This is a genomic window from Brevibacterium linens, from assembly GCF_003999335.1.
GTDB classification, from domain to species: Bacteria; Actinomycetota; Actinomycetes; order Actinomycetales; family Brevibacteriaceae; genus Brevibacterium; species Brevibacterium linens.
In genome coordinates this window covers 1,494,117-1,604,302 of record NZ_CP026734.1, presented here as the reverse complement: position 1 = coordinate 1,604,302, position 110,186 = coordinate 1,494,117, and the positions used below count along the sequence as shown (strand labels likewise).

Genomic DNA, 110,186 nt, shown 5'->3' with positions numbered 1-110,186 from the left:
AGCTAATCTAATCAGCACTGTGACCGAGTCCACATACTGAGCATATTCGACAATTGTTACCGTTTCGAGACCACGGAAATATGCACGAAACTTCGAGTCTCAATGGATAGGATGTACAGGTGGCCAACAGTGAGATCGACCCCCATTCAGGGAACATTCAGCCGACGATCGTGCGGACGACGAGTTCGACCGTCCTGTTCGTCGTCGTCGCCGGCCTCTGCGCCCTCGGCGTGGCGTCGATCGTCCTCGGCGACTTCACTCTGCGCGGCCTCGCCGCTGCGGGCATCCCGCTGGCCGTCGGCACTATGGTCTGCGTCTTCTACCGGTATCCCCGTGTCGAGCTGCACCGACAGCAGCTCGTGCTCGTGAATCCGCTGCAGACCGTGACGATCCCGTGGAACCTCGTCGACGGCTTCGAAACCCATTTCGGGCTGAGCGTGCGCACCCACGAGAAGACGTACGCCTCATGGTCGCTGTCCGGCAAGGGCAAGAAGTGGGAGAAGGATGAGCACGGTATGCGCAGGCTCGTCGAGAACCCGAGCCCGGCCGTCGATTCCGTATTCGAACGCTATTCGTCGCTCAGCGACGCAGAACTGGCCAACCCCGGCGGGCGGCGTGTCATCGAGACGCGCTGGAACATCGGCATCATCGCCGTCGGTCTGTCAGCCATCGCCTGGGCGCTCATCGGCTTCGCGGCGCTGCCGAGCTGAGGACCGAGCTGGGGTCACCAGCCGCGTTCGCGCCACTCCCCCAGTTTCGGACGCTCGTCGCCCAAGGTCGTCGAGTCCCCATGCCCGGGCAGCACAAGAGTCTCGTCCGGAAGCTCATCGAAGACCCGGGCCTCGAGGTCGTCCATGAGAGAGGTGAAGTCCTCGGCCGACCAGGTCTTGCCCGGCCCGCCGGGGAACAGCGAGTCGCCGGAGAACAGGATCGTCTGGCCCCCGTCGCGCAGAAGCAGTGCGATCGAACCGGGAGTGTGCCCGCGCAGTGCGATCGCCTGGAGGACGAAGCCGCCGAAGTCCCCGACGTCGAGGTGGTCGACGGAATGCGCGATCTCCACTCCTTCCGCCTCGGTGATGGCGGCCGCATCCGCGGCTCCGGCGATGGTCATCGCTTCCGGATGATTCGCCGAGGTGGCCCGCAGTGCCCGAATATGATCCCAATGCCGATGGGTGGTGATGATCGCCCGCAGCGTGGGTTCGGCTTCCGTGTCCTGTGCGCTCGAGCCGATGAGCTCGGTGATCGCCTCGGCGTCGTCGGCGGCGTCGATGAGCACCTGGGAGCCGGTCTCCTTGGCGGTGAGCAGGTAGACGTTGTTGGCCATGTCGGAGACCGCGATAGAGCGGATGACGACGTGTTCGGTGTCGATCGTATTCATTTCCACACTCCTCATTCTGTGCTGATGCTGTGAACTGTTCAGGAACTGGTCACCAGACTCCGCGGGTGTACTGCGGAGGGTAGGGTCCGGGTTCGACTCCGAGGACGTGGGCGGCACGCTGCGGCCACGAGGGTTCGCGCAGAGCGGCTCGGGCCATGAAGATCGCATCGGCCTGTCCCGTGCTGAGGATGGTCTCGGCCTGCTTCGGATCGGTGATGAGTCCGACGGCGCCGGTCGGCACACCTTCGGCGCGGATCGCCGCGGCCAGGGACACCTGGTAGCCGGGGCCGATGGGGATCCTCACCGGATAGTTCCCGCCCGAGGAGACGTCGATGAGGTCGACCCCGGCGACCGACAGGGCACGACTGACCTCGGCGGCTTCGGCGACGTCGAAACCGCCCTCGGTCCATTCGCTGGCCGAGATGCGCACGAACACCGGCACGTTTTCGCCGACCTCGGAGCGCACGGCCGCATAGATCTCGTGGAGCAGACGGGACCGGCCGGCAAGGTCGCCGCCGTATTCGTCGCCGCGCTGGTTCGACAGCGGCGACAGGAAGGAATGGAGCAGGTAGCCGTGGGCCGCGTGGAGTTCGACGAGGTCGAATCCGGCGTCGATCGAACGGCGGGCGGCAGCTGCGAAGGCGGCGACCACCTCGGCGATGTCGTCCTTCGTCATCTCCGCGGGCTCGGCCAGCTGCGGATAGGCGATGGGACTGGCACCGAGGGTGGGCCATCCGCCCGCGGATTCGGGGACGCTGCCTTTCGGCTCTCCCGAGAAGGGTCGATAGGTGCTGGCTTTGCGGCCCGCGTGGGCGAGCTGGATGCCGATGACAGAACCCTGCGAATGGACGAAATCGACGACGGCCGACCATGATTCGGCTTGGTCGTCGTTCCAGATCCCGGCATCCTGCGGGGAGATGCGGCCTTCGGGGACGACGGCGGAGGCTTCGGTGAGGATGAGCCCGAATCCGCCTTGCGCCCGGGCGCCGAGGTGGACGAGATGCCAGGGGCCGGGCATTCCGTCTTCGGCTTCGCAGGAGTACTGGCACATCGGGGCCAACCAGATGCGATTGGGAATCTCTGTGCCGCGCAGCGTCAGCGGTTCGAACAGCTCAGTCATGCCATCAGTCTGCCAGTTCCGTGCGAGCTCAGACAGCGATCCCGAATACCGGACCAGCGAGGACGGTCCCCCAGGTGATGCGTTCGAGGCTCAGTCGAGTCCGGTGTCCTCGCCCAGTCCGCCGCAGAATTCCTGGATGTGATCGACAACGATGTCGGGGTGTTCGACCATCGGCAGGTGTGCGGCGTCCGGGATCGTGACGAAGTGCGCACCCTCGATCTGCTCGGCCATCGCCGACATCGCCTCCGGGGTGCAGCCGGGATCCTGGGCGCCGGCCATGACCAGTGTCGGGGTGGTGATCGAGCCGAGCTTCCCGCTCAGGTCATAGGTCTTCAGCGCCGAGGCGGCAGCGATATAAGCCCCGTCATCGACCAGGGCGAGGTCGGACAGGATGAGGTGCCCGGTGGCGATGTCCTCGCCGAGGAATCCGGCGGCGAACCACCGATCGGCGGTGTCATCGACAAGTCCGCGTGTGCCGTCGGAGCGAACCTCCGCGATGCGTTCGTCCCAGGATTCCGGGGTACCGAACTTCTCGGCCGTCGCACAGGCGACGAGACCGGTGAGTGAATCGGGATGGTTGAGCGCCAGGGTCAGTCCGACGCCGCCGGAGATCGAGACCCCGCAGTAGGCGAAGGACTCCACCCCGAGTTCGGCGAGGGACTCGACGACACCGGAGGCCAGCGCTTCGACCGTCAGCGGGGCGGCCGCCTCGGCGAGGGAATCACCGGCGGTCACGGTGTGTCCGGGCAGGTCGGTGAGGTAGATCTGGAAATCGTCGGCCAGACGTGCGGCCACGGGCGTCCACAAGGGCATCCTGGTGCCCAGAGCGTTGCCGAAGACGATGACGGGAGAACCGGGATTGTCGTTGAAGGCACGGACGGCGATGCGCATGGAGTCTCCTTGAGAACTTCAGGTGCGAGAGGATTTCGACTGGTGACGACGGGGTCGACGCGCTGGATTCGACGGGAAAGCTGAGTCGGGATCGGTCAGGAGTCTGTCGTTGACAGCCTACCGCCGGAGTACTCGAGATAACAGCTCGGGCACAGCGACTCATAGGTCACGGAATTGCCGTCGATGGCGACCTGATCGCCGTCGAAGATGAACGCTCCGTCGACGAGGCGGCCGTTGAACATCGCCTTGCGACCGCAGCGGCAGATCGTCTTGAGTTCTTCGAGGGTGTGCGCGATCTCGAGCAGTCGGGCCGAACCGGGGAACGCCTTCGTCTGGAAGTCCGTGCGGATTCCGTAGCACATCACCGGCACCGAGGAGGCGGTCGCGATGCGCATGAGCGAATCCACTTGGACGGGGCTGAGGAACTGCGCTTCGTCGATGAGCAGACACGCGACCGGGATCTTCGGGGCATCGATGGACTCGATGAGGGCATCGTGGTCGACATAGTCGGCATGTTCGGCGTAGATCCGCTCGACGTCGCCGTCGGCGGGGATGACGAAGTCGACCTCACGGGTCACGCCCAATCGGGACACGATCTGCGATGCGCCCTTGGTGTCGATCAGGGGCTTGGCCAGCAGCACGCGCTGGCCGCGTTCCTCGTAGTTGAAGGCCGCCTGCAGAAGAGCGGTCGACTTGCCGGAATTCATCGCCCCGTACCGGAAGTAGAGTTTGGCCACTGTCGTCCTCTTTCTGTTGTCCGTGCCGACACAGAAGACTACCGGGTGCCACTCATCGATGTGAGCACCCTCATCGGACTGGCCCGCCTACCGAAATGGCCCAGAAGGTAGGATGGAGGGCGATAAACCCCAAGAAGATGCGGAGTGGTCCTTAACTATGGCTAAAATCATTTACACGCGCACGGATGAAGCGCCGCTTCTGGCGACGTATTCGCTCAAACCGATCATCGAAGCCTTCGCCACGTCGGCCGGTGTCGAGGTTGAGACCAGAGACATCTCTCTCGCCGCACGCGTGCTGGCCCAGTTCAGCGACCGTCTGCCCGAAGACCAGCAGGTCGGCGACGCCCTGGCCGAGCTGGGCGCACTTGCCAAGACCCCTGATGCCAACATCATCAAACTGCCCAACATCTCCGCTTCCGTCCCGCAGCTGAAGGCGACGATCGCCGAACTGCAGTCGCAGGGCTACGACTTGCCTGCCTACCCGGAAGAGCCTTCGACCGATGAGGAGAAGGACGTTCGGGCACGCTACGACAAGGTCAAGGGCTCGGCCGTCAACCCGGTGCTGCGTGAGGGCAACTCCGACCGTCGCGCTCCGCAGGCCGTGAAGAACTTCGCCAAGGCTCACCCGCATTCGATGGGCGAATGGTCGGCCGACTCGAAGACCCGCGTCGCCACCATGGGATCGGGAGACTTCCGCGACAACGAGAAGTCCGTGATCATCGAGGCCGATGACACCCTGTCGATCCGCCTGCGCACCGCCGCCGGAGAGACGACGGTCCTCAAGGAGTCCCTGCCCGTCCTGGCCGGCGAGATCGTCGACTCGACGAAGATGAACGCCGCAGCCCTCGACGAATTCGTCAAGGACCAGATCGCCGCGGCCAAGGCCGACGGCGTCCTCTTCTCCGTCCACCTCAAGGCCACGATGATGAAGGTCTCCGACCCCATCCTCTTCGGCAAGGTCATCGAAGCCTTCTTCCCCGACGTCTTCGCCGAATACGGTGACGCCCTCGCCGAGGCGGGGCTGACCTCCGACAACGGACTGGCCGCCATCCTCGCCGGACTCGACACCCTGCCCGCCGATGCGGCTGCCGGGATCAAGGCCGGTATCGAGAAGGGGCTGGCCGACGGACCGGACCTGGCCATGGTCAACTCGCACAAGGGCATCACGAACCTCCACGTGCCCTCCGACGTCATCGTCGATGCCTCGATGCCCGCAATGATCCGCGTCGGCGGCAAGATGTGGAACAAGGATGACCAGACCCAGGACACTCTGGCCGTCATCCCCGACTCCTCTTACGCCGGCGTCTACCAGACCGTCATCGAGGACTGCCAGGCCAAGGGTGCCTTCGACCCGCGGACCATGGGCACCGTGCCCAATGTCGGTCTCATGGCGCAGAAGGCCGAAGAGTACGGCAGCCATGACAAGACCTTCGAGATCCCGGAGGCCGGAACCGTCGAGGTCGTCAACTCCGCCGGCGAGGTGCTCATGAGCCACGAGGTCGCCGCCGGTGACATCTGGCGCGCCTGCCAGACGAAGGACATCCCCGTCCGCGACTGGGTCAAGCTCGCCGTCACCCGTGCCCGCCTGTCCGAGACCCCGGCCGTGTTCTGGCTCGATGAGACCCGCGCCCACGACCGCAACATCAAGGCGAAGGTCGAGGAGTACCTGCGTGACCACGACACCGAGGGCCTGGACATCCGCATCATGAACCCGGTGGAGGCCACTCAGTTCTCCATCGACCGCATCCGTGAGGGCAAGGACACCATCTCGGTGACCGGCAACGTGCTGCGCGACTACAACACTGACCTGTTCCCGATCCTCGAACTCGGTACCTCGGCGAAGATGCTCTCCGTGGTTCCGCTCATCGCAGGCGGCGGACTGTTCGAGACCGGCGCCGGCGGCTCCGCTCCGAAGCACGTGCAGCAGCTCGTCGAAGAGAACCACCTGCGTTGGGACTCTCTCGGTGAGTTCCTCGCCTTGGCCGAATCCTTCCGCCACGAGTTCAACGTCCATGGAAACGAGCGGGCCGGTGTGCTGGCCGACACCCTCGACGCCGCGACCGGCAAGTTCCTCGAGGAGAACAAGTCGCCGTCGCGCAAGGTCGGCGAGATCGACAACCGCGGCAGCCACTTCTACCTCACCCTCTACTGGGCCCAGCAGCTGGCCGAGCAGACCTCGGACGAAGCTCTGGCCGAGGCCATCGCTCCCGTGGCGAAGGCACTGACCGAGAAGGAGGACGCCATCGTGGCCGAGCTCCTCGAGGTGCAGGGCAGCCCCGTCGATCTGGGAGGCTACTACTACCCGAACGACGTGAAGACCGAAGCCGCCATGCGGCCTTCGGCCACGCTCAACGAGATCATCTCGTCGCTGAGCAAGACCGTCTGATCGACTGGACGAGTCATCGGGTGATCATCTGATCGTCCGATAGGAACACAGAACGAGTCCCGGCAGTCATCTGCCGGGACTCGTTCTGTGTTCCTGAACTCTCCTTCTGGGTTCCTGACCTCACCGCCCTATCAGCAGTTATGATGGGGCGCATGAGCACTCAAGACCCGCGTGGCGATTCGCAGACGCCCGAAGAGCTCCTGGCCGAAACCGATTCAGTCCTCGGCAGCGATACTCCCGCGACGGGCGAGACCGCTGCGGTGGACAAGACTCGGGAGATGCCCCCGCACGAGCAGCATGAACAGACGCAGCCTCCGGCGGGACACACCGGCGAGCTGCCATCGGCGAAGGCCGGTTCGGGAATGTCGGCGGGCATGTGGGTCTCCCTCATCCTCGGCGCCGTCATCGTCGTCCTGCTGCTCATCTTCATTCTGCAGAACAACGTCCCGGCCGAGTTCCAGTACTTCGGCTGGCAGTTCGAACTCCCCCTGGGCGTGGCGATGCTCTTCGCTGCGATCGGGGGCATCCTCATCGCCGGGATCATCGGTTCGGTGCGGATCTTCGTCCTGGGCCGCAAATTGAAGAAGATCAACAAGGCCCTGGGCCGCTGATCGATGGCGCACCACCCCAGTTTCACCGAACTGCGCACAGACCTCCCCGTCACCCTCGTCCTCGCCGATACCTCGGCGGAGGCGGCGTGGGCACGCGATGACGATTCCGTGCTCACCGAGCAGGAACGCAACTATGCACAGGAATTCGACGCCGAGGCGGCCGCCACCTGGTCTGCCGGTCGTGTCGTCCTCCGCCACGTGCTCGGAGCGCATCTGGATCAGGATCCCGCCGCGATCGAGATCCGCCTCGATTCAGCGGGCAAACCGCGCCACGACGAGTGCGAGTTCTCGGTCTCGAGGTCTCGTCGCCTCGTCCTCGTCGCCGTCTCCGACGACCCGGTCGGACTCGACATCGAAGCGATCCCCGAACGTGAGGTCGCTCTCGAGGCGATGCAGCTGCTTCACGAAAGAGAACGTGCTGAGCTCGACGAGCTTCCCGACGACGACTTCGCCGCCGGCTTCGTCCGCGTGTGGGCGCGCACCGAAGCGTTCCTCAAAGCACTGAGCACCGGCCTGGCTCGCGACCCCGGTCTCGACTACATCGGCGCCGGGCCGCACCCGAACTCACCGCATCCCGATGTCGACATCCACGATCTCGCCGACGGCATTCCGGACGGTCATATCGCGGCCATCGCGTTCAACCGCTGACCGCCCCGCCGCACGCTTCGCCCCGCGCCGCACGCTTCGCCCCGCTCAGGAGGTCTGCGCCTCGTCGTCGCTGAACGACGGGCCGTTCTCGCCGGTCGTGAAGACCACGGCGATGCCCAATGAGCCCACACCGACAAGTCCGAAGAGTATCCAGGCACCGGTCGGATTGCTCGCCGCCGCGAGGATGAGGCCGACGACGACAGCGACGATGACAAGGGCGTCGAAGACCATCGGGAACCTCAGATAGCGCTTCTCTCCCTTGGTCACGGCATAGGAGATCTGGGGGGCGGCGCTCAGGAACAGCAGCACCAGAGCGGTGATGACCAGCCAGCGTGGGGCGAGGAAGAAGTCCTCGAGCCCACCGAGGAAGATGAAGCCGGCCACGGCCAGCAGCAGCTTGATGATGCCGTCGACAGCAAACCCGGAATTCCTCATGACTGAATCCTACTCAACTGGGTCTTCACCTCTCCCAAGGCCTCCCGCAGCACAGACGCCTCGACATTCGAATGTGCGATGACCAGGCCGTGCCTGACTTCATCGCCGCCGGTCCAGCCGCGGGCCAGAGAGGCGACAAGGATGCCGCGCTCGGCCAGCCCGCGCAGCAGTGTCGCGGCCTGTTCCTGAGACGTTTCGATGACGAGCGTGCGACCGTCGTGGACCAGACCGGGAATCGGACCGATCTCGGACACGACCTCCTCGGCGGACCGGAGTCGTCGCCGACCACGGGAGATGCGACGGCGCAGCCCACCGGAGCCGAGGTAGGAGGCGATGGCCATCTGCAGAATCGGTGAGAACGCCGGTCCGAGGGCCGCGCGCATGCTCATGAGCCGCTCCGCGATCGGTCCGCGAGCGATCACGTACCCGGTCGATACGGCCGAGGTCAGCAGAGCGGAGAAGGTGCCGATGTGGACGACCTGTGCGCTGCTGCCGGTCGATGAGGCGAGATCGAAGAGGGTCGGCAGCACGGTGCGGGTGAACCGTGCCTCACTGTCGTAGTCGTCCTCGATGAGCAGCGCATCACCCCGCACCGCCCAATCGAGCAGACGCGCACGCTGGTCGACCGGCATCGGCGTTCCGTGCGGGAACTGGTGATTCGGCGTCACGACGGCCGCACCCACATCGGCCGGTGCCGGCGAGGAACCGACCATGTCCAGGGGCACGAGATGCTGGTCGGTCATCGCCTGACGCAGACCGGGGAATCCGGGGTTCTCCACGGCGATGGACCCGGAGACGCCGACGCTCAGCAGCAGACGCAGACCGTCACGAGACCCGCTGGTGAGGATGATCTCGTCCGGATCGACGGCCATCCCACGCGTCAGCCGCAGGTGGTCAGCGATCGCCCACCGGGCCCGGGGCTGGCCCAAGGGATCGATCGGCCCCGGATCGACGTCGAGCGACTCCCTCCACGCCCGGCGAAATGCCGGCTCACGCAGAGGATCGTCACCGCCGAATCCCGGACGCAGGTCGACATAGTTGCGCAGCCGCCGCCTCGGCGAGTCCGGGATGCTTCTGCGCTGAGGCACAGGTGTCGAAGCGGCCGGCAGCTCGGGATTGATCCGCGTCGCCGAACGCTCGGCGGCGATGAGGAAACCCTCCACGGCGAGCTGCGCATACGCTGTCTCCACACTGCCGCGGGAGATCCCCAAGTGTGTGGCCAGACGACGGCTCGAGGGCACCGCGTCCCCCGGGTGCAGAGTCCCGTCCGAGATGAGACGACGCAGCTCCTGAGTGAGCTGATCCGGCAGCGGAGTCGGCAGTCGCCTGTCGACGTTCACCGGCAGGGCGATGCCCTCGGCCCGGGTGCCGTGCCGCGATTTCGTGACCATCGGTCGATCATAGAACGGCCATGACCGTCTGGCCTAAAATACTGGCATGTTTCTGGCTCTCTGATTGAGCCACTCATCGGTTTAGGCTGGTCTGGAACGGCCGTTCACTCCGAAGAAACACGATCCCTCCGACGCTGGGCAGCAGACCGAGATCGCTCGGTTCTGTTCGCCCTCGTCGACCCGGATCGACTCCGCGACAGTGAATGGACTTGCACCACAATGACCGAAACACAGACCCTGCTCAACACCGGACTGGCTCAGATGCTCAAGGGCGGCGTCATCATGGATGTCGTCAACGCAGAGCAGGCACGCATCGCCGAGGCCGCGGGTGCCTCCGCCGTGATGGCCCTCGAACGCGTCCCCGCCGACATCCGCGCACAGGGCGGCGTTGCGCGGATGAGCGACCCCGACCTCATCGACTCGATCATCGGTGCCGTATCCATCCCGGTGATGGCCAAGGCCCGCATCGGACACTTCGTCGAGGCCCAGATTCTCGAGACCCTCGGTGTCGACTACATCGACGAATCCGAGGTCCTCTCCCCTGCCGACTATGTCAACCACATCGACAAGTCCGTCTTCACAGTGTCGTTCGTCTGTGGTGCGACCAACCTCGGTGAGGCGCTGCGCCGCATCCAGGAGGGCGCCTCGATGATCCGCTCGAAGGGCGAAGCGGGCACCGGTGACGTCTCGGAAGCGATGCGCCACCTGCGCACCATCAACTCCGAGATCCGTGCACTGGGGGCGAAGAGCGACGACGAGCTCTACGTCGCGGCCAAGGAGATCGCCGCCCCGTACCATCTGGTCAAGCAGGTCGCCGGCCTCGGCCGTCTGCCCGTCGTGACCTTCGTCGCCGGCGGCATCGCCACCCCGGCAGATGCTGCGATGATGATGCAGCTCGGTGCCGACGGCGTCTTCGTCGGCTCCGGCATCTTCAAGTCCGGCAACCCGGAGGCTCGTGCGAAGGCCATCGTCGAGGCGACCACGCACTTCGACGACTCTGACGCAGTGGCCAGGGCCTCGCGCGGGCTCGGCGATGCGATGGTCGGCATCAACGTCGCCGATGTCCCCTCACCGCACCGCCTGGCCGAGCGCGGCTGGTGAGAGTCGGCGTCCTCGCCCTCCAGGGAGCCTTCCGTGAGCATCTGCTCATGCTCGGCTCCCTGGGGGTCGACACCCTCAGGGTCACCAAGTCCGACCACCTCGCCGACCTCGATGCACTCATCCTGCCCGGCGGAGAGTCCACAGCCATGGTGCGCATCGCCGCCGGCACGGATCTCTTCGCGAGACTGCGCGAACGCATGTCAGGCGGTCTGCCGGTCTTCGGCACGTGCGCTGGGCTCATTCTCCTGGCCGACCGGCTCAGCGACGATTCGCTGGGCGGGTACGACCGCCTCGGCGGCCTGGACGTCACCGTGGCCCGCAACGCCTACGGTCGACAACGCGAGTCCTTCACCGCTCCGCTGACTGTCCATGGCCTGGACGAACCGGTCGAGGGCACATTCATCCGGGCTCCGCAGATCCTCGAACTCGGGCCCGACACCGAGGTGCTCGCCCGTCATGACGATGTGCCCGTCCTCGTTCGGCAGGGTTCGGTGTGGGGTGCCAGCTTCCATCCTGAGCTGGGCACGGACCTGCGGATCCATGCAGAATTCCTCCATCACCTCGGTGCTGCTGTGTAAATTCCTCAACTCCGACGAGGGAAAAGCCGATCTCGAAGGCTTCGGCGGGGCGTCGAAGGCCACCGTCGGCGTCATCCTGCGCAAGATCTCCGAACTCGCGGCCCAGGGCGGCGACGTGTTTTTCGGCGAACCGGAATTCGACACCGCTGATCTGCTGCGCACCGACGACAACGGTGCCGGAATCGTCTCTGTGCTCGAACTGCAGAAACTCAGTCAGTCGCCGGCCCTGTTCTCCACGTTCATCATGTGGCTGCTGGCCGACCTGTTCCAGGACCTGCCGGAGGTCGGCGACCCGGACAAGCCCTCGCTTGTGTTCTTCTTCGACGAAGCCCACCTGCTCTTCGCCGGCCCGTCGAAGGCCTTCCTCCAGCCGGTGACGCAGACCGTGCGGCTCATCCGCTCGAAGGGCGTCGGCGTCCGGGAAGAAGTCGGCGAAGAAGGACGACGAGAACCTGTTTTCCCAGGTGGTGAAGTCCTCGGCGTTCAAACAGTTCGCAAGGACCGCGGCACGAGAGATCGCACGTGGAATCTTCGGCACCTCACGCCGTCGGCGCTGAGACCAGCAGTGTCTTCTCGCCGGTGCTCACCCGCAGTTCCAGGCAGTCGCCGATGAAGTCTCCGTCGAGTTGAGCCGGGACCGGTGATTCGACCGCGACTGTCGTCACGGTCGTACTGCGATAGTCCATGAGCCGGTGAGCGTCCGGTCTGCCCCGCAGGCATGCTGCGGCGATTTCTGCCCAGGCTCGACATCGCTCGATGGGTGAGCGCGGGAACGGGCCGACGGTGAGCATGGAGAAGGTCTGAGCACCGATCCGCGCCTCGGGGAACACGGCGATGGGTCCTGCGGGCCGGGCCACTTTCGAGACCATCACCGACCACACCGGCCCCGAGGCGGTTGCCTCCCCTGCGCGGGCGGTGTCCCTCATACCGGCGGCGTCCCTCATGCTTGCGGCGTCCCTGATGCTTGCGGTGTCCCTCATGCTTGCGCTGTCTGCCGTGCTCGCGGTGAAGTCCGCGGCGAAGAGGGCTCGCGCGGCTCCCCAGGCGTAGCCGAGCAGTCCGGGAGCGGACCGGTGGTGGGCCACGGCCCGGGCATCTCCCCCGATTCCGGCGAGGCTGATGAAGTCGGTGCGATGCCGTCTGCCATCGGCCGTCTGGAATTCGGCAATATTGATCGGGATGCCACACAGGTTCATCTGACCGTCGCGGGAGATCGATAGCAGCGTGCGCACGCACAGATCGATTGCATGTCTGGAGGATCGGAGGCCGATATGGCGGCTGAGCACGTTCGCGGTCCCGGTCGGGATGAGGAATGTGGGAGTCCCTGCCTCGGCGAGGACGGGGGCTGTCGCACGGATGGTGCCGTCACCACCGAGGATGATGACGGTGTCGGCTCCCCACGAGATGAGCTGTTCGGCCTGCCACCGACCGGAGCGTTCGACAGTGGTCGTCATGCTTCGGTAGTGCGCGCCGGCGTTGCGCAGTTCCGGCACCAGTTCGGCATACGCCCGCAGGGTCGCCGGGTGTTTGGGGTTGAGGATGATTCCGACGGCGATGTTCTGCGGCGTCGATCCCGGCCTGTCAGTCTCGGCCACCCGGCCGGCCAACGGTGTGCGTGTCGTGTTGAGTTCGTCCATCGTCGGTCGTGATTGCGTTCTCAGACGAAGGCCGAGTGGGTTGCGCTCACCGATTCGACGGCCTCCAGGTCGACTCTCTCCCCTGGGAATGTGTCGACAAGGACTCGCGGACCGGTCTTGCGAGGTGATCGCTTCCACGTGGCGCGCGCACGCGTGCCGGTCAGAACTGTGTTCTTGAACATTCCGTTGCCGCCGGGCACAACGAGTTTTTCGTGGACCGGGTCGAGCGTGGCGCTGCGATCCTTGTAGCCGAGGATGATCTCGTCGAATCCCGGCAGCAACATGGTCTCCTGCGCCGCAGCCTCCCATTCGGCCAGCCGGCCCTCCAGATCCGGTGCGTGCACGTAGTCGGTGCCGTCGATATCGGAGCTCACAATCTCGCCGGCATCGACTCCGGCCTGAATGGCCTTTCTCATCCTCGTCTTCGGCAGTCCCGTCCAGCGTGCCGCGTCGTCGACCGTGACCGGTCCGTGGCTGGTCACGAAGCGTCTCATCCATTCGTGGTCGGCCGCGTCGGCGTCCAACTTCGCAGGTGTGGGCACCCAATCGGCTGTGAGCACGTATTTCATGTCGTCCTTGCCCTCGATCATGGGGGCTTGGACGATGATGTTCTGCAGCGCCAGGGAGGTGATGAGGTACCGGGCGTGGCCGTATTCGTCTCCGGCGCCGATGGGAGCGAATGCGTCGAGCAGCTCGTCGCGCGTCAGCGGCCCCCGTTCCCGGATGGCTGCTGTGGCGAGTTCGGCTGCAGTGTCGAGCATGGCGTCGGTGATGCCGAAGTGCTCACGCCGCTTGGCCGTGGATTTCATGGTCCGCGCCCCGGTGAGGCCGAGGATCCAGCCGATGTCCTTGGCCGTGGTCAGGTGGATGGTGCCGCGTTGAGTCCACGAACGCACGATCTCTCCGGAATCGATGGCGGTTCGGACGGCGGCCACGCCCGCGGTGAGGTCGGGCCCCAGCCGTAGTGCGACGGAGACCAGCGCTCCGCCGAGGGCTTGCGCTTGGACGCAGCCGAGATGTTCCACGACGGCTCCGGCAGGTGAGAGGCCGGTTCCTGGGGATGAGGGCGGAGGACCGACGAGTCCCTGTGAGATCAGACGGGCTGCCGAGATCTGATGTGCGTCCATGATCCAACGGTAGTGCACGCCGGTGACACGACAGTTGTGAAAAGACGACAGACCGGGGACGCAGGACGGTGATCGTGCAGTTGAATCGTTCAGCCCATGATGTCGATGAGGCCGGGCACCCGCACGCGCGGCAGGCTGCCCGAGGTGGCGAACTCTCCCCAGATCCGGCGCAGCTCGGGACCGGCGACATCGGTGGTCTTTCCGTAGTCGAGGAAGGAGTCGTGCCAGATCTCGCCGGGGAAGATCAGCGGGAGGTCTCCGGAGTGGGCGGCGTCGAAGAAGCTGCCGTCTCCGCGGGAGACGATGAGCAGGCGGGCGCCCTGACCGCCGGACATCCGGTGACGGTCGTAGAATTCGCGTCCGGCCCGGGTGTAGACCGCCGAGGTGATGCCGGAGATGAGGGATTCGAGCATCGGGGAGGTCAGTGTGCGGTCGTGGAGGCGACGCAGAGCGGGAACGAAGCCGGCGAAGAAGGCCATCTCGCGTTCCGTGCGGGTCATGAGGACGTCGAATTTCGGGGCGACTGCAGCCCAGGCTTCGGCTGCGTTCGAGCGTGATGGCAAAGGGTACTGACCGTAGCGGACGCCGAAGCACATTCCGGCGTGCAGGCCTCCGACGAGGGCGGCTTTGTGCACTTCCTCCTGCGCTTGGAGAATGTCATCGATGCCGGCTGCCGGGTCGATCTTCTGGGCGACTTTCCCCATCGCCCAGTTCATTGCGTCCGTGCCGCCGGCCAGTCCCAAGGGGGCTGAGGCCATGAGCACCCGTTGGAAGAGTCCTGCGGTCCCGTCGGCGATCATGAGGTGCGCGCAGGCGTCTGCTCCGGCGCTCTGTCCGGCGACCGTGACATTGTCCGGGTTGCCTCCGAAGGCGGAGATGTTCCTCTGCACCCAGCGCAGTGCGGAGATCTGATCGAGCACTCCGAGGTTGAGGTGTTCGTCTCGCCCGGTTCCGAGGTATCCGAGGACCCCGAGGCGGTAGGTCACGGAGACGACGATGATGTTCTGCTCGGCGGCCAGGGCGTGCGGATTGTAGATCTCCGCGTCTCCGGCACCGGCGACGTAGGCTCCGCCGTGGATCCAGACGAGGACGGGCAGCCCCGCCTCGGTGGTGGTGCCCTTCGGCATGGTCACGCTCACGCGCAGACAGTCTTCGCTGATGGGAAGCCCACCGAGCTGGTCGAAGGTCATTCCGGCATTCGGGTCGCGGCGCAGCTGCGGGCTCGCCGGGCCGGGCTGACCGCCGTCGATGACGTCCACCGGAGGTTCATCGACGGGAGGGAGGAAACGGCCTGCCCGGGCATAGCGGATGCCCCGTGCGCGGATCACATCGTCGAAGACGTGGGCACGCACACGTCCGCACGGGGCGGCGATGTCCCGTGTCTCCTCCATTCGGTCGGCTTACTTGCTGGGCTCGACCGGCGGCTCGGCCGACCAGGGGAAGACGATCCACTGATCGGTGCGCTTCCACACGAAGTCCGGGTCGATGATCGACGCGGACTTCGCGTAGATGACGGCCGACTGGGCTTCCGCGCCGTGTTTGCGCAGCAGCTCGAGGACGAGGGCCAGGGTGCGTCCGGAGTCGGCGACGTCGTCGACGACGAGCAGCTTCTTGCCCTTGATCGCTTCGATGTCGAGCATCGGGGCGAGCAGGATCGGATCCGGCAGGGTCTCGTGGACGTCGGTGTAGAACTCGACGTTGATGGCGTCGGAGAGCTTGAGCCCGAGGGCGTAGGCCAGTGCTCCGGCAGGCAGCAGTCCACCGCGGGCCACGGCGATGACGATCTCGGGATCGTAGTCGGAATCCGCGATGGTCTGTGCCATTTCCCGCGCCGACCGGCCGAACATGTCCCAGCTGAGAATCTCTTTTTCGTCGAGATCGGTCGAATCGGCGTGGTAGGCCATGGATGCTCCTCGTGTCTGCCCGTGTGTGTTTCGAACTTCAAGGATACGCCGTCGCCGGTTCAGCGCAGAAATACCTCGAGTCCGGCCATCTCCTGCGCCTGCGATCCGGTATGGGTCGGCGGGTTCGGGTTGACCCAGTATTCGCCGGTGTGGGCATTGCGTTCGAGCAGGCGGTAGTCGATGAGTTCACGCCGCAGCAGGGCGAAGTCCGGGTGGAAATCACTGAGGATGGCGCCCAGCTGTTTCTCGCTGTAGACCCGATCCGGTTCAAGGGCGGCGAGCACCTCGATGAGGACGAGCACGAGGGCGCGGCGTTTCGTCGGAATGGCGACGAGGCGCCCGTCGGGCATGAATGTTCTCAGTGTCTTCGCCCGAAACCGTGCGATCTCCGGGTCGATGGTGGCTCCGCGACCGGTAGTGGACCCGGGCACTGCACTGCGGTTGGCGGTCTGTTTCGCGGCGATCAGCGCGGTGCGGGCCGTGGTGAAGTTCTCACCGGTTTCGGTCATCCGGGTGCGAACGAGATTCTTGAAATCCTTGTCCTTGGTCATGGTGTCGCTTCCTTTGGCGACCAAGTCTCCCCCAGCACGAAACCTGGTCAGGAAATCACCGTGCCGGTTTCGTCCGAGGATTCTCTCCCCTTCGCCATGCGGTCGGTGTGCTGGGAACACGACCTCGGCTGGGCGTTGGATGCGCCGGATACCAGTATAGGCACAGCCATCGTCGATTCTCGAAGTAGTCGGGTCAGGTCTCGAGGGCTTCGAGGTACATCCACCGGCCGGCTCTGCGGACGAAGGAGGAGTTCTCTTCGAGGACATGATCGCCGAGGTGGTCCCGGAATCGCGCGCGGAAGTGCACAGTGCCGGTGGCATCGTCGACTCCCCCGCCCGCGGTGGACACGATTTCGAGGCCGAGCCATGTGGTGGCGTCATCGACGCCGACATCGCCGGGTCGGGTCTTGGCGTGCCAGGTGCGGAAGAGGTGGTCTTCGTTGCCGCGGACGAACGCAGTGTAGCGGGAGCGCATGAGCGCTTCAGCGGTGGTGGGCCAGGTTTCACCGTCGAGGGCCGGGCGGCAGCAATCGTCGTAGTCGGTACCCGGAGGCATTCCGGAGCAGGGGCAGATCATCTGTCGATGATATCGGGCGTGGACAGCGGGGGCAGGCGTGCGAAGATGGGGACATGACTTCACTGTTCCTGTCCGGAGACCCGAAGGCCGATGCGCTGTTGGCCGAAGACCGCTTCGCCCTGCTCGTCGGAATGCTGCTTGATCAGCAGGTGACCATGGAGAGTGCCTTCGCGGGTCCGGCCAAGCTCGCTGACCGACTGGGCAAGCTCGACATCGACGAGATCGCAGCGATGAATCCGGATGATTTCCTCGACATCTTCGCGCGGACTCCCGCGGTGCACCGATTCCCGAAGTCGATGGCCGGACGCGTGCAGAAGCTCGCGGCAGCCATCATCGACGACTACGACGGGAATCCCGAGGCGATCTGGACTGAGGGTGACCCCAGCGGTGCTGAGGTCCTCAAACGTCTGAAGAAGCTTCCCGGCTACGGTGAACAGAAGGCCAAGATCTTCCTGGCCCTGCTCGGCAAGCAGTTCGAACTTCAGGCGGAGGGCTGGCAGGAGGCCGCAGGTGACTACGGAGACGCAGACGCCCGCCGTTCGATCGCCGATGTCGTCGACGAGGTCACTCTGCAAGAGGTGCGTGCCTTCAAGAAGCAGCAGAAGGCTGCGGCCAAGGCGGCAAAAGCTGCGAAGAAGTAGGGATCGTCGCAGACAGATCGGTGCATCCACGCACTCGGACGTGAGTTATCCACAGATTCGACTTCGCCTGTTCTAAAAAGCGCTCCTGTCGAATAATGTAGGGAATCCGGGTGTCGGCCGCCGTGGTCGCGCCGCAGTTGCAGACCACAGAGGTGTGGAATGAGAACTGGATCGTCCCGACCGTACCGTCGACCCGCCCAAGTATTCGTTGCCGTATTCTGCGCGCTGAGTTTGGTCTCGGTCGTCGGCTGCGCCGATAATTCCCCGGTAGCCGCACCGACGTCGACTCTGCCCGCTCAGCATCCGGACGCATCGTCGACTGATGACCCCGCCGAGGTGGCCATCCCCGATTACGAAACCGACCTTGACCTCGACCAAGAGGAGAAGAAGGCCGTAGAGGGTGCGTTGGTGGCGTTGGACAAATATGTGGCGACTTTGAACGAAGCATTTTCAAGCGGTGGCCAAAATACTCAGAATATTGATGCTTCCGCAAAAGGCGAAGCGCTCGAGACCCTCAAACAGGACTCGAAAGAACTCAAGAAGAGCCGAAAGTACATGGCTGGCGAGTTCCGCATTGAAGATCGAGTAATACAAGACATAGGTTCAGAAACAGACGAAGTAACTGTTCTCACCTGTGTTGACAATTCCACGTTTGCCGAGGTTAGCCTTGGCGAACCGCTACCAGAACGCGACCCCGAACCGCTCCGTGTTAGGTTTCTTGCTCAACTTGATAGCAGCGATTGGAAAATAGAGTCTCAAAGTTTGTGGAGTACGCCTTGCGGCAAATAGGCTTCATCACTTCGCTTCTCTGTTTGGCCCTAATTGGCGGTTTTGGGCCACCAGCCAACGTCCAGTCAGGACCAGGGTGCAGTGCGCTGAGCCTAAAGAAATGCACAGTAGTAGAGCCCCCTCCACCCCAACCGCCTCCGGGCGGAGGTGGCTCTGGGGGTGGCCGAGGCTCCGGAGGTGGCGGCTCTGGTGGAGGCTCCGGCGGTGGTGGTTCCGGAGGCGGCGGTGGTGGACTGCCTGACTGTCCGACGGAAGAAGTCGGTTATCTGTGTGTGAGTGAGCCCGGCCCCGGTGGTGGAGGCGGTGGCGGAGGTACTCCGGCTCGGCCCGATCCCCCGACTCACATCCCGGAATCGCAGTTTCAGAACTTCGACATTCCGGCGCCTACAATCTACGCCTGGCCCAAGGATTGGGCTGTCGTCGGCAAACCGGCTGCCTTCTGGACGGACACCGATGTCAGCTATATCGACATGACCCTGCTGACCTATGCCGTCAAAGTCAAAGTCACCCCAGAGCGCTTCAACTGGGACTTCGGAGACGGATCGGGCACGACAACCACCTCGAAGGGTGCGAAGCCGCTGCCTGGCGGCGCCCCACAGATCGGACACGAATATCAAGAGTCGGGCACAGTGTCGGCGTCGATGACTGCAACATTCAGCGGAGAATTCTCCGTCGACGGTGGCCCTTGGCTTCCAATCGACGGATTCGCTCACGTCGCCAGCAACGACCTCGGCATCGAGGTCTACCGCTATCACCGCTACCTCGTCGACGAAGACTGCTATTCCAATCCCCGCGGGCCAGACTGCGCCCGATCTGTTCGATGATGCGGTAGTCATCGGCCGGAATTGATCAGAACATCGCATTCGTGAGGACAGTAGGACCTTGACGACAGCAACCTGAAACAATGGCCTCATGGTGTGCCGAATCAACGAGCTCCTGATCGATTCTCATTGGCCGATCGTCATCATCGGTGCGGGCCAAGCCGGACTGTCCGCAGCACATTACCTCTGGCGCGACGGCCTCGCACCGGGCAAGGATTTCATCATCCTCGATGCCGGAGACGGCCCTGGTGGTGCCTGGCGCGAACGGTGGGACTCCCTGACCTTGGGCACCACCAACCACATCTCCGACCTTCCCGGATTCCCGCTCGGCTGTCCTGATCCGAACGTACCCGCCTCGAAGATCGTCTCCGACTACTATTCCCGGTTCGAACGCGAGCTCGAGCTCTGCGTCATCCGCCCAGCTGAAGTGGAAACAGTTCGATCCGAAGCGCCAGGTCATGGACGGTTCATGATCACCGCCACCGTCGACGGCGGACAGGTGACGCTCTCCGCCGACTTTCTCATCAACGCGACCGGCACCTGGACCCACCCCTATGTCCCCTTCGTCCCCGGCATCGCCGAGTTCGAGGGCCACCAGCTGCATACCGTGAACTTCCGTAACGTCGAAGACTTCCGGGGACTGCGCACACTCGTCGTCGGCGGCGGAATCTCCGCCACCCAGTTTCTCCTCGAACTCGCCGAGGTGACCGACACTCTCTGGGCCACGCGACGTCCCCCGAACTTCACATCCAGAGAATTCGACGGCCAGTGGGGCCTCGAAGTCGAACGAGCCGTCCGGGAACGAACACTGTCCGGTATGGCCCCTGCCAGCGTCGTCCGAACCACCGGGCTGCCGATCCGCAGCGAATTCCGAGACGGAATCGACACGGGAATTCTGGTCTCTCGCGGCATGTTCGACCGCATCCTTCCGCACGGTGTCCACTTCCCCGGAATCGGCGGCTCCGAGCTGCCGACCTCGGCGGAGGGTCTCGGCCCTTCAGCCAGCGACCATCTGGCAATTCCCGAGTCATGGGCTCCCTTCGACGAACCACGAGACGAAGAGGTCGACGTGATCTTCTGGAATACAGGGTTCCGGGCGGCGCTCAAACACCTTGCGCCGCTGCGCCTTCGCACACCGGATGGCGGGATCTCCATGGACACCGAGGTCGCGGTGAAAGACGATCCACGGCTGTTCCTCGTCGGCTACGGATCTGCCAGTTCTACGGTCGGAGCCACCCGAGCGGGAAGGATTGCGGCCCGGGAACTGCTCAAACGCATGTCGGTCGGTCGGCAGCCTCAGCGCAGGTCTGGAGCGTTGAGCACCTGATCGTCGAGGCGAACCGTCGGCAGCATCTGTCGGAACTGGTCCTGCGCCTCGGTGTCATCGGCTTGCGCGAGCATGTCGACGCTGACTTTGAATAGTCGGCCGTCAACGGACACTCCGGCAACGGCACCGAAGATCACGGAATCCTCTTTGTCGACTGCTCGCATATCGTCGGGAGCCAGCGTGCCGTGGAAGACCCAGTACTCTCCCCCGCTGAGTGAACCGGTGGACTCGCTGCCCATGGACGACCCCGATGTGCTGAACATCCGTTCTCGTGCCTTGTCCACCAATGCTTGTGGTGTCGACTCGTCATCGTCGAGACAGTTGACCGTGATGATCGCTCCGGATTCGGTTTCATAGAGTCGATATCCGTCGTACCCATACCCGTCGGCCCAGTCAGCGCTCAAGGCCAAGCTGACTTCGACGGGACACTGTCCACCCAGTTCGACAGTGGTCTCACTCATGCCATCGGGAATCGTCGGACCGGTTGCTGTCGGCGAAGGTGACTGCCCGTCGCCGATCCCCACGTTCGCCGGCTTGGATCCCGCATCGTCCGAGCTGCTGACCCGGAACGCCGAACATCCGCTGAGAACCAGCCCCAGGGCCAGCGTCACCGCTACGAGTGGTCTGTTGATCATCGTCTGCCTTCACTCGATCCATGGGTCATCCATATCGTACCCAATCGCGTGCTCGTCCCCGCTCTCTAGCGCAACTGCGAGCTGCCGCCTAGCCTGGAATCATGACTGAGATCCCGCTTTTCGATGACTCTGATATCAACCGCGTGCTCTGCGTGGTCGCGCACCCCGACGATATGGAATACGGCGGTTCGGCGGCAGTGACAAAATGGACCGATGAAGGCAAGGAGGTCTCCTATCTCCTGCTCACACGCGGGGAGGCGGGGATCCGGAACATGCCCCCTGAGGAGGTGTCACCGCTACGCGCGGATGAGCAGCGTCGGGCGTGCAATATCGTCGGCGTCGACGATCTGGAGATCCTCGACTTCCCGGATGGTCTGCTGGAACCCACGCACGAGTTGCGAAAGGCGATAGCGCGGAAGATCCGTGAATTCCGACCGAATGCGGTCGTCGTGACAACCTTCGACCTCAAGGTCCAGTGGGGACTCAATCACGTCGACCATCGCCATGCCGGCGTCGCCGCCGTCGATGCGATCCGTGATGCCGACAATCCCTGGGTCTTCACCGACCTCAAGGACGGGGGACTCGAAGCGTGGAAGGCGGATCGACTGCTCATCAACGGAGCACAGCCCACACACGCCGTGGCGCTCACGGCTGAGCACGTCAATCGTGGTGTGCGGTCCCTCGAGGCGCACAAGGTGTATTTGAACGCGCTCAGCGACCATCCGGCTCCGAAGGACATGATTCCCGGAATCACCACGAGCGGTGGAGAACTCGCCGGTGTCGACTATGCCCTGCCGATCACCGTCGTCGACATGTGAGCGCGTCTGCATGTGCCGACTATCGGCATGTGCTGCCTGTAGGCAAACAAGACAACGACTCGTATCGGCACACGTTGCTGACAGAAGGCGAACCGGGCGGGACTCGTGTGAGTCCCGCCCGGTTCACTCTGAGCAGGTCGTTGCTCCGACCTGCGAAGAGGAGATCAGGCTCCCAGAGCCGCGATTGCCGAATCGTAGTCGGGTTCGGTCGTGATCTCGTCGACGAGCTGCGTGTACGTGACGGTGCCCTTCTCATCGAGGACGACGACGGACCGTGCGAGCAGACCGGCGAGCGGGCCATCGACCATGGTCACGCCGAAGTCCTTGCCGAACGAGCTGCGGAATCCCGATGCCGTGACCACGTTCTCGATGCCCTCGGCACCGCAGAAGCGAGCCTGGGCGAATGGAAGGTCGTTGGACACGCAGAGAACGGTGGTGTTCTCCAGGCCCGCGGCGAGTTCGTTGAATTTGCGCACCGAGGCGGCGCACACCCCAGTATCGAGGCTGGGGAAGATGTTGAGCACGACGCGCTTGCCCGAGTGATCCTGGGAGTTCACATCGCCGAGGTCGCTGCCGACGAGGCTGAAGGCCGGGGACTGCTCGCCCTTGGCGGGCAGGTCGCCGACGGTCTTGACCGGAGATCCCTGAAATGCTGTGTTGGCCATGCTTGACTCTCTCCTTCTTCGAAGCTGACTGCTGTCACTCTCACTCTACGTGAGTTGCCGCCGAGGCGAACCCGATCAACATGGACCGGACGCTCGACCGACTTTCTGATCGTTGAGTCCCACCCGCTGCAGCCGGTCGCTCAACGGCGACGGCGGCGTGAGAAGTACACGAGAGCCGTACCGAGTGCGATGATCGCGGCGGCGATGCCGATGCTTGCGGCAAGCTCGATACCGGTCCGTGGCAGGTCAGCGCCACCGCCTGCGCCAACTGCCGAGTCGTCAGCTTCGCCGTCTCCAGGATTGCTGCCCGAAGCACCACCGTCGGAGGCTCCGTTCGCCGCGTCGGAGGTCCCACCTGCATCGGACTCATCACCATCGGATCCATTCGAATCTGCCTCGGCTGATGCTTCGCCGGAGCTGTCGGAATCCTCGCTGTCAGTGGAATCGTCATCGTCTCCGCCAGGTGAACGACTGCTGGTGACGACCTGCCAGTTCTCGACGAAGAAGTCGGCGGGGTCGACGATCTGCTTCTCCCCGACCCAGTCGATGAGGGCTTGACGAACCTCGACCTGTTCGTTGTAGACCTCCTTGAGTCCATCGACCGGATAGCCGCCTCCCCCGGACTGACGGTAGTTGTTGATGGCGAGAATGAACCGGTCATCGTCTCCGATTTCGCTGCCGTCGGCCTGCGTGAGGTTCTCGATCCTCTCCCCGGTCGGTTTGGAGACATTGATGTCGTAGTCGATTCCGGCCAGAGCATCGTAGTTGTAGTCCGGGATCGGAGATTCCGAGACTTCGTCGATCGCGTTCGTACCGTCGATCGGGTCGAATTCGGCGCCCTCCTCGGTCTGTTTGAAATAGCGTGCCGAGTATTCGAGGTAATCGCGCAGTTGGGCACCGTTGATCTCGACTCCGGCAAGAGTGTTGTCGTAGACGTAGAGTCCCGCCACGTCTCGGATTGTGATGTCGCCGGCCGGGAACTCTGCGGTGCGGCTGAAGGGAGATGCCTGTGAGATCACGGGAAGATCGTCATAGTCCGTTCCTTTCAGTCCTTCTTCCACCGTCTCAGTCTGGACGTGAGAGATGAAGTCGAGGATCGCCGTGTCCTCATAGTATGAGGTCTTCGCCGACAGTGTTTCGGTCACCGACCCGATCTTCGTGTTCACGTAATCGATCGTGGTCCGGTGCTGCTCTTCGACGAGGTCTTTGATCTCCTGATCCTCAGCGACTTCGCCTTGGGTGGCGAGAGCGTCTGCGTGCGGCTCGGTCTCGCCCCAGTCGACGTGGTGGGTGTCGAGGTTGATCGGCAGCCCCACCTCTGAGACCGAACGGGCCCAGTAGTTCGGTTGGGTGATGAGCACCTGGCTGCCGTCATCGCGGATCACGACTTGGCTGGGTTCGTTCTGGTGGGTATGGCCGGCGACGAGGACATCGATTCCGGGAACTTTCGCCACCGAAGTGCTGACGTTCTCCTGCAGTTGGTCCGGATCCCAGTTCTGTCCGTTCGGATCTTTGCCGGAGTGGGAGAGCACGACGACGACGTCGGCGCCCTTCTGTTTCATCTCGGGGACATACTTCTGGGCTGTCTCGACGGGATCGTCGAAGTGCACTTTTCCGGACAAGTTGTTCTTGTCCCAGATTCGGCTGCCGGGAGTGGTCACGCCGAGGACGCCGACGGTGATCGTCTCACCATCGACCTGTTTGTCGACCAGCGCGTACGGGTCCAGATGGGTTTGGCCGTCTGCGTCGTCGATGACATTGGCGCCGAGAAGCGGAAAGTCGACTTGGTCGCTGTAGGTAGACAGCAGGTCGAGGCCGTAGTTGAATTCGTGATTGCCGACGACCTGTGCGTCGTATCCCAGATGGTTGTAGGTCTTGGCCAGCGGGTGTGTTTGGCCGCTGGTCGTGATCGGCTCCTGTTTGGCGTAGTAGTAGGCCAACGGACTGCCTTGGATGGTGTCGCCGTTGTCGAGGAGGAGCACGGAGTCGGCACCTTTGTCCTCGCGTACTCCCTTGATCAGCGTTGAGGCTCGGGACATGCCCAGCTCCTCCCCTGCCGGGTAGGGCTTGTTCGCGAAATAGTCCCAATTGAGGACGTGGCCGTGAACATCGGTCGTGGCCAACAGAGTCAGCTCCCCGGTCTCCGCCACCTGCGAGTCGGTGGGGGCATCGGCACTGCCGAGGCCGGTCGCGGAGGCGGCCGCGGGACCGGTGACGATGAGAGCGAGGGCGAGCGAGGACGAGGTCAGGGTGCGCAGGCGCATATGTCTCCAGAGAACTGGTCAACGAGGATGACAGTGATTCAACTCTCTTACCCTAGTGGGCGCTGACCGTTTTCTGAATGGATCGTGAGAAAAATTTGAACAAACTCTATTGCTCTCACGCCACGGAAGAATCGGTGCCGTCGGCCTGATCCTTCGCAGACGCAGATTTCGCCTCGACGACGATGAGGATGACGACAACGGCCGCGCCGAGAACGGCGAGCAGAATCGGGCCGAGCACCGGGTCGACTGGAGCCAGCAGACCGCCTGCCCCGTGTTCTTTGCCGTCGGCGCCCACCTCGGCAGATGACTGCCAGGGCCAGAGTGCGCGCAGGGACCCGAACATCAGTCCTGCCATGACGATGAGTGTCCACCACCGGTGATTGCGCAGGAAGTACTTGAGGAGATTGACGAAGACCGCTAGGCCGACGACTGCGCCGAGCAGGAAGATTCCGAGGTACCCGAAATCGCGTGTGTCCACGGCGCGCAGTGTGGTCGAGTACATGCCGACTGCCAGCAGGAAGAATGATCCGGACACTCCTGGAACCACGAGTGCGCAGATGGCAATCGAGGCGACGAAGAAGACGGCGATGAGCGGTGGGTTCTGCACATCGGCCCCGCCGGCCAGACTCGTCATCAAGAACGCGAGAGCGGCAGCGACGATGAAGGCCAGAACGCCGAGGAGCACTGGTTGCCGCGAAGAGCGTGCCGGCAACATGCGCAGCGGCACCGCAATGCTGGCGGCGACGAGACCGAAGAACAGTCCTCGGGAGAGTTTGGGATTGCCGGTGACGAAGGATTCCAGGACACCGGCGATGGTGAATACGGCCACTGCCATCCCCACCAGAACCGGGATGACGAGGAACCAGTCGGTGCGCCGCAGCTCCGCCAGTGCTCCCGCGACACGGTTCGGTCCTGTCACCAAGATCTTCGCCGCCGAAACGACGTGCGCTGCGGAGTCGATCAGCTGGTCGTAGACTCCGGTGACCAAGGCGATAGTTCCGCCGGAGACCCCGGGGACGAGTTCGGCACTGCCGATGAGGAATCCGCGGATCAGGTCGAGCGGCAGGAGTGCTTTGGATCGTTTCGGCGCAGTGTCGGTTCCAGTCACTGGGGTGTTCGTCATACCTCCCAGCTTATTTGATCAACCTGTGGCTGGGAGCCTGCGGCTCAGTCGCCGATCTCACCGTCGATGTCCTCGCGCAAGATGTCCGCATGCACGGCGTGCCGCGCGTACTCTTCGAGCCCTCGTCGTTCGTTCGGGGAATTGCTCGGATCGGTCAACGGCAGGGTCATGCTGAGCCTCTCTGATCATGCAGACGGCCTGATGTTCGAACCAGGCGCATCAGGCTCAGTCCAGTTTTCGTCGGCCGATGTCGAAGAGGTTTCCTTCGGGATCTTTCAAGGTCGTCCATTCGATCCCGTATTCGTCGAAGGACGCGAGCTTGTGCGCGCCCAAGGCGACCGCGCGGTCGACGTCTGCCGGATAGTGCGGATCGTCGAGGTCGATGTGCAGAGGGTTCTTCCCCTCCGCGCGTTCGTCGACTTTGAGGAAGAGCATTCCCGGGGTCGGTGACTCGCTGTTGTGGACTCCCCCGATGCTCGCAACGAACTCGTTGGCGCCGGGGTCGATGTCGGCGCCGAGGAGGTCCGCCCAGAAGATCGATTGAGCTTCCACATCGAGGCAGTCGAAGGTGATGCTCAAAGATGCCAGCGATGCCATGAGCGCTGTCCTTTCACAGTCGGATCGGTGTTGACCCGACTCTAGAGCACCGCACCGACACGGCACCTCGACGGCGTCATCGACGGTTATCCGCCGTCATCGTCACGTCAACCGCGGGGCTGGCGCGCCAACTGCCGCGACTGAGCGACGAGGCGGCCGGCCGAGTCCCACAGTTCGCAGTCCTCTTCGAACATGCCGCCGGCAATGTTCCGAGTGGACAGTCGTGCGCTGATCCAGCCGGGAGCGGGCAGAGCGCGGACGTGCGCGGTCAGTTCCATCGTCGGTGCCCAGTTGAAGCGACCGAGGTCGAACATCACCGGTGGGAACGAGTCGAGGAAGGTCAGCAGGGACAGAGGGTCCGGGTCAGTCCCGTCGATGAACCGAATCCAGCCTTGGAGCACTCCGCGACCGCTGGGTTTGCCGACCGCGAATCCGGCGGTGGCCGGGTCGAGTCGCATATCGAACCGTTCGATCAGCGGTGCCGCTTTCTTGAACTCCTCGCTGGCTTCGGCAACACCGACGCATTCTTCCGGTGGTGGCAGGTGGGGCGGGGTGGCTGTCGTGCCGACATCGTCTGGAAGCTCGCCGAGGTTGCCCATCGTGGCCATCGCAGAGATCGTCGGTGCCCCGTTCTGGACGAGTTCGATTCCGTAGCTCGCCGTCGATCGGCCTTCGCGCAGAGTGCGCGTGGTGATGTCGACTGACCCCTCGCTGCTGGGCCCGAGATAGAAGCTCGAGATGACGAGAGGGTCCGGAGTGCTCGGGTTGACGGCACGCAGGGCTTGTCCGGCGACTCCGAGGAGGTAGCCTCCGTTGACGGCGCCGGCGACTTTCCAGCCGGCATCGAGCTCGGCGGTGAAGCTGTGGTCACCGTGACGAGTGACTGCGGTGGCTCGGGAGAATTCGCTGGCGGTCGTTCGACTCATATCACATACAGTACCAAGAGCTGAACGAACGTCCAGCCAGATTCAATGCCGTCCGAGCTGCCGTTCGTTGCCGTGCCGGTAGTTTCCCGTCGCCCGTGCCAATAGTTGCTGATCGCTCTCGTCATCTCTGCCGAGCTTGGGGATGAGTGCGGCAGCCTTCTTCCCGCCGAGTTCCATGACGGTTCGGCCGCCTCGGCGAATGAGCAGGCCCCCGGACTTGGTGACGTGGTAATCGAATGGATCACCTTCGAGGCTCATGACTGGACTCCTTGAACGCGCACTCAAGCTCTCGCACCTCTTCATTGAACCGCGGCGAGAGCCCACCGACTAGTCTATGCGCATGAGTGTGAAGCTGACCCGGGTCGATCCACATGGCCGCGACGATGATCATCTTATTGATTTCTACACCACGGAAGAGTTCCCCTTCCACGCCAAGTTGTCCGTCTGGTCGACCGAAGAAGTGCGCGAACGGATCGCGGACGGCTACTTCATCAGTGAGGAGACCGAAACGTTCTGGCTCGTCCACAGCGAGCTGGGTCGGATCGGCATCGTCCGCCTCGAGGATCTTCGTGACGAGACTCCGCTGTTCGACCTCCGATTGGCTTCGCGATAAGCTCACTACCGCCGCTCGTGGCCAGTCATTGATAGCGATCCTCTGGATTCGGTCGGCTATGCGATCCTGCGCGAGGAATGGGAGACAGGCGTCAGGGATGCGCTGGCATGATCGGCGTCATTTCCGTGATCAGACTCGATCTGGGATCACGTATTCGTCGAATACTCTGCCTTCGCGCAGTGAGCTGCTCAAGCTCTATGACTCGGTCGGATGGTCTGCCTATACAAGCGATCCGGAACGGCTGCTCCGCAGTGTGCTCAACTCTGCGCACGTCGTCTGTGCTCGCCGGGCAGGGATGCTCGTGGGAATGGCGCGCGTGGTCAGTGACTTCGGAACGATTGTCCACCTCCAAGACGTCCTCGTCGATCCAGGAATGCAGCGGCGCGGTATCGGGGCTGAACTCGTCGTTCGCGTCCTCGAGCCGTTCGCCGATGTCCGACAGACCGTTCTGCTCACCGATGCCGGTCCCGGACTGACTGCGTTCTACATGTCGCTCGGCTTCAGCGAGGCCGCCCCGTCGGCAGGGGCGACGGTTCGTGCTTTTGTTCGAGGACGTGAAAGTGCCCCTGACCTTCCGGCCAGGGGCACCTTCTCTCAGTCAGTCAGCGAGTGACTGTCAGAGTGTGTTTCAGTTGTTCTTCTTGCGACGCATGGTCAGAACAACAGCGGCTCCACCGACGAGGAGCAGTCCGGCTCCGGCAGCAAGGCCGGTCAGCTCGGCACCGGTGCGAGGCAGATCAGAACCGCCGTCACCGTTTCCATCATCGTTGCCGTTGTCGTCACCATCGTCGCCGCCGCCGTTGCCGTCTTCGTCGGCAACGACCTGGAAGGAACCGGTGAGGGCTTCTTCGTCTTCAGTGTCGTTGGCGCCGGTGACCTGGACGTCGTACTTACCGAGGTAGGCCTCGGGGTTCGAGGCGCTGGTGCCGTAGATCGAGAATCCGACGACTCCGTCAGCGTTGGCGGTCTCTTCGAGGGTGATGCCCTCGACGTTTTCGGGACCGGCAACAACCTCGAGGGAGACCTTCTCGCCCTCGTCGAAGCCTTCAGCCGTGATCTCCACGCCCTTGTCTTCCTTCACGAAGTCCGAAGCAGCGATTTCCTTCGGCTCGACGGTCAGCGTGCGCTCGGCCGGGGCTTCTTCAGCCTCGACGGTCACGACAAACTGAGCCGCTTCGGAGTTCTGACCATTGACGCTGACAACTGCGGTGTAGTTGTAGTCGCCAGCCTCAGCAGGGGCCTCGGTGGAGAAGTTTCCGTCAGCATCGGTCTTGACCGTGACACTGCCCTCAGCCGGTGCGGCCTGAGCCTGAGCGGAACCGGCATTGGCGCCGGCAGGCTTCCAGGTCAGCGTCACTTCGGCGTTCGGAGCGGCCTTGCCGGTGATCTTTCCGCCTTCGACGACCGTCTGGTCTCCGACCTTGGGAGCTTCGGGCTTCTCGTCACCGTCAGCGTCGGAATCGGCTTCGTCATCCTTGCCGTCTGCTGCAGCCGAAGCGTCGGCGTCGTCACCGTCGGCAGCGGTCGAAGCATCTGCATCCTTACCGTCGGCATCGGCGTCAGCGTCCTTACCGTCGGCACCTGCGGAAGCGTCTGCATCCGTGCTGTCAGCGTCAGCTTCGGCGTTCGAATCGTCACCGTCAGCGGCTGCACCGGCGTCGGAGTCATCCGATGCCTTGACCGTCACGGTGAAGGAAGCGGCCTCCGAGGAGTGACCGTCAACGGTCGCCACGGCCTTCGCTTCGTAGTCGCCTTCTGCTTCGGGACCCTCGAGCGTGAAGTTTCCGCTGTCATCGGCCTTCGCGGTGGCTTCGCCTTCCGCAGCGCCGGTCCAGGTGACCTTCACGTCAGCACCGGCCGCAGCCTTGCCAGTGATCGCGCCCTTGGGCTCGATGGTCTGGTCCTCGACCGTCGGGGCTGCAGGAGCCTCCGGCTCCTCGTTAGGGTCGTCGAGCGTGAACGACTCATCGGATTTGGTGAGTGAGTTTTCAAGGTCGGCGACCCAGGTCCACGCGCCAGTCTCGGGTCCACCCGAGATGACACCGACAGCGGTATCGCCCTGGTAGACGGCACCGCCGGAGTCACCGTGGTCCGAGAAGCGCTTCCCGCCGGAGGTGACCTCGAAGCCGTGAACGGCACGCCCGCCGATGTTGGCGTACTCAAATGCTTCCGGGTCGTCGAGAACGGTACCGGTAGTTACACCTGTGGTCCGCCCGGACTTCTGGATGGACTGTCCGGGTACGGCCGCACCAACCTTCGTGACCTTAGTAGTGCTGGCCGAAAGGTCATTTTCTGCTTTCGCCGTAGTCCAATCGGTCACTTCAGCTTTGGTCGTGAACTTGTCATCGACCTTGATGACAGCGAAGTCGATCGCCTTGTCTTCGTCAGCCACAGTGCCGGTGCCGTCACCGTTGTCGATAATCTCCGACCCGTACTGGTTGAATCCCCAAGCACCGATCGATCCTACACCGGCCTTCACAAAGCCTTCGCCGCCTACAGCTTCTGCCGAAGAGGGAAGTTCCATGTCCAAAATCTCATTCTGAACACCGCCTGCGGTGTCGACTGCACAGTGCCCAGCAGTGAGAACTACCTGATTACCCTGATCGTCCCAGCCAGCGAACCCGGTGGAGCAAGCAGCGGTACCCTGCGGATGCGACACCAGGTATCCTGCACCACCGACCAGGTCGGTCTTGGCCTGAGGCTCGCCCGCAACGTATTTGGGATCGACGACAATCTCGACATTGTCGTACTTGGAAGCAAAGGACTTGACCTTGTCCGTCTTCTTCGCCACTCCGACCACGAGGTCGTCGCCGTCCACGCCGAATCGTCCGACTTCCGAGACCAGCTTTCCGCTGCTGTCGGAGAGGTTCTTGTAGACGGCCGTCTGGACAGCATTCTCGCTGGAGACTTTCACCTCTGGCTGATCAGCCGCAGCGGGCCCTGCGACGAATGCGCCGCCGAGCCCCAATGCCGCAGCCGCCGCCATGGCCAGCGAACTCTGCACGAGTTTCTTCTGCATAAGTTGTTGTCTCTCTGTTCTGAGGGATCAATGTCACAAGTTGTTGACCTAAGTCACGATAAGGTTACGGGCCACACTCAGGTACTACCAAAAAAGTACGTTCAAGACTGTGAACTTAATGTACGAAACTTCAGGAGCTGTACACGGCCCCTGGCTGTTACCTCCACTGAAACTCCCCCATGAATCGACGATGCCCCCGGTCAGAAGACCGGGGGCATCGTCAGTGAGTGTTCAGCAGACCGTCAGACGATCAGCATCACTGTACTCAGTTGTTGCTCTTGCGACGCATCGTCAGAACGACTGCGGTTCCGCCTACGAGGAGCAGTCCGGCTCCGGCAGCCAGGCCGGTCAGCTCGGCACCGGTGCGAGGCAGATCAGAACCGCCGTCACCGTTTCCATCATCGTCGTTTCCGTCGCCGGCATCGCCGTCGTCGTTGTTGCCGTCATCGTCGCCGCCGGATCCGCCACCGGATCCGTCTTCGTCAGCGACAACCTCGAACGAACCGGTCAGTGCCGACTCATCCTCGGTGTCATTGGCGCCGGTGACCTCGACGTCGTACTTGCCGAGGTAGGCCTCGGGGTTCGACGCGCTGGTGCCGTAGATGGAGAATGCGGCAGCACCGTTTTCATTGGCGGTCTCATCGAGGGTGATGCCTTCGACGCCTTCGGGTCCGTTGGCAACCTCAAGGGTCACCTTCTCGCCCTCGTCGAAGCCCTGGACCGTGATCGTCACGCCCTTATCTTCCTTCACGAAGTCGGAAGCGGCGATCTGCTTGGGATCGATGCTGATCTCACGCCCGACAGGAGCGGGAGTCTCGGACTCGTCCTTCTCAACCGTCACATCGAATTCGGTCGTCTTGGATTCCTGTCCATCGACGATCGCGGTTGCGGTGAAGGCGTAATCGCCTTCTGCCTTGGGGCCTTCGACGGAGAAGTTTCCGTCCTTGTCGGCCGTGACAGTCTCGGATCCGTCTTCAGCTGCCTGAGCTTCGGTCTTCTGACCGTCGGTCGTGGATTTGGCTTCCCACGTCACCTCAACCTTCGCACCGGCCTCGGCCTTGCCCTTGACCTCGCCATTGGGCTCGATGGTCTGGTCCTCGGACTTCGGGGCGGCAGGAGCCTCAGGGGTCTCCTCGCCCGGCTTCTCGAGGTGGAAATCGGTACCGGACTGCTCCAGTGAGTGATCGAGGTCGGCCACCCAGCTGAACGAAGTATTGTCATCGTAATCGCCGCCACCGGAGATGACACCGACTGCAGTGTTGCCCTGGTAGACACCGCCGCCGGAGTCGCCCGGCTGCGAGAAGGGCTTGTCGATCGGAGCGGTGACACCGAAACCGTGGACCCAGCGGCCGCCGACGTTCGCGTACTGGAACTGGTCGTTGTACTCATCGAAAGTCGTGCCAGTAGTCACTCCGGTGGTGCGCCCCGACTTGCTGATGGCACCTTCCTTGTGTGCGCCCACCTCGGTGATCTCGGTGGTCGACTTAGCAAGGTCGTCCGAATCGGCGGTCGTCCAGTCGGTGATGCCGTTCTTGACGTTGTAGTTCGACTCGTCGACATTGATCACGGCGAAGTCGATGTCGGACTCGCTGGGGTCGGGCCACTGGTTCTCATCGGCGCCTTCGAGCAGGTCGCCGCCGAAGTTGTGGAAGCCCCACTTGCCGATGACGCCGTCGCCGGAGGCCTGGAAGCCTTCTCCGCCGTTGGCCTGAGCGATCGAGGGCTTCTCGGTCTGGTCAACCGTCGTATCGCCATCGAACTCGTTGGTCTGCTTGTTGATGATCTTCGAGCAGTGTCCGGCGGTGAGGACGACGGGCTTGCCGTCTCCGTCCCAGCCGGAGAAGCCGGTCGAGCAGACTCCGCCGCCGTCGCCGGCCTTGACGAGGTAACCGGCTCCGCCAACGAGATCGTTGCTCGCATAGGGCTTCAGTTCCTTGATGCCCTCGGTGACCTTGATGTTCTTGTACTTCTTTTCGAGCTTCTTGATCTCGTCGGTCTTCTCGGCAACGCCGATGCTGAGCTCGCCGCCGTCGGTGCCGTAGGCGTTGACACCTTCGATGCCGGACAGTGCCTTCTGGACGTGAGCTTCATTCTGAAGGTCCAGCTTCTGCGGCGCGTTGTCGGCCATTGCCGGCGAGGCGACGAGCGCGCCGCTCAGGCCCAGCGCAGCGGCGGCGCTGATGGCCAGCGAACTCTGCACGAGTTTCTTCTGCATAAGGTTGATTCCCTTGATCGTTGTCGATGCTTCGATTGCCCGACCCCGTCAACAGGCTTCGCCGCAGCCCGGCGGCTCGTGTTTTCGGTGTCAGCTTTCCAACCGTGTGAAAGGTTACGGTTTGATCACGACGCAGTGCAAGAACCGTCAGAGTCGCAGGTGAACACAACTTACAGAAGTCGGACTACACAAGCTGTCCTGTCTTCTTCCAGGGGCCTCAAAACCGGTGCCGTTATGATCAGGGACATGCCGAACCATACAACCCTTCGCACTCCGGCCCCTGCACGACCTGCGTCGAGGCTCGCGCTCGGGCTTGCCGCACTTGCTCTCACTTTGCCCCTGGCAGCGTGCGACACCGGCGTCGACCCACGAAACCCCGATTCCTCCCCCACTGAATCCAGCGAAACTGCGTCGCCCGGCGAAGAGGCCTCTGACCTCGATCCGGTAGGCAAGTGGACCTCCCCCGAGGCTGGCGATCCGTTCCTCGAATTCGCCGAAGACGGCTCGCTCGAAGGCTCGGACGGATGCAATGCGATCGTCACCAGTTGGAAGGTCGAAGGCGACGAGATCGCCATCGATTCCTTCATGACCACTCAGAAGGCCTGCGCCGGTGTCGACACCTGGCTGAGTAAGGCCTCAACTGCGACCATCGAAGGCGACGTCATGAAGATCATGGACAGCAACGGCAAAGTCATCGGCGGACTGGAGAAAGAAGACAAATGACACAGGAACTCATCGGCCGTTGGGTGGCCGAGACGAACGACCGGGCCTTCCTCGAATTCTCCGAAGATGGCTCACTGCGCGGCAGCGACGGCGCCAACAACCTCGTGACCTCATGGTCGGCCGAGCCGGAGGGCTTGATGATCAAATCCTCGCTGATGACGCTCAAGGCCGCTCCCGGAATGCTCACCTGGGTGCCCAAAGCCAAGCGAGTCGAACCCGACGGCGACCGTCTGCGGCTCTTCGATGCAGCGGACAACCACCTCGGCGACCTTCATCGTCAGCCGCCGGGACCCACGCATCAGCTCGGCGGTCGTTAGATGGCCGGGGGTCTGATCGCACTTCTCGACGACGTCGCCGCGCTCGTCAAACTCTCGGCCGCCAGCCTCGACGATGTCGCCGCGGGGGCATCACGCGCCGGTGCAAAGGCCGCGGGCGTCGTCGTCGATGATGCGGCGGTGACGCCGAAGTTCGTCGAAGGGGTGGACCCGAAGCGCGAGCTTCCGATCATCAAACGCATCGCCTTCGGATCGCTGTTCAACAAGCTCGTCATCATCCTCCCGATCATTCTGCTGCTCAGCCAGTTCCTGCCCGGGCTCCTCACCCCGCTGCTCATGGTCGGCGGCACCTACCTCTGTTATGAGGGTGCAGAGAAGATCTTCGAGAAACTCGGCTGGATCGCCCACCATGAGAAGGAGACCCCGGCCGCCGAACAGTCGACCGATGGTGCGGCAGCAGAGAAGAAGGTCGTGCGATCGGCCATCACCACCGACTTCGTCCTCAGCTGCGAGATCATGGTCATCGCCCTCAACGAGGTGGCCGGTGAGTCCCTGACGAGCCGTGCAGTCATTCTCGCCGTCGTCGGCCTTGCGATCACCGTCGGTGTCTACGGTGTCGTCGCGCTCATCGTGAAGATGGATGACATCGGTCTGCATATGGCGAGGAAGGACTCCCCCGGACAGCAGAAGTTCGGACGATTCCTCGTCGAGGCCATGCCGAAGCTGCTCGCGCTCCTCTCCGTCGTCGGCACCTTCGCCATGCTGTGGGTCGGAGGCCATATCATCCTCGTCGGCACCGATGAACTCGGCTTCCACGCCCTCTACGGCGTCGTTCACCACCTCGAAGAGCCTGTCGCCGCGATCGCGGCCGTCGGCGGTTTCCTGGGGTGGCTGGTCAACACGTTCTTCTCCCTCATCCTCGGCGCGATCTGGGGAGGCATCGTCGTCGGCGTGATCTTCGGAGTCAAGGCACTCTTCAAAGGCAAGAGCACTTCCGATAGGACGCACACGCCCGCCGAGGCGGGGCCGCATTCGGATCAGACCCGAACATAGTCGTCCGGTCGACCCCGATCAGCGCTGAGCGAAGGTCTTCTTCGGTGCTCCCGCCACGATCATCGGAGCACCCGTGACCGGATCGTCGATGACCGTGCAGTCGATGCCGAAGACCTCATGGACGAGCTCCGAGGTGATGATCGTCTCCGGAGGTCCCTGAGCGACGATGGAACCGTCCTTCATCGCAATGATCTCGTCGGCATACCGGCAGGCCTGGTTGAGGTCGTGAAGGACGGCGACCAGCGTATGCCCGTATTCGTGGTTGAGCTGCGAGAACAGGTCGAGCAGCTCGATCTGGTAGGCGACGTCGAGGAAGGTCGTCGGTTCGTCGAGAAGGAGGAGCGATGTCTCCTGGGCGAGCACCATGGCCACCCAGACGCGTTGGCGCTGACCACCGGAGAGTTCGTCGACGAGCCGTGAGGACAGCTCTTCGGTGTTCGTCGCCCGCAGCGCCGACAGCACAGCGGCTTCATCGGCGTCGGTCCACTGGCGCAGGAACGACTGATGCGGGTGCCGCCCACGGGAGACGAGCTCGGCGACCGTGATCCCGTCCGGGGCGATGGATGACTGCGGGAGAAGACCGAGCCGTTGGGCGATCTTCTTCGTCTTCATCTTCTCGATATTGTTCCCGTCGAGCAGCACCGAGCCCTTCGCCGGCGGCAGCAGCCGTGCCAGAGCGCGCAGCAGTGTCGACTTGCCGCAGGCATTGGGGCCGACGATGATCGAGAACTTTCCATCGGGAATGCTCACATCGAGATCGCTGACGATCTGGCGCTGGTCATAGGCCAGGTCGAGGTTCTCGGCGATCAGCGGGGAGACTGTGCTCCCAGCGTTGGGATTGCTCATGATGCCTTCCGAGCTTCTTGGATGAGGAGCCAGATGAGGTAGATGCCGCCGATGCTCACGGTGATCACGCCGACGGGCAGCTGGATGTCGCCGAACGCATGCTGGGCAACGAGATCGGCGGCGACGAGGAGCAGCGCTCCGACAGCCGCCGACGTCAGCAGGCTGGTGCCTTGTGCCCGCGCGATCCTGCGTCCGATCTGCGGGGCGGCCAGGGCCACGAAGGCGATCGGGCCGGCGGCGGCCGTGACAACTGCGACGAGGGCGACGGCGATGACGATGAGCACGGCACGGATGGGCTCATTGCGCACACCCAGTGCCTTCGCCGTGTCATCGCCGAGTTCCAAGGTTCCGAGATCTCTGGAGAAGAGTCCGCAGGCCAGTCCGAGGACGATCACGGCCACAGCCGCAGGGGCGATCGTCGACCAGCTCATTCCGTTGAGGGTGCCGGCACCCCAGGTGGCCGCGGCCATCGCGAGCTCGAGATCGGCACGCATGATCAGCCAGGTGTTGAAGGCGTTGAGCATCGCTGTCAGAGCGATTCCGACGATGATGAGCCGGAACCCCTGCACTCCGCCTTTCCAGGTGAGCAGGTAGACGACCAGTGCGGTGAGCAGCCCGCCGATGATCGCTCCTGCCGCGGTGGAGACGAAGCTCGTGCCGAAGACGATGATCGTGACGATGCCTCCGGTGTAGGCACCGGTGGAGAAGCCGATGATGTCCGGAGAGCCGAGAGGGTTGCGCGTCAGCGATTGGAACACTGCCCCGGAGACTCCGAGTCCGGCGCCCAGGACGATTCCGGCGATGATGCGCGGCGCCCGCCATTCTCCGACGACGGTGTTGACGATGCGCTTGTCTGCTGCCCCGAACAGCCCTTGGAAGACTTCGGTCGGAGTCACCGAGAACTTGCCGAGCATGAGACCGGCGAAACCGCAGGCCAGAGCGAGAAGCGTGATGATGCCGGCAGTGATGATGACCCTCATGTCGATGCGGAATCCGAAGACGCGCAGCATGGGCCGACCGAAGTCGACCCTCTCCCCCGGCAGTGCGTTCGGATGCGCGGTGAGGGTGCGATCGGCAACCGCGAGGTTGGTGGTCTTCACAGGCCGCTCGCCTTCTTTCGACGGACAAGGGCGATGAGCACCGGAGCACCGACGAACGCGGTGACGACTCCGACTTGGAGTTCGCCGGGCTTCATCACGACTCTGCCGATGACGTCCGAGGCCAGGAGCAGAATGGGTGCCAGGACGAGTGAGTAGCCGAGGATCCAGCGCTGGTCGGGACCGACGATCCACCGCGCGATGTGCGGAATCATCAGACCGATGAATCCGATCGGCCCGGCCGCGGCCGTGGCCGCTCCGGACAGGAGGGTCACGGCGATGATGGAGAGCACTCGGGTGCGGTTGACCGAGGTGCCGAGGCTGGCGGCCAGATCATCGCCGAGGGCCACGGCGTTGAGTGAGTGGGACAGCGCCAGAGCGAGCACGGTGCCGATGCCGATGAACGGCAGAATGGCGGTGATCGTATCGAAATCACGGCCGGCGATCGCACCGACATCCCAGGATCGGAATGCGTCGAAGGCGCGTTCGTTGGTCAGCAGGATCGCTTTGGTCAGTCCGGTGAGGACCGCGGCGACGGCGACTCCGGCCAGAGTCAGGCGGATCGGATCGACCGTGCGGCTGCGGCCCGCGGACCCGATGACATAGACCCCGACGGTGGCGACGAGGGCACCGGCGAAGGCGAACCAGATGTATCCGGTGATCGAGGAGATCCCGAAGAACGCGACCCCGATCGTGATCGCCAGGGACGCTCCGGCATTGACGCCGAGGATGCCAGGATCGGCCAGCGGGTTGCGCGTGAGAGCTTGGATGAGTCCACCGGCCAGACCCAGCCCCATGCCGACGAGGATGCCGAGCACTGTGCGCGGCAGGCGCAGTTCGAGGACGACGAGCTGATCGTCGCTGCCGGTGGGGGCGAAGAAGGCTCCGAGGACCTCCGAGATCGGCATGTCCCTGGCGCCGATGGCCAGAGACGCTGCGATCACGAGAATCAGTGCGATGATCGCCGCGACCAGGCCCAGCACTCGCCTGATCCGCAGGCTGCCACCGGCCGGATGACTGGTGTCGGTATGCGGTTTCGCCTCGGCAGAGGTGGCGGAACCGGTCATCCAGGTGGTCCTTTGAGTGAAATGGCGGTCAGGTGACTAAGGGCAGGCTAACCACACTGTAACTCACCGGACCACCTCAGCCAAGCGAGAGAGGTCTCACTCGGCTGTGACCTTGCCGATCCTCTCGGACACCTGTCGCTGGATCCGGGAGAGCATTCCACTCATTCCGCGCAGCCTCAGCGGGCTGACGACCTCCGACATCGACAGCCGCAGGGGCAGGTCGGCGGGAACCGACAGGATCGCCTCGGCGCTGGCACCGTCGAGCCCTTCGTGCAGGATCCCGGCGAAGCCTCGTGTCGTCGGCGCTTCCGGAGGAGCGGAGAAGTGCAGGCGCACTTCCGCCTGCTCCCCCGCCTCGGGGTCGGCCACCTCGGTGACGAGGAAGATCGGAGACTGGCACTCGGGCACGGGCTCGAGCAGCTCCGGGTGGTCGGTGTACTTCTCCGGCAGGTCGGGCAGGTCCGTGGCGAACTCCAACAGCACCTGCAGCCGGTCGTCGGCCGGAGTGTCGGCGAAGTCCGTGACGATCTCTGCCAGCGCCTCCGGCAGGTCGTCGGTCTTGGGTGTCGTCGTCTCGGTCATCAGCGTCCGGGCACCTCTCCGGGTTCGGCTCCGGTGACGATCGGCACGCCGACGACATTGCCCCATTCGGTCCAGGAGCCGTCATAGTTGCGCACGTTGCTGTACCCGAGGAGGTGCTTGAGGACGAACCAGGTGTGGCTGGAGCGTTCGCCGATCCGGCAGTAGGCGATGACCTCATCGCTGGTGCCCAGTCCCGCTTCTTCGGTGTAGAGCGCCTTGAGTTCGGCTGCGGACTTGAAGGTGCCGTCTTCGTTGGCTGCCTTGCCCCACGGCATCGACTTCGCGCCGGGGATATGGCCGCCGCGCAGTGCGCCTTCCTCCGGGTAGGCGGGCATATGGGTGCGTTCGCCGGTGTATTCCTCCGGGCTGCGCACATCGATGAGCGGGACATCGCCGAGGCTGCTGCGAACCTCGGGCAGGAAGGCGCGGATGACGGAATCGTCGCGGTCGACGACAGGGTATTCGGTGGGTGCGGGCTGCGGCTTCTCCGTGGTCATCTCACGGCCTTCGGCCTGCCATTTCGCTCGACCGCCGTCCATGAGCCGGACGTCTTCGTGGCCGAAGAGAGTGAAGACCCACAGCGCGTAGGCCGCCCACCAGTTGGACTTGTCGCCGTAGACGACGATGGTGTCATCGCGGGAGATGCCCTTGGCGGACATGAGCGCGGCGAATCCCTCACCGTCGACGTAGTCACGGGTGACGGGATCGTTGAGTTCCGTGTGCCAATCGACCTTGACCGCTCCCGGAATGTGTCCGGTTTCGTAGAGCAGCACGTCTTCATCGCTTTCGACGATGACGAGTCCGGGAGCGCCTGCATGCTGGGCCACCCAGTCGGTGCTGACCAGTCGGGTTCCGTCCGCGTATTCGGCGAACTTCTGTGCGGGATCGGCCGGGATCGCAGTGCTCACGCATTCCTCCTGAGAGTTTGAGTCCAATTGTGCTCGATGTGGCAACGTCGAGCGCGTTCAGCATATTCCTTTTCAGGGGCGGCTGAGGAATGCCGTCAGCGCTGAGACGAACTCCCGCGGTTTCTCAGAATGCACCCAGTGTCCCGAGCCTTTGACCGTGAGGAGTGTGGTGCGTGGGAACAGACGGCGCATCTGCGGCAGGTCGTCACGGTCGACGTAGTCCGATCTCTCACCGGCGACCCAGAGGACGCGATGGTCGAACACGGCATCGCCCATGTCCGGGAAGTCCCCGATGACATCGAGGCTCGAGTGCAGCAGCGCCAGGTTGGGCTGCCAGGAATACCCCGCCGAGGTGGGGCGCAGGTTCTGCAGCAGGAATCCCCTGATCGCGGCCTCGGGGATCGGGTCCCGAAGTGCCTCATCAGCCTCGGTGCGCGATTCGATCCGATCGAGATCGAGGGCGGCGAGGCTGGAGAGCAGATGGTCGAACACTCCGGTGGACCCGCCGGCGTTGGGGCCGATGTCGACGACGACGAGGCGGTCGATGAGTTCCGGGTGACGCAGGGCGAGCACCATGGCGACCTTTCCACCCAGGGAATGTCCGACCAGGTGCACGGGCTGATCATCGGGGGCGACCGCCTCGGCGATATGGGCCGCCACGGCATCGGCGAGCTCGACGTAGTCGAAGGTCTCGGTCCATTCGGACTCGCCGTGGTTGGGCAGGTCGACCAGCAGGCTGGAGAATTCTGGCTCGATGTCCTTGGCGATGCGGGTGAAGTTCTTGCCTCGGCCGAACAGACCGTGGAGGAAGACGACCAGGCGCCCGGATTCGCCGATTCGAGTGCTGTTAATGGTGGTCACGATCCCAGCCTATCGGTCGGGTGAGTTTCTGCCAGTGCGACCCAACGCCTCCGGTCCCGTCGGCATCGGGTGACAGCGCGGGTAGGGTGAGGTCATGCACTTCTCCGAATATGACACTCGACTTGCCGGTTACGCGGTCATCGTCAATGACGACGACGAAATCCTCCTCAGCTGGTTCAACGGCGGCAAGGACCGCCTGCACGCGATCTGGACGCTGCCCGGAGGCGGAATCGAGTTCGACGAAAGCATCGAAGCGGGCACACTCCGGGAGATCAAAGAGGAGACCGGGTTCGACGCCGAACTGGTCCGCCCCTTGGCCACTCATTCCTTCACAGAGCCTCGCCGCAATCCGGCCTTCAGCGATTCGACGGATCGTCCCTTCAAAGGCGTACGGGTCGTCTACGAGGCGCGGATCATCGGCGGCACCTTGGGCACCCTCGAAGTCGATGGGACGACGGATCGGGCGGAATGGCTGCCGATCACTTCGCTGCCGAACGTCCGGCACGCCCGCATCATCGACATCGGCCTCGATGCGTGGCGTGCCGCCGTGTGAGTTCTGCTTAAGTTCTGCGCAGGGGCGCGCAGCAGCGCTCGTCAGTCGGTTACTTCACCTTGTCGGCGATGAGATCCGGGAGCTTCTCCGCCGTGTACTGTGCCGAGAGGATCGAGTTGAGCGAGAATGCCTTGCGGATGTCGTCGTTCTCGTTGGTCAGAACGAGGTCGTGCCCGTCCTTGACGGCCGGGATCCGCTTGTAGGCGGCATCGCCGGTGACATCGGCGTCCTCGATGTAGATCGGGAACGTCAGAAGCAGGTCCGCGTCGAGCTGATCGAGGTTCTCCTCGGAGATCGGCACGGAGAAGCCCTCGGGTTTCATTCCGGCTATCGTCTCGGACTGCTTGAAGCCGAGCTGCTTCATGACCTGCACGCGACCTGATTCCTCGACGTAGGCGGCCCATCCGTCGGCGGTCTTCGCCGCCACGGTCACGGACTTGTCCTGGAACTCGGGATGAGCTTCGCGCGCATCCGCGTAGAACTTGTCGAGGTCGTCGAGCAGCTTCTTCCCGTCGTCGTCCTTGCCCAGTGCCTGAGAGACGAGGTCGACCTGCTGGTCCATGGTCGTCAGGTAGTTGTCGCCGCCTTCGGGAACTCCGACCGTCGGGGCGATCTCGGAGAGACGGTCGTAGCGCTCTTTCTCACCCGAACTGTTCGTATCGAGGATGACGTCGGGCTCGAGTGCGGCAATGGCCTCGTAGTCGGGTTCCATCGTCGCGATGATCTCCGGTGCTTCGTCGTAGAGATCTTCGGCCCACGGGCCGACTCCCTTGCCGCCGAATTCGACCCAGTCGGAGGCGCCGACGGGCTGGACTCCGAGCGCCAGCGCGGTCTCGGCATCGCCCCATCCCAGCGCCACGACCTTCTGCGGGTCGGCGGGCAACTCGACGGCACCGAACTTCGTGTCAACGGTGGGCCCGGATGCCTCCTCGGCGGCACCTCCTCCGCCGCAGCCGGCGAGGACGAGGACGGAGGCGATCACTGGGGCGAGAATACGGCGCATGAAATCCTTCTTGAGTAGTTAGGCGAGCCTAGCTTAACTCATTTTCCGGATGTCGTGATCGTCCCCGCGCGGCCGCCTCGGCGAGGGACCGACCATCGAATCAGGAAGCCTTGATCTCGAGCCCCTCGACATCCATCTCATCGAGGGCGACCATGCGTGAGCGGCGACCGGTGACGATGCGGTGGATGAGCCACAGAAGCAGGAACGCCGGAAGCCCGGCATAGGCGCTGGCGACCTGGAGCAGCTGCCCGGCCACGACAGCCTGCACATTCTGGCCGATGATGACGACGATGAGCATGATGAGCGCGATGATCGGGCCGATCGGGAACAGCGGAGCCCGGTAGGGCAGGTCCGCAACGGCATGGCCCTGACGCACATAGGCCCTGCGGAACCGGAAGTGGCACCAGGCGATGCCGACCCAGACGATGAAGCCGGAGAGCCCGGAGACGTTGATCAGCCAGGTGTAGGCCCCACCGTCGCCCATGATCTCGGTGAGGAATCCGAACAGTCCGATCATGGCGGTGGCCAGCAGGGCCATGACGGGGACTCCGCGTTCGTTGAGGCGGGCGAACAGCCTCGGCGCGGTCCCCTCTTTCGCCATGGCGTAGAGCATGCGGGTGGAGGCGTAGAGGCCGGAGTTGCCGGCGGAGAGGATGGCGGTGAGGATGACGGCGTTCATCATTCCGGCGGCCACGGCGATGCCGGCGCGTTCGAAGACGAGGGTGAACGGTGAGGCCGTGATGTCCTCATTGTTCGCCGAGGCCAGCAGGGAGGGGTCGGTATAGGGCAGGAGGAAGCCGATGACGGCGATGGCGCCGATGTAGAAGAGCATGATGCGCCAGAATACGGTGCGGATGGCGCGCGGCATGTCCTTGCGCGGGTTCTCCGACTCCCCCGCGGTGACGCCGACGAGTTCGGTGCCCTGGAAGGAGAATCCGGCGATCATGAAGACGCTGATGACCGACACCCATCCGCCGACGAACGGAGCCTCTCCCGTCGTCCAGTTGTTCATCCCGGGTGCGGTTCCGCCGAGGATGCCGGCGATCATGAGCACTCCGAGGACGAGGAATGCGAGCACGGCGGTGACCTTGATGGCCGCGAACCAGAATTCGCCTTCGCCGAAGGCCTTCGCGGACAGGAAGTTCAGCCCGGCCAGCAGGATGAGGAAGACCGCCGCCCAGATCCACGACGGCACGTCGGGGAACCAGAAGGACATGATGACGCCGGCGGCGACGAGTTCGGCGGCCAGGGTGATCGCCCAGTTGAACCAGTAGTTCCAGCCCATGGCGAAGCCGAATGAGGGACTGACGTATTTGGTGCCGTAGGTGTGGAACGATCCGGCCACGGGCAGGTGGGCCGACATCTCACCGAGGGACTGCATGACGAAGAGGACCATGATCCCGATCGCGGCGTAGGCCACCAGGGCACCGCCGGGGCCGGCCTGTGAGATCGTGCCGCCGGAGCCGAGGAAGAGTCCGGTGCCGATTGCGCCGCCGATGGCGATCATCTGCAGGTGGCGAGACTTCAGTCCCCGCCGGAGTCGGCGTTCGTCGTTCGCCGAGGCGGCTGGCATTCCCATGGTCATCCTCGTTCGTGGTTCGGCAGGTCCGCGCACGAGGGGCCTGGCCATTCCTACCACAATCGGGGTCGGCCCCGGCCGCTGCAGGCGCCGGGTGGGAGGAGGGTCACATCCGCCGAGGCGGGGATTCGAGCAGCTGCAGTATCGGCTTGAGCGCCGACCGGATGCTGATGACGCGAAACGCCTGGTCGCGGACGAACGCGAAGAGCCGGGACCGGCCGAACATCAGCCGCGCCAGGGACCGCGAGTTGTCGTGAGCAGCCTCGACACGTGGCCGCTGGCGGGCTTCGAAGCGTTCGAGTGCGGCGGCTGCGCTCGTCCCAACCGCTGAGGCGGAGAGTTCGTCGGCGAGCACCCCGGCCGATTCCATCGCCATACCGGCGCCGATTCCGGCAGTCGGAAGGAACCCTGCGGCCGCATCGCCGAGCAGAACGGTGCGACCATGGCTCCACTTCAATGCCCGGGAATCCCGCAGCGGCCAGAAGAACGGCGCTTCGGCCTCCTCGACCGCGGTGAGGCAGGCGTCGATCCGCGGAGTCAGCACCGACAGCCGCCTGCGAACCTCGGCTGCGAGTCGCCGGGGGCCGAGCGGCTGCCGGGTGTCGGGACAACCGAGGAAGACTCCGACGGCTCCCTTGACCGGGTACATGCCGAGGAAGAATCCATCGCCCCAGATCTCATCGACGGCGCTCTGATCACCATCGGCCTCGGCCCAGCAGACCCATCCGCCCCAGGTCGTGTCCACTGACGACTCCGGGGAGGTCTCGCCGGAGACGGCAGCGGCAGTGCTGCCTGATTCGCTCGTGGCGGTTGCGGCAGGCCCACCGGTCACGAGTCTGCGGGTGCGGGAGTTCATGCCGTCGGCGATGACGACGGCATCGAATGCGAGTGCTGCCTCCTGACCCAGGTTCCGCTGCCGTCGCCCACGGTGCTGTTCGGATCGGCTGTCCTGGACCAGATTCACAGTGGCACCGTCGTCGGACAGTCCGGTCACTGTGGTGCCGAAGGCGATCGGGCAGTCGTCGTCGGTGAGCACGTCGAGCAATGCGGAGCGGGAGATTCCGCGATAGTCGCCGAAGTCGGCCAGCAGATCACCGAGGTGGTCCTGTCGGAGGACTTTTCCGTTGTGCGCATGGGCGATATAGCGATCGATGCCGACGCTGGCCTCGAGGTAAGCCTCCCGGCACTCGAGTTCGTCGATGATGGGATCGACCATGGGCATGAGTGCGAGCATGTATCCGGCCCGGTTGTCACCGATCATCCGACGGGAATCCGGCGACCGGTCGATGAGGACCGGGTGCATCCCGCGGGCCCGCAGGAGCTGAGCCAGGGTGATGCCGGCGATTCCGGCTCCGACGATGAGAATACGCGGCTCTTCCGGGCTCACGTGCTTCAGCTGGTCGTCGACCATTGCCGCGATAATCATGCGTGGTCTCCTTCGTCGGGCCGTTCCAGTGTGCCGACCCAAGTGGACCGGCTGGTCCACACACGGTATCACCGAGTGGACCGCATGGTCCACAATCGTGTCGAGCATTGCTACACTGACGGCGTGTCCGAGACTGCGTTGGCGCGTATGCGCCCCGAGAAGCGCGCCGCGCTCATCGATGCCGCCGCGCGAGAATTCGCTTCGCGGACGTTCGAGGAGGCGTCGCTCAATCGCATCATCTCCACCTGCGGGATGAGCAAGAGCTCCTTCTACCATGTCGTCGACTCGAAGGACGACCTCTTCGCCCTCGTCGTCACCGATCTCGCTGCGGCTGCCCGCGGGTTCTGGACTCCGCCTGCTCCGGACAGCTTTTCGGACGGGTTCTGGGACCGTGCGCGCTCGGTCTGGGACGACATTGCGCGAACATGGCCCGGCAGCCCTGAGCTCACGCTCCTGTGGCACATCGTCTATGCGAATACGGACAGTCCGGCTGTGCGACGCCTTGCCGACCGCGTCGAAGAATGGGTGCGCGCCGTGCTCATCGCCGGACGTGAAGCCGCAGCGATCGATGTCGAGTGTCCGCTCGAGCTCCAGACTCTGGCGGTGTTCTCACTGCTGCGGACGTTCGACGAATGGGCTCTGCACCTGACGGAAAGCGATAGCCCAACCGTCGGCCCTGAGGAGATCTCAGTCCATCAGTTCAGGCTGCTCACGCGTCTGCTGAGTGCCTGAGACGGGCTCACACAGAGTCGACGACCGGCAGCTCCCGGTCCGAGACCGGTGACTGAGGCAGGCCGCGGACGAGGTCGGGGCCCAGATCGGAGATGCTCCGGGCGCCCATGAGCCCCATGGCGGTGAGGATCTCCTGCTGGATGAGGGCGATCGCCCTCTCGACGCCTCGTTGGCCGCCGGCCATGAGCCCGTACAGGTACGCCCGGCCGATGAGTACGAAGTCGGCTCCGGCGCACAGCGCGGCGACGACATCGGTGCCGGACATGATGCCGGAGTCGAAGATGAGCTCCATCTCCGGTCCGACCTCCGCACGGACTTCGGCCAGGGAGGTCAGCGAATCGGGGGCCCGATCGAGCTGGCGGCCGCCGTGGTTGGAGACGACGAGTCCATCGGCTCCGACGGATCGGGCGCGCCGGGCATCCTCGGCGGTGAGGATCCCCTTGACGAACAGGCGTCCGTTCCATTGGTCGCGGATCCACCGCAGGTCATCGAGGTCGAGGGTCGGGTCGAACATCGTCTTCGTCATCTCCGCCAGGGACTGGGAGGTGTTCGACAGCGACGCGTATTTCGGCGGTTCGGTGGTGAGGAAGTTGAACCACCAACCCGGACGATAGGAGGCGTCGAGGATCGTTCCCAGTGTCAGACGGGGCGGGATCGTCAGCCCGTTGCGGTGATCGCGCAGACGCTGACCGGTGATCGGGGTGTCGACGGTGACCAGCAGGGTCTCGTATCCGCTGGCGGCGGCCCGCTGGATCAGGTCGAGGCTGCGCTGCCGGTCCTTCCACAGGTAGAGCTGGAACCACCGGGTGGAATCCGGTGCCGCCTGCGCGACGTCTTCGACCGAGGTCGTGCCCATCGTCGACAGCGAGAACGGAATTCCGGCCTTCGCCGCCGCGCGGACTCCGGCGACCTCGCCGGCGGAGTGCATCATGCGCGTGTAGCCGGTCGGGGCGATGCCGAAGGGCAGCCGGGCTCGGGCGCCGGCGATCGTCGTCGACGTATCCGGCGCATCGACGCCGTGGAGGATGCGGGGAAGGAGCTCGACGGTGCCGAGCGCCTCACGGTTCTTCGCCAGGGTCCGCTCATCCAGAGCGGCACCGTCGACATAGTCGAACGGTGCGGTCGGTGTCACGCGCTTGGCGATGCGGCGAAGGTCCCAGATGTCCGCGGCCGACTCCAATCTGGCTGCAACCCGGTCGAGTCGGGGCAGGTCGAACTGCAGCAAGGGGGCGAGTTCTCTCAGATCGGGCAGTCGGCGCTTCATTTCTCTCCTCGTTCTCGGTTGAGGTAGGCGAGCACTGCCGCGACACGTCGGCTCATGGTCTCCCCTGCCTGGAGGCCGAGTTTATCGAAGATGGAGCTGATCGCCTTTTCGACGGAGCTGACCGAGACGAAGAGCCGTTCGCCGCCTCAGTCGCAGCGGAGGCGAACGCAGCCGACGCGCCGGACGCGGCGGATGCCGATCCGACGAACTCCGAGCCCGAGATGTCATGATGGAGGGGATGTCTCAAACACATGTGTGGTACGTCAGCTACGGATCGAACATGGCTCGCGATCGGCTCGCCTGCTATCTGCAGGGCGGGCGACCGCCCGGCGCTAAGGTGACCTACCCGGGCGCCAGAGACGGCACAGTTCCCCGCGCCGAAGCCGGGATCGAACTGCCCGGAACGATCTACTTCGCCGGCGAATCGACGGTGTGGGGCGGCGGCATGGCCTTCTATGATCATTCCGCCCCCGGACCGACCCCGGCCAAGGCCTACCTCATCACGGCCGAACAGTTCGCCGATGTGGCCGCCCAGGAGATGAACCGTCCGCCCGAGCCCGACAGTCCGCTCGAACGCCTCGTCTTCGACCTGCCGGCAGGCAGCTCCCATTCTCTGGGTCCGGGCGGCTACGAAACGCTGCTCGCCCTCGATGATGCCGACGACGTCCCCATGGTCACATTCACCGCTGCCCACAGTTCGACCGACATCGAACACACTCAGCCGCAGGAGCCGTATCTGGCGATGCTGCGCACGGGCACGGCCGAGGTCAGAGCCGCTTCTGGGCTTCCCCGGCCCGCAGCTGCACAAGCGTGAGGTCGAGCAGCGGAGTCGCGACTCCTAACTCCTCTGCCTTGGCCGACAGATCGCCGAGGATGTGCTCCGTTTCGCTCGGCAGCCCTGCCGTCACATCCCGGTAGAGGGATGAGGTGAAGGCCGAACCGTCCGCGGTGAGCATCTGCAGCGTCATGTCGTGGGAGGCCTCCGACACCGGGTGTCCGGCCGCGGTCGCCACGGCTTCGAGTTCGTCGATGATGGCATGCACGTGCGATCTGCCGCCGGCCGCCATGATCGCCCCGACGGGAGCGCGGAACAGGCATGTGACGACTCCCGCCGCGGCGATGAAGGTCCACTTCTCCCACAGCCCGTCGATGATTCCGTCGACGATCTGGAGCTTGAATCCGGGGACGTCGAGAGCCGCGGAGATTCGCGTGGGTACGGCCGCGGCGTGAAGGTCGCCGATGGTCATCACCGCAAGGTCGGTGAGCTGGACGACGGCTCCGTCTCTGATCGTGCCGACGATCTTGACGAACCCACCGAGCACCTGACCGGGGTACCTGTGCTGCAGCTTCTCGATCTGAGCCATGCCGTTGAGGAACGGGATGATCGTCGTCTGCTCCCCCACAGCCGGTCCGATATCGTCGATGACCGAGTCGAGTCCACCCGCTTTGATCGCGACGATGACGATGTCGAAGATCCTCGGTGAGGCGCTGAGCTCCTCGGCGGTGATGACATCGACCTGGTTCGTCCGATCGGCACCGGGAGCGGTGAAGCGCAGTCCGTTCGCGCGGACCGTCGCCGCCCGAGCCTGCCGGAGCAGGAACGTGACATCGCGTCCGGCCTCCTGCAGATAGGTGCCGAACGCTCCGCCGGTGGCGCCTGCCCGGCGATGAGAATCGACAGGCCGGCACCTGCATCGATTCCGTCGGATGCGCTGTCAGCTGCTGGGGTCATTCCAACTCCTCCTTGAGCACCCGTGCGGCCGCAGCGGGGTCGTCTGCCGAGGTTATCGCACGGACGACGACGGCACGGTTCGCGCCCGCCTGCCGGATCGCGTCCAGTCTCTCCCCTGCCGCGATGCCGCCGATCGCGAACCACGGTTTGCTCGCCTCGGCGGCGGCAGCGGTCAGCAGTGCCGTCCCCACAGCGGCACGGCCGGGTTTCGTCGGGGTCTCCCAGACCGGCCCGACACAGAAATAGTCGGTCTCCGGGTCCGCCTCGGCGGCGAGCGCCTGCTCGAGGGAATGGGTGGAGCGGCCGAGGATGACGTCGGGGCCGAGCACGGCTCTGGCCTGAGCACTGGTGAGATCTCCCTGACCGACGTGGAAGACGTCGGCGTCGGTCAGCAGCGCGACATCGGCGCGGTCGTTGACGGAGAAGAGCTTGCCGTGGCGTGCGGCGGCATCCCTGAGGACTTCCAATGCGGCGATCTCGGCGCGGGCCTCGAGGCTCTTGTCCCTCAGCTGGATGATGTCGACTCCCCCACGGTAGGCGGCGTCGAGGAACTCGGCGAGGTCGCCTTGAGCGGTTCGGGCATCGGTGCACAGGTAGAGCGACGCTTCGGCCAATCGGGCCTGCCTCCAGGTCCTCTTTTTCTGCCGCGCTGCGGTGCGCGGTGGCATCTGTGTGGTCATGGTCATAGAGTAGAGAAGTTCGCGGGAGCCTCCCAACGAGGCTGAGAGGGCGTAGGAGCCGACCGTCAGACCTGATGCGGATCATGCCGCCGGAGGGAGAAGCTGTGAGAGTCATCGTCGTCGGCGCCGGGATCATCGGCCTGTCCACGGCCTGGTATCTGCGCCGTTTCGGTGCCGAAGTCACCATCGTCGATCCTGCCCCCGCCCAGGGTGCGAGCCATGCCGCCGCGGGGATGATCGCTCCCGCCGCCGAGGTGGTCTGGGGGCAGACTCCCCTGTATCCGCTGATGCGGACCTCGGCTCAGATGTACCCGGAATTCGCCGCAGAGGTGGCGAGCGCCACCGGCACCGATCTCGGTTTCACAGATGCCGGGACCGTGGTGTGTGCGGGTGACCGGGCTGATCTGCAGGCTCTGCGGGAGCTGCGCGAAGCACAATCGCGATCGGGTTTCGCCACCGAGCTCATCACCGGCAGTGCCGCCCGCCGTATCGAACCGTCGCTGTCGCCTGCCGTGGCCGGGGCCGTGCACATTCCCGGTGATCACTCGATCGACCCCCGTCGTGTATCGGCGGGACTGTTGTCTGCTCTTACGGCCGGCTCAGAGTCGCTTCTTATTCGGCAGCGGGTGGCCGAGCTGCTGGGCGATGGTGCGGCGACGACCGGCGTCACGCTGGGAGACGGCCGCCTGTTGGAAGCCGATCAGGTGGTCGTCTGCGCCGGCAGCGCCATCACCGAGATCGCCGGTGTCCCGCCGCTGCCGATCCGGGAAGTCTGGGGTGATGTGCTGCGCCTGCGTGCCCCCGCCGAGGCGACTCCCCTGCTGACTCGGACCATCCGCGGGCTGGTCAACGGTCGCCCCGTCTACCTGGTCCCCCGCCCCGACGGTGAGATCGTGCTCGGTGCCAGTTCCCGCGAGGACGGACTCTCCGGCACCCCTGCCGGGGCGATCCACCGGCTGCTCTCTGACGGGCAGCGATTGGTCCCGGGCATCGTCGACGCGGAGATCACCGACATCACCACCCGCGCTCGCCCCGGTTCTCCCGACGACCTGCCGATGATCGGGCGCATCGATCCCGGCTGCGTTGTGAGCACGGGGTACTTCCGCCATGGCATCCTCTTGGCCCCGTTCGGCGGCCGCCTCGGCGCCGAGCTCGCCCTGGGTGTCGCCTCCGACTGGCCTCCTGACGGAGCGCTCGAGTCCGTGTCCCCGCACCGCTTCGCCACAGACCACACCACTGCCCACCTGATGAGGAGCAACTCATGACCGATCGCGAACACTCACCGACCATCGTCCTCAACGGCGACCATCATGAGCTGCCGGGTGCCACCTCGGCGCTCGACCTCATCGCCGAGGTCACCGGACGGGAGCTGAACCCCGATGGGACACCGGCCGACGGCGGACGCTTAGGGCTGGCCCTGGCCGTCGACGGCGAGGTCATCCGTCGCGGTGCCTGGTCCGGGTTCGCCCTGGCCGACGGGCATACCGTCGACATCGTCACCGCAGTGCAGGGAGGCTGAGATGAGCTGGATGGTCGATGACGTGGAGATGTCGTCTCGCCTCGTGATGGGCACGGGCGGGGCAAGTTCCCTGAGCATCCTCGAAGACGCCCTCGTGGCCTCGGGAACCGAGCTGACCACGGTGGCGATGCGCCGCTTCGACGCCGAGTCCCGGGATTCGGTGTTCACCATGCTGCAGCGTCTGGGAATCCGGGTGCTGCCGAACACGGCCGGCTGCTATACGGCCCGGGATGCCGTGCTCACCGCCCGACTGGCCAGGGAGGCCCTGGAGACGAACTGGGTGAAGCTCGAGGTCATCGCCGATGAGGACACCCTGCTCCCGGACCCCGTCGAGCTCTTCACCGCCGCCGAGGAACTCGTCCTCGACGGGTTCACGGTCTTCGCCTATACGAACGACGATCCGGCCCTGGCGAAACGTCTGGAGGATGCCGGGGTGGCCGTGGTGATGCCGGCAGGTGCTCCGATCGGCAGCGGGCTGGGCATCCTCAACCCTCACAACATCGAGACCATCGTCTCCCGGACGCAGGTGCCCGTCATCCTCGACGCCGGTGTCGGCACCGCTTCGGACGCGGCTCTGGCGATGGAGCTCGGGTGCACTGCGGTTCTCCTGGCCTCAGCGGTCACTCGCGCTCACGACGCACACGCCATGGCTCGGGCGATGGCTCTGGCCGTCGAGGCCGGGCGTCTGGCGGCCGGAGCCGGGAGGATCCCCAAGCGGTCGTTGGCATTGGCATCATCGCCGTTCGACGGAATGGTCGCAGCACAATGACCGCCGCTGCACCTCCGCCGTCGCTGCCTCCGCTCGTCGACCCCGTGGACTCCCTGTCCCGGGCGGAGCTCGACCGCTACTCCCGACACCTCAGCCTGCCGGGATTCGGACTCGAGGGACAACGGCGTCTGCGGGCCGCCTCGGTGCTGGTCATCGGGGCCGGAGGACTCGGTTCACCGGTGCTCAGCTATCTCGCCGCTGCCGGGGTCGGACAGCTGACCATCATCGATGACGATGTGGTCGAGTCGTCGAACCTGCAGCGCCAGATCATCCATCGCGACGAAGACGTGGGCCGACCGAAGGTCACCTCTGCCGCCGATGCCGTGCACCGGCTCGATCCGAACCTCGAGGTGCGCGCGGTCGAGGAACGGCTGAGCCCGGAGAATGCGCTCGACCTCTTCGCTGAACACGATGTCGTCATCGACGGAGCGGACAACTTCGCCACCCGATACCTGTCCAATGATGCCGCCGAACTCACCGGCACCCCGCTGGTGTGGGGCACGATCTTCCGCTTCGCCGGTCAGGTGAGCACGTTCGTTCCCGGTCACGGGCCGATGCTGCGCGACCTGTTCCCGGATATCCCGGAACCCGATTCGGTGCCCAACTGCGCCGAGGGCGGGGTCCTCGGAGTCCTGTGCGGAACCGTGGGCTCGGCGATGGCGACCGAGGCGATCAAACTCATCTGCGGCATCGGTGACCCTTTCATCGGTCGGCTGCTGCGCTATGAGGCGTTGACCGGGGAGTACTCGACCCTGCGGTTCTCCCCCGATCCCGACCGTCCCCCGGTCACCGATCTCACCGAGGTGGCTGCCGCCTGTGCTGTGGACCTTGACGGCGGCGGCGTGGCAGAGCCTGCGGCGGACGAGATCGACGTTGCCGAATTCCTGTCCATCGAAGACGATGTGTTGGTCGTCGATGTGCGGGAGGACTGGGAACGTGAACTGGCGGTCATCCCCGGCTCGGTGCACCTGCCTCTCGGCGGCCTCCGAGACGGCGGGTGGAAGGCTCTGGAGTCGGCGTTCGGTGACTCCGGTCGAGCGGGGTCACCGGTCGATATCGTCATCCACTGCAAGTCCGGGGCCCGGTCGGCCGAAGCCGCCCAGATTCTGTCCGGTTCGGTGCCGGCCGGAGTCCGTCTGCGCTCCCTTGCCGGCGGCATCGATGCGTGGGAGGACGTCACTCGGGTCTCAGCAGAACAGAGGGACCAGCAACCGGCAGCTTCGAACGCCCAGCGAGGGCTTCGCTCAGGGGCCGGATCGGTCGGCCAGTCGTGACCGCAGTCCCCGTTCACCGGCTCTCATCACTGCTCCGTGCATGAGTCCGGACAGCGGTCGCATCGCTCTGATGATCGTTCTGCTCGTCGTCACACACCACAGAGAATCGATGGTCGTCACCCCGTCGAAGGCGGTCAGGGCCCATCGGCCTTCGCCGCGCAGATCACCATTCGCCCGGAAGCGGATGAGATGGGGCGCATCGACCTCGTCGACTTCGATGGAGAAGCGCAGGGACCACCCGATCGGGGCGTGGACCAGAAGGCGGGCTCGGCTGCCTGGGATCACCGGCAGATCGGCTGCATCAACGTCCGCCTGCGCGGCCCCGACCTTCTCGGCAGCTGTCAGTCCCGGCCACCACCCCGGCCACTCGTCGACCCGTTCCAGAACCGCCCATACCGACTCGATTCCGGCGTCGACGATCCACCGTTCATCGAAATGGAAGGCGGCAGATTCTCCAGCCAGTGGGGTGACATGATCGTGGCTCATGGTACGACGGTAGTGTGCAAGGTGTGAGTGAGGACAAATTCGTCAGTAATCGTCGGCCATCGCCTCTGGGCGGCCGCAAACCGACCAAGGACGACCTGGCGGCGTTCGCGACGGACGATCCGAATGCAATCGACGATATCCTTCCGGCCGATTCCTCCGGACTGAAGCTGCTCATCGTCGGCATCAATCCCGGCCTGTGGACGGCGGCGGTGAATGCGCCGTTCGCACGTCCCGGCAATCGGTTCTGGCCGTCTCTGCATCAGGCGGGCCTGACCGATCACCAGGTCGATGCCTCTCGTGGGCTCGCACCTGGCGATGAACAGCAGCTGCTGCGTCGCGGCATCGGCCTGACCAACCTCATCGGGCGAGCCACCGTCCGGGCCGACGAACTCTCCCGGCAGGAGCTGCGTGAGGGAGCGGCCCACCTCATCGGGCGTCTTGCCGGTCTCCGCCCCCGTGCCGTGGCGATCGCCGGGATCACCGCGTTCAGGACTGGTTTCGCACAGCCGAAGGCTCAGCTCGGTCAGCAGGATACGACGCTGATCGAAGAGTGGCCCGATGAGGTGGCCCTGCATGTGGTGCCGCAGCCCAGCGGGCTCAACGCCCACTACCAGGTCGCCGACCTCGCCCGGATCTGGCGCGAGGTGTGGGAGAGCATCGACGATGAGGTCGTGGAGACCTGATTTCGGGGATGGCGGGCACGTTCATTCGCCTTTGGACTTCCGCCCAGCAGAATTGTGGAACGAGTAGCTGAATGCAGGTTGGCTGCCTCCATGGCCTTCCGCCGCTGCCTCGGCTCGCCGGGTTCCGACATGCTCCCGGATGCCGGTGAGCAGCAGCTCCTCGACCGTGCTCAACGGCTCGAAGTCCGCGTCGTAGACATCAACGCTGACGGTGGTGCTCCCGATTCTCAGCGGTGGCGGCTGCTCGGCCCGGCGAATGTACCGCCATGGTAGGAAGATCTGCCGCTGCTGGTCGTCTGGCCCCGTGTCAGCACCCTCGACCTCGCCTGATGCAGGCGACGCGCCCGATGCAGGCACACCAGCCCCAGGTGCGGTGTCTGCAGCTACAGGGCCTGCAGCTGTGCTGTCTTCGGCCGTGGCGGCCGGTGGTGTTGGTCCACCCTCAACAGTTGGTGGGTCGGAACCGACTGCCGGGTTCGACGGACCGGTTCCCGCGAGAATACCCGGCGGCGCAGTCGTCTCGGCGACGCTTTCGCCGCGAACCAGACCCGGGTCGGGCTCGCTGATCGGTTTGGTGCGCGAGCGGTAGCGGTGGCCCGTGGGCGTGACCACTTCGAGCGCATCCGGCGTTGCCCTATGCCGCCACCCCGCGAGTTCCTTCGCATAATTGCAGGCCGCGCACAGGCCGGAGGAGTTCTCCCATTCGGTGTCTCCGCCGGCGGCGAAGGAGACCGCGTGATCGGCCTGCTTGATCGGCGCGTCGCACCAAGGTGAGCGGCACACATCATCACGCATAACAATCATGCGCCGGAGCAGTCCGGCAAACTCCCTACGGCGAGAATCCATCCGCACAAGCTGTCCGTCCTCCGGCCGCGTGTACAGGCGACGCAGGAACACCGCAGCATCACTCTCGGCCACGAAATCCCTGGCTGCCTTGGCCGGGATCGGTCCGACTCCGGGGAACCATGCCGGATCCTCCCCCGGTGCGAACAGACTGCTCGCCTGCATGATCAGGTGCACCTCCGTCGGCACGGCCTTGGCCGATTCCTGCCCGGTCAGGCGTTCGACAAGGAGGTCCGCCGCGATCTGACTCTGCGAGCGACCGTCGGCTTCGCCCGTGGCGATGACAGACTGTGCCGATTTCGTCAGGTTCGCACAGGCGGCAACCGCCTGCGGCATCGGCAGCAGTGCGGTCAGGTAGGCCATGTTCCCCGGAGCCGGACGCACGCTCACCGAACGCTCTTCGACGCAACGCTCCAGGTGGTCGACCGCGGCCTGCTGGTCGAGCTTCTGCGCAAGCGCTCGCACCTCGTTGCCGAGTCGCCTGACACCCACCTCGGAAAGGCGTTCGGCCATGTTCTCATCGAGCTCATGCTTCTTCTCCCGCGGCAGCCAGTCGGACTCCTTGGCGACAACCCGCGCCTTCTCTTCCGAGATGTCACCGCCCTTCATCGCCGCAAACGTCCTCGGCAGGTCCATGAGCAGAGTCCGGGAGAACTTCACCAGTGTGTCTCCGCGGGAGCGCGAGACCTTCCTCGCCAGGGCCACCTCGGCTCCGATGCCACGTCCCTGCTTCTTGCTGGCGACACCGTCTTCGGCTTCGCGGTTGCGGCGGAGCATGTCGAACGTCAGGGTCTCACGGGCCTGCGCCGCCGCACTCGCCGACGTGAGTTCCTCGAGTGCAGTGATGCGATCGATGGTTTCTTCCTCGGTCTTCGCCGGGGGCAGTTCGGACAGGCTGACACGCCACCGACGGATCTCGGTGAGAACGTCTGGAACCTGCTCTGCTTCCATACCCAAAACATTATCGGTCGCCACTGACACAAGAATCCAGATCGACGTTGTCGCTGGTCAGAGCCGATTGTGCAGGTTCAAGAGCGCTAGCGCGGCGAAGGCGAGAGTCCTGTCACCGGCTATGTCGGAGAACTGCTGACAGATGACATTGTGGCACCATCCCGTTTGAAGTGTTCGCGGCAGCGGGCGACATAGGCGTCGAGGCCCCCGACGTGGCTGGCATCGATGGCGGTGGCGACAGGACTCGGCGAGTCCTCATCCGAGGCCGCCTCCGATACCTCTGCCGCACCCGATCCGCGCTGCGAGTCCTTGAGCCGTTGGTGGAAGACGGCGTCGCGACCGCAGATCGTGCAGACCGCGGTGAGCCTGAGCACTTCTTCGGCCACGGCCATGAGACTCGGCAGCGGCTCGAAGGGCTCTCCGTCGAAGGTCACGCACAGTCCCTCGACGATGACGTCGACTCCGTCGCGGAGGAGTCCATCGACAACGGGGACGAGATCGGGTCCGAAGAACTGAGCCTCATCGATGGCGACGAGATCATAGTCGGCAGAGCGGGCCGCCTCGGCGAGGGAGTCCACGTCCGACAGCGGCACCGCGGGGATATGAGCTCCGATATGTGAGGTGATCGTCGAGATCGGCGAGCGGGTGTCGAGCGAATGGGACACCACGAGGACGCCCACGCCGGCGATGGTCGCCCTCCTCACCCGGCGCATGAGCTCCTCGGACTTGCCGGAGAACATGGGCCCGGCGATGACGGTGAGGCGACCGGTGTCAGTCATCGTCGACGGTGACGCGTTTGGTGTCGGTGTCGACGGTGATTTCCGTCTCCTCCCCGCCGTCGGAGAATTCGAATTGGTATTCCTGCATGGTGTCATCGTATTCGAGCGTCCAGCCGACGAGCTTGCCGGAAGCCTTCTCCTGCGCGAGTTCGAGTGCGTCGTCGACGGTCATCGGGTCGTTGAGGTCGATGGGCTCTTCTTTGTCGTCGGTCGAATCCTGCTCGTGTTCGACGATCTCCCCGGAGTCGGCGTCGATTTCGACGTCGTGGTCGGTGGTGCCGTCGAGGATCGAGACGTCGTACTGCCAGGCCCCGTCCTTCTCGTCCCAGTCGAGTTCGATGCCGTAGACGATTCCGTCTCCGACTTCCTTCTTCGCCGTCTCGATCGCGTCGTCGGCACTGACCGCCGGCGCATCCTTGCTCAGATCGGCATCGGCGGGGAGCCCTTGTCCGGACGCGTCCTGCGTCGAATCCTGCTCGGAGTCCTGCGCGCTGTCGTCGCCGGCATTCTGATCCTTGTCGTCCGTGGCCTCAGCGGCGTTGCCCGACGACGAGTCGGCGGCGGGAGTGTCTTGAGTGCCGTCACTGCCGTTCTCGGAGCCGCTTCCGGTACACCCGGCCAAGCCGAGAGAAAGAGCCGCGAGTCCTGCCACTGCGCTCAATGCCATACGGTTCGTCTTCATGGGGCTCACGCTAGCAGCGAACGCGTCAGGCCCCTGAGTTTCTGAGAAAGTTCTCATCTGGGCGAACGCCGATTCTCGGGCGAGCTCGGAGCATGCCTCATCCTCGAGGCCCGGTGCCGATCGGACGTCCGGATGGATGCGGTTCTTCACCGCTTTGTCTTCGGGGACGATCTGGAAGAACAGGCGGGGTCCGATGCCCAGAGCCGCACCGTCTTCACCGGGTCATGGCAGTCGAAAGTGACTTGGACTCTTCTGCTCATCTCAGTCTCTCCTCTCTGAATACGGGTCGCGCGCCGACCAGCGGTGTCATCACCGACCAGTCACCGGTTTCCGGACCGCACAGGTCCCATCATCCTCCCTGTTCGTCAGAACGACCAGCACCGGATCAGACAGCCAACTGCTCGTCGAGGGAGAACAGACTCGGGATCTCGTGCCTGATCGTCTCCCCGAAGGTGAGCGCCCCGCCGAAGAGTCCTTCGACCGCATCGACGGTGTACAGCACTCGATCGCGTGAGATCGGGGGCATGAGGTCGCCGTCCTTGAGGTAGCGCTTGAGTGAGCCGGTCGCCGCTGCCCTCAACCCGAGGCGACCGGCGATGGACCATGTGATGCATTCGGTTTCGAAACGCACCTGGGCCCTGTCGATCCCGGGCTCACTGCCGATGACGCCGAGCTTCGGCCGGTCGCCACGGTGACCTGCGAAGACGAGGGCCAACTCCTCGATCAGGTGCACGAGCATAACTGTGGGGCTGCGGGTCGTCGGCAGCGTCTCGGGCAGCAGATCCTTTCCGCGCAGGGCGGCGATGACCGTGTTGAGGCCGTCCCAGGTCGGGGCACGGTTCGCGGTGTCGGGGCCGGCCGCCTCGGTGGAGGCCGTCGATCCCGCAGCGGGAGGGACTGACGGTTCCGCAGCGGAAGGGACTGACGCTTCCGGGCAGGATCGGGAGACTACCGCCGCATCGAGTGCTGTGAGCTGGGGAGACCGGCGGACAGCACAGAGCAGCTCGTCCCACGACAGGAGTGAGCTGCGCTCGCGTGGCTCGCTGTAGAGGGCGTCGAATGAGTGCGGGTTTACGTCCATACGCTCAATCTAGGACTCGACACTGACGTGAGATTAGGCGAACCTCGGACCTGCACGACATGCCGGTCGGGCAGTAGGCTCGCACTGCATGGACAGTGGCAGAGCTCCGCCGAGATCCCAGGAATAAGGGACTGAGGAACTGAGCAGGGCGAAGTCCCGGCGACGGAAGAGGAGAGTCACATGGCTGAGAACAACGGCGACATTCACCTGCATATCGGGCCCGAAGAGCTTGTCATCCGCCAGCGCTACCAGGTCATCAGCATCGCCAATGATGTGCTCATCGGCGTGTGGTTCCTCATCGGCAGCTTCATGTTCTTCTCCGACGCTCTGATGACCACCGGCACCTGGCTGTTCGTCATCGGCAGCATCGAGATGCTCATCCGCCCGGTCATCCGACTCATCCGGCACCTGCATCTGCAGAGGTTCCGCGGATCCAGTGGCGTCACCGCCGACTCGGGATACGACTTCTGAGCAGGGACGACCAGTCGATCCTGACGAGGACGTGGGCGGCCACCGCCACCGCGCCCATCGTCGGTGCACCGCGGGCCCAGTCGCCGGCGGTCAGCGGTCTGCCGAGTGCGGCGAGCCCGGCCCCGACCACTCCGATCGCGGCCACGCTCTGCTTCGTCGACATCCGCACAGCGTCGATTCCAGTGAGATCGGCGATGTAGTCGGTCGTCGCGAGGAAGGTCAGTGCCTCCTCCGCGTCGTGGAGAGCCCAAGCGGCGAACAGCATGATTGGTCCGCGCATTGCGTTCCCTTCAGACGACACAACTCACAGACTCATTGCACCACACAATCGCTTCGGAGGTCCGTTGTCGCGGGGGCCGTGCCGCTTCAGCACAGATTCACTCGTCCATCAGCAAGGCGAAATCGACGATGAGAGGATTCCTGGGCCCACCGGTGGTCGTGGGTTGTCGCGAGGACGGCGCCGCCTCGAGCCAGGAAGCCATCGATGATCGCGCTCAGTCGGTCCATTCCTGTCCGGTCGCGACCGATCGTGGGTTCGTCGAGAAGCAGGACTTCTGCGCCTGTGACAAGGGCCGAGGCGATGACGAGGTCTTTGCGCCGGGGCGTGTCGAGGTCGAATGGATGCTCCTCACACACGGCAGCCAGATCGGCCTCGTCCAACGCCGTGTCGACGATGCGGCGACGCTGTTCGATCATCTCCGGCCGGTCGCGCCGCCGGTGGCGCGGCAGCGGAGCCGCACGCATGAGTTCGGATCGCACGGTCGCCGCCGAGAGCTGGACACCGGGGTCCTGTCCGACCCATCCCAGATGAGCGCTGCGCACGTGGGCGGGCAGGTCCAGCAGATTCGTCCCTTCGCCGAGGCGGCTCGCCGTGACCGTGCCCGCGCAGTCAGCCGACCGGTCGAGGAGTCCGATGAGCCCGCGCAGCAGAGTCGACTTCCCCGCTCCGTTGGCGCCGGTGAGGGTGGTCAGCTCACCGGGGTGAAGGTCGAAGTCGACGCCTTTGAGCACAGTTGTGCCTGCGCGGTCCACGCCGAAGTCCCTCACCTTAAGCACGGTTTCGGTACTCACGGGTGCGGTCGGAATGACCGGATTGGGCGGGTCAACGGGACGGGTGTCCCAGACTCCCTGCAGCTGTGCGAAACGGCCCAGTTCGTCACGTGTACCTGCGAAAGCGTCGGCGTCGGCGTCGGATTCGGTGTCGACCCCGGAATCCCCGGGCGCGACGTGAGCCGGCCTCAGCCTACCCGCGTCGAGGAAGCGCACCTTGTGGCAGCAGAGAGCAAGCTCGTCGATCTGGTGTCCGGTGATGAGCACCGAACGCCCACGATCACAGGTTTCCCGCAGGGCCGACGCCAGACATCGACGCATATCGGGATCGAGTGACTGCGAGGGCTGGTCCAGAATGAGCAGATCGGGGTCGAGTGCGGTGATCCTCGACAACGCCACCAATTGGCGCTGACCGCCGGAGAGCGTATCGAGACGGCGGGCCCACAGGCCATCGATCCCCAACCGTGCCAGTGCAGTCCGCGCCCGCTCCTCTGACTCGACCCCAGCAATGCCGCGCAATCTGCACGCCAACTGGACCTCATCCTCGACGTGGCTGGTCATTCCGCTCAGCTGGGCTTCCGGATCATCGCCGAGGAGCCCGGCCGTCCCAGCGGCATCGACGTGCCCGGTCGAAGTTCCTCTGGTCCCGAGCAGACCGGCCAACGCCCGAGCCAGGGTCGATGTGCCCGATCCGACGGGACCGACAACGGCGGTCATCGATCCTGCCGGCAGCGACAGGACGACATCGGTCAGTGCCTGAGTCTCTTCACCGGCGTAGGTGAATCCGAAACCTGTCATCGCCCTCACCTCAGCGGACACCGATCAGTTGAGAGGAGTTCGGCAGCGGCAGCACACCGGCCACCGAGGCGGCGACGAGACCGACCGCGACGACAGCGATGGTGATACGGAGCAGTCCCTGTCCGCGACCGTTGCGGTAGTCGTGCAGTTCGACACGGCGGCTGTTCGCTCCGAGGCCGCTCTGCTCGAGCACCTCGTGGCGCTGTTCAACCTCGATGAGCACCGAGGTGAACAAGCCCGTGACGATGCCCGGCAGCAGCCGCATCCGCACGCGCCAGCGCTGCGTCGCCCAGCCTCGGGCCTTGCGGGCTTCGGTGACGTGGCGGGTTCGGGCGCCGATGAGAGGGATGAGTCCGATTGCGGAGGCACACACATAGGCGATGCTGTCGGGCAGTCGGAGCATGCGCAGACCATCGAAGAGTCGAGCCGAATCGGCGCCGAGGCCGAAGAGGGCACACAGGCCGATGAGTGCGGTCACGCGCAGCCAGATCTGGATTGCAATGCTCAGTCCTTCGACGCTGAGATGCGCCGGTGCTGCCTCCCAGAGGACATGCACCTCGGCGCCCGGGTAGAAGAATCCCTGCACGATGACGAGCACGAGCAGCGTCGGCAGGCACAGCACGGCGACACCGAGAGCCCACGACCGCAGACGCAGCGCCGGTGAGACGACGACTGTGAGCACGGTGGCGACGATGACGGCCATGGGCACCACGGGTGAAGGCACCCCGAAGACGAGCAGGAGGCTGCTGAAGAGGATGACGATCTCGGTCGCCGGATGCAGCCGGCGACCGAGATCAGTGCGACCGTCGTCTGGAGATACGGCGGCGCCTCCTGCGCCGGGGGTCTTGGGACCGGAGGCGATCATTCCGCCGCGGGCGCCGACTCGGCCGTCGCTTCGGCTGGCGTTGTGCTCTCAGTCGACGCTGTCTTCGGGCGGCTGTGCAGGGCGAAGGGGTAGCGACCGATGATGCGTTTGGGCAGCGACCGGATGACGACATAGGCGAGGGTGAAGATGAGCGCCTTATCGACGATGTCGGAGACCATGCTCTGAGCGAAGGTGGCGTTGAACATCTCGAGGCCCGCGGCTTGGAGGATGGCCACCACTCCCCCGGTTCCGGCTCCGAGTCCGCCGCCGAAGACGTAGGCGGCTACGGGTGCTCCGATGGCACCGGCGGGAACCCCGGCGACGGCGCCGACGATGACCGCCGTCCAGGGTGTGCGGAAGACCCCGAGTCGTGCTGCCCAGCCGGCGGCAGCTCCGATGAAGGCGGCCCCGGAGCTGAAGGCGATGACGCTGGGGCTCAGGGTCACGCCCCAGATAAGGTTCGAGATGATTCCCGTGAAGGCGCCTGCGGCGGGCCCTGCCAGGACGCCGATGAGCACCGTTCCGATGGAGTCGAGGTAGAGGGGTACGGGGGTGTAGTTGCCGATGATCTGCCCGATGACGATGTTGAGGGCAATGGCGACCGGAATGAGGGCGAGAACGCTGCGGGGAATCAGCGGGAGGGTACCGGCGGCGAGCAGAATGCCTCCGACCAGATAGCCGAGCATGACCCACAGAGTGGTATGGCCGAGGTCGACACCGAGGTTGGCCGGTTGGGTCAGCAGCACGGCGACGTAGGTGCCGATGACGATGAGGGTGCCGAGCAGAGTGAGGGCGAGAGCTAGGGTGCGGTTGCGTTTTTGTCCGGGACCGACCGTGGTGGTCGGCCCCTGCCCAGACTGTCTGGAGTGTGCGGTCATGCTGGTGGTCCTTTCATCAGGGTGGAACTGAGGTGGTCGAGGAAGGCAGGAGCGTCGATGGTGCGGATGATCTCTGCATTCACGGGGCGGCTCCACCGTCCCAGCCAATCGGCGACGGTTTCGCCTCGTGTGAGTGTACCCGTGAGTTCGACATCGACTGGTGCCCACAGCGTCGACGCCCACGGCAGCTCCCCCGCAGATCCTCGTTCGGGCACCGAGGCGGCCGCCTCCGAGACGTTGGTGTTCGGATCTTTGGGCGCTGTCCCGAGCGACTCAGCGGTGTTCTGTCGTGCCCAGGACAGGGCGCAGGCGAGGACGAAAGGGTCGTGGATGTGGGCGAGATAACCGAGTCCGTCGGATTCGTGGAACTCGAAGTAGAAGCGCAGAGCTTCGGAAAGCTGTTCGAGGACCGACTGCCAGTGGTCGTCGGCACCGTCGGCAGGGGCTCCGTCGAGGATCGCGGTGAGGCGCTCAGGTGTCATCTCAACGGCTTCGGTCGCTTCGATGGGGGCGATGACCGGCAGGTGTCCGAGGTGACCGCTCGCATGCGCTGTGCCGAATGCCTCGAGCACTCGGGCCGCGGACTCGGGGTCGAAGGTGACGTTCCATTCCGTCGTCGGGTGGGTGTTGCCGCGGTAGTTGAATGCTCCGCCCATGATGAAGAGGCGCTTGAACAGACTCGGCAGATCCGGGTCGATCTCGAGGGCCGAGGCGAGATTCGTGGCCGGACCGATGACGACCCCGAGGAGCTGTCCGGGATGGGCGTGGGCAGCATCGACCCACGCTTGAGCAGCCGATACCGAACTCGCCGGGGCGCTCGGGTCCGGCAGCCGCGCATATCCGCGTCCGGTCTCGCCATGAGTGAGGTCGGCGTATTCCAGGACTTCGCCCGTTGCCGTCTCCGATGCCTGCGATTCCGCCTGCAGGGCCTGCCGTGCCACTGGAAGACTGTGGCCGGCGTGGACGGGAACGTCGCTGCGCCCGGCCAGCGTCAGCCAACCGCGGGTGTTCTCGACGACCTGGGCGGTGGCCACGTTGCCTCCGGATGCGGCAATGCCGACGACGTCGACGTCGTCTTGGCAGCACAGGTAGGCCAGTGCAATGGCATCGTCGATTCCGGGGTCGCAGTCGAGGAAGAGCGGCAGAGTGGCAGGCATGGTTCTATTCTGCCGGACGCGTGCACTCACCATCGTCGGATGCGGGCCCAGTTTCCGCAGGCTTGCGTGGATCCCCTCCTCACCAGTCGACAGCAGAGGTAGAGCTTCGTCGAAGGAGGTTCGTCGATTCCGAATCTCTCTCTCATGTCGATGGCTTCCTCATTCCCGAAGGGAGTGCCGATAAGCTCGCCGAACGGCATGCTGGTGATCCACGGTTTGGCGGCGAAGGTGAAGGCATTGAGGAACATCTCACAGTCACAGCAGCAGGCACCCATACTGCTCAGCCGCGCGATCAGCGCCGTGGCACGTGGAGCCGTACGGTCGCGGAAGCCCTCTGCGAACCGGTGTGTGCCGTTGCAGCCGAATTCCCCGAGCTGGCGGAACACATAGCAGGCCAGGCATTCCCCCGGCCGCGGGGCGAAGACGCGGGCGGTTTCCTCATCGATGATCGTTCTGACGTCGTTGTCAATGGTGTTCTTGTCCATGACCACACAGTTGCAGACGGCACTGACATGAAATGAGATCGATTCCTAGCATTCACCGATTTTTGTCCTATTTCTGCAGGTCAGCACCCTGAAAAGATTTTCAGCCTAGAATCGTGTCCATGAGCATTCTCGTCATCGGTGAAGCCCTCATCGACATCGTCAGTTCGCCCGGGGTTCCCGACCGCTATGCACCGGGTGGAGCGCCGGCCAATGTCGCTCTCGGCTTGGGCCGCCTCGGCGACGATGTCGAGTTCCTCACCGATGTCGGGGATGACTTCCACGGCGGATTCCTTCTCGCTCACCTGCGGGAGGCCCAGGTTGACGTGCTCGCCACCCCTCGAGGCGGCACCTCCACAGCGCTGGCCCGCCTGGCCGATGACGGTTCGGCCGAGTACGAGTTCCAGCTGCGGTGGGATCCCGATTCGTCGCTGCTCGGAAGCAGCGGCCGTTCGGCCCTGCATTTCGCGTCGATCGCAGCTTTCCTCGAGCCGGGCTCCGCCGTGATCGACCGACTCCTCGACGCTGTCCCGGAACAGTCAGATCCGCAGACGGCAGGCCTGCAGAGAGCAGGGACGCTCATCTCCTTCGACCCGAACATCCGGCCGTCGATCGTCGGTTCCCACGAGGATGTGCTGCCACGATTCGAGGAGTTGGCGAGTCGGGTCGACGTCCTCAAACTCAGCAATGTCGATGCCGATTGGCTCTATCCCGATCTTACTGAGGAAGCACAGGTCGATCGTCTGCTCGATCTTGGTCCGGGTCTGGTGGCGATGACTCGCGGCGGTGACGGAGCGATCTTGGCGACCGCCTCGGCGCGGGTGACGGTGGATTCGGCTCGGGTCGACGTGACGGATACGATCGGAGCCGGGGACACGTTCATGGTCTCCCTCATCCACGATCTGCACGCCTCGACATCACCGATGGCCTCCCTCGGTGCGGCAGAGCTCATGGCCCTGGGAGATCGTGCATCTGCGCTGGCCGGGATCACCGTCGGCCGCAGCGGCGCAGATCTTCCGTGGGCCGCGGATCTCACGAACTGAGGAACTCGCCGAGCTGTCGCAAGCAGATGTCGTGGCCGTTGCGGTGCCCGTCGACCATTCCCTCACCGACGAAGGACACGACTTGGTCGACGAGCTCGACCCGGGTGCCTGTCGGGATGGCGGTCAGGGTCCAGGTGATGATGGCCGTCGACAGGATCTCATCGTCTTTGGTGAGAGTCTCGGTGGTCACGATATGACGCTCCGGTTCCAATGAACAGTACTGACCGGTGGAAACGAATTCCAGCACTCCTCGTGATCCACAGCGGGCGCGGATCGCTCCGCCTGGACGGAATTCGTCGATGTCACAGACCATGTCCTCACCTTCGGGGACTCCCCACTGCACGCGCTGCCCGGTATCGGCGAAAGCGCTCCACACCACCGAGATCGGGTGCTCGAAATCAGCGCCGAGGCGGATCGTCGCGGTCACCGGCGCGCGCTGATCGGATGCTGTTTCACTCACCGAAGAACACCTCCTCGTGTCCGCTTGGGGCCGAGATCTCCGCCTCGTAGGCGGCCTGCAGTCGCTCCGAGGAACGCGGTTCGTCAGGATTCGGGCGCGGCACCCCGAGGTGGGTCTCTCGAAGCTCATCCATGAGACCGCCGACGAGTTGGGGGTCATCGGCCATGATTCTGGATCGGATCGTCAGCTCCGGTGAGGTCTCCCGGTGGGTCATCCCCCACGTTCCGAGGGCGACCATGACCGGCAGAGTCTGGATTCCAGCCTCGGTGAGGGTGTACTGGGCTCGCTGCCCGCGTGCGGCTTCCGCCTTTGTCAACAGCCCTTCGTCGATGAGCTTCCTCAGACGACTGGAGAGCATGTTCGACGCTATGCCCTCGTCATTGCGGAGGAGCAGCTCACGGAAGTGGCGGCGATCGCCGAAGATGATGTCGCGCAGGACGATGAGCGACCAGTTGTCACCGAGGACCTCGACGGCGGCATTGATCGCACATCCTGAACGCGGCTGTGCAGGCATTGCCCCACCTCCAGTGATTGCATTCTGAAACTACTTAATCTTACACTGGGTCCACTTCCCCGGAACCCACGCAATCCGTCGGACTGACGACATCAGCCGAACCATCACATTGGAGTGCACATGGCCAAAGCGTGTGTCAACAACCTCTTCGTCTCCCTCGACGGATTCGCTGCCGGCGAGTTCGTCACCTTCGATCAGCCGATCGGCGAAGCCCAAGCACTGTTCTCTTTCTTTCACGGCCGCGGCATCGAGGGAGTGGACAAGGTCGACGCCCCGGTGACCGCAGACCGCGCTCTGTTCGCCATGTGGGGACAGGGCATCGGAGCCGAGATCATGGGCCGGAAGAAGTTCGGTCCGCAGACGGGACCGTGGCCCGATGACGGCTGGCGTGGCTGGTGGGGTGAGGAGCCGCCGTTCAAGACCCCGTGCTTCGTCCTCACCCATCATCCGCGGGAGCCGATGGAGTTCGACAACGGCACGAGTTTCCACTTCATCGACGCCTCGCCCGCGGAGGCACTGGCCGAGGCGAGCGCTGCCGCTGACGGCGGCAATGTCCGCATCGGCGGCGGTCCATCGATGGTCAGGCAGTTCCTTGCGGATGGCCTCGTCGACTTCATGCACCTCGTCATCGTCCCGGTCACCCTCGGCCGCGGGGTCTGGCTCTGGGAGGGCCTCGAGGAACTTGAGAAGGATTTCACGATCGAGAGCCTCACCACGGCCAGCGGCCTGACCCATCAATTGTGGAATCACCGAGGCTGATCTGCCCGAGGACTCAGGGGTCCGGTCCCTGCGGGTGCGACAATGCCGATGGCCCGCCGTTCCCTAACGGAACGGCGGGCCATCGGGTCAGTGGGCCGCTCGGACCCGGGTGACGGCTCGGAGCGGCCGGACTCAGGTCAGCGGATCGCCTCGGCGATGGGGGTCTGCCCGTCATAGAAGTTCACGGTCTCGCGCACCGCAGCGGACTCGGCGATGACGTGGGTGATGACGTCGGCGACGAGGTCGCGTGAGGTCACCCGCACATCGTCGGCCGGCGTCTGCCCATCGAGGTCGCCGGCCGCATCGGCGATGAGAACCTTGCCGCTGGAGGGCTCGAGGGTCAGACCGCCGGGTCCGAGGATCGTGAAGTCCAACGAGCTGGCTCGCAGGTGCTCATCGGCGCCGCTCTTGGCCTGCACGTAGGGGTAGAAGGAGCTCTCCGGGTCGACGCGCTCCGAGTCGACGGAGGCGCTGGCGTAAGAGATCATGACGAAGCGCTTGACCCCGGCCTGTTCGGCGGCGTCGATGGATCGCTTGGCTGCTTCGAGGTCGACGGCCCTAGTCCGCTCCGGGCTGCCGCCGCCGGCTCCGGCGGAGAACACGACAGCCTGGGCTCCTGCGAACAGGTCGGCGAGCGCCTGGGTGTCGGCGGTTTCGATGTCGAGGACGACTGGGTTGGCCCCAGCGGTTTTGACATCGGATGACTGGTCGGGGTTGCGGATCACCGAGTCGACGGCGAAGCCTGCGGCCTTGAGCTTGGGCGCGGCCAGAAGTGCGATCTTTCCATGGCCGCCGAGAATGACGACACGAGCTGAATCAGACATATCTTCCTCTGCTGTTGGTGATGGTCGTACCTCGCACAGCGATCAAGCTGCTGCGATTATTCCCGCCGGACTCGACCCGAGATCGCAGGCTCAGCGGAGAAGTGTTGGACTCAGCGCCTGACCACCGTCGAGGACGGGGACTGGCTGAAGCCTGCCCGTGGGGATTGTGTCCGAATGCTCAGGTCGGTCACGGCGGCCGGTACGCTGAAGCCTATGCCCGAGGACTATTCGCCTGCCGCCGTCGTGCACCGGTTGGAGCGCGGACGACCCGTATCGATCCCCTCGTCGACGCGACACATCGTCCTCACATTGGTCCTCGCTCTCATCATCGGATTCGGGCTGCTCGCCGCCTTCGTGTGGATCGTCACCGCCACGATCAGCGACGGCCGCAGCTGGTGGCTCATCATCGCCAATCTGCGCATGTGGGCCGTCGTCGTCGGCATCATCGGCTGCCTCGTCGTCGCTCCGATCGGCGTGTTCGTGCGACTGCACCGACGGGAATCCCTCGTCCTCTTTCCTGAAGGAGTCTCCCCTGGCCCGAAACGGCCGTATCCTGCCAGAGACGTTCTTGCCGTGGCATGACATCAAGATGGTCGTGTTCGAACGTGCCGTCTCCCGCGGCCCGAAGATGCTCGCCTACATCCTCACCGAGGAAGCGACCCGCCGGTTGCGCAGACGGGGGCTCAATCCCCGCATCGTTGTCCGCAACGGATTCGTCCTCAGCCACCGCCGACTTTTCCCGGTCCTGAGGGCCGCTCATGCCCGGTTCTCGACACAGTCCCAGGGACGCTGGTAGGTTCGCCCCCTCGCGTGCTCTACCGTTGAGATCATGATCCGACGCCTCCTCGCCCGCGCCTTCTGGACCTTCAGCAAGTGGACGCTCGTCACCGAGCCCGCTCCGAACCGTCCGACCATCCTCGTCGGAGCTCCGCACACTTCGAACTGGGACTTCGTCGTCATGCTCGCGATCGCGTGGCGCATGCGCGTCGATGTCCATTGGCTGGGTAAGCATTCCCTGTTCACCGGCTGGCGGGGGCCGATCATGCGGGGACTCGGCGGGATTCCCGTTGATCGCTCGGATCCGAGCAAGATCGTCACCGAGGTGGTCGACCGAATGCGTGACGGTGAGGTCTTCGCTCTCGTCATCACTCCAGACGGAACCCGCGGCGGGCACACACATTGGAAATCCGGGTTCCATCGCATCGCCCGTCAGACGGGCCTTCCTGTCACCTTGGGCTACGTGGACTCGGCCACTCACACCACAGGCCTGGGTCCGACCTTGGAGATGACCGATGACCTGGTCAGCGACATGGATCGGATCCGCGAGTTCTATGCCGACAAGCACGGCATCCGGCCGCACCTGCAGATCACGCCGAGGCTGCGCGAAGAAGGCTTCGCCGGTGACGATCGCGAAGGCGAAGCGGAGCCGACCTGAGATGGACGGTGATCTGCGCGTCCCCGCCGGACCGGGGATCCCTGCCGGGCTGATCATCCCCGCCTCCGAACTGTCCGAACAGTTCTCCCGGTCATCGGGACCCGGAGGCCAGCACGTCAACACTTCTGACTCCCGAGTACAGCTGAGCCTCGACCTGGCTGCGGCGACCTTCCTCACCGAACCTCAGCGCGAGCGGGTGCTCAGCCGGTTGGCACCGCGCCTGTCCGGCACCGTGGTCACCGTGACTTCGGAGAGGCAGCGGTCGCAGCTGAAGAATCGTCAGGATGCGCGCATGCGTCTGGCGCAGTTGCTGCGTGAAGCGTTGGCTCCGCCGGTGCAGAGGCGAGCAACGAAGCCGTCCCGCAATTCCCGCCGCCGGCGAGTGCAGTCCGAACAGCGGCGGTCGGAGATCAAACGCAATCGCCGCCGGCCCCGTCTCGACTGAGTCCCGCTGGTGACAGAGATGGTCGCAAAGAGCAGAATGGGCGACATGAACAGCATCGACATTCTCACCGACCTGTCCCAGCGCCCCCTCCAAGCGGCACAGGCGCTGCCCGACCTCTCCCCCGAAGAACTCAACCGCCACCTCGGCGGGCATCCGAACTCTATCGCCTGGCTGCTGTGGCACAGCGGCCGCGAGATCGACGTGCAGCTCTCCGACCTCACCGGAGGCCCTCAACAGTGGGAGGACTTCCGCGACCGTTTCGACCTCGGCGAGATGGGCGATGGGTTCGGGCTCGGTCACACCCCGGAACAGGCAGCCGAGATCCGCGTCGACGATCAGCAGCTGCTCGTCGACTATCTCAACGCCACATTGAACGCGTTCACCGCGTACCTGGAGACGCTGTCGGAGGACGACTTCGACGAGATCATCGATGAGAACTGGACGCCGGCAGTCACTCGCGGCGTCCGCATGGTCTCGATCATCGATGATGCGATTCAGCACGTCGCGCAGGCGGCGTTCATCGCCGGCGCTCCGGCCTGACCTCCGACGTCGGCTGTCCTGATCTCCAACGCCGCTCCGGTCTGTTCTCCAACGCCGGTCAGGGGCGGCGGAAGTCCCTGACCTCGCCGAGGCTGTCCATCCCGGCCGCTCGATAGGTGGCGACGGCGGCGGTGTTCGATGACGGAGTGGCCACGTTGACACTCGACGCTCCCATCGACCGCAGTGCGCTTGCAGCACCGAGCGCCATTTCCGTGCCATACCCGAGGCCGCGGTGGTCACCATGAACTCCGAGAGGTTCGATGATGCCGGGGCGACCGTGTCCAGCGGACCAGACGGTGGTGGCGCCGACGGCAGCACCGTCCGTGGAATAGCCGACGAGACACCGACCCTGTTGGTAGGCGAGTCCTGCAGCCATCAGCTGCCATCGCTCAGCGGTCAGTGATGCGCCGGGGAATGCGGCGGATTCGACGCTGACCCGGTCAGCGATGTCGTCCGCTTCGACAGTCTCGAACCTCAACGAGGTCGGTGGGACAGAATTTGACAGTGCGCGGTGCAGGACGGTCCAGGGTTCGTCGGGTGTCCATCCCGCCTCGTTGAGGGTGTGCTGCAGCGCGGGTCCGAACCGGGATTCGACGATTCCCGTCCCTGGTGGGAGGAGATCGGACAGAGTGGTCTCGATATCAGTCACGACCGCCTCGGCGAGGGTTTCATCCGCGGCATGGTCGGGCGAGATCGCCATGCGAATGAGTTCGGTTTCGTCGAGGAATCCGACGGCTGCGATCTCGCCGTCGCGCGTCCACACCCGCAGTCCCGAGGCAAGCGCTTGCGAGCCGAAGCGCTGATACCAGCCGAAGTCGCCAGGATGGACTTGGACGGGCAGCCCCTCGCGCTGCCAGGACGCGACAGCATCGATGATGTTCGACAGGTCCTCGGCAGACGGAATCATCATGGTGGGCCAGCCGCGATCTTTAACCTGCGATGACGCGGGTTGCGAATTCGACGATCTCCGCTTCCGCCTCGGCGCGAGTCGTCGGTTCATTGTGGACTTCGTGCCGGACTCCTGAGAAGACTCGTGTGCGCACGTCTGCGTGACCGGTCTCTCGCAGCCTGTTGGCCACGTGGTAAGCGCCTTCGCCGTAGTTCGCGACCGGATCCTGGTCACCCGCGAGGATGAGCACCGGCAGATCGCTTGAGATCGTCTCATACCAGGAATCGGCATTGGCTTCGTCATAGATGTCGACGAACCCCTGCAGGAACCGCGCACTCATCGGGGCACCGAAATTATTGAACGGGTCACGGCCGTGATCGGCGACGACCGCCTCGTCGAGGGCAACCCATGCAGTGGGACCTGCATCGGGACCGCAGCGGTCGAGGAACCCGTCGAAGAGCTGTCCCACCAGATGGTCTGCAGCAGGTTCCGCACGATGGTCGCCAGCGGCCGCCTCGGCGAGTTCAGCGCGGTCAATGGTCTGTTCGATTCCCTTCATCTGCGCGGCGATTCCGCACAGCGCCAGCCCGGTGAGTTCGGCTTCAGGGCGGGATGCCATGGAGCGGGCGATCATCGACCCCCAGCTGTGGCCGAAGACGATATAGGGCAGTCCGGGCAGGATCTCACACGCCTTCGCCTGCAGAGTCAGCTCGTCGTCGACGACGACGCGCGCGGCCTCGTCTCCAGCGTCGGCCCAGACGCCCGACTCCATGGCAGTGCGCCCGTGCCCTGCGTGGTCACTGGCGACGACGGCGAAGCCGGCATCGAGCAAGGTGCTGATGAGGTGGAGGTAGCGGCGGGAATGTTCGCCGAGGCCGTGGATGATCTGCACGATGCCGTTCGGCGCCGTCGTGGGAGTGTGGAGCCACGCGTTGATCGTGTCGCGATCGTTGCTCGAGGGGAACGTGATTTCATGCAGGGCCAAGGCCGGACTCCTTTGTCAGTTTCGCTGCCGGCCCCGTGATTTCGGTGCGGGCAGAACAATCGCTGAGATGCAGATACTGTACCGCGGATCTCAGGCATCGACTCCGTGCAGACGGGCGTGCAGATTCCGCACCTGGGTGCTCAATTCCGGATCGGGTCCGGCGACTTCGATTCCCGGGGCGACGTCCTGAACGGGCAGCGGCAGTACGGGACCGGGGGCCAGACCCCATTCCTTGTGCCAGGCGCTCAGCTGCTGGCTGCTGCTGGCGTAGACGATGCGGCCGAGGCCCACCTACGCGTGCGCCGCTGAGCACATCGGGCAGTGTTCGCCGGAGGTGAAGACGACGGTTTCGGCTCGATGCTGGGGTGTGAGATGGTCGGCTGCCCAGCGAGCGATTTCGAATTCGGGGTGACGGGTGTGGTCGCCGCCGGCCACCCGGTTGCGGTCGGCGAAGAGTTCACGACCGTCGGCGTCGACGAGCACGGACCCGAATGGTTCGTCTCCGGCATCAAGGGCTTCGCGAGCCAGGTCGACGCACCGGGTGAGGAATCTGCGGTCATCATCATTGAGATCAGTTTGAGGTTCCATGCTCCTCATCCAATCACAGCGGGCATATTCTTGATCCATGCCGTTCGAAGCCGTGTCATTCACCGAGGTCTCCACCGAAGGTCTCGAGTCCTCCCCCGTCGCCGAGGCGCTGGCGGGCCTACGTGCCAACGAGGCACGGTACTTCTCCGATAAGTACAAGCACACGTTCACCGTGGCCCCGGCTGCTGAAGCACAGGACGTTCTGGACTGGGTCGAGGAGATCCTCGTGTCCGAACGCGAGATCGTTCCGACCTCGCCCGCGCTCGAAATCAGCATCAACGATATCGACGGCATCTACTGGGTGGAGGCCGCGAACGAGCCTTTGACGGGTGGTCGTTCGCGGACTCAGCTCATCGGGTTCAGTCCTTTTCAGGTTCAGTCTCTGAGGAGGTACTTCAGGGTTTCGACCACCTGATCGGTCGTCTGGCACCAGGCTTGGGCTTCAGCGTCGACCTCTTTGAGCGGATGAATGATGTCGGCATCGTGGAGGGTCACATAGGGTGTGCCGAGTGCTGCGCAGTAGCCGGCGTCGAAGGCGGCGTTCCACTGCTTGTACTTGTCGCCGAAGCGCACGACGACCATATCGGCCTTTGCGATCAGGGTGCGGGTGCGGATGGCATTGACCTTTGACGACTGGTGGTCGCGCCAGAAGGAGCTGTCGTTCTCGCCGAGGTGGTCACCGGCGGCATCGCTGGCGGGATGGTCCGTCACCGGGGCGGTGAAATCGATATCCAGGCCGGCCGCCTCGGCGCCGCGCTTGATCTCATCGCGCCACTCGGTGTGGATCTCACCGGACAGGTAGACAGAGAAACTCATGTCGATCACTCCTCAAACTTACGGCAGATGGGACTGCTTTCCCTTCAAGCACCACCATAGCCAATCGGAACTCAGACGCTCAGCGCTGACCGCGCGGCCGAGCCCCGGACACAGACTTCGCACGAAGTGACGGCTGCGGGCTCAGCCCCGGCGATCGTCACCGTCAGGAGGTTGCCGTCCTGACGATCTCGGCGATGCGCTTCTCGGCGACCTCGTCAATAGTCTTGAAGTACCATGCGGCGGGCATCAGCGATCCGTCGGAACCACCGGCTGGGGTGAGTTCGACCTTTTCCGTGAGGGCCAGGTTGACCCGCTCGTCATTGCGCAGTGTCACCAGTGCAGGAGTGCTCGCGAACAGAGCATAGGCCAGCATGCCGTACCAGATCCGCGGCTTGAGACTGGGGCGACGGTCACGATGATCTCGTGCGCTCGCTGCATGAGCGATCGTTCCGGTTCGTCCATCTTCGTGATTTTGTCGGTCACCTGGGACAGGTTCTTCTTATCTTTGGTCGTCATATCATGTCCTTACGTCAGCCGCTGTGTCGCACCGGCGGTTGAAGACGGCGCAAGAATGCGCCGCACCCCATCTGGACATGTTCCGGGCAGACCGGAGCTCTCCGCAATGATTCAGGCTTAGGTACCTGGAAGTGCTGGCAACCGTACGTGCTGCCGATTTCCACGATACTTGCATCCACGCCTCCCCACCAGGACAGCCGAGATCCACAACAGACGTGTCGCTAGCGAAGTTGCTCGGATAAGTAGGCCTCCGCGATGCTCAGGTGTCCCTGGCTGCCGATTGAGTTCTTCGCCTTCTGCGTGTACGCATGATTGGCGAGGGGAACTTTTACGGTCTTGACGTCGACTCCGCGGCTTCGGGCCGATTCGGCCCATGAAAGCTGGTCGGTTGGGGTGATCACGTCATCGCGCATCGCTGTCATCATAAGCATCGGCGGCGCGGGTGCTTTCAGATGCGTGACGGAATCGGCCACTGAGTAGCGGTCCGGATATTCCTTTGGTGTGCCACCCGTGTAGCTGGTCGCGAATAGGCGCGTGCCGGATCCCGCACCTGGCCCGGTGGGGGCGTTCTCGTAGAGACCTGTCACGTCGAATGCGGGGTAGTCGGCAATGACCGCCGCCGGAACCGGAACCTTCCCACCGCAGGACGATTCGGCGTCGCCTTGCGCTGCGGCACCGGCGGTATTGGCGACCATGTTGCTGCCCGAACTCTCGCCCCAGAACGCAAGGCGATCGGTATCTGCACCGATCGTGTCTGCGTGGGTCTGAATCCAGCTTGCCGCACAGGCCACCTGCGACGGTGCGCTCTGCCAGGTTGCGTTATCCAGGGTGGCGAGTTCGTATTCGACCGATACGACCAGGTAGCCGTGATCAGCGAGTTCACGGAGTTCTGAACTCGCTGCGTTTGGGTCGCCTGCGATCCAACCGCCTCCGTGGACGTACATGATCGTCGGGGCTGAACCCTTCGCTCTCTCAGGTTCGTAGATCGATACGGAGAGGTCATCGCCTGAGCTGGATTTGTCGTACACTTCCTTGCGATCAGGCGATGCCGAGTCGATCGCCGAGAGCCCGAACGTCGCAGTGAACAAGTTCACCGAACCACCGGCCGAGGTGATGGCGACGAGGAGCACAATGACGACCGCCAGATTCGCGATCGTGCTCACCACTCCGAATCCTGTCATTGCAGCTCCGGTCCATCGACGGCCTCGGCGCAGCCAGACGATTCCGAACCCAAGCACAATCGCTCCGACCACAGTTGCCATCGGCGCAATCGTCGGCGCAAACCGGGCCGCAGCGGAACTGACCGGGCCAAGCCCGGGAATGAGCGATGCCAGGCCGTTGACTACAGCGATCGCACCGAACACGAGCGCGAGGAGGACGCCCGTTGCCCGAACTGTATTGGCCGCGCGTTGGGGCACCGCGGGCTGTGACGAACGCTTGCTGGCTGTCACCTTCGGTCCTCGCTTTCCGACCTGTCGGGTTGAGATTCCCGCTGCAGCAGATCTCATCGTGGCGGTCACCTCCTGACGCCAGGGGCCACTTTAACGCAGTCCGATTCTCACAACCCAGATGAATCGGCCTGCGCCCACGGCCGTGGGAGGGCAGCCGAGGTCAGCAGAGAATCCCTGCACTGAGTCAGCCTCATCGATGTCGCGAGGCTAGTCGGGCACGCTGGACGATCGGCAGATCCCACCGAGCTGGAATGCTGTTCGGCGGTCATTGTCGGCTCGAGGCGGTCGGCCCCCGTGTTTGAGGACGAGAGCATTGTCGCGGGCAAGTGATTGGAAGTCTTCTGCTGTGAAGTCGGGGACCAATACGCCGGCGTCGTGCCCCTGAGCGACAAGGCTGTCGTGGAATCCGTTCCGGTTTGGCACAGGGCCAGCAACTGCTCGGAGCCGCGATACTCCTGGAGGAGAACCCCTGCCGGACGCGGGCTCCTTGATCGGCCAAATGGGTCGCACGCGAGGGATCGCGGACACTGACGCCGATCTGCCCAGGCGGAATCCGCTTCAGAAGATGGTCGAACCATTTGAGGGCCCGATCGACCTGACGCTGCCCGAGCCGGTCACCCTCGCGGACTTCGCCGCTTCCGCGTCCGAAATCGGCGGACGCCGAATCGAGCGCGTCGTCGTGGACGACGAAAAATGGGTGGCCGACGCCGACACGGTCACCGTCCACTAGACGTCGAATCTGAGTTTCACCCATGAGACGTCCGACGAGGGTGCCGCTTCAACGTCGGAGTGAAATCCCATCGCTCCCAGCTCTCGAGCCCTGACGCATTCGGCTAGGGCCGGAGTCAGACGTGGCCTCGCTGCCTCGACTAGGTCGGCGGCAGCTGAGGCTACAGGACTCATCGCCTCGCGGATGCCGCGATCTGCAACCCCAGAGAGCACGGCCCCTGCACCGAGGTGGTCTTCAAGCGAGGGGCGCGGCGAGTCGTCGGCCTGCCACCACTCACCAGCTGCCATACCCGCCACCGATCCCGCACGCACTGTTCGATCCGCGCCTTGACGTGGAGACCAAGCGAAGACTAGCCGTACGGCTATTCGAAAACCCACTCGCCGGAACCATCGAGTTCTCTCGGTTGAACATCGGCCGGAACTCGGTCAGATCAGCTGACGCGGGATCCTGACGGGCGACGACATCGATCGTGCGAGGCGTCATCAGTTGATCTTCCACCGCGGATCGACTAGCCCGACTCCGGTGCTCCTCAAACATGCCACAGCAGAGCGTCTGCCGCACAGCGGCGTCGGCGGCCTTTGCCGAGGGAGCGCTGACGAACTGACGATCTCGTGGGTCGAGGGAACCGCCTCGGCGCTGCCCTCGGTCAAGGCCGGTCGAGCAGCGCAATGCCGAAACCGGCGACGACGGCCCGAACTTCGTCAAGGTAGCGTTGCGCCTGTTCGGTCAGCGGGATCCCCGAATGATCGATCCAGCCGATCTCGATGCGTTCCTCGACCTCGAGTGGAATCGCGACGATGGCCGGATCGAGATCGTCGCTGATGATGCCCGTCGAGATGGTGTAGCCGTCGAGTCCGATCATCAGGTTGAAGATGGTCGCACGGTCAGAGACCCGGATCTCCTGCTTGCTCGACAGGGTGGAGAGAATCTCCTCGGCAAAGGAGAACGAGTTGTTCGCCCCCTGGTCGAAAGTGAGCCGAGGCAGGGCGGCTAGATCGTCAAGGGTGACGCGGCGGTGGGAGGCAAGTGGGTTCGTACGAGAGATGAAGATGTGCGGGGAGGCGAGGAAGAGCGGGTGGAACGCGAGCCCGGAATCTCGCAGCAGTTTGTCGATGACCTTCCTGTTGAAGTCGTTGCGGTAGAGGATGCCGAGCTCACTGCGGAGCGTGCGAACGTCTTCGATGATGTCCCAGGTACGCGTCTCTCGCAGTGAGAACTCGTACTCGGCGGCATCGCTGGACTTGACCATCCGAACGAAAGCATCGACGACGAACGAGTAGTGCTGCGCCGAGACTCCGAGCAGACGCCGTGACGGTGGGCGCCCTAAGCCTTGATCCACCGATGCGAGTAGCCGGATCAAGCCGCGCGTGAAATGGAAATGCCCCTTCTGAACTGGGAAAATGATGATGTTCTAAGTCAACATTCCCGTTCAAGAAAGGGGCACCTCTCAGGTGCTATTCAACCACACACCCGCGTCTGTGTCTCACTCCTTCGACGATGCGAACCTGACGGCCACTACCGGGCTCGTCCCGATCATGAGCCTCGCCCAGATGGCGGGCCTGCCAGACCTCGCCGAAGACCGTCTGACCGTGACCACCACCGGAGCCGACAAGGGCGCGAACCCGGCACCGAAACTGGCTACCCTGGTCGCGGGAATGGCTGCCGGGGCCGACTCGATCGATGACATGAACATCCTCCGCCACGGCGGCATGCAACACCTCTTCGATCGTGTCTACGCGCCCTCGACCCTGGGTTCGTTCCTGCGCTCGTTCGCCTTCGGCCACGTCCGGCAACTCGACGCGATCTCCTCCCGCTTCCTGACCAACCTCAACGAGCACACACCGCTGCTACCAGCCAGCGAAGACACTGGACAAGCGATGGTGTTCGTCGATGTCGACGACACCGTCATCGATGTCCACTCCGCGTCGAAGCAGGGAGCTGGATTCGGCTACCAAGGCAGTCGTGGCCTCAACGCACTGTTGGCGACCGCATCGACGGGCGACTCCAGCCAGATCATCGTCGGCCAGCGCCTGCGCAAGGGCTCAACCTCGTCAGCCCGGGGTGCTGACAAGTTCGTCGCCGACGCTCTGGCCACCACGACCCGAATCAACTCCGACCTCCCAGCCCTGGTCAGGGCTGATTCGGCGTACTACTCCTCGACTGTGACCAAAGCCGCCCGGGATGCCGGGGCTGAAGTATCGATCACGGTCCGCATGGACAAGAAGGTCAAAGCAGCGATCGGAACAATCAGCGACGGCGCATGGACTGGCATCGAATACCCCGAAGCGATCTACGACGAAGAGACCAGGGCCTGGATTTCGAAGGCCGAAGTCGCCGAGGTCCCGTTCACCGCATTCACCTCGAAGAAGAAGTCCCTGCACGCCGCCGGCCGCTTGGTGGTCCGCCGCATCCCTGAACTCAACGAGACCAAACGCACTGCCGGGCAGGACCCATTGTTCGACTTGTTCCGCTATCACGCGTTCTTCACCACGGTGGACAAAGACCGTTTCGACACCGTCGCTGCTGATCACATCCACCGCAAGCACGCGATCATCGAGCAGATCAATGCGGAGTTGAAGAACGGTGCCCTGGCACATATGCCCTCTGGGGTGTTCAACGCCAACGCCGCCTGGGTAGCAGTCGCAGCGATCACGCACAACCTGCTGCGGGCTGCTGCCGGACTCATCGGTGGCAGGATGAGCAAAGTGCGCGCTCAGACGCTGCGGACACGGATCATCGGCATCCCGGCCCGGATTGCTCACCGGGCCAGGAAGCTGATTGTGCACCTGCCGAGACGGTGGCCGTGGGCGACGGAATTCGCACGACTCTGGCACGCGGCTCTGAGCCCACCTACACGATCATTGTCCTGACCGATTCGCTCCTGCTCGAGCACGAGGCCGCAGGGTCTGGAGGAGACCCCGGGGAATCATCTATGTGGAAGAGACCGGTGAGAGACCGGGACACTACTTCCTGCCCTCGCACCGCGTTCGCACTCGAATCCGAGTGAGCCCCTTGCCATCAAGCGAATCGGTGGATCAAGGCTAAGTAGTGCTGTTCGAGGAGTTCCACCTGTTCGACGACCTGCCGGGCATAGCCGAGGAACTCCACACCGTCGTCGGTCAAAGTCACCCCGCGGGCGGATCGGTTGAGCAGAGCGCGATCCACACGAGTCTCCAGGTCCTTCATCGCGGCAGACATGGTCGGCTGGGAGACATAGAGAAGATCAGCGGCGGCGGTGATCGACCCCTCCGAGGCGACCTCGATGAAGTACTGGAGTTGCAGCAGCGTGATGTTCTTCAGGCCTCGAGACATAGCCCAAGGCTATAGGATTCCATAGTTCCCCCGAGTTACCTGATGACCGTTGGGGACGGGCAGGATGGATCACAGACATGCCAGCGACCACTACTGGCCGAACACCCACCGAATTGGACGTCCATGACACCTGAGTTCTCATTCAGCATCACCACGACTCGATTCGACGAGGACTACTCGCCATCGGAGAGCACCCGAGCGACGACGAACTTCGCCAACCTCGCCAGGGGCGAGAACCGTTGTCAGAACCTCCGCACTGCTCTGACCATCATCAATCGCCGCTTCAACGAACTCGCGTCCTGGGACAATCCCGACCGGGATCGCTATGACCTCGAACTCGACATCGTCTCCGGAGGACTTCACTTCACCACTGGCGGCCGGGAACAGGAGTTCCCCCTGCTCGAAGTCCTGGATATCCAGATCATCGACAGACTGACCGGAAAACATCACCCCGGGATCGTGGGGAACAACTTCTCGTCCTTCGTCCGCGATTTCGATTTCAGCGTGCGGCTGCCGGCTGCCAATGAGGCCGCAACCGAGTTCACGGTCCCCGATGACTTCGGTGATCTGCATGGCAAACTGTTCCAACACTTCCTCGATTCTGCTGCCTATCGGGAACGATTCCAGACGGCACCCGTGATCTGCATCAGCGTTTCCACGAGCAAGTCGTACCGTCGAACCGAGAATCACCACCCGATTCTCGGGTTCGAGTACCAGCAGGACGACTACTCGCTGACAGATGACTACTTCGCGAAGATGGGACTCCAGGTGAGGTACTTCATGCCGCCGGGCAGCGTCGCACCGCTGGCCTTCTACCATCGCGGCGACCTCCTCGGCGACTATTCCGATCTGGCGCTCATCGGCACGATCAGCACGATGGAGACTTTCCAGAAGATCTATCGGCCCGAGATCTACAACGCGAATACCGCCGCCGGAGAGATCTACCGGCCGACGCTGGACCGGCACGACTTCTCGGAGATGCCTGTCTCATATGATCGCGTCGAACGCAGCCAGCTCGGCATCAGACAGGGGAAGTTTACGGAGGAGTTCTTCGTCAACCCGCACCGAGAGATGCTCGAGCAGTGGGCTTCCGACCGACCCGTCCCAGCCGCATGACCTCAGGAGAAGAAACGATGACGCAGCCGCTGTTGCCCACCTCAATCGTCGGCAGCCTGCCGAAGCCGTCCTGGCTCGCGCAGCCCGAAACTCTCTGGTCCCCCTGGAACCTCCAGGGCGATGCCTTGGCCGAGGGCAGGCACGATGCTCTGCGAATCTCGACTCATGAGCAGACCAACCGCGGCATCGACATCATCAGCGACGGAGAGCAGACCCGCCAACACTTCGTGACGACGTTCATCGAGCATCTCAGCGGAGTCGATTTCGAGAAGCGTAAGACGGTTCGAATCCGCGATCGCTACGACGCAAGCGTTCCCACAGTCGTCAGCGCCGTGAGCCGTGAGAAACCGGTGTTCGTCGACGATGCGAAGTTCCTCCGCCGGCAGACCGATCAGCCGATCAAGTGGGCGCTGCCGGGACCGATGACGATGATCGACACACTTTATGACGACCACTACAAGAGCCGCGAGAAGCTGGCCTGGGAATTCGCCACGGTCCTCAATCAGGAGGCAAAGGATCTGGAGGCGGCGGGGGTGGACATCATCCAGTTCGACGAGCCCGCATTCAATGTCTTCTTCGAGGAGATGAAGGACTGGGGAGTCGCCGCGCTCGAACGGGCAGCGGAAGGTCTGCGGACCGAGACCGCAGTGCATATCTGCTATGGCTATGGGATCAAGGCGAACAACGACTGGAAAACGACCCTCGGGTCCGAGTGGCGCCAGTACGAGGAATCGTTCCCTCTCCTGCAGCGCTCGAGCCTCGACATCGTCTCGCTCGAATGCCACAACTCCCATGTCCCGATGGACCTCATCGAACTGATCCGCGGCAAGAAGGTCATGCTCGGCGCCATCGACGTGGCAAATGACACCATCGAGACACCGGAGGAGGTCGCCGCCACTTTGCGCAAGGCACTGAAGTTCGCCGACGCGGACAGGCTCATCCCGAGCACGAACTGCGGCATGGCCCCTTTCGCGCGCGACGTCGCCCTCGCGAAGATGAGCGCCTTGAGCGCGGGAACAGCGATCGTCCGCGAGGAGCTGGCTGCGTCAGGGGTCTGACCGCGGCCGCACTCCATCCACACATGTTTCGAGCCGTCGGGCCTCTGGGCAATGATTCGGGCGTTCTGAGCCCGGGAAGCACAGTGACAGCTCGAGCTGTCGTTGCCACAGTGCACCAGCCTCTGCCGCGGACGCCGGGCAGAACGGAGAGCGCCCACCTATTAACGCTTGCCTCAGACGTTGAAGCGGAACCTTCGGCAGAGGCTGCGCCCTTGGTCAGGCTCACAGCATTTCTAGTGGTCGCGGTCCGCTCGGGGGCGGGAACGCACGGTCCAGAGCATCCAGGTCTTCGCGGGTCAGCTCCACGTCCAGTGCTGTGGCGTTGTCTCGCACGTGCTGCGGGCTGCTCGCTTTGGGGATCGTGCAGAGCGAGTCGCGGCGCAGCACCCAGGCGATGGCGGCCGCCGCGGCGCTGACGCTGTGACGCGCCGCGACGTCGTTCAGCGTCGTGTCGTGAAGGATGCGGCCCTGCTCGATCGGCGAATACGCCATGACCGGCAGCTGGTGGTCGGCGCACCACGGCAGGAGGTCGTACTCCGGTCCTCGCCTCGACAGGTTGTACAGCACCTGATCCGTGGCCAGCCCGCTGCTGCCCGGCACGTCCTGCAGGTCAGCGAGGGCCCGGTGGTCGAAGTTGCTGACGCCCCAGTATCGGATTTTCCCGTCCTCGACGAGCTGTTGGAAGGCCGCGACGGTGTCCTGCAGCGGGTACCTGCCCTGCCAGTGCAGCAGGTAGAGGTCGATCCGATCGGTGCCCAGGCGTTTCAGGCTGCCTTCGCAGGCCGCGATCGTGCCGGAACGGGAGGCGTGGGACGGAAGGACCTTGCTGACCACGAATGCCTCGTCGCGGCGACCCGCCAATGCTTCACCGACCACCTCCTCCGCGCCGCCGTCGGCGTACATCTCGGCGGTGTCGACCAGCGTCATGCCCAGCTCGAGGCCGGCGTGCAGCGCGGCGACCTCGTCGCCGCGGCGGCCGGGGTCCTCACCCCAGCCCCAGGTGCCCTGGCTCAGCACAGGGATGGACTCCCCGCTCGGCAGCGTTATCCGTCGCATCCGCGATCACTTCCTTCTGGTTGTCCTGAGGTGGGACGTGGGCCGAGATCCTCGAAGGGCCAGCGCGTCCGCGATCGGTGCTGGCTTACTGCGTGGGGCATCGGTCGAGTTGGAAGACGGCCCGGACGCAGCCGTGCTACTTGTTCTTGGTACCGAGGTGCCGGGTGTCGAGCTGCTAGTCAGCCCCGCCTGCGCCATGTGGCGTACCGGGCTGCTCACGAGCAGTTTCCGGCGTCAGTGGACTAAACAATACTCCCACGACGGAACAAAAAGAAGAGATCATCGGGTGAGCGGCTGGTGGCCAGGTCCCCGTCTCGGGCCGCCTCTTGGTCCACCACGTTCGCGACGGTGTTGCGCAGGTCGGTGCGGATGCTGGGGAATGAGGTCAGGGTCCAGCCGGTCACGAGACGTCATGGCCCTGCCCGGACTTCCCGACCACCCCGCCTTACGCCCCCGCTCGCCAGTACTGGCCGCGGCCCCGCGCGATGCTCGGCGGGCCGCAGACCTCGTTCCTGCTGCCCGCGCCAACCGAACCCGGCGGCTACCTGCGCGTCATGGCTCTGGGCATGCCTCAAGACGCTCCCCGCCACCTGAGCCTGGTCGTCGTGCTCTCACCCTGCGAGGACCTACACGGGCTAGCCTACCGCGAGCTCGAGGTTCTTCGCCTGCTGATCGCCTGTCGAGAGGCATCGAACATTTCACAGGACACGCGGCGAACTCTTCGCCGAACCGGATGATCAGCGGGGTCTGCGAAGAATAGTCCTCGCCTGCTGGCGGGTACCGTCGTCGCCGGTCAGTGCATCTGGGACGGCTCCAGGTCGATGCGCACCTCGACCAGCTTGTAACCGTAGAACTCGTCGGCGGAGTTCCTGTTGCGGTTGCCCAGCGCCTCATTGCGAGCCATGTTCTTCTCCTCTCCGCCGTGCTACAGAAGTGCTACCAGACGGCGTGTCGCTACGTGATTCTGTAGCACGAGTTAGGCCTCTGACCTGGGGTTTAGACATTGAAGCGGAACTCGACCACGTTCGGTAGCCGAATAACCTTTGACGTAGATTGACTCCACGAGTGCTGCCCCCGCCCTGCTGGGCGAGGACCTGACCGTGGGGTCCTACACGACCCCGGCGGTCGCGCGCCTGCCGGCCGCGCGGTGGGCAATCGCGGCGGCGCCGGCCGGTGCCAGCGGCGGCCCGAACGGCCCGGACGGCTTCCGGATCACCGGGCGGCGCCCGCCCCCGCCACCACGAGGTCGATGAGCCTGCGGAGCACAACATCGACGTCCTCGCCGTCGATGCGCCCCTGCCGGGAGCGGTTGAGCTCGGCCAGCACCCCGGCGACGATGAGCCGGGCGCCGGTTGCCGCAGCCGCACCGGGCTCCTCGCCGGCAGTGCCTGTCGCACCGTCCCGCGCCGCTCCGATAGCACCGGAAGCGTCGGCCTGACCGTCCTGCAGGCGCGCGGCGATCTGCTCTTCGAGGCGATCGACGTGGTCGAGGACCCGCCGGCGATGCGGCATGTCCGCACCGAAGAGGATCTCGCGGGCGACCCACGTCGCAAGCTCGGACCAGCGCCGCATCGCGGTGACGAGCGGCGAGATCAGCTCCGCGATCCGGTCCGCGGTCTCCCCGCCCGCCGTCGCGGCGCCGGGCGCGACGAACGCAGAGAGCGAAGGGGTGGTCGTCGCGCGCTCGTGGGCTCCCCAGAGCGCATCGACGACCATCATGAGCAGCTCGACCTTCGTCGCCGCGTACTGGAAGACAGTGCCCTCGGCCACATCCGCCGCGCGCGCGACCTCGCTCATCGAGGTCCGCTCGAAACCGCCCTCCTCGAACAGTGCGCGCGCCGCGGCGAGGATGCGGGCGCGCTTCTCCGCCTTCGCCCGCTCGCGCCTGCCCAGCGTCGCCGAGGGCGCCAGCTCCGTGTCATCCCGAGTTTCCATGCGGCCATTGTAGTCGACTCAATTCTGAGTACACTCAATATTGAGGCCGGGTGATCGGCATCCGGCACGCGATGGGAAGGATGGATCATGCAGCACACGGCAGGTAACTACGAGGCGTTCGCGCGTCCCCGCCCCGCACAGCACGCGCAGGAGACGAAGGCCTACATCGTCGGCAGCGGGCTGGCCGGGCTCGCGGCGGCCGTCTTCCTCATCCGCGACGCCGGGGTCCCCGGCGCCAACGTCACGATCCTCGAGAAGGGCGAGATCGCCGGCGGTGCGCTCGACGGCCTCGACGTCCCGGAGAAGGGCTTCGTCATCCGCGGCGGCCGGGAGCTGGAGAACCACATGGAGTGCCTGTGGGACATGATGCGCTCCATCCCCTCCCTGGAGCTCGAGGACGCCTCCGTGCTCGACGAGTTCTACTGGCTCAACAAGGACGACCCCAACTACTCGCTGCGCCGCGCCACCGTGCGCCGGGGCGAGGACGCCGGCCACGAGGGCCGCTTCGACCTGCCGAAGCGGGCGCAGAAGGACCTGTTGAAGATCTTCCTCGCCGAGCGTGCGGAGATGGAGGGCAAGCGCATCGACGAGGTGATGGGCCGCGAGTTCCTCGACTCGCCGTTCTGGATGTACTGGCGGACGATGTTCGCCTTCGAGGAGTGGCACTCCGCGCTCGAGTTCAAGCTCTACCTCCACCGCTTCATCCACCACATCGGCGGGCTGCCCGACTTCACGGCGCTGAAGTTCACGAAGTACAACCAGTACGAGTCCTTCGTCCTGCCGCTCATGCACTACCTCACCGAGCACGGCGTCGTCTTCCGCTCCGGCACCGAGGTCCTCGATGTGGACTTCGCCCACCGCAACGGCGAGATCCGCGCCACCGCGATCCGCTGCCGCCGCGACGGCGCCGAAGAGACCATCGAGCTCGGCGAGCACGACCTCGCGCTCATGACGATCGGCTCGCTCGTGGACAACTCCGATGACGGCGACCACCACACGCCCGCAGCCCTCAACGAGGGCCCGGCCCCGGCCTGGGACCTGTGGAAGCGCATCGCGAAGAAGGACCCGGCGTTCGGGCGCCCGGAGGTCTTCTGCTCCTCGATCGAGGAGACGAAGTGGGAATCGGCCACCGTCACGACGCTCGATGAGCGCATCCCCGCCTACATCGAGCGCATCGCCCAGCGCGATCCGTTCAGCGGCCGCGTGGTCACCGGCGGCATCGTCACCGCCGAGGACTCCTCCTGGCTGCTGAGCTGGACGGTCAATCGCCAGCCGCACTTCAAGAAGCAGCCGAAGGATCAGATCGTTGTCTGGGTCTACGGTCTGTTCGTCGACGTCGACGGCGACTACGTGAAGAAGCCCCTGGCGCAGTGCACCGGCGAGGAGATCACCCAGGAGTGGCTCTACCACCTGGGCGTGCCCGTCGAGGAGATCCCCGAGCTCGCGGCGACCGGCGCCCGGTGCGTGCCGGTCATGATGCCCTACGTGACGAGCTTCTTCATGCCCCGCCGCGCGGGTGACCGGCCGCAGGTCGTGCCGGAGGGGGCGGCGAACTTCGCGTTCCTCGGGCAGTTCGCGGAGACCGGCCGCGACACGATCTTCACGACCGAATACTCGGTGCGCACCGGCATGGAGGCCGTCTACGAACTCCTCGACGTGGAGCGCGGCGTGCCGGAGACCTGGGGCTCCACGTACGATGTGCGCGACCTGCTCGAGGCCTCGGCGCGCATGCGCGACGGCAAGAAGGTGGAGATGCCCGGCCCGGCCGCTCTGCGCGGCTACCTGCGCGGCAGGCTCGAGCACGGGGAGATCGGCCAGCTCCTCGAGGAGCACGGTCTCATCTGAGCCCCGCCCACCGCGGGTGCGCCTCGGGCCCGGCCCCGAGGCGCGCCTAGGCTGTTCCCATGTCGCCCACCGCTCCCCTCGGCTCCGAATCCCGCCTGCCCGCCGCCTGGCGGCCCTGGCGCCGGCCCTCGCCGCTGGCCGAGCGCGGCCCACGCCGGCCCAGCTCGCCGCGGCGGCGGACGGCCCGGCTCGCGACGACGTGCCGCCGCTGCCCGGCGATGCCGAGTCCGCGGGCCTGGTGCGCCTGCTCATCGTGGACATCACCGCATGCCGTCAGGCCTTCGACCGTCCCGGTGCGGTGCTCGGGGTGCAGCCGGTGACCGATGAGTCCGGGGCGCCGTGGGTGCCGGGGTGGCCGGACGGGGTGGCCCTGTGGGCGCTGCCCAACCCCAGCGGGCTCAACGTCCATGAGACCGCCGCGACGCTGGCGCAGAAGTGGCGGGAGGTGTGGGCGGCCATCGGCGCCCCGCCCGCCTCCCTGCGGGGCTGAGCCGCCGCGCTCAGGCCGGCGGAGCCTCGGGCTCGGGGGCCTGCTCGGCGCGCGCCGCTGTGCCGAGCGCCCGGCCCAGGCCCTGCGGATCCGCGCAGCCGGCCAGCCTGCGGTCGAGCGGATCGGGCCACCAGCGCTCGAGCCCACGGTGAAGCGCCGCGCGGCGCTCGAGCAGGGCCGCTCGCTGCTGGAGCTCGCACCGCCCGGCGAGCGTGTCGAAGAGCGCCCGCAGCCGCCGCTGGATCTGGACGCTGCCGGTGCCGTACTGGCGGATCTCGTCGGTGGCCGCGGCCACGTACTCGGCCCAGCTGCGCGTCCATTCGCGCAGCACCGACGCGTCGGGGTGGGCGGCCAGGAGCGCCTCGCGCTTGGCGATGTCCGGGCCGGGTTCGGCGAGGATGTCCTCGATCTCCTCGAGCGCCTGGGCGGCGCGGCTGGGATCGTTGACCGCGGGCGAGAGCGCCTTGAGCGCGATGTCGACCATGGCGCGGATCGCGCCGAAGGGCCCGCTGGCGGGCGCGAGCACGTCGCCGAACGCCAGCGCCGATTCGAGCGCGCGGCACTGGGCCCGGCCCACCGGCGCCGAGGTCCGGAAGAGGAACCCGCCGCTCGGCACGGGGGTGCCCAGGCTGGGCACGAGCTCGATGCGCATGCCCCACGCACCCTCGCAGTCGAGCAGGCGCGGGATGTTGACGGCGAGCACAACGTCCCCCCGCGGGGCGCGGCGGCGCCGGCGCACCGCGACCGTGTGCGGCGGCGCGAGCGCGCGGTCGAGGGCAGGCAGCACGGCGCCGAGGGCGAGCAGGAAGAGGCGCAGGGGGATGCCCCACATCGTGGGCACGCGGACCTGGCGGCACATGGCCGCCCATTCGCGGCGGTCGGCGGCGGTCTCCCGGCGGGCCGGGCCCGCCTCGGAATCGCCGTCCCTCAGCGCTGCACCCACACGGACCTCCTCGCGGGGCCGCCCGGCGGCGCGACCGCCGCACCCGTGGCGCGACAGGGCTAGCCTACCGAGCGCGGCCCACCTCCACCACAGAGCGGGCGGGACTCAGCCCTGCGGGTCGTCGTAGAAGCCGCCGCCCGCGCCGGCGCCCATGCGGCCGCGGTCGATGTAGTGCTCCTTGAGCCAGGCGGCGAGGCGCTGGCTGTGCTCATCGCCGCTCGAGAGGATGTTGTAGGCAGTGCCGAGGCCCACGACGTCGTAGATCTGGAACGGTCCCATGGGCGCGCCCGTGGCTATCCGCCAGACGTTGTCGACGTCCTCTGGCTGTGCGTAGCCGCCCGCCGCCAGGTCGAGGGCCGCATTGAGGAAGGGCACGAGCAGCGAGTTGAGCACGTAGCCGGGGCGCTCCTTGAGCACGGGGATGGGCACCATGCCGATGGCGCGGGCGAACTCCACGACCGTGTCGAAGACCGCGGGGCTCGTCTCCGCCGTGCCCATGACCTCGGCGGTGTTGAACTTCCAGATCTGGTTGGCGAAGTGCAGGGCGAGGAAGCGGTCGGGCCGCCCCGTGAAGTCCTTCATGTCGCTGGGCAGCAGGGTCGAGGAGTTCGTCGCGAAGATCGTGTGCTCGGGGGCGAGCGCCGCGAGCTTCTCGTAGGTCTCGCGCTTGATGTCGAGGCGCTCCGGGACGGCCTCGATGATGAGATCGGCATTCCCCGCGGCCTGCGCGAGGTCCGTCGTCGTCGCCAGGCGCTCGAGCGCTGCCTGCGTGCTGGCCTCGGTGGCGCCCTCGACCTCGGCCCGGTAGGCGGTGACGAGCGCGTCCAGGCGCTTGCGGCCGGCACTCAGGGCCTCGTCGCCGATGTCGTAGACGGTGACGTCGAAGCCGGAGTAGGCGGTCTGGTAGGCGATCTGGGCGCCGAGCACTCCGGCGCCCAGCACGGTGACGCGGGCAATGTCGCTCATGGTGTTCCTCCTCGATGGGCCGCCGGGGCGGCAGCCGCGCAACCTGCGCGCCTATTTTCGAGCTTACTCATTTTTCCGCGCTCGGCAAGGGCGGGGCCCGGCGCCCGCTCCCCTCGCGTCCGGGGCTACCTCCGCAGCGCGCGGCGCACGAGCGCGGCGGCGAACCGCGCCCGGTCGGCGGGGGCAACCAGCCCGGCCAGCGCCTCGGGCTCGGCTGGCAGCCTCGCCCGGCGCGCGCCCTCGAGCGCCTTGGCATCGAAGACCGGCGGGAGGGACCAGATCCCCTGGACCTCGCGCAGGAAGATCTGCGCCCCGGCGGGCCCGATGCCGGGAAAGGCGCGCAGCAGGCGGCTCAGGGCCGCGGGCTCCGCGTGCCCCGCTACACGCAGCCGGCGCAGGTCACCGCCGTAGTCCGCGAGCAGGTGCTCGGACATGCGGCCCAGGCTGGTCGCAGTGCTCTCGTCGTAGCGGCGGTAGCCGGCGCGGCCCAGCGCGGCGACGCGCTGGCGGTGCGTCGAGGCGCGCATGTGCGCCGGGGGTGGTGAGGCCGGCGTCCCACAGCTCACGCGCGGCGGCCACCGCGATGTCCGCCCCATCGTGGTCCCTTCACAGTGGAGCAGGTCCATCGGAATCTTAGCTATGGCCACCGACAACGAGAGACGTGTTCGGGGCGCAGAAGGCATCTATGGACCTATCGCCAGACGTTGGATCGGAACACTCAGACCCCTTGCCCGCAGGGCCCAAGCAACACAACCCCTGGTCAGGCCGGCTCCCTATACGTTGAACCGGAACTCAACCACGTCGCCGCAGATAGCAACCTCTGATTGAACCGGTTTCGCAACGGCGGCAGAGAAGCCTCCGCGCGCTAGACCACACCACGCACAAACATACGGTTCAGTCGGTATCGATGGTCCGGACGACGGCGAGAGCAAAGCCGGCGCAGATCACGAACACCGCACCACCCATCGCCACGGGCAACGCGAGATGCACGCCAGCGAGAAGCCCGCCGATTAATGATCCAAGGGCAAGGGCGATCAACCCAAGGACGCGCGACGCGGCATTGACCCGCCCGAGGAGCGCATCTGGTACGAGACGCTGGCGAAGCGACGTCGCACAGATCCCCCACACCACGGCGTGGAGAATATAGATCGCCAGTAGCACCGAGGCAACCACTGCATTGCCAGTTACAGCGAGGGCCAGCAATGAGGCGGCCCCGGTGAGCAAACTTGCAAAGATCGTCCAGCGGTAGCCGATCCGCGAGCGGATACGAGCTGTCGCGAAGGAGCCGACGAGCCCACCGAGCGCGGACACGGCCAAGATGAGCCCGTACCCAACGCCATCGACCCCCAGCTGCTCCTGAGCGAAAATGACGAGGATGGAGAACGGAAGCATGTAGCCGATGCTCGCCAAGGCTCCAATCAATGCCAATCCCCCGACGAGGCGGTGGTGCGCGAGCCACGTTACTCCCGCCACGGCTTCTCGCCATACCGAGGCGCGCGCCGTGGGCGCAACCGCCTCAGATGGTCTGCCCCGATGCACGGGTAGTGCAAGCGCGATCAAGCCCGCAGCTGCCCAAAGCCCGCCCATTGCGTAGACGGGGGCAGCTGCAGCGATCGCGAAGAGGAACCCGCCGAGTGGCGGACCAGCGAATTCGTCGGCTATGAGTTGCGCGGCCGAGATCCGACCATTTGCCGTGTCCAGCTTGCCCTTCTGGACAAGGCCGGGAACGAGAGAGACCGCGGCGTTATCAGCAGCGCTCTCGAGTGTGCCGATGACCGCGTAGGCGGCGTAGAGGAGGACGAGACCTCCGACGCCCAATTGCACGCAGAGCGCGAGGGCGATGACGGCAATTCCTCGGAGAATGTTCGCAGCGATCAGGATTGAGCGGCGGTCGACACGATCGACCCATACGCCGATCGGCAGAGCCACGAGTAGGCGGACGAGAGCGTACAGCGATCCAGCGTGGATCGTCGGTAAGCGAGGCTACCAGCAGCGGGATCGAGACGAACGCCAAACCGTCAGCCAGGTTCGACGCGGCGTTCGCTCCCCACAGGACACGAAAAGAACGACCAAGGGACACACACCCCAGAATACCTATCGCACCGCCACCAGCGGCTCATGGGAGCGAGCTGCTAGTGTCCTGCGCCGTAAATTCGTGTAAGAAGTTGTAGAATGGAGTATGCCTCGCACCGGTCGTCCGAAAGCTGAACTGATCCTCACCGATGAAGAACACCAGACGTTGACTCGCTGGTCCCGTCGGCGCAAGTCCTCACAAGCCCTTGCTCTGCGCTCACGAATCATCCTCGGCTGCGGGCAGGAACGATCAAACAAGGAAGTCGCCACCAGCCTCGGCTGCACGCCCGCGACTGTGGCCAAATGGCGGAACCGATTCATTGCCGACCGACTCGATGGTCTCGTCGACGAACCACGCCCAGGTAGACCCGCCACGATCACGGCCGAGCAGGTCGAGGACGTCATCACCTCAACCCTGGAACAGACACCGAAAAACGCCACCCACTGGTCACGGGCGCAGATGGCCGAACGCAGCGGACTATCGAAATCGACGATCGGACGGATCTGGAAGGCCTTCGAACTCAAACCCCACCGCGCCGATGGGTTCAAACTCTCCAACGACCCTCTCTTCGTGGAAAAGGTCTACGACATCGTCGGCCTTTACCTCAATCCACCCGAGTCCGCTGTCGTGCTCAGCGTCGATGAGAAGTCCCAGGTCCAAGCGCTGTCTCGGTCCCAGCCGGCGTTTCCGATGATGCCGGGCATGCCGGAGAAACGTACCCACGATTACGCCCGCCACGGCACGACGAGTCTCTTCGCAGCGCTGAATGTCGCCGATGGAACCGTGATCGCCTCGACACACCGCAAGCACCGCGCGATCGAGTTCAAAAAGTTCTTAACCAAGATCGACAAACACGTTCCAGACCACCTCGACATCCACGTCGTGTGTGACAACTACGGCACGCACAAACACCCGTTGGTGCGGAACTGGCTGGGCAAGCATGAGCGGTTCCATATTCATTTCACGCCCACGTATTCGTCGTGGATCAACCAGGTCGAGAGGCTCTTCGCTGAAGTCACCCGCGAACTCCTCCAGCGCAGTGACCACCGAAGCGTGCAAGCCCTGGAGAAAGACCTTCGCGAGTGGGTTAAGGCGTGGAACGAGGACCCGCAACCATTCGTGTGGACGAAAACCGCGGAAGAGATACTGGAATCTCTCTCACGACTAATGCAACGAACTACCGGCGCAGGACACTAGCGGGACGAAATCACTCGCACTCTAGCGGATCGAGACCTGCCCCAGTGAACCAAAGCGTTGTTGGATAACCGACTTATGAGTCAGACAGATTTTTGAGTCAGCGCACCTTCCGCGAGATCGCGGGTCGAACAACTTGAACCCGCCGCAGAACTGCCCAGCCGAAGCCACTCGCCAGAGACGCTACCGCAACGCGACAACGAGAATCGGCCTCTGCGAGAGCTCCGCAGAGACCGATCAAAGTCCCAGGTCAGCGGGACAAACGCTTAGCACCTGATGGTAAAGCGGAACCTGTCCATCGAACCCAACCGGAGGCCGAGAAGATAAAACCCCTGGTCAGAGGCCCTAACTAGACATTAAATCTAAATTCGACCACGTTCCGGACAGCACTACCGTCTCGAATGCTCGGGCTTGACCTTGCTTGACAGGTCGGATAGGATCGCGACAAGCCTTCTGAGATCGCGAGAGCAAGATCAACGAAGGGGGATCACCCCACGTGGGCTGTGTCGAGCAGCGCGTAGTCAGCACCGGGTAGCACCGGGAACCACGTCGAGATTCAGATTTAGACGACCCGGCAGGGAGTGACTTCTCCCGTAAGGCACGGAGGTCCGGAAGGGCCCAGTGGAGCATCGCGCACGGCGACCGGGAAAGTAGCCGGACAACTATTCCCCCCGTCTCCGGACAGATATTTCTGTCTGGAGTTCTCATGGGGTACACCACTCCTCCCAAGTCAAACCTGTCCCACTACATCAGCCTGACTGAGGCTGTCCAGCTCGGGTATGGCGCGTATCAAACGCTTCGTCGATACATCGCCGATGGCAGGCTGCCCGCTGTCAAGGTCGGCGGCCGTGTCAAGGTCCTACGCACTGATCTCGATGCGCTCGCTGTACCGACACGCGCCAGCGGCTTCGAGTCCATCGAGTCCGCCGTCGAGCGGATCGTAGCGTCTGCTCCCCCGTTGTCGGATGAACAGGTCCGCCGTCTGCGCGCTCTCCTTGGCGGTGCCAAGTGAGTACTGCACAGGCATCCGTCGTGGGCGGCGTCCACCGCGAGCCCTGTTATCGCGTGCTTACCCAGCGCCGCAGCCAGTGCGGTTGGGGTGCCAGTGAGGAACATACCGGGAACGATGTGCTGTGGGATATCTCTGCGACTAAGAGTTCTGTGGAGCTTAAGCAGGAACACTCCACCTACGGGCGCGGCGAAGGGCTTGTAGATTCGCCGCGCCTTGCCGCAACCAGCGTGTTCCCGCCGATCCCGCCGCGTGGAGCAGCCGTTCATGGCACCTCACCGTCTGGGGTACAGCGGGGGGAACATCGGGGGTACATCGGTCTGCCTGCGAGCGCCGATGCTCCCCGGCTCCGGGGTGATCGCTATGGCGCGTAAGGCAGCGAACCCGACTCTGGTCATGCTGGTGCAGCAGATCAAGCCCGAGTGCTGGCAGCACTCGACTGATCCGGTGTTCGCCGGCCTGTTGGAGCAGGCGCACGCAGCGAACGGTCGCCCGAAGGATGATCCTTCGCGCGTCGATGCGCTACGTGCGGCTGCCGCGTCGTTCTCGCAGTACTTGGTCGTGCTGCTGGAATCTGTCGGTCTCGTGATCGAAGAGGCTCACTGCATCCTGCACGGTGACGATACTCAGCTGGGCTGGGATGATGCGACCGCTTCGATGGTCGAGGTGCCGAAGTACCTGCACCTGCATCTGCTGTTGAAGTTCAAGAGTCGCGAAACCTCGGCAGCGGTCGAGAAGCTGGCCGCGATTCTGGGAGTCGAGGTCCAGTACGTTGAACTCGACAAGTCGCGCGGCGGTGCGCCTGTCGAGGTCTGCGGCAAGAAGATCACCCAGCAGCACGACAACGGCTTGGCCTATCTCACGCACGTGAAGTACCCCGACAAGTTCCAGTACCCGCCGGAGCAGGTCGCCTCGGTACGGGGCATGGAATATCAGCAGGTGTACCGCGAGCGGTATCCGGCGTGGCGGAAGGGCCGCGCTCATGTCAAGGCGAAGCGGGCGAAGCTGGAGTTCGAGCCGTTCCGGGAGATGGTGCTCCAGGGTGAACTCACGCGTGACCAGATCATGCTCACCGATGAGTACTTCGATATCTATTCACGGCATCAGCGGGAGATCGATGATGCGTTGTCGGCCTACGGGCAGCGCCGTGCTTACCGTGCGGCGGCGAAGCTGCGTGCCGGTGCTTTTTCGACCCAGGTCGTCTTCATCCATGGCGAGGCCGGGGTCGGCAAGACCAGGTTCGCGAACGCGTTCATCCAGGAGGCGATCTCGTGCGCCAAGGGACACGGGGAGCGGTGGCAGGTCTACCGTGCCGCGACAACAAACCCGCTCGATGACTGGCGGGGCGAGGAGATCATGCTGCTTGATGATCTGCGGGCCTCGGCTATGGATGCCAACGACTGGCTACTTCTGCTCGATCCGCACAATGCCTCGCCTGCTCGGGCGCGGTACAAGAACAAGGGTGAGGTCGCTCCCAGGCTCATCGTGATCACTGCGACCATCGAGCCGGTCGAGTTCTTCTTTTTTGCCCGTCAGAAGGGCAATGTCGATGAAGCGCTCGATCAGTTCATCCGCCGCTTGCAGTCGGTGGTGCGGGTCTTCCGGGAGGATGACATTCTCCGGTACCTGGTGCAGCCCGTAGTCAAGGGCGATCCGTACAAGCGCGCCATCTCAACGAAGCAGGCAAGTGGCTACACCAGCTTCGAGGTGTTGTCGCTGAGCTACGGCCCGGCAGGCGGTGGCGCTCACGACGCTGGCGCTGCTGTCGACGAGTTGCTGGATGGGCTCGCCGAGCACAGCCGTGACGTGCCGTTGGCGCTCACCACCGGGGGTACGGCATGAGTGCGGTCGCCGCGACCTTGCAGTCGATTCGTCGTCGCCCAGGTGGGGCGACGGCGGATCGCTGCATCGAGGTCCGTCAGGACCGAGGCCCCCGGAGGGCCCCAGGAACTTCGACTCGCGAAGCGACGGTCGAAGTGTATGGGGCTACACCTTCCGGATCGGAGGTTGCCGCAGAGGCTCCACACACGGGCGCAGGGTCCCGGGTGTGGAGGAGCGGGGACCTCCGATCTGGAAGGCCCCTCGGGAGAGCCGCCGGGGGCTCCGGGGAAGCAGCGTCAACAGGCGGTGCTTCCCTGGAACAGGTCGAGAGGAGATCAGCATGAGTTACACGATGACGTATGACGCGAGCCACAAGGTGGGTCGCGCGGGAGGGCATGTGCAGGGTTTCATGCGACACATCGCACGGGAGGCCGATGAGGCTGCCGGGTACTCGTTCAAGCACGCGAACACGAACATCGATACGAGTAGAACACACCTGAATATGTCGTTCGTCAACGATCGCGGTGGCAGCTACCGGTCGGTGCAGTCGGTCGATGGCGACCCTCCGTCCAACGAGTTGGAGGAGTACCTGAACACGCGGCTCGCCACCGTACACAAGTCTCTGCGCAAGGATGCAGTGGTTATGCGCGGGATCGTGCTGCAGCTCGATCCATCGTGGTTCGAAGATCACTGTCCTGAGTGGAGGAACGAGGGTCTGAACGAGGAGGCTGGCCGCCTCACGATCGCTGCGCTCAACTGGGCAAGTGCCGAGTTCGGACAGGCCAATGTCGTAGGTGGCTCGATCCACCTCGATGAGCACTCACCGCAGCTGCAGGTCATGATCACGCCGGTGACCCAGGATGGTCGTTTGTCGCAGAAGGACTTCTTCAAGGGTCCGGGCGATCTCAAGCGTCAGCATCGTGAGCTTCGTGCCCACATGGAGAAGATCGGGTATGAAGTCGAGCATGCCGTGACCGAGCGCTCGACCGAGCATCTGTCGAGTAGTGAGTTTCAGGCTCGCGCGGTGCGCACCAAGCGCACCGCGGAGAAGGCTGCCGCGCATCTGGCCGACACAGAACGCAACAGCAAGAAGGCGTGGGAAGACTGCCAGGCTGCCAAGACCGAACGCGATGCCCTCCAGGCTGAGCGGGCCGATCTCCCGAAGCTGCGCAGCAAGGCGAAGACGGATGGGTACGCCGAAGGTCGTGAATTGGCCGAGCGTGATACTGCACAGGCTCGTCACGCAGCTGAACAGACTCGCATGGATGCTGAAGAGGCGAGGGCCGCTGCGAGGGCACGGGAAGTGCATCTGCACGCGCTGCACGATGAGATTGAGCGCGAACTGCGGGAGGCTGGGCCTCCGCCATCCCACCCGAGCTACGAGGACGTGCGCAAGGATCTTCTCGCTGCGCAGTCGGCAGTAATGACACGCTTCCTCAAGGGGACGAAGTTCAAGGACGGCACGACGCTGTTTGATCGGTTCGAGCAGCACGCAAAGAGCGAGTTCAAGAAGCATCAGCGGCGCACGACTGACGGGCTCGGAACGTACCGGGGCCCGAGCTTCGAGAAGTGGAAGGAGCGCACTGTCGCTGCACAGTCGCGCCTCATCCGAGACCTGGCGACCGAGATCAGCACAGAGGAGCCGGAGCAGGATGCGGGCCACCAGTTTGGTGGGCAGGCATAGCTTTGGAAACGCAGAACCCCGCAGCCATCAAGCTGCTGGGTTCTGCGTCGAGTGAGGAGCGGTCAGCTCGCGATCCAGTTGTCGTTGGCGTCGCGCATGTAGTCCTTGACCTCACCTGCCACCCCGATGGTGCCGTCGGCCATCACCGACAGCTGGACGGTCGCGGTGGTGTCGCTCTTTCCGTCGGCGTCAACCAAGGGTAGCTCCAACTCAATCGCGTTGTCCGGGTCGGTCGCGGAGGCGGCGCAGTCGCCTACCACGGTGAGGGTCGAGAAGTCAGCGGCAATGTACGTGCCCGCCTCGGGTGCGGACTCGTCGAAGTCGGATAGCGCGTTGGGTTCCTTGCTGGAAGTGAGTCCCAGCGCCTTGGCGATGATCCCCGCGTTCGTCGACTCGCCTTCACTGCCGCCGCTGAGGTAGCCATCCACCACTTCTTGGCCGGTCGCACCGTCGGTGTAGAAGGTGCCCTGGATCCCGGCGAACATCTCGATTCGGTCTCCGATTTGCTGGGCCGTGAGACCGCGCTCTTCGCCGTCGGCGATGAGCCCATCGACCTCGGCGACAATCTCTTCGATCGAAGATGCTTCGGAGCGTTCCAGAAGTGCGTCCTCCGCCTGCGACCGCTGACCGGCGTCTGATCCTGCCGACACGAGGCCATCGGGCTGACCGTCCATGTACGTGATCGCCAAGTCAGCCGCGCAGACCTGCGCGCCGCCAAGGTCGTGGCCGGTCACAACGATCTGGTCAATGACGAGATTGTTAGCGTCTGCGCCCATGACCTCTCGGAGGTCGTCGGGTGTGCGGACGGTCACTTCGTTCGACGGCTCGATGCCGTTGGTCTGAAACTCGTAGACGCTGGCAGCGGTGTCACCCCCGGTCTCGTTGTCAGGCGTCTCCGCCGGGTCGGAGCCGCATCCCACAAGGGTGAGGCCGAGGATCGCCGCGGCGATCATTGCCGCTGGTCGGTGCAGTGTTCTCTTCATCGTTCGCTTGCGCGGGTAGGCGCGTTCCTCTCTGTGCACATGTCCTGGTCTAGCCACTAATCCTAGTGGAAGCGATGAGTACCTGGTACTCTTCGCTTCCTTCTTTGAGGCTTGAAGGGTGAAGGAATCCCTCAAACACCGCCTGGGCCGGAACCTCCGCGCCCTGCGCGTGTCGAGAGGGCTTACCCAAGAGAAGCTGGCTGAAGATCTCGATGTGACGCCGCGCTATCTCGCGGGCATCGAACGGGGCGAGCGCAACCTCACGCTCGACTCGATCGACGCTCTTGCCGAGGCCCTTCGTGTGGACAGCGTCGCGTTGCTCACGGTCGGCGTCGACGCCTCGACCACGACTCAGCGCTTATAGCGACGGCGGGCAGCAGCGGGACTGATGCTGAGGGCATCAGCGACAGTTGCCCAGGAGATGCCCTCGTATGTGGCGACCTGGTGAGCGTGCATGGCGATCTCGTACTCCACCGCTTCGCGCAGTGCGGCGAGGTCCCGCAGCTCTGCTTCGGCGCGAGTCATCTCGGGGTTGCCCACCCACCACCGGAATGCGTGGATGTGGTCACGGGCATTGCTCTCTGCGGACATCTTCATTCCTCCTCTTGAGTGCTGACCGGCTTCACGGGGACCTCCGCCACGGAGACCGGGCCGTGGGTAGGGCAGGTGTGGACGCGCCACATTCCTCGGTCGGGTACGACGACATAAGCGCGGTCCGTGAACTCGGGTGGCGAGCATTCGAAGCACAGGCAGAGCGTCAGTTCGTTGTCCGACATCACAGGCTCCGGAAGACGTAGGCGCCGTGGGAGCCGTCGTCCATGACCGCGTAGTCGTATATGAGGTCGCGGGTCCATGCCTCCCAGTCGAAGTAGCGGGCTACCTCCTCGGGCACGTCGGCCAGCAGGCCGCTGTCTTCGACGAGTTGCTCGGCGTACTCGCGAAATGATGACCATTCCCCGCAGTAACGTTCTTCAAAGTCGCTGATGCTCGGCAGCCCGTCCCCGTCTTCGATGTAGTCGCCGGACAGGACCCAGGCATTGAGAGCGGGCCTCTCACGTTCAGGCACGTCTTCGAGGGTGCGGGCCAGCTCGGCGGCGTCACGAGGTGAGCACTCCGCTGTGATGGGTAGGTTCTCATGATCGAGGCACCAGAGTTCTTCGTGGGTACCAGGGTCGATTGCGCGTCCGTGCAGCTGCGATGTCGTGATCTCATCTGCATCAGTTGCGTTGTGCCAGTCACCAACGAGATTCCCTTCGTTGTAGCACTGGAGGCAGCCGATCCAAACGCGGGGTGTAGTGTCGAAGCTCCTTGTCATAGCGGTCTCCTCTGTGTCGAGGAGAGCGGTGGCGCGACTGGCAGTCAGGCTCTAGTGAAATGACGCGCTTATGCCGCGTCAGCCGCTCTCGGGAGACCTCCCGGGTCCGCTTCGCGGACCGCGGCCTACTTCGACACGATCTCGACCGATGCTGGATCGAACCCTTTGCGCCCTCTGGGCTGTGGAAACACCGTGACAGTAACCAGCGCGTCGATCACTTGACGTCGGATCTCAAGCGATGCGCCTCTGAACGCGCCTGGCGGGTCATCGGTGTCGAGGATTGGTCGCAGCACACCAGCGCGTCCCCGCAGTGCCTTTTGGGCCTCCAGCTCCTGTATGCGCTCCTCGGCGGCGTCGCGCACGCGCTTGAGGTCGCGCCCCTCGATGATCTCCTCGTCGTAGTCGTGCTGCGCACGACTGATCCTGGCTCGTTGGTCGCTGATCGCAGCGTCGAGGGCCTCGGTCTGTGAGCTGTCCTTGGGCTTGAGGATCTTCTCCGCCGCGTCATCCATGGCGAGACGGGCGCTGATTGCCTTCGTGACGTACTCGTCTATGGCGGGACCAGAGCGGACCAAGTGACCTGGGCACGTGTACCCGCGTGGTGCGCCTGTGACTTTCTTGCCGCAGACCTCTCCAGTCACAGAGACGACGACACCACAGCGGTACAGTCCACTCCCGAGGCGCTTGCGTTTGGTTGCACCACTGGTGTTGGTCACGCGCTTCTTGTCGTCGAGAATCTCCTGGACCTTCCACCAGGTTTCGTCATCGACGATCCGCTCCCACTGGCCCCGGATCGGCTCTCCGGCGTCGTCGCGGAGGATTTGTGCCTTCCACATCCGGCGACGCTTCCCGTCCGCCTGGGCGAACTTCGGCGTGTAAGTGCTCAGCGCCGCATAACGCGGGTTGCGCAGGATGCCGAGCACGGTCGAAGGCGACCACGGACCGTCTTCGACGATCGGTCGGGGGTCGAGGCCCTGCTCCTCGCGGGCGGCGGCGCGCTCGACGCTGACTGTGTGCGTGTGCTTGGGAAGGGCAGAGAGCCCTTTGATCTTCTCGGTACCACTGAGCGCCCGGGCGAGCGAGCGTAGCGACTCAGGGTTTTCGATCCTCGAGAACAGGGCATAGATCGCTTTCACGACCACGGCTTCATCAGGCATCACACTGCCGTCGACGGCATAACCAAGCGGACGCATGCCCTTCGGGGCACGCCCCTGCATAGCGCGCTGTCTCTGCGCCGCAGACTGACGGGCGCTCTTGCGCTCCATCTCGGCGCGCGCCACGGCGGCCTTGATGCGTGCGTACATGCGACCGCCGTCGGTGGAGAGGTCCGCGTCGCCGTTGGCCGTTACGAGGGCGAGGCCGCGAAGCTCGGCGGCGTCGATCCAGTCCTCCAGCTGCCGCGGCTGCCGGGTGAGCCTGTCGAGGTCGTAGCAGATGATGGCGTCGAACCGTCCGACCAGGTAGTCGGCGACCATGCGGTCGTAGTCCGGACGGATCGCGGACCGGTCGGTAGCGCTCTTCGACTGGTCCACATAGGTCTCGACGATCTCCCAGCGCCGGAACCGAGCGAGGTTCTCACAATCCTCGCGCTGGCGTTCGATGGCGAGCCCATCCATCTCGCGGTCCTGAGAGATACGGAGGTAGATGGCTGCCTTGCGGGGTGCGCTGCTCATACGTGCACCATAACAGCATCACGTAAGCAGTGTTCGGGACACAGGAATATGCGCTCCCCTCCTACAATCTCGGAAGGATCACGCCGTTGGGCTGCAGGCGTGGCAATACTACTTTCGGCGGCGTCACCATAAGAAGTCAGCGGTCCATGAACGGCCAGACCGGCCAGAATTGGCTCGCGGGTGGCACACGGCCGGCGCAGGCATGCTCGGGGCCCGTTGACTAGCCGAACTCGTGCCTGCTGAGTGGGGCTTATGAAGCCTCTACGCTCGCCAACATTGAACTCTCAAGCCGGTCTATTGCGTTGGCCTCCAACCGGTTAGCCTCGGCGAAGTCCTTCCAGCACTGGTACGCAGCGTCTCCACGGACTTCATCGATCGGCGGGAGGATCACGTCGTCCAGGTCGCCCGGGTAAACGGCGTCGACCACTGAGCCGCACGATTGCGCCTTCACCTGAGCCTGTACCTGCCAGCTGGCGAAACACAGGTAGAGCCAGCCCGGGTTCACCCCGGCACGTGGGCGAACGCGCATTACGTGGTTGTTGGCTAGCCGAGGTGCCCCAAACGCACTTACCCGTGATCGTGCGCGTGTGCGCGGTCTTATTCTACCCCTGAGGGTCAGCTCTATGCCTGCTTCTTCTCCTGAACCCGGTAGACGACGTAGCCGATTGTCCAGCCAACGATGCCGAACAGTAAAAACACACTGATGGCCACTGGCAGAGTGAACCATTCGCTGAAGAGAAGTAGCGGAAATACGGTTGCGAGCATCGCAAGAAAATGTACGAGTGAGCGTTTCGTGAGAGACCACGAGTTGATATCGTAAATCGGTATCGCAGCAATGGTGACCGCCGCAATAAGCCCCGCAACCAACGTGCTCTTCGATTGGGCGGCATCCTCGATGAAGAATGAGATTGCCACCATGACTGTGCCCGTTATTACGCCTGAAATAGCGAACGGCCGCGTTTGTCTCATACCTGTGATTCTAGCCGCGGCCTGCCCGTGAATGAAGCCGCCCACCGGCTGCACAGAAGGGAGCGTCGTCGGAGCTAATCCAGGCATGCTACTTCTTACCTCCAGATGTAAGTCCTGTCCTAAACTCGACCACGTCCCCGTCGACCATGATGTAGTCCTTGCCTTCCATCCGGACCTTGCCGGCGGACTTCGCGGCAGCCATCGAACCGTTCGCATCGAGATCATCGAAGGACACGATCTCGGCCTTGATGAAGCCCTTCTGGAAGTCGGTATGGATGACTCCGGCCGCCTCGGCGGCGGTGGCTCCCTTCGGAATCGTCCACGCACGGGATTCCTTGGGCCCGGCCGTCAGATAGGTCTGCAGACCCAGGGTATCGAAGCCGACTCGGGCGAGCTGATCGAGACCGCTCTCCTCCTGACCCGTCGATTCGAGCATCTCGCGGGCCTCTTCCTCGTCGAGTTCGGCGAGTTCGGACTCGAACTTCGCGTCGAGGAAGATCGCCTCGACGGGAGCCACTAGTGCCCGCATCTCGTTCTTCTTATCCTCGTCTGCGAGCACCTCGTCGTCGACATTGAACACGTAGAGGAAGGGCTTGACCGTCATCAGCTGCAACTCGCGCAGCGCACTGACATCGAAGTTCTCGGCCTGCATCGCCTGGTAGAGCGTCCGCCCGCCTTCGAGGATCTCGGTGGCGGCATCGATCGCGGTCAGCTGCTCGGCAGGAGCGCGCTTGCCCTTGACTTCCTTCTCGATCCGCGGCCGTGCCTTCTCGAGAGTCTGCAGGTCAGCGAGGATGAGCTCGGTATTGATCGTATCGATGTCATCGGCTGGGCTGATCTTGCCGTCGACGTGGACGACATCGTCGTCGACGAATCCGCGGATGACCTGACAGATGGCATCGGCTTCGCGGATGTTCGCGAGGAACTGGTTGCCCAGGCCTTCCCCTTCGGAGGCGCCGCGCACGATTCCGGCGATGTCGACGAAGTCGACGGTGGCATTGAGGATGCGTTCGGAGCCGAAGATCTCCGCCAGCCGCGTGAGTCGCTCGTCCGGCAGAGGGACCACGCCCACGTTCGGCTCGATCGTCGCGAACGGGTAGTTCGCCGCGAGAACTTGGTTCTTGGTCAGTGCGTTAAACATGGTCGACTTGCCGACATTGGGCAGTCCCACGATTCCAATAGTCAAAGCCACGGTATCCAAGTCTAGCCGTCGTCGAGGTGGTCCTCGAATTCTCGTGTCAGTGCCCTCTGTCACCCTGGGACCATGAATGCTTTCCCCGCTGCCGCAGTCATCATCGGCTTCATCGTGGCGATCGTCCTCGCCACCGCCCTCGGATTCCTCCTCGGACGTACCCTCACACGGTCCCGGTACCTCGAGAGACTCACTCGCGCAGAGACCACGTCACGCATCCTGTCCCAGCGCACCGAAGATCTCGAGGCCGATGCGCAGATGGCCGGTGAGATCACCGCGGCCATCGGGCCGTTGGCGGCAAGCGTGAAGAATCTGCAGGAGAACCTGCACTCTCAGGACCGCACGCAGATCGAACAGATCACCCGATTGAACTCTCAGATCGGGCACCTCAGCCAACAGAACCTCCGCCTCCAGGAATCCACCGGGTCACTGGCCAACGCTTTGAATTCGACGACTCATCGTGGAGATTGGGGCGAAGTCCAACTCAAACGCATCGTCGAATATGCCGGCCTTCTGCCACACGTCGACTTCGATACCCAGGTCAGCGCCGACCGCGATGGCAAGCGCCACCGCCCCGATATGGTCGTCCATCTGCCCGGCGGCGGCACGATCGTCATCGATGCGAAGACTCCTCTGTCGGCGCGGATGAACGAGGACTCCGGCGAGGCGGCCGACTCTGGCACGGGCGGTCAGGACCATGCCCGCGCTCTATTGCGTCATGTTGATGCCCTGGCATCGAAAGAATACTGGAAGGCGTTCGAGGCCTCCCCCGACTTCGTCGTCTGCTTCGTTCCCACCGACGGCCTGCTCTCTGCGGCCGCGGCAAACTACCCGAAGATGATCGATCATGCGCTGGGCAAGAACGTCGTCCTCGCCTCACCGGCGACTCTGCTGGTGCTGTTGAAGACCGTGGCGCTCAACTGGCGGCAGGCGGACATGTCCACCTCGGCGGCCGAGGTGCTGCGGCTGGGCACGGAGCTCTACGAACGCATCGGCACTCTGGTGACTCATGTGTCACGGATGGGAACCAGCCTAGACCGTTCCGTCGAGGACTACAACCGGTTCGTCTCGTCCTTGGAGTCCCGTTTCCTCGTCACCGCCAGAAAGTTCCCGTCGACCGGAATCGTCTCCGACGAACTCGATGCCGTGGCCGAACTCGATACTCGCACTCGCAGCATCAGCGCAGAAGAACTCAGTCGCCCACGGGCCATGGACTTCGACGGACGCGGTCCGACTCATCTGCGTGATCGGCAGACGGGGACGGACTGAGGGTCGTCAGCCGAGTTTGCGCAGTTCCTTCGGCAGGGAGAAGATGAGGTCCTCTTCGGCGGTGACGACTTCTTCGACCGTGTCGAAACCGTAGTCAGCCAGCAAGTGCAACACGTCTTGGACGAGGTTCTCGGGAACGCTCGCCCCGGAGGTGACTCCGACGGTGACGACGTCGTGGAACCAGGTCTCGTCGATCTCACGAGCAAAATCGACACGGTGAGCTGCCTTCGCCCCATGTTCGAGGGCAACCTCGACGAGGCGGACGGAGTTCGAGGAGTTCGCCGACCCGACGACGATGACCAGATCCGCTTCGGGCCCGATCTTCCTCACTGCAACCTGTCGGTTCTGTGTGGCGTAGCAGATGTCATCGCTGGGTGGGTTCTGCAGATGCGGAAAGCGCTCACGCAGGATCTCCACGGTCTCCATGGTCTCGTCCACGCTCAATGTCGTCTGTGAGATCCACACCAGCTTCTCGGCATCGGGAACCTCGATGGTGCGGGCCTCCTCGGGACTCTGCACCAACGTGATGTGTTCCGGCGCCTCCCCCATTGTTCCTTCGACCTCTTCGTGTCCGGCATGGCCGACGAGGAGGATGCGGAAGCCGTCCCGAGCGAACCGGATGGCTTCTTTGTGAACCTTCGTCACCAACGGACAGGTCGCGTCGATCGTCGACAGCCCACGGCCAGCGGCCTCGGCATGAACTGCCGGAGAGACTCCGTGCGCGGAGAACACGACCCGCGCACCTTCCGGGACCTCCGCGGTGTCATCGACGAAGACGGCCCCGCGTTCGGACAGGGTCTCGACGACGTGGCGATTGTGCACGATCTCCTTGCGGACATAGATCGGTGCACCGTAGTGCACGAGGGCGCGTTCGACAGCGATGACGGCCCGATCGACGCCGGCACAATAGCCGCGCGGCGCGGCCAGCAGCACCCTCTTGTCAGCATTGACCGGAGTGCGGATCTCGCCCGGTGCCAGACGCCGGCGCGGAATGGTCGGGGCAGGTACTGAAACGACACTCACCCGTTCAGTCTAAGCCGGAGGCATCGACTGCGGCCAGGAATGGGCTGCGTCAGTGCCGTTCGTTAGGCTTGGGATTCGGAAGGGGACTTAGATGGCGCAAAGAATTTCCGGCACTCCCGGCACGCTCGGCGAAACGGCCGAGCCGAAGGAGCTCGCCGCCACCGCAGCCGAGACCACAGCGGAGAATCCGTGGCCGCTGAGTCTGCTGTCGTCGAAGATGAAGTCCTATATCGACCGCATGTCGAGCGTGTGGATCGAAGGGCAGGTCGTCGAGCTCAACCATCGGGGCAAGGCCAGCTACCTGACCCTGCGCGATACCGATGTCGAGATGTCCTTGCCGGTCCAGATCTGGAAGAACGTCCTCGACCGCACCGGAGCTCCTCTCGCCGAGGGCAGCCACGTCGTCGCCAACCTCAAAGCCGACTTCTGGACGAAGACCGGTCGCCTGACGATGCGGGCCAACGACATCCGTGCCGTCGGCCTCGGCGAACTCCTCGCTCGCCTCGAACGGCTGAAGAAACAGCTGGGCGCCGAGGGACTCTTCGATCCCAGCCGAAAGCGTCGCCTCCCGTTCCTGCCGAACCGGATCGGGCTGATCACCGGACGGGATTCGGATGCGCAGAAAGACGTCATCCGCAATGTGCACCTGCGCTGGCCGGCCGCCGAATTCGAAGTCCGCAACTGTGCCGTCCAGGGCCCGGATGCTGTGCCGGGAGTGATGAAGAACCTCGCCGAACTCGATGCGGATCCGCAGATCGATGTCATCGTCATCGCCCGCGGCGGCGGCAGCATGGAAGACCTCCTGCCGTTCTCCAACGAAGCACTCGTGCGCGCCGTCTCCGCAGCGCAGACACCGGTGGTCTCGGCGATCGGACACGAAGCCGACCGGCCCATCCTCGACGAGGTCGCAGACATGCGGGCGTCAACACCCACGGACGCCGCAAAGAGGATCGTTCCGGATGTCGCGGAAGAAGGGATGAATCTGCTGCATGCCCGAGCCGAGCTCGAATCCGCCGTCAACCGCATCCTCGACCGCGAACAGGAGATGCTCACCGCCGTGCGTTCGCGCCCGGTGCTCGCCGAACCGCAGACGATGATCACCGCTCACGAGAACGAACTGGCGATGATCCGCCGTCGCAGCCTGCAGGCGACGAACGCATCGGTCGTCCAGGCCCAGAACGAGATCCAGCACCTCCGTTCCCAGGCCCAGTCCCTCTCTCCCCTGCGGACGCTGGAGCGCGGATACGCCGTGGTTCAGACCGACGAGGGACAGGCCGTCCGCAATGCCGACGAGGTCACGACCGGCGACACCGTCCACGTCCGGGTCGCCCATGGTCGATTCGATGCCGCGATCACCGAGGTCACACCGGAAACGGACGATTCGACGACCGACGGATGACCACAGCTCCACACTCCGCCCACATTCCACTCACTCTGCGAAGGAGACACCGATGACCGAACCGACGACCCAAGAAGATCAGCCCGATATCAGCACCCTCAGCTACGAGCAGGCACGCGAAGAACTCGTCATGACCGTCAAGCGCCTGGAGACCGGCAATCTGCCGCTCGAAGAGTCGCTGCGGCTGTGGGAACGCGGCGAAGCACTGGCCGACCGCTGCCAGGCATGGCTTGATGGAGCGCGGGAACGCCTCGACAAGGCCCGTGAGGAGACATCGGACGACGCCGAGTAGAACTCCGAGTCCGCCGGAGTCACTTCAGCTGGGCGGCCACCTGGTCAGCGAAGGTGTTGATGGTGTCCGGTGCGGCAGTGGCGCTCAGGACGACATACATATCGCCCTTGTGCGTGACCCAGTATTCTTTCGCCTCTTCGGTCCGATAGATCTGGAAGTCGGCACCGCCGACGGTCACCTTCTCGGCAGCGACGGACTCATCGGTCTTCCGCTTCGCCCAGTTCTCACTCGCTTCGGCCTGTTCGATGCTCACCCACTGGTCGTCGGGGCCGATGAACGACATGTACCACGAGGTGTACTCGGAGTCGCCGACCCGATCGAGGCTGGCTTCATTCGAGGTCCATCCGCGCGGGATCTGCGGCACGATGAGATCGAACTCGGCATTGCCCTGAGACTGCTCGGCGATCCCCTGGTAGTCGACGACACGTTCGGAATCCACTTCCGGCTGCGGGGCGAGGAACAGGATCCCGACGGCGACCGCCAGGCAGGCGAGGATCGCGATGACCATATTCACCCAGTTCGAGTTCTTGCGCAGGAAGCGCATCTCCTCGCGGGACCCCGGCAGCATCACTCCGGACTCGTCAGCCATGGACTCTCCCTCAGGACTCGACGTCGCCTCGTCGACGACAGTTCGAGCACCCGTCTCGTCAGCAGCATTTCGAACATTCACACCGCCATTGTCCTCGGCTCGCGCGCGAAGGGCCAATTCCGGTCCGAGGACGTGACAGCGGCCACAAGCGGACACCGCTGTCGCGACCCGGATCACAGGGGTGGCACAATTGGAAGCATGAGTGACTCCAAAGAGCCTGTTGACGTGAAATCTCACCAAGACCGAGGACGAGTTGATGAGGAGGCTCCACCTGTCGCAGTGACCGACTCATGGTCACAGAAGGCTCAGGTCGAGTCGGACGCACCCGACCGCAACTTGGCCCTGGAACTCGTCCGAGTCACCGAGGCTGCCGCCATCGCCGCCGCACCCTGGGTCGGCCGCGGAGACAAGAACGCCGCCGACGGAGCAGCCGTGGCCGCGATGCGCAACGTCATCTCCACCGTCCGCATGGCCGGAACCGTCGTCATCGGCGAAGGCGAGAAGGACGAAGCTCCGATGCTCTTCAACGGCGAGCAGGTCGGCGACGGCGGCGGACCGCACTGCGATGTCGCCGTCGATCCGATCGACGGCACCCGCTTGACCGCGTTGGGCATGCCCAACGCGATCTCGGTCATGGCCGTGACCGAAGACGGTGCGATGTATGACCCTTCAGCCGTGTTCTACATGGAGAAGCTCGTCACCGGCCCCGATGCCGCCGACGCCGTCGATCTGCGTCTGCCGATCGCCGAGAACATCCGTCGCGTCGCCAAGGCGAAGGGAACGAAGGATCCCGCCTCGGTGACGGTGATGATCCTCGACCGTCCCCGCCACCAGCAGATGATCGATGAGATCCGCGCCGCCGGTGCCCGCATCCAGCTCATCACCGATGGCGACGTCGCCGGAGCCATCGCCGCCTGCCGTCCCGGAACCGGCGTCGACATGCTCATGGGCATCGGCGGCACCCCGGAAGGCATCATCACCGCTTGCGCCATCAAGGCGCTCGGCGGAGTCATCCAGGGCCGTCTGTGGCCGCAGGACGACACCGAACGCGAAGCCGCCGCCAAGGCCGGCCTCGACGTCAACCAGGTGCTCAACACCGATGACCTCGTCACCGGAGACAACAGTTACTTCGTCGCCACCGGCATCACCAACGGCGATCTGCTCGACGGAGTGAAGTTCCAGGGCGGACACGTCACCACACACTCGCTGGTGATGCGGTCAAAGTCGGGGACCGTCCGTCAGGTCTTCGCCGAACACCAGGCCGCGAAGACCCACTCCTACGTGGAGGCCGCAGAGGAAGCCGCACGCCGCGGACTGGTCTGACCTCACAACGCACCCGGTCCCGGGCGCGTTGCACACAACTCGGAAGCAGGTGCGAAAGTAATGCCCAACCAGGCGTGGAAACGACTCCTCGAGGGAAATCAGCGATTCGTCGACGACGTCCCTCGGCATCCCAACCAGGACACTGCACGGCGCGAGTCCCTGTCGGACAGCCAGACCCCGTTCGTCACGCTCTTCGGCTGCTCGGATTCCCGAGTCGCCGCTGAGATGATCTTCGATGTCGGCCTCGGCGACATGTTCGTCGTCCGCAATGCCGGACAGGTCGTCGACCCGGTCACCTTGGGGTCGCTCGAATACGGCGTCGAAATGCTCGGCACTCCCCTGCTCGTCGTGCTCGGACACGACAGCTGCGGGGCCGTGACGGCGGCCTACAACGCCTACGACTCGGGTGAGACTCCTCCCGGGTTCATCTCCGACGTCGTCGCCCGCATCCTGCCGACGGTGGCCCGGGCCCGCAAGAACGGACGGACCACGATCAACGAGACCGTCGGTCAGAACACCATGGACACCGTCGACAAGATCATGCAGCTGTCGACGATCATCAAAACCGCAGTCGATGACGGCCGACTCATCATCGTCGGACTCACCTACCAGCTCCACGACGGCCACACCACGGTGGTCGCCCAGTACGGAGGCGACGAGGTCGCGGTCTCCGCCTACGCTTCCTGAGCGACCAGCCGCCTCGGTGGTCAGCCGTGCAGGCTCTCAACGACCCTGAACTCCGCAATCATTTCCCCGGCACCCAACGGAAAGGACAACAATGACCGAAGAATTCCGCATCGAACACGACACCATGGGTGAGGTCAAAGTCCCCAAGGACGCCCTCTACAGCGCACAGACCCAGCGTGCCGTCGAGAACTTCCCGATCTCGGGCAAAACCCTCGAATCCGCTCACATCTCCGCATTGGCACAGGTGAAGAAGGCGGCTGCCAAGGCCAACGCCGAACTCGGCGTGCTCGACGAAGCCCG

The 110,186-nt window shown here is 64.4% G+C and carries 118 protein-coding genes, 4 pseudogenes and 1 riboswitch (1 of these 123 only partly in view); of the genes and pseudogenes, 51 read left to right on the top strand and 71 right to left on the bottom strand.

Annotation, left to right across the window (positions count from 1 at the left end; all coding sequences use genetic code 11):
* Positions 1 to 119 precede the first annotated feature (119 nt).
* Positions 120 to 710: a hypothetical protein gene (locus CXR29_RS07225; RefSeq protein ID WP_025776989.1), complete on the top strand. Its 591-nt coding sequence runs from the start codon at positions 120 to 122 to the stop codon at positions 708 to 710.
* Positions 711 to 724: 14 nt separating this feature from the next.
* Here CXR29_RS07225 and CXR29_RS07220 read toward each other — a convergent pair whose 3' ends face one another.
* From CXR29_RS07220 to CXR29_RS07205, 4 genes are all read right to left on the bottom strand, one after another.
* Positions 725 to 1,378 carry an MBL fold metallo-hydrolase gene (locus CXR29_RS07220; protein WP_101593721.1) on the bottom strand — a complete coding sequence of 218 codons (654 nt, stop codon included), beginning with the start codon at positions 1,376 to 1,378 and terminating at the stop codon, positions 725 to 727.
* A 49-nt stretch (positions 1,379 to 1,427) separates the two neighbouring features.
* Positions 1,428 to 2,498 (bottom strand): NADH:flavin oxidoreductase/NADH oxidase, encoded by a 1,071-nt coding sequence (locus tag CXR29_RS07215; RefSeq protein WP_101593723.1) that lies wholly within the window; start codon positions 2,496 to 2,498, stop codon positions 1,428 to 1,430.
* 90 nt (positions 2,499 to 2,588) lie between these two features.
* Positions 2,589 to 3,389 (bottom strand): alpha/beta fold hydrolase, encoded by an 801-nt coding sequence (locus CXR29_RS07210; RefSeq protein ID WP_101593724.1) that lies wholly within the window; start codon positions 3,387 to 3,389, stop codon positions 2,589 to 2,591.
* A gap of 95 nt (positions 3,390 to 3,484) precedes the next feature.
* A complete protein-coding gene (locus CXR29_RS07205) occupies positions 3,485 to 4,126 on the bottom strand; it encodes a thymidine kinase (RefSeq protein ID WP_025776993.1) in 642 nt (213 codons plus the stop codon).
* Positions 4,127 to 4,283: 157 nt separating this feature from the next.
* Between CXR29_RS07205 and CXR29_RS07200 the strand changes: the two genes are divergently transcribed.
* From CXR29_RS07200 to CXR29_RS07190, 3 genes are all read left to right on the top strand, one after another.
* Positions 4,284 to 6,512 carry an NADP-dependent isocitrate dehydrogenase gene (locus CXR29_RS07200; protein ID WP_127364237.1) on the top strand — a complete coding sequence of 743 codons (2,229 nt, stop codon included), beginning with the start codon at positions 4,284 to 4,286 and terminating at the stop codon, positions 6,510 to 6,512.
* Positions 6,513 to 6,664: 152 nt separating this feature from the next.
* The gene (locus tag CXR29_RS07195; RefSeq protein WP_127364236.1) at positions 6,665 to 7,123 is read left to right on the top strand and encodes a LapA family protein; all 459 of its coding nucleotides are present in this window, start codon (positions 6,665 to 6,667) and stop codon (positions 7,121 to 7,123) included.
* Between the two features lie 3 nt (positions 7,124 to 7,126).
* Entirely contained in the window at positions 7,127 to 7,771 is a 645-nt protein-coding gene (locus CXR29_RS07190; RefSeq protein ID WP_101593730.1) for a 4'-phosphopantetheinyl transferase family protein, read from the top strand.
* A gap of 45 nt (positions 7,772 to 7,816) precedes the next feature.
* Here CXR29_RS07190 and CXR29_RS07185 read toward each other — a convergent pair whose 3' ends face one another.
* Complete coding sequence (locus CXR29_RS07185) at positions 7,817 to 8,206, bottom strand: hypothetical protein (RefSeq protein ID WP_127364235.1); 390 nt, start codon at positions 8,204 to 8,206, stop codon at positions 7,817 to 7,819.
* Positions 8,203 to 9,597: a MocR-like pyridoxine biosynthesis transcription factor PdxR gene (pdxR, locus tag CXR29_RS07180; protein ID WP_127364234.1), complete on the bottom strand. Its 1,395-nt coding sequence runs from the start codon at positions 9,595 to 9,597 to the stop codon at positions 8,203 to 8,205. The genes CXR29_RS07185 and pdxR overlap by 4 nt, the downstream gene beginning before the upstream one ends.
* 219 nt (positions 9,598 to 9,816) lie before the next feature.
* On the opposite strand from pdxR, the gene pdxS reads away from it, so the two are divergent.
* The 3 genes and pseudogenes from pdxS to CXR29_RS17620 form a co-directional block, all read left to right on the top strand.
* Positions 9,817 to 10,698 (top strand): pyridoxal 5'-phosphate synthase lyase subunit PdxS, encoded by an 882-nt coding sequence (gene pdxS, locus CXR29_RS07175; RefSeq protein WP_127364233.1) that lies wholly within the window; start codon positions 9,817 to 9,819, stop codon positions 10,696 to 10,698.
* Positions 10,695 to 11,276, top strand: coding sequence for a pyridoxal 5'-phosphate synthase glutaminase subunit PdxT (gene pdxT, locus CXR29_RS07170; protein ID WP_338142540.1), 582 nt, complete (start codon positions 10,695 to 10,697; stop codon positions 11,274 to 11,276). Before pdxS ends, pdxT begins: the two co-directional genes overlap by 4 nt.
* A pseudogene (locus CXR29_RS17620) lies at positions 11,275 to 11,694 on the top strand (helicase HerA-like domain-containing protein); the annotation flags it as partial. The gene pdxT and the pseudogene CXR29_RS17620, both read left to right, overlap by 2 nt.
* Before the next feature lie 121 nt (positions 11,695 to 11,815).
* On the opposite strand, the gene CXR29_RS07160 reads toward CXR29_RS17620, so the two are convergent.
* The 6 genes from CXR29_RS07160 to CXR29_RS07135 all read right to left on the bottom strand — a co-directional run bounded on the left by CXR29_RS07160 (position 11,816) and on the right by CXR29_RS07135 (position 17,072).
* On the bottom strand, positions 11,816 to 12,913 hold the full coding sequence (locus tag CXR29_RS07160; RefSeq protein WP_127364231.1) for a diacylglycerol/lipid kinase family protein: 1,098 nt from the start codon (positions 12,911 to 12,913) through the stop codon (positions 11,816 to 11,818).
* Between the two features lie 20 nt (positions 12,914 to 12,933).
* The gene (locus tag CXR29_RS07155) at positions 12,934 to 14,040 is read right to left on the bottom strand and encodes a winged helix DNA-binding domain-containing protein (RefSeq protein WP_127364230.1); all 1,107 of its coding nucleotides are present in this window, start codon (positions 14,038 to 14,040) and stop codon (positions 12,934 to 12,936) included.
* 89 nt (positions 14,041 to 14,129) lie between these two features.
* Positions 14,130 to 15,431, bottom strand: a complete 1,302-nt coding sequence (locus tag CXR29_RS07150) for a carboxylesterase family protein (RefSeq protein WP_127364229.1) — start codon at positions 15,429 to 15,431, stop codon at positions 14,130 to 14,132.
* 9 nt (positions 15,432 to 15,440) lie between these two features.
* Positions 15,441 to 15,944, bottom strand: coding sequence for a phosphoribosyltransferase (locus tag CXR29_RS07145; RefSeq protein ID WP_025778180.1), 504 nt, complete (start codon positions 15,942 to 15,944; stop codon positions 15,441 to 15,443).
* Positions 15,945 to 16,003: 59 nt separating this feature from the next.
* On the bottom strand, positions 16,004 to 16,495 hold the full coding sequence (locus CXR29_RS07140) for a DUF2087 domain-containing protein (protein ID WP_101593743.1): 492 nt from the start codon (positions 16,493 to 16,495) through the stop codon (positions 16,004 to 16,006).
* Positions 16,496 to 16,688: 193 nt separating this feature from the next.
* The gene (locus CXR29_RS07135) at positions 16,689 to 17,072 is read right to left on the bottom strand and encodes a YchJ family protein (RefSeq protein WP_240811969.1); all 384 of its coding nucleotides are present in this window, start codon (positions 17,070 to 17,072) and stop codon (positions 16,689 to 16,691) included.
* Between the two features lie 53 nt (positions 17,073 to 17,125).
* On the opposite strand from CXR29_RS07135, the gene CXR29_RS07130 reads away from it, so the two are divergent.
* The 4 genes from CXR29_RS07130 (at position 17,126) to CXR29_RS07110 (ending at position 20,650) form a co-directional block, all read left to right on the top strand.
* The gene (locus tag CXR29_RS07130; RefSeq protein WP_101553867.1) at positions 17,126 to 17,713 is read left to right on the top strand and encodes an HhH-GPD-type base excision DNA repair protein; all 588 of its coding nucleotides are present in this window, start codon (positions 17,126 to 17,128) and stop codon (positions 17,711 to 17,713) included.
* Positions 17,714 to 18,049: 336 nt separating this feature from the next.
* Positions 18,050 to 18,502, top strand: coding sequence for a hypothetical protein (locus tag CXR29_RS07125; protein WP_127364228.1), 453 nt, complete (start codon positions 18,050 to 18,052; stop codon positions 18,500 to 18,502).
* A gap of 272 nt (positions 18,503 to 18,774) precedes the next feature.
* On the top strand, positions 18,775 to 19,326 hold the full coding sequence (locus CXR29_RS07115) for a hypothetical protein (protein ID WP_127364227.1): 552 nt from the start codon (positions 18,775 to 18,777) through the stop codon (positions 19,324 to 19,326).
* An 88-nt stretch (positions 19,327 to 19,414) separates the two neighbouring features.
* Positions 19,415 to 20,650, top strand: a complete 1,236-nt coding sequence (locus CXR29_RS07110; protein ID WP_127364226.1) for an NAD(P)-binding domain-containing protein — start codon at positions 19,415 to 19,417, stop codon at positions 20,648 to 20,650.
* Here CXR29_RS07110 and CXR29_RS07105 read toward each other — a convergent pair.
* Positions 20,620 to 21,111 carry a hypothetical protein gene (locus CXR29_RS07105; protein WP_127364225.1) on the bottom strand — a complete coding sequence of 164 codons (492 nt, stop codon included), beginning with the start codon at positions 21,109 to 21,111 and terminating at the stop codon, positions 20,620 to 20,622. The two genes, CXR29_RS07110 and CXR29_RS07105, sit on opposite strands and share 31 nt — an antisense overlap.
* Positions 21,112 to 21,386: 275 nt before the next feature.
* Between CXR29_RS07105 and CXR29_RS07100 the strand changes: the two genes are divergently transcribed.
* The gene (locus CXR29_RS07100) at positions 21,387 to 22,103 is read left to right on the top strand and encodes a PIG-L deacetylase family protein (protein ID WP_127364224.1); all 717 of its coding nucleotides are present in this window, start codon (positions 21,387 to 21,389) and stop codon (positions 22,101 to 22,103) included.
* 164 nt (positions 22,104 to 22,267) lie between these two features.
* Here the strand turns inward: CXR29_RS07100 and tpx are convergent, their stop codons facing one another.
* From tpx to CXR29_RS07065, 7 genes are all read right to left on the bottom strand, one after another.
* Positions 22,268 to 22,768 carry a thiol peroxidase gene (gene tpx / locus CXR29_RS07095; RefSeq protein WP_101553863.1) on the bottom strand — a complete coding sequence of 167 codons (501 nt, stop codon included), beginning with the start codon at positions 22,766 to 22,768 and terminating at the stop codon, positions 22,268 to 22,270.
* Positions 22,769 to 22,908: 140 nt separating this feature from the next.
* Positions 22,909 to 25,032: a bifunctional metallophosphatase/5'-nucleotidase gene (locus CXR29_RS07090; RefSeq protein WP_127364223.1), complete on the bottom strand. Its 2,124-nt coding sequence runs from the start codon at positions 25,030 to 25,032 to the stop codon at positions 22,909 to 22,911.
* A gap of 115 nt (positions 25,033 to 25,147) precedes the next feature.
* Positions 25,148 to 26,155 carry a DUF368 domain-containing protein gene (locus CXR29_RS07085; RefSeq protein ID WP_127364222.1) on the bottom strand — a complete coding sequence of 336 codons (1,008 nt, stop codon included), beginning with the start codon at positions 26,153 to 26,155 and terminating at the stop codon, positions 25,148 to 25,150.
* Between the two features lie 44 nt (positions 26,156 to 26,199).
* Positions 26,200 to 26,325: a DUF664 domain-containing protein gene (locus tag CXR29_RS07080; protein ID WP_127364221.1), complete on the bottom strand. Its 126-nt coding sequence runs from the start codon at positions 26,323 to 26,325 to the stop codon at positions 26,200 to 26,202.
* A 55-nt stretch (positions 26,326 to 26,380) separates the two neighbouring features.
* On the bottom strand, positions 26,381 to 26,752 hold the full coding sequence (locus tag CXR29_RS07075; protein ID WP_101553860.1) for a VOC family protein: 372 nt from the start codon (positions 26,750 to 26,752) through the stop codon (positions 26,381 to 26,383).
* A gap of 107 nt (positions 26,753 to 26,859) precedes the next feature.
* The gene (locus tag CXR29_RS07070; protein WP_127364220.1) at positions 26,860 to 27,678 is read right to left on the bottom strand and encodes a thioesterase family protein; all 819 of its coding nucleotides are present in this window, start codon (positions 27,676 to 27,678) and stop codon (positions 26,860 to 26,862) included.
* 42 nt (positions 27,679 to 27,720) lie between these two features.
* Positions 27,721 to 27,936: a hypothetical protein gene (locus CXR29_RS07065; protein ID WP_127364219.1), complete on the bottom strand. Its 216-nt coding sequence runs from the start codon at positions 27,934 to 27,936 to the stop codon at positions 27,721 to 27,723.
* An 82-nt stretch (positions 27,937 to 28,018) separates the two neighbouring features.
* On the opposite strand from CXR29_RS07065, the gene CXR29_RS07060 reads away from it, so the two are divergent.
* A complete protein-coding gene (locus CXR29_RS07060; protein WP_241241629.1) occupies positions 28,019 to 28,291 on the top strand; it encodes a hypothetical protein in 273 nt (90 codons plus the stop codon).
* A gap of 58 nt (positions 28,292 to 28,349) precedes the next feature.
* Positions 28,350 to 28,904 carry a GNAT family N-acetyltransferase gene (locus tag CXR29_RS07055; RefSeq protein WP_338142539.1) on the top strand — a complete coding sequence of 185 codons (555 nt, stop codon included), beginning with the start codon at positions 28,350 to 28,352 and terminating at the stop codon, positions 28,902 to 28,904.
* A gap of 15 nt (positions 28,905 to 28,919) precedes the next feature.
* Here CXR29_RS07055 and CXR29_RS07050 read toward each other — a convergent pair whose 3' ends face one another.
* Both CXR29_RS07050 and CXR29_RS07045 read right to left on the bottom strand, forming a co-directional pair.
* Positions 28,920 to 31,310, bottom strand: a complete 2,391-nt coding sequence (locus tag CXR29_RS07050) for a trypsin-like serine protease (RefSeq protein ID WP_127364217.1) — start codon at positions 31,308 to 31,310, stop codon at positions 28,920 to 28,922.
* 265 nt (positions 31,311 to 31,575) lie between these two features.
* Positions 31,576 to 33,525, bottom strand: coding sequence for an LPXTG cell wall anchor domain-containing protein (locus CXR29_RS07045; RefSeq protein WP_101553857.1), 1,950 nt, complete (start codon positions 33,523 to 33,525; stop codon positions 31,576 to 31,578).
* Positions 33,526 to 33,858: 333 nt separating this feature from the next.
* On the opposite strand from CXR29_RS07045, the gene CXR29_RS07040 reads away from it, so the two are divergent.
* From CXR29_RS07040 to CXR29_RS07030, 3 genes are read left to right on the top strand one after another with little or no spacing between them, the layout of a single operon-like run.
* Positions 33,859 to 34,248 (top strand): META domain-containing protein, encoded by a 390-nt coding sequence (locus tag CXR29_RS07040; protein WP_241241628.1) that lies wholly within the window; start codon positions 33,859 to 33,861, stop codon positions 34,246 to 34,248.
* Positions 34,245 to 34,565: an META domain-containing protein gene (locus CXR29_RS07035; protein WP_127364216.1), complete on the top strand. Its 321-nt coding sequence runs from the start codon at positions 34,245 to 34,247 to the stop codon at positions 34,563 to 34,565. The genes CXR29_RS07040 and CXR29_RS07035 overlap by 4 nt, the downstream gene beginning before the upstream one ends.
* Entirely contained in the window at positions 34,566 to 35,576 is a 1,011-nt protein-coding gene (locus tag CXR29_RS07030; protein ID WP_127364215.1) for a DUF808 domain-containing protein, read from the top strand.
* Positions 35,577 to 35,594: 18 nt separating this feature from the next.
* Here the strand turns inward: CXR29_RS07030 and CXR29_RS07025 are convergent, their stop codons facing one another.
* From CXR29_RS07025 to CXR29_RS07000, 6 genes are all read right to left on the bottom strand, one after another.
* Positions 35,595 to 36,422: an ABC transporter ATP-binding protein gene (locus tag CXR29_RS07025; RefSeq protein WP_127364214.1), complete on the bottom strand. Its 828-nt coding sequence runs from the start codon at positions 36,420 to 36,422 to the stop codon at positions 35,595 to 35,597.
* Complete coding sequence (locus CXR29_RS07020; RefSeq protein WP_101596410.1) at positions 36,419 to 37,432, bottom strand: FecCD family ABC transporter permease; 1,014 nt, start codon at positions 37,430 to 37,432, stop codon at positions 36,419 to 36,421. Before CXR29_RS07020 ends, CXR29_RS07025 begins: the two co-directional genes overlap by 4 nt.
* Positions 37,433 to 37,518: 86 nt before the next feature.
* Positions 37,519 to 38,586 (bottom strand): iron chelate uptake ABC transporter family permease subunit, encoded by a 1,068-nt coding sequence (locus CXR29_RS07015; protein ID WP_127364213.1) that lies wholly within the window; start codon positions 38,584 to 38,586, stop codon positions 37,519 to 37,521.
* Between the two features lie 96 nt (positions 38,587 to 38,682).
* On the bottom strand, positions 38,683 to 39,168 hold the full coding sequence (locus tag CXR29_RS07010; protein WP_101596375.1) for a SufE family protein: 486 nt from the start codon (positions 39,166 to 39,168) through the stop codon (positions 38,683 to 38,685).
* A complete protein-coding gene (locus CXR29_RS07005; protein ID WP_025778155.1) occupies positions 39,168 to 40,076 on the bottom strand; it encodes a sulfurtransferase in 909 nt (302 codons plus the stop codon). The genes CXR29_RS07010 and CXR29_RS07005 overlap by 1 nt, the downstream gene beginning before the upstream one ends.
* A gap of 72 nt (positions 40,077 to 40,148) precedes the next feature.
* Positions 40,149 to 40,937: an alpha/beta fold hydrolase gene (locus CXR29_RS07000; RefSeq protein ID WP_127364212.1), complete on the bottom strand. Its 789-nt coding sequence runs from the start codon at positions 40,935 to 40,937 to the stop codon at positions 40,149 to 40,151.
* A 94-nt stretch (positions 40,938 to 41,031) separates the two neighbouring features.
* Here CXR29_RS07000 and CXR29_RS06995 point away from each other — a divergent pair, with 94 nt between their 5' ends.
* The gene (locus tag CXR29_RS06995; RefSeq protein ID WP_101553849.1) at positions 41,032 to 41,490 is read left to right on the top strand and encodes an NUDIX hydrolase; all 459 of its coding nucleotides are present in this window, start codon (positions 41,032 to 41,034) and stop codon (positions 41,488 to 41,490) included.
* A 49-nt stretch (positions 41,491 to 41,539) separates the two neighbouring features.
* On the opposite strand, the gene CXR29_RS06990 is transcribed toward CXR29_RS06995, so the two are convergent.
* The 3 genes from CXR29_RS06990 to CXR29_RS06980 form a co-directional block, all read right to left on the bottom strand.
* Positions 41,540 to 42,493, bottom strand: coding sequence for an ABC transporter substrate-binding protein (locus CXR29_RS06990; protein ID WP_101553848.1), 954 nt, complete (start codon positions 42,491 to 42,493; stop codon positions 41,540 to 41,542).
* 100 nt (positions 42,494 to 42,593) lie between these two features.
* Entirely contained in the window at positions 42,594 to 44,072 is a 1,479-nt protein-coding gene (locus CXR29_RS06985; RefSeq protein ID WP_127364211.1) for an amino acid permease, read from the bottom strand.
* A 106-nt stretch (positions 44,073 to 44,178) separates the two neighbouring features.
* Positions 44,179 to 45,498 (bottom strand): FAD-dependent oxidoreductase, encoded by a 1,320-nt coding sequence (locus CXR29_RS06980; protein WP_164742790.1) that lies wholly within the window; start codon positions 45,496 to 45,498, stop codon positions 44,179 to 44,181.
* A 123-nt stretch (positions 45,499 to 45,621) separates the two neighbouring features.
* Between CXR29_RS06980 and CXR29_RS06975 the strand changes: the two genes are divergently transcribed.
* Positions 45,622 to 46,230 carry a TetR/AcrR family transcriptional regulator gene (locus CXR29_RS06975; RefSeq protein ID WP_164742789.1) on the top strand — a complete coding sequence of 203 codons (609 nt, stop codon included), beginning with the start codon at positions 45,622 to 45,624 and terminating at the stop codon, positions 46,228 to 46,230.
* 7 nt (positions 46,231 to 46,237) lie between these two features.
* On the opposite strand, the gene CXR29_RS06970 is transcribed toward CXR29_RS06975, so the two are convergent.
* A complete protein-coding gene (locus tag CXR29_RS06970; RefSeq protein ID WP_101553846.1) occupies positions 46,238 to 47,494 on the bottom strand; it encodes an alpha-hydroxy acid oxidase in 1,257 nt (418 codons plus the stop codon).
* A 238-nt stretch (positions 47,495 to 47,732) separates the two neighbouring features.
* On the opposite strand from CXR29_RS06970, the gene CXR29_RS06960 reads away from it, so the two are divergent.
* Complete coding sequence (locus CXR29_RS06960; RefSeq protein WP_127364210.1) at positions 47,733 to 48,308, top strand: histone deacetylase; 576 nt, start codon at positions 47,733 to 47,735, stop codon at positions 48,306 to 48,308.
* On the opposite strand, the gene CXR29_RS06955 is transcribed toward CXR29_RS06960, so the two are convergent.
* Positions 48,262 to 49,122 (bottom strand): ketopantoate reductase family protein, encoded by an 861-nt coding sequence (locus CXR29_RS06955; protein ID WP_241241665.1) that lies wholly within the window; start codon positions 49,120 to 49,122, stop codon positions 48,262 to 48,264. The two genes, CXR29_RS06960 and CXR29_RS06955, sit on opposite strands and share 47 nt — an antisense overlap.
* Before the next feature lie 100 nt (positions 49,123 to 49,222).
* Positions 49,223 to 49,906, bottom strand: coding sequence for a thiamine phosphate synthase (gene thiE / locus CXR29_RS06950; RefSeq protein ID WP_240811968.1), 684 nt, complete (start codon positions 49,904 to 49,906; stop codon positions 49,223 to 49,225).
* A gap of 11 nt (positions 49,907 to 49,917) precedes the next feature.
* Positions 49,918 to 50,021: riboswitch (TPP riboswitch) on the top strand.
* Here thiE and thiO point away from each other — a divergent pair.
* From thiO to moeB, 4 genes are all read left to right on the top strand, one after another.
* Positions 50,011 to 51,171, top strand: a complete 1,161-nt coding sequence (gene thiO / locus CXR29_RS06945) for a glycine oxidase ThiO (protein ID WP_127364208.1) — start codon at positions 50,011 to 50,013, stop codon at positions 51,169 to 51,171. Its footprint overlaps the riboswitch before it by 11 nt.
* The gene (gene thiS, locus CXR29_RS06940) at positions 51,168 to 51,425 is read left to right on the top strand and encodes a sulfur carrier protein ThiS (RefSeq protein WP_025778143.1); all 258 of its coding nucleotides are present in this window, start codon (positions 51,168 to 51,170) and stop codon (positions 51,423 to 51,425) included. Before thiO ends, thiS begins: the two co-directional genes overlap by 4 nt.
* Before the next feature lies 1 nt (position 51,426).
* Entirely contained in the window at positions 51,427 to 52,194 is a 768-nt protein-coding gene (locus CXR29_RS06935) for a thiazole synthase (RefSeq protein ID WP_101596390.1), read from the top strand.
* Positions 52,191 to 53,468: a molybdopterin-synthase adenylyltransferase MoeB gene (gene moeB / locus CXR29_RS06930; protein WP_127364207.1), complete on the top strand. Its 1,278-nt coding sequence runs from the start codon at positions 52,191 to 52,193 to the stop codon at positions 53,466 to 53,468. Before CXR29_RS06935 ends, moeB begins: the two co-directional genes overlap by 4 nt.
* Here moeB and CXR29_RS06925 read toward each other — a convergent pair.
* Entirely contained in the window at positions 53,439 to 53,954 is a 516-nt protein-coding gene (locus tag CXR29_RS06925; RefSeq protein WP_101553839.1) for an SRPBCC family protein, read from the bottom strand. The two genes, moeB and CXR29_RS06925, sit on opposite strands and share 30 nt — an antisense overlap.
* 23 nt (positions 53,955 to 53,977) lie before the next feature.
* Here CXR29_RS06925 and CXR29_RS06920 point away from each other — a divergent pair, with 23 nt between their 5' ends.
* On the top strand, positions 53,978 to 54,637 hold the full coding sequence (locus CXR29_RS06920; protein WP_127364206.1) for a mismatch-specific DNA-glycosylase: 660 nt from the start codon (positions 53,978 to 53,980) through the stop codon (positions 54,635 to 54,637).
* A 21-nt stretch (positions 54,638 to 54,658) separates the two neighbouring features.
* On the opposite strand, the gene CXR29_RS06915 is transcribed toward CXR29_RS06920, so the two are convergent.
* From CXR29_RS06915 to CXR29_RS06895, 4 genes are all read right to left on the bottom strand, one after another.
* Positions 54,659 to 56,431: an HNH endonuclease gene (locus tag CXR29_RS06915; RefSeq protein ID WP_101553837.1), complete on the bottom strand. Its 1,773-nt coding sequence runs from the start codon at positions 56,429 to 56,431 to the stop codon at positions 54,659 to 54,661.
* Positions 56,432 to 56,550: 119 nt separating this feature from the next.
* Positions 56,551 to 57,210, bottom strand: coding sequence for a thymidine kinase (locus tag CXR29_RS06910; RefSeq protein ID WP_101553836.1), 660 nt, complete (start codon positions 57,208 to 57,210; stop codon positions 56,551 to 56,553).
* Positions 57,203 to 57,892: a PepSY domain-containing protein gene (locus CXR29_RS06905; RefSeq protein WP_101554035.1), complete on the bottom strand. Its 690-nt coding sequence runs from the start codon at positions 57,890 to 57,892 to the stop codon at positions 57,203 to 57,205. The genes CXR29_RS06910 and CXR29_RS06905 overlap by 8 nt, the downstream gene beginning before the upstream one ends.
* A 385-nt stretch (positions 57,893 to 58,277) precedes the next feature.
* Positions 58,278 to 58,973, bottom strand: a complete 696-nt coding sequence (locus CXR29_RS06895) for a hypothetical protein (protein ID WP_101553835.1) — start codon at positions 58,971 to 58,973, stop codon at positions 58,278 to 58,280.
* Positions 58,974 to 59,153: 180 nt separating this feature from the next.
* Between CXR29_RS06895 and CXR29_RS06890 the strand changes: the two genes are divergently transcribed.
* Complete coding sequence (locus tag CXR29_RS06890) at positions 59,154 to 59,444, top strand: YrhK family protein (protein WP_025778133.1); 291 nt, start codon at positions 59,154 to 59,156, stop codon at positions 59,442 to 59,444.
* On the opposite strand, the gene CXR29_RS06885 is transcribed toward CXR29_RS06890, so the two are convergent.
* From CXR29_RS06885 to CXR29_RS06860, 6 genes are all read right to left on the bottom strand, one after another.
* A complete protein-coding gene (locus tag CXR29_RS06885) occupies positions 59,416 to 59,724 on the bottom strand; it encodes a hypothetical protein (protein WP_101553834.1) in 309 nt (102 codons plus the stop codon). The genes CXR29_RS06890 and CXR29_RS06885 overlap by 29 nt on opposite strands.
* Positions 59,725 to 59,810: 86 nt before the next feature.
* The gene (locus tag CXR29_RS06880; RefSeq protein WP_127364205.1) at positions 59,811 to 61,292 is read right to left on the bottom strand and encodes an ATP-binding cassette domain-containing protein; all 1,482 of its coding nucleotides are present in this window, start codon (positions 61,290 to 61,292) and stop codon (positions 59,811 to 59,813) included.
* 10 nt (positions 61,293 to 61,302) lie between these two features.
* Positions 61,303 to 62,157, bottom strand: a complete 855-nt coding sequence (locus CXR29_RS06875; RefSeq protein WP_101553832.1) for an energy-coupling factor transporter transmembrane component T family protein — start codon at positions 62,155 to 62,157, stop codon at positions 61,303 to 61,305.
* Entirely contained in the window at positions 62,154 to 63,035 is an 882-nt protein-coding gene (locus CXR29_RS06870) for a histidine kinase (RefSeq protein WP_101553831.1), read from the bottom strand. Before CXR29_RS06870 ends, CXR29_RS06875 begins: the two co-directional genes overlap by 4 nt.
* Positions 63,032 to 64,192, bottom strand: a complete 1,161-nt coding sequence (locus CXR29_RS06865) for a nucleoside hydrolase (RefSeq protein WP_101553830.1) — start codon at positions 64,190 to 64,192, stop codon at positions 63,032 to 63,034. The genes CXR29_RS06870 and CXR29_RS06865 overlap by 4 nt, the downstream gene beginning before the upstream one ends.
* A 26-nt stretch (positions 64,193 to 64,218) precedes the next feature.
* The gene (locus tag CXR29_RS06860) at positions 64,219 to 64,677 is read right to left on the bottom strand and encodes a DUF2695 domain-containing protein (protein ID WP_127364204.1); all 459 of its coding nucleotides are present in this window, start codon (positions 64,675 to 64,677) and stop codon (positions 64,219 to 64,221) included.
* A gap of 119 nt (positions 64,678 to 64,796) precedes the next feature.
* Between CXR29_RS06860 and CXR29_RS06855 the strand changes: the two genes are divergently transcribed.
* A complete protein-coding gene (locus tag CXR29_RS06855) occupies positions 64,797 to 65,717 on the top strand; it encodes a carbohydrate kinase family protein (RefSeq protein ID WP_127364203.1) in 921 nt (306 codons plus the stop codon).
* On the opposite strand, the gene CXR29_RS06850 is transcribed toward CXR29_RS06855, so the two are convergent.
* Together CXR29_RS06850 and CXR29_RS06845 are read right to left on the bottom strand one after the other, a co-directional pair.
* On the bottom strand, positions 65,707 to 66,177 hold the full coding sequence (locus tag CXR29_RS06850; RefSeq protein WP_164742788.1) for an SRPBCC domain-containing protein: 471 nt from the start codon (positions 66,175 to 66,177) through the stop codon (positions 65,707 to 65,709). The two genes, CXR29_RS06855 and CXR29_RS06850, sit on opposite strands and share 11 nt — an antisense overlap.
* The gene (locus CXR29_RS06845) at positions 66,170 to 66,691 is read right to left on the bottom strand and encodes a winged helix-turn-helix transcriptional regulator (RefSeq protein ID WP_101553826.1); all 522 of its coding nucleotides are present in this window, start codon (positions 66,689 to 66,691) and stop codon (positions 66,170 to 66,172) included. Before CXR29_RS06845 ends, CXR29_RS06850 begins: the two co-directional genes overlap by 8 nt.
* Before the next feature lie 120 nt (positions 66,692 to 66,811).
* Here CXR29_RS06845 and CXR29_RS06840 point away from each other — a divergent pair, with 120 nt between their 5' ends.
* Complete coding sequence (locus tag CXR29_RS06840) at positions 66,812 to 67,450, top strand: dihydrofolate reductase family protein (RefSeq protein ID WP_127364202.1); 639 nt, start codon at positions 66,812 to 66,814, stop codon at positions 67,448 to 67,450.
* A gap of 137 nt (positions 67,451 to 67,587) precedes the next feature.
* Here the strand turns inward: CXR29_RS06840 and CXR29_RS06835 are convergent, their stop codons facing one another.
* Positions 67,588 to 68,274: an SDR family oxidoreductase gene (locus CXR29_RS06835; protein WP_127364201.1), complete on the bottom strand. Its 687-nt coding sequence runs from the start codon at positions 68,272 to 68,274 to the stop codon at positions 67,588 to 67,590.
* 213 nt (positions 68,275 to 68,487) lie between these two features.
* Between CXR29_RS06835 and CXR29_RS06830 the strand changes: the two genes are divergently transcribed.
* Genes CXR29_RS06830 through CXR29_RS06810 form a run of 5 tightly spaced genes read left to right on the top strand, consistent with a single transcriptional unit; the run spans position 68,488 to position 70,694 of the window.
* Positions 68,488 to 68,856 (top strand): hypothetical protein, encoded by a 369-nt coding sequence (locus CXR29_RS06830; RefSeq protein WP_101553823.1) that lies wholly within the window; start codon positions 68,488 to 68,490, stop codon positions 68,854 to 68,856.
* A 7-nt stretch (positions 68,857 to 68,863) separates the two neighbouring features.
* Positions 68,864 to 69,070: a hypothetical protein gene (locus CXR29_RS06825; protein WP_101553822.1), complete on the top strand. Its 207-nt coding sequence runs from the start codon at positions 68,864 to 68,866 to the stop codon at positions 69,068 to 69,070.
* Positions 69,071 to 69,103: 33 nt separating this feature from the next.
* Positions 69,104 to 69,709: a 1-acyl-sn-glycerol-3-phosphate acyltransferase gene (locus CXR29_RS06820; protein WP_101553821.1), complete on the top strand. Its 606-nt coding sequence runs from the start codon at positions 69,104 to 69,106 to the stop codon at positions 69,707 to 69,709.
* A 1-nt stretch (position 69,710) separates the two neighbouring features.
* Positions 69,711 to 70,154, top strand: coding sequence for an alternative ribosome rescue aminoacyl-tRNA hydrolase ArfB (gene arfB / locus CXR29_RS06815; RefSeq protein ID WP_101553820.1), 444 nt, complete (start codon positions 69,711 to 69,713; stop codon positions 70,152 to 70,154).
* A gap of 45 nt (positions 70,155 to 70,199) precedes the next feature.
* Entirely contained in the window at positions 70,200 to 70,694 is a 495-nt protein-coding gene (locus CXR29_RS06810) for a mycothiol transferase (RefSeq protein WP_101596416.1), read from the top strand.
* 58 nt (positions 70,695 to 70,752) lie between these two features.
* Here the strand turns inward: CXR29_RS06810 and CXR29_RS06805 are convergent, their stop codons facing one another.
* From CXR29_RS06805 to CXR29_RS06795, 3 genes and pseudogenes are all read right to left on the bottom strand, one after another.
* Entirely contained in the window at positions 70,753 to 71,604 is an 852-nt protein-coding gene (locus CXR29_RS06805) for a GNAT family N-acetyltransferase (protein WP_206516263.1), read from the bottom strand.
* 19 nt (positions 71,605 to 71,623) lie between these two features.
* The gene (locus CXR29_RS06800) at positions 71,624 to 72,568 is read right to left on the bottom strand and encodes an alpha/beta fold hydrolase (RefSeq protein WP_127364199.1); all 945 of its coding nucleotides are present in this window, start codon (positions 72,566 to 72,568) and stop codon (positions 71,624 to 71,626) included.
* Between the two features lie 90 nt (positions 72,569 to 72,658).
* Positions 72,659 to 73,156, bottom strand: a pseudogene (locus tag CXR29_RS06795) (nucleoside deaminase).
* 37 nt (positions 73,157 to 73,193) lie between these two features.
* Between CXR29_RS06795 and CXR29_RS06790 the strand changes: the two are divergent.
* On the top strand, positions 73,194 to 73,571 hold the full coding sequence (locus tag CXR29_RS06790) for a hypothetical protein (RefSeq protein WP_127364198.1): 378 nt from the start codon (positions 73,194 to 73,196) through the stop codon (positions 73,569 to 73,571).
* Here the strand turns inward: CXR29_RS06790 and CXR29_RS06785 are convergent.
* From CXR29_RS06785 to CXR29_RS06775, 3 genes are all read right to left on the bottom strand, one after another.
* Entirely contained in the window at positions 73,532 to 73,972 is a 441-nt protein-coding gene (locus tag CXR29_RS06785) for a YtoQ family protein (protein WP_101544760.1), read from the bottom strand. The two genes, CXR29_RS06790 and CXR29_RS06785, sit on opposite strands and share 40 nt — an antisense overlap.
* Before the next feature lie 163 nt (positions 73,973 to 74,135).
* Complete coding sequence (locus tag CXR29_RS17460) at positions 74,136 to 74,345, bottom strand: hypothetical protein (protein WP_206516262.1); 210 nt, start codon at positions 74,343 to 74,345, stop codon at positions 74,136 to 74,138.
* Between the two features lie 364 nt (positions 74,346 to 74,709).
* Entirely contained in the window at positions 74,710 to 75,939 is a 1,230-nt protein-coding gene (locus CXR29_RS06775) for an alpha/beta hydrolase (RefSeq protein ID WP_164742787.1), read from the bottom strand.
* 565 nt (positions 75,940 to 76,504) lie between these two features.
* On the opposite strand from CXR29_RS06775, the gene CXR29_RS06765 reads away from it, so the two are divergent.
* Positions 76,505 to 76,669: a hypothetical protein gene (locus tag CXR29_RS06765; RefSeq protein WP_240688457.1), complete on the top strand. Its 165-nt coding sequence runs from the start codon at positions 76,505 to 76,507 to the stop codon at positions 76,667 to 76,669.
* A gap of 646 nt (positions 76,670 to 77,315) precedes the next feature.
* Here CXR29_RS06765 and CXR29_RS06760 read toward each other — a convergent pair.
* A pseudogene (locus CXR29_RS06760) lies at positions 77,316 to 78,002 on the bottom strand (LysR substrate-binding domain-containing protein); the annotation flags it as partial.
* A 145-nt stretch (positions 78,003 to 78,147) separates the two neighbouring features.
* On the opposite strand from CXR29_RS06760, the gene CXR29_RS06755 reads away from it, so the two are divergent.
* Entirely contained in the window at positions 78,148 to 79,539 is a 1,392-nt protein-coding gene (locus CXR29_RS06755) for an IS1380-like element ISBli4 family transposase (protein WP_127363627.1), read from the top strand.
* A gap of 172 nt (positions 79,540 to 79,711) precedes the next feature.
* Here CXR29_RS06755 and CXR29_RS06750 read toward each other — a convergent pair.
* Positions 79,712 to 79,981, bottom strand: a pseudogene (locus CXR29_RS06750) (LysR family transcriptional regulator); the annotation flags it as partial.
* A gap of 123 nt (positions 79,982 to 80,104) precedes the next feature.
* Between CXR29_RS06750 and CXR29_RS06745 the strand changes: the two are divergent.
* Both CXR29_RS06745 and CXR29_RS06740 read left to right on the top strand, forming a co-directional pair.
* Entirely contained in the window at positions 80,105 to 81,097 is a 993-nt protein-coding gene (locus CXR29_RS06745) for a putative oxygenase MesX (protein WP_127364196.1), read from the top strand.
* Positions 81,098 to 81,114: 17 nt separating this feature from the next.
* Entirely contained in the window at positions 81,115 to 82,155 is a 1,041-nt protein-coding gene (locus CXR29_RS06740) for a methionine synthase (protein WP_127364195.1), read from the top strand.
* A gap of 222 nt (positions 82,156 to 82,377) precedes the next feature.
* On the opposite strand, the gene CXR29_RS06735 is transcribed toward CXR29_RS06740, so the two are convergent.
* The 3 genes from CXR29_RS06735 to CXR29_RS06725 form a co-directional block, all read right to left on the bottom strand.
* Positions 82,378 to 83,211 carry an aldo/keto reductase gene (locus CXR29_RS06735; RefSeq protein ID WP_127364194.1) on the bottom strand — a complete coding sequence of 278 codons (834 nt, stop codon included), beginning with the start codon at positions 83,209 to 83,211 and terminating at the stop codon, positions 82,378 to 82,380.
* 242 nt (positions 83,212 to 83,453) lie between these two features.
* Positions 83,454 to 83,615: a DJ-1/PfpI family protein gene (locus tag CXR29_RS06730; RefSeq protein WP_101553809.1), complete on the bottom strand. Its 162-nt coding sequence runs from the start codon at positions 83,613 to 83,615 to the stop codon at positions 83,454 to 83,456.
* An 808-nt stretch (positions 83,616 to 84,423) separates the two neighbouring features.
* Entirely contained in the window at positions 84,424 to 85,146 is a 723-nt protein-coding gene (locus CXR29_RS06725) for a TetR/AcrR family transcriptional regulator (protein WP_101553808.1), read from the bottom strand.
* A gap of 87 nt (positions 85,147 to 85,233) precedes the next feature.
* Between CXR29_RS06725 and CXR29_RS06720 the strand changes: the two genes are divergently transcribed.
* Both CXR29_RS06720 and CXR29_RS17455 read left to right on the top strand, forming a co-directional pair.
* A complete protein-coding gene (locus tag CXR29_RS06720; protein WP_101553807.1) occupies positions 85,234 to 86,991 on the top strand; it encodes an oleate hydratase in 1,758 nt (585 codons plus the stop codon).
* A gap of 199 nt (positions 86,992 to 87,190) precedes the next feature.
* Positions 87,191 to 87,481, top strand: coding sequence for a uracil-DNA glycosylase family protein (locus tag CXR29_RS17455; protein WP_206516261.1), 291 nt, complete (start codon positions 87,191 to 87,193; stop codon positions 87,479 to 87,481).
* A gap of 10 nt (positions 87,482 to 87,491) precedes the next feature.
* Here CXR29_RS17455 and CXR29_RS06710 read toward each other — a convergent pair whose 3' ends face one another.
* The 4 genes from CXR29_RS06710 to CXR29_RS06695 all read right to left on the bottom strand — a co-directional run bounded on the left by CXR29_RS06710 (position 87,492) and on the right by CXR29_RS06695 (position 91,319).
* On the bottom strand, positions 87,492 to 88,424 hold the full coding sequence (locus CXR29_RS06710) for a DUF2254 family protein (RefSeq protein WP_240811967.1): 933 nt from the start codon (positions 88,422 to 88,424) through the stop codon (positions 87,492 to 87,494).
* Positions 88,425 to 88,529: 105 nt separating this feature from the next.
* Entirely contained in the window at positions 88,530 to 89,390 is an 861-nt protein-coding gene (locus CXR29_RS06705; protein ID WP_096162048.1) for a 3-hydroxyacyl-CoA dehydrogenase, read from the bottom strand.
* 125 nt (positions 89,391 to 89,515) lie between these two features.
* On the bottom strand, positions 89,516 to 89,917 hold the full coding sequence (locus tag CXR29_RS06700; protein ID WP_127364193.1) for a hypothetical protein: 402 nt from the start codon (positions 89,915 to 89,917) through the stop codon (positions 89,516 to 89,518).
* Positions 89,918 to 90,284: 367 nt separating this feature from the next.
* Positions 90,285 to 91,319, bottom strand: coding sequence for an MFS transporter (locus CXR29_RS06695; RefSeq protein ID WP_241241626.1), 1,035 nt, complete (start codon positions 91,317 to 91,319; stop codon positions 90,285 to 90,287).
* A gap of 250 nt (positions 91,320 to 91,569) precedes the next feature.
* Here CXR29_RS06695 and CXR29_RS06690 point away from each other — a divergent pair, with 250 nt between their 5' ends.
* From CXR29_RS06690 to CXR29_RS06675, 4 genes are all read left to right on the top strand, one after another.
* Positions 91,570 to 92,661 (top strand): IS630 family transposase, encoded by a 1,092-nt coding sequence (locus CXR29_RS06690; protein WP_009881631.1) that lies wholly within the window; start codon positions 91,570 to 91,572, stop codon positions 92,659 to 92,661.
* A 703-nt stretch (positions 92,662 to 93,364) separates the two neighbouring features.
* A complete protein-coding gene (locus CXR29_RS06685) occupies positions 93,365 to 93,670 on the top strand; it encodes a helix-turn-helix domain-containing protein (protein ID WP_029152152.1) in 306 nt (101 codons plus the stop codon).
* A 393-nt stretch (positions 93,671 to 94,063) separates the two neighbouring features.
* On the top strand, positions 94,064 to 95,509 hold the full coding sequence (locus tag CXR29_RS06680) for an RNA helicase domain-containing protein (protein ID WP_240812105.1): 1,446 nt from the start codon (positions 94,064 to 94,066) through the stop codon (positions 95,507 to 95,509).
* 319 nt (positions 95,510 to 95,828) lie between these two features.
* Positions 95,829 to 97,172 carry a plasmid recombination protein gene (locus CXR29_RS06675; RefSeq protein WP_029152154.1) on the top strand — a complete coding sequence of 448 codons (1,344 nt, stop codon included), beginning with the start codon at positions 95,829 to 95,831 and terminating at the stop codon, positions 97,170 to 97,172.
* Positions 97,173 to 97,234: 62 nt separating this feature from the next.
* On the opposite strand, the gene CXR29_RS06670 is transcribed toward CXR29_RS06675, so the two are convergent.
* Positions 97,235 to 98,125: a hypothetical protein gene (locus CXR29_RS06670; protein ID WP_029152155.1), complete on the bottom strand. Its 891-nt coding sequence runs from the start codon at positions 98,123 to 98,125 to the stop codon at positions 97,235 to 97,237.
* Between the two features lie 148 nt (positions 98,126 to 98,273).
* Here CXR29_RS06670 and CXR29_RS06665 point away from each other — a divergent pair, with 148 nt between their 5' ends.
* On the top strand, positions 98,274 to 98,519 hold the full coding sequence (locus tag CXR29_RS06665; protein WP_051216143.1) for a helix-turn-helix domain-containing protein: 246 nt from the start codon (positions 98,274 to 98,276) through the stop codon (positions 98,517 to 98,519).
* On the opposite strand, the gene CXR29_RS06660 is transcribed toward CXR29_RS06665, so the two are convergent.
* The 5 genes from CXR29_RS06660 to ychF form a co-directional block, all read right to left on the bottom strand.
* A complete protein-coding gene (locus tag CXR29_RS06660) occupies positions 98,507 to 98,746 on the bottom strand; it encodes a hypothetical protein (protein WP_029152156.1) in 240 nt (79 codons plus the stop codon). The two genes, CXR29_RS06665 and CXR29_RS06660, sit on opposite strands and share 13 nt — an antisense overlap.
* Before the next feature lie 184 nt (positions 98,747 to 98,930).
* Positions 98,931 to 99,470 (bottom strand): antirestriction protein ArdA, encoded by a 540-nt coding sequence (locus tag CXR29_RS06655; RefSeq protein ID WP_029152158.1) that lies wholly within the window; start codon positions 99,468 to 99,470, stop codon positions 98,931 to 98,933.
* A 125-nt stretch (positions 99,471 to 99,595) separates the two neighbouring features.
* On the bottom strand, positions 99,596 to 101,143 hold the full coding sequence (locus CXR29_RS06650) for a recombinase family protein (protein WP_101555290.1): 1,548 nt from the start codon (positions 101,141 to 101,143) through the stop codon (positions 99,596 to 99,598).
* A 621-nt stretch (positions 101,144 to 101,764) separates the two neighbouring features.
* Positions 101,765 to 102,199 carry a DUF3021 family protein gene (locus CXR29_RS06645; protein ID WP_084644140.1) on the bottom strand — a complete coding sequence of 145 codons (435 nt, stop codon included), beginning with the start codon at positions 102,197 to 102,199 and terminating at the stop codon, positions 101,765 to 101,767.
* A gap of 1 nt (position 102,200) precedes the next feature.
* A complete protein-coding gene (ychF, locus tag CXR29_RS06640; RefSeq protein ID WP_127364191.1) occupies positions 102,201 to 103,304 on the bottom strand; it encodes a redox-regulated ATPase YchF in 1,104 nt (367 codons plus the stop codon).
* Positions 103,305 to 103,376: 72 nt separating this feature from the next.
* Between ychF and CXR29_RS06635 the strand changes: the two genes are divergently transcribed.
* Positions 103,377 to 104,573, top strand: a complete 1,197-nt coding sequence (locus CXR29_RS06635) for a DNA recombination protein RmuC (protein ID WP_127364190.1) — start codon at positions 103,377 to 103,379, stop codon at positions 104,571 to 104,573.
* A gap of 6 nt (positions 104,574 to 104,579) precedes the next feature.
* Here CXR29_RS06635 and CXR29_RS06630 read toward each other — a convergent pair whose 3' ends face one another.
* Positions 104,580 to 105,596 (bottom strand): 4-hydroxy-3-methylbut-2-enyl diphosphate reductase, encoded by a 1,017-nt coding sequence (locus tag CXR29_RS06630; protein ID WP_127364189.1) that lies wholly within the window; start codon positions 105,594 to 105,596, stop codon positions 104,580 to 104,582.
* A 91-nt stretch (positions 105,597 to 105,687) separates the two neighbouring features.
* Here CXR29_RS06630 and xseA point away from each other — a divergent pair, with 91 nt between their 5' ends.
* Both xseA and CXR29_RS06620 read left to right on the top strand, forming a co-directional pair.
* On the top strand, positions 105,688 to 106,995 hold the full coding sequence (xseA, locus tag CXR29_RS06625) for an exodeoxyribonuclease VII large subunit (protein ID WP_127364188.1): 1,308 nt from the start codon (positions 105,688 to 105,690) through the stop codon (positions 106,993 to 106,995).
* A gap of 52 nt (positions 106,996 to 107,047) precedes the next feature.
* A complete protein-coding gene (locus CXR29_RS06620; protein ID WP_127364187.1) occupies positions 107,048 to 107,287 on the top strand; it encodes an exodeoxyribonuclease VII small subunit in 240 nt (79 codons plus the stop codon).
* Between the two features lie 19 nt (positions 107,288 to 107,306).
* Here the strand turns inward: CXR29_RS06620 and CXR29_RS06615 are convergent, their stop codons facing one another.
* A complete protein-coding gene (locus tag CXR29_RS06615) occupies positions 107,307 to 107,876 on the bottom strand; it encodes a DUF4245 domain-containing protein (RefSeq protein ID WP_241241625.1) in 570 nt (189 codons plus the stop codon).
* Between the two features lie 198 nt (positions 107,877 to 108,074).
* Between CXR29_RS06615 and glpX the strand changes: the two genes are divergently transcribed.
* The 3 genes from glpX to CXR29_RS06600 form a co-directional block, all read left to right on the top strand.
* Positions 108,075 to 109,199, top strand: coding sequence for a class II fructose-bisphosphatase (gene glpX, locus CXR29_RS06610; RefSeq protein WP_180956971.1), 1,125 nt, complete (start codon positions 108,075 to 108,077; stop codon positions 109,197 to 109,199).
* 60 nt (positions 109,200 to 109,259) lie between these two features.
* Complete coding sequence (locus CXR29_RS06605; protein ID WP_127364185.1) at positions 109,260 to 109,886, top strand: carbonic anhydrase; 627 nt, start codon at positions 109,260 to 109,262, stop codon at positions 109,884 to 109,886.
* Between the two features lie 91 nt (positions 109,887 to 109,977).
* On the top strand, positions 109,978 to 110,186 hold the 5' end (the start) of the coding sequence (locus tag CXR29_RS06600; RefSeq protein ID WP_127364184.1) for a class II fumarate hydratase. The gene runs 1,195 nt beyond the window's last position; the window shows 209 of its 1,404 coding nt (coding positions 1-209); its start codon is at positions 109,978 to 109,980; its stop codon lies beyond the right edge, outside the window.

Coding starts and splice junctions, on each gene's coding strand:
- CXR29_RS07220 (WP_101593721.1), bottom strand. CDS start 1,378: ATGAATACGATCGACACCGAACACGTCGTCATCCGCTCTATCGCGGTC.
- CXR29_RS07215 (WP_101593723.1), bottom strand. CDS start 2,498: ATGACTGAGCTGTTCGAACCGCTGACGCTGCGCGGCACAGAGATTCCC.
- CXR29_RS07210 (WP_101593724.1), bottom strand. CDS start 3,389: ATGCGCATCGCCGTCCGTGCCTTCAACGACAATCCCGGTTCTCCCGTC.
- CXR29_RS07200 (WP_127364237.1), top strand. CDS start 4,284: ATGGCTAAAATCATTTACACGCGCACGGATGAAGCGCCGCTTCTGGCG.
- CXR29_RS07195 (WP_127364236.1), top strand. CDS start 6,665: ATGAGCACTCAAGACCCGCGTGGCGATTCGCAGACGCCCGAAGAGCTC.
- CXR29_RS07190 (WP_101593730.1), top strand. CDS start 7,127: ATGGCGCACCACCCCAGTTTCACCGAACTGCGCACAGACCTCCCCGTC.
- CXR29_RS07185 (WP_127364235.1), bottom strand. CDS start 8,206: ATGAGGAATTCCGGGTTTGCTGTCGACGGCATCATCAAGCTGCTGCTG.
- pdxR (WP_127364234.1), bottom strand. CDS start 9,597: ATGGTCACGAAATCGCGGCACGGCACCCGGGCCGAGGGCATCGCCCTG.
- pdxS (WP_127364233.1), top strand. CDS start 9,817: ATGACCGAAACACAGACCCTGCTCAACACCGGACTGGCTCAGATGCTC.
- CXR29_RS07160 (WP_127364231.1), bottom strand. CDS start 12,913: ATGGACGAACTCAACACGACACGCACACCGTTGGCCGGCCGGGTGGCC.
- CXR29_RS07155 (WP_127364230.1), bottom strand. CDS start 14,040: ATGGACGCACATCAGATCTCGGCAGCCCGTCTGATCTCACAGGGACTC.
- CXR29_RS07150 (WP_127364229.1), bottom strand. CDS start 15,431: ATGGAGGAGACACGGGACATCGCCGCCCCGTGCGGACGTGTGCGTGCC.
- CXR29_RS07145 (WP_025778180.1), bottom strand. CDS start 15,944: ATGGCCTACCACGCCGATTCGACCGATCTCGACGAAAAAGAGATTCTC.
- CXR29_RS07140 (WP_101593743.1), bottom strand. CDS start 16,495: ATGACCAAGGACAAGGATTTCAAGAATCTCGTTCGCACCCGGATGACC.
- CXR29_RS07135 (WP_240811969.1), bottom strand. CDS start 17,072: ATGATCTGCCCCTGCTCCGGAATGCCTCCGGGTACCGACTACGACGAT.
- CXR29_RS07130 (WP_101553867.1), top strand. CDS start 17,126: ATGACTTCACTGTTCCTGTCCGGAGACCCGAAGGCCGATGCGCTGTTG.
- CXR29_RS07110 (WP_127364226.1), top strand. CDS start 19,415: ATGGTGTGCCGAATCAACGAGCTCCTGATCGATTCTCATTGGCCGATC.
- CXR29_RS07105 (WP_127364225.1), bottom strand. CDS start 21,111: ATGAGTGAGACCACTGTCGAACTGGGTGGACAGTGTCCCGTCGAAGTC.
- CXR29_RS07100 (WP_127364224.1), top strand. CDS start 21,387: ATGACTGAGATCCCGCTTTTCGATGACTCTGATATCAACCGCGTGCTC.
- tpx (WP_101553863.1), bottom strand. CDS start 22,768: ATGGCCAACACAGCATTTCAGGGATCTCCGGTCAAGACCGTCGGCGAC.
- CXR29_RS07090 (WP_127364223.1), bottom strand. CDS start 25,032: ATGCGCCTGCGCACCCTGACCTCGTCCTCGCTCGCCCTCGCTCTCATC.
- CXR29_RS07085 (WP_127364222.1), bottom strand. CDS start 26,155: ATGACGAACACCCCAGTGACTGGAACCGACACTGCGCCGAAACGATCC.
- CXR29_RS07080 (WP_127364221.1), bottom strand. CDS start 26,325: ATGACCCTGCCGTTGACCGATCCGAGCAATTCCCCGAACGAACGACGA.
- CXR29_RS07075 (WP_101553860.1), bottom strand. CDS start 26,752: ATGGCATCGCTGGCATCTTTGAGCATCACCTTCGACTGCCTCGATGTG.
- CXR29_RS07070 (WP_127364220.1), bottom strand. CDS start 27,678: ATGAGTCGAACGACCGCCAGCGAATTCTCCCGAGCCACCGCAGTCACT.
- CXR29_RS07065 (WP_127364219.1), bottom strand. CDS start 27,936: ATGAGCCTCGAAGGTGATCCATTCGATTACCACGTCACCAAGTCCGGG.
- CXR29_RS07060 (WP_241241629.1), top strand. CDS start 28,019: ATGAGTGTGAAGCTGACCCGGGTCGATCCACATGGCCGCGACGATGAT.
- CXR29_RS07055 (WP_338142539.1), top strand. CDS start 28,350: ATGCGATCCTGCGCGAGGAATGGGAGACAGGCGTCAGGGATGCGCTGG.
- CXR29_RS07050 (WP_127364217.1), bottom strand. CDS start 31,310: ATGCAGAAGAAACTCGTGCAGAGTTCGCTGGCCATGGCGGCGGCTGCG.
- CXR29_RS07045 (WP_101553857.1), bottom strand. CDS start 33,525: ATGCAGAAGAAACTCGTGCAGAGTTCGCTGGCCATCAGCGCCGCCGCT.
- CXR29_RS07035 (WP_127364216.1), top strand. CDS start 34,245: ATGACACAGGAACTCATCGGCCGTTGGGTGGCCGAGACGAACGACCGG.
- CXR29_RS07030 (WP_127364215.1), top strand. CDS start 34,566: ATGGCCGGGGGTCTGATCGCACTTCTCGACGACGTCGCCGCGCTCGTC.
- CXR29_RS07025 (WP_127364214.1), bottom strand. CDS start 36,422: ATGAGCAATCCCAACGCTGGGAGCACAGTCTCCCCGCTGATCGCCGAG.
- CXR29_RS07020 (WP_101596410.1), bottom strand. CDS start 37,432: ATGCTGCGCGTCTTCGGATTCCGCATCGACATGAGGGTCATCATCACT.
- CXR29_RS07015 (WP_127364213.1), bottom strand. CDS start 38,586: ATGACCGGTTCCGCCACCTCTGCCGAGGCGAAACCGCATACCGACACC.
- CXR29_RS07010 (WP_101596375.1), bottom strand. CDS start 39,168: ATGACCGAGACGACGACACCCAAGACCGACGACCTGCCGGAGGCGCTG.
- CXR29_RS06995 (WP_101553849.1), top strand. CDS start 41,032: ATGCACTTCTCCGAATATGACACTCGACTTGCCGGTTACGCGGTCATC.
- CXR29_RS06990 (WP_101553848.1), bottom strand. CDS start 42,493: ATGCGCCGTATTCTCGCCCCAGTGATCGCCTCCGTCCTCGTCCTCGCC.
- CXR29_RS06985 (WP_127364211.1), bottom strand. CDS start 44,072: ATGGGAATGCCAGCCGCCTCGGCGAACGACGAACGCCGACTCCGGCGG.
- CXR29_RS06980 (WP_164742790.1), bottom strand. CDS start 45,498: ATGATTATCGCGGCAATGGTCGACGACCAGCTGAAGCACGTGAGCCCG.
- CXR29_RS06970 (WP_101553846.1), bottom strand. CDS start 47,494: ATGAAGCGCCGACTGCCCGATCTGAGAGAACTCGCCCCCTTGCTGCAG.
- CXR29_RS06960 (WP_127364210.1), top strand. CDS start 47,733: ATGTCTCAAACACATGTGTGGTACGTCAGCTACGGATCGAACATGGCT.
- thiE (WP_240811968.1), bottom strand. CDS start 49,906: ATGACCACACAGATGCCACCGCGCACCGCAGCGCGGCAGAAAAAGAGG.
- thiS (WP_025778143.1), top strand. CDS start 51,168: ATGACCGATCGCGAACACTCACCGACCATCGTCCTCAACGGCGACCAT.
- CXR29_RS06935 (WP_101596390.1), top strand. CDS start 51,427: ATGAGCTGGATGGTCGATGACGTGGAGATGTCGTCTCGCCTCGTGATG.
- moeB (WP_127364207.1), top strand. CDS start 52,191: ATGACCGCCGCTGCACCTCCGCCGTCGCTGCCTCCGCTCGTCGACCCC.
- CXR29_RS06925 (WP_101553839.1), bottom strand. CDS start 53,954: ATGAGCCACGATCATGTCACCCCACTGGCTGGAGAATCTGCCGCCTTC.
- CXR29_RS06915 (WP_101553837.1), bottom strand. CDS start 56,431: ATGGAAGCAGAGCAGGTTCCAGACGTTCTCACCGAGATCCGTCGGTGG.
- CXR29_RS06910 (WP_101553836.1), bottom strand. CDS start 57,210: ATGACTGACACCGGTCGCCTCACCGTCATCGCCGGGCCCATGTTCTCC.
- CXR29_RS06905 (WP_101554035.1), bottom strand. CDS start 57,892: ATGAAGACGAACCGTATGGCATTGAGCGCAGTGGCAGGACTCGCGGCT.
- CXR29_RS06895 (WP_101553835.1), bottom strand. CDS start 58,973: ATGGACGTAAACCCGCACTCATTCGACGCCCTCTACAGCGAGCCACGC.
- CXR29_RS06890 (WP_025778133.1), top strand. CDS start 59,154: ATGGCTGAGAACAACGGCGACATTCACCTGCATATCGGGCCCGAAGAG.
- CXR29_RS06885 (WP_101553834.1), bottom strand. CDS start 59,724: ATGCGCGGACCAATCATGCTGTTCGCCGCTTGGGCTCTCCACGACGCG.
- CXR29_RS06880 (WP_127364205.1), bottom strand. CDS start 61,292: ATGACAGGTTTCGGATTCACCTACGCCGGTGAAGAGACTCAGGCACTG.
- CXR29_RS06875 (WP_101553832.1), bottom strand. CDS start 62,157: ATGATCGCCTCCGGTCCCAAGACCCCCGGCGCAGGAGGCGCCGCCGTA.
- CXR29_RS06870 (WP_101553831.1), bottom strand. CDS start 63,035: ATGACCGCACACTCCAGACAGTCTGGGCAGGGGCCGACCACCACGGTC.
- CXR29_RS06865 (WP_101553830.1), bottom strand. CDS start 64,192: ATGCCTGCCACTCTGCCGCTCTTCCTCGACTGCGACCCCGGAATCGAC.
- CXR29_RS06860 (WP_127364204.1), bottom strand. CDS start 64,677: ATGGACAAGAACACCATTGACAACGACGTCAGAACGATCATCGATGAG.
- CXR29_RS06855 (WP_127364203.1), top strand. CDS start 64,797: ATGAGCATTCTCGTCATCGGTGAAGCCCTCATCGACATCGTCAGTTCG.
- CXR29_RS06845 (WP_101553826.1), bottom strand. CDS start 66,691: ATGCCTGCACAGCCGCGTTCAGGATGTGCGATCAATGCCGCCGTCGAG.
- CXR29_RS06840 (WP_127364202.1), top strand. CDS start 66,812: ATGGCCAAAGCGTGTGTCAACAACCTCTTCGTCTCCCTCGACGGATTC.
- CXR29_RS06835 (WP_127364201.1), bottom strand. CDS start 68,274: ATGTCTGATTCAGCTCGTGTCGTCATTCTCGGCGGCCATGGAAAGATC.
- CXR29_RS06830 (WP_101553823.1), top strand. CDS start 68,488: ATGCCCGAGGACTATTCGCCTGCCGCCGTCGTGCACCGGTTGGAGCGC.
- CXR29_RS06825 (WP_101553822.1), top strand. CDS start 68,864: ATGGTCGTGTTCGAACGTGCCGTCTCCCGCGGCCCGAAGATGCTCGCC.
- CXR29_RS06820 (WP_101553821.1), top strand. CDS start 69,104: ATGATCCGACGCCTCCTCGCCCGCGCCTTCTGGACCTTCAGCAAGTGG.
- arfB (WP_101553820.1), top strand. CDS start 69,711: ATGGACGGTGATCTGCGCGTCCCCGCCGGACCGGGGATCCCTGCCGGG.
- CXR29_RS06810 (WP_101596416.1), top strand. CDS start 70,200: ATGAACAGCATCGACATTCTCACCGACCTGTCCCAGCGCCCCCTCCAA.
- CXR29_RS06805 (WP_206516263.1), bottom strand. CDS start 71,604: ATGATGATTCCGTCTGCCGAGGACCTGTCGAACATCATCGATGCTGTC.
- CXR29_RS06790 (WP_127364198.1), top strand. CDS start 73,194: ATGCCGTTCGAAGCCGTGTCATTCACCGAGGTCTCCACCGAAGGTCTC.
- CXR29_RS06785 (WP_101544760.1), bottom strand. CDS start 73,972: ATGAGTTTCTCTGTCTACCTGTCCGGTGAGATCCACACCGAGTGGCGC.
- CXR29_RS17460 (WP_206516262.1), bottom strand. CDS start 74,345: ATGCTGGCCTATGCTCTGTTCGCGAGCACTCCTGCACTGGTGACACTG.
- CXR29_RS06765 (WP_240688457.1), top strand. CDS start 76,505: ATGGTCGAACCATTTGAGGGCCCGATCGACCTGACGCTGCCCGAGCCG.
- CXR29_RS06745 (WP_127364196.1), top strand. CDS start 80,105: ATGACACCTGAGTTCTCATTCAGCATCACCACGACTCGATTCGACGAG.
- CXR29_RS06740 (WP_127364195.1), top strand. CDS start 81,115: ATGACGCAGCCGCTGTTGCCCACCTCAATCGTCGGCAGCCTGCCGAAG.
- CXR29_RS06735 (WP_127364194.1), bottom strand. CDS start 83,211: ATGCGACGGATAACGCTGCCGAGCGGGGAGTCCATCCCTGTGCTGAGC.
- CXR29_RS06725 (WP_101553808.1), bottom strand. CDS start 85,146: ATGGAAACTCGGGATGACACGGAGCTGGCGCCCTCGGCGACGCTGGGC.
- CXR29_RS06720 (WP_101553807.1), top strand. CDS start 85,234: ATGCAGCACACGGCAGGTAACTACGAGGCGTTCGCGCGTCCCCGCCCC.
- CXR29_RS06705 (WP_096162048.1), bottom strand. CDS start 89,390: ATGAGCGACATTGCCCGCGTCACCGTGCTGGGCGCCGGAGTGCTCGGC.
- CXR29_RS06700 (WP_127364193.1), bottom strand. CDS start 89,917: ATGCGCGCCTCGACGCACCGCCAGCGCGTCGCCGCGCTGGGCCGCGCC.
- CXR29_RS06690 (WP_009881631.1), top strand. CDS start 91,570: ATGCCTCGCACCGGTCGTCCGAAAGCTGAACTGATCCTCACCGATGAA.
- CXR29_RS06685 (WP_029152152.1), top strand. CDS start 93,365: ATGGGGTACACCACTCCTCCCAAGTCAAACCTGTCCCACTACATCAGC.
- CXR29_RS06680 (WP_240812105.1), top strand. CDS start 94,064: ATGCTGGTGCAGCAGATCAAGCCCGAGTGCTGGCAGCACTCGACTGAT.
- CXR29_RS06675 (WP_029152154.1), top strand. CDS start 95,829: ATGAGTTACACGATGACGTATGACGCGAGCCACAAGGTGGGTCGCGCG.
- CXR29_RS06670 (WP_029152155.1), bottom strand. CDS start 98,125: ATGATCGCCGCGGCGATCCTCGGCCTCACCCTTGTGGGATGCGGCTCC.
- CXR29_RS06660 (WP_029152156.1), bottom strand. CDS start 98,746: ATGTCCGCAGAGAGCAATGCCCGTGACCACATCCACGCATTCCGGTGG.
- CXR29_RS06655 (WP_029152158.1), bottom strand. CDS start 99,470: ATGACAAGGAGCTTCGACACTACACCCCGCGTTTGGATCGGCTGCCTC.
- CXR29_RS06650 (WP_101555290.1), bottom strand. CDS start 101,143: ATGAGCAGCGCACCCCGCAAGGCAGCCATCTACCTCCGTATCTCTCAG.
- CXR29_RS06645 (WP_084644140.1), bottom strand. CDS start 102,199: ATGCCTGGATTAGCTCCGACGACGCTCCCTTCTGTGCAGCCGGTGGGC.
- CXR29_RS06635 (WP_127364190.1), top strand. CDS start 103,377: ATGAATGCTTTCCCCGCTGCCGCAGTCATCATCGGCTTCATCGTGGCG.
- xseA (WP_127364188.1), top strand. CDS start 105,688: ATGGCGCAAAGAATTTCCGGCACTCCCGGCACGCTCGGCGAAACGGCC.
- CXR29_RS06620 (WP_127364187.1), top strand. CDS start 107,048: ATGACCGAACCGACGACCCAAGAAGATCAGCCCGATATCAGCACCCTC.
- CXR29_RS06615 (WP_241241625.1), bottom strand. CDS start 107,876: ATGGCTGACGAGTCCGGAGTGATGCTGCCGGGGTCCCGCGAGGAGATG.
- glpX (WP_180956971.1), top strand. CDS start 108,075: ATGAGTGACTCCAAAGAGCCTGTTGACGTGAAATCTCACCAAGACCGA.
- CXR29_RS06605 (WP_127364185.1), top strand. CDS start 109,260: ATGCCCAACCAGGCGTGGAAACGACTCCTCGAGGGAAATCAGCGATTC.